Consider the following 110,637-nt stretch of genomic DNA (forward strand, 5'->3'; position numbering starts at 1 on the left):
CGCTTCCCGAAGGTCCACCTGGAACCGGACGTGCTGTTCGTCGACGACGGCGACATCCTCACCGCCGCCGGCAGCGCCGCCGCCCTCGACCTCGGCCTGCACATCGTCCGCCGCGACCACGGCGCCGAGATCGCCAACGCGGTGTCGAGGCGGCTCGTGTTCGCCGCCCACCGCGACGGCGGGCAACGCCAGTTCGTCGAACGCCCCGTACCCGACCTGCCCGACGAGTCGCTGGCCCCCGTGATGGCCTGGGCCCAGCAACATCTCGACACCGCGCTGACCGTCGCCGACCTCGCGGCGCAGGCCGCGGTGAGCCCCGCGACCCTGCACCGCCGCTTCCAGGCCCAGCTCGGCACCACACCACTGGCGTGGCTCACCGGCGAACGCGTCACCCTCGCCTGCCGCCTGATCGAACTGGGGGAGCAGCGCTTCGACGTCGTCGCTCGCCGCACCGGACTCGGCACCGCCGCCAACCTCCGGGCGTTGATGCGCCGCGAGACCGGACTGACCCCCTCCGCCTACCGCCGCCGGTTCAGCTCAGCGCCCGCAGGATGATCCGCTCCACCACCCGTGTCTTCGCGGCCGCGTAGTCCTGCACCCGGTTCCACGGCCGCGCCGCCAACGCGCGCTTCGTCCGCTCGTACTCCTCGCGGTCCCGTGGGTGCGTGCGCAGCCGGTCGCGGAACGCCAGCATCCGATCGACCTCCTCACTCGCGGGGGAGAAGACGTGCAGGTTCACGTCCGGCACCGTGCTCTTCAGCAACCGGTGCCCGTGCCAGGAATGCTCCCGCAACCGCAGGTAGTAACCCGCCCCCACCAACGCCGGCGCATAGGCGTCCTCGTCGCCCGAATCCGGCACCACCAGCAGGATGTCGATCACCGGCTTCGCGACCAGCCCCGGCACCGACGTCGACCCGACGTGCTCCAGCCGCACGACCACCTCACCCAGCGCCGCCCGGATCTTCGCCTCCTCCGCCGCGTACCACTGCGGCCACACCGGGTCGTACTCCCGCAACACGATCGGCCCGTCGTGCGGCGGATCCTGCGTCACGAACTCCACGTCCTCCGGCTCCGCCCGCCACGTCACGTAGGCACGCTCGAGGATCTCCAGCACCACCTCGGTCTTCGCGGCCGCGTAGTCCTGCACCCGCTCCCACTCCCGCGCCGACAGGTCCCGCTTCGCCCGCGCGTACAGCTCGCGGTCGGAGTCGTTGTCGCGCAACCAGTCCCGGAAGATCAGATGCCGCCGCACCTGCGCACACCCGCGCGGAAAGACGTGCAGGTTGATGTTCGTGTCCGGGCCCTTGAGGATCCGGTGGTGATGCCAGTCGTCCTCCCGCACGGTCACCCGATACCCAGCGGCCTCCAACGCGGGCACATACGACTCGCCCGCGGCATCGTCCACCACCAGCAACAGGTCGATCACCGGCTTCGCACACAGGCCCGGCACCGACGTCGACCCCACGTGCTCCAGCTCGGCACCCGGTAGCGCGGCCAGAATCCGTTCGCGTTCCCGCTCGTAGAGGCCCGGCCAGGCAGAGTCGTAGTCGGCAAGTTCGATGTTCATGACGTCCCCAGAGATAGGCAGTCGGCCAGAATATCAACCACCGAACAGGTCACCCGCCGACTCGACCCGCTCCAGCACCTCGTCCGCCGTGAACACCAGCTCCTCGGCGACCTGGCACTCCTCGACCTCGTCCCACGTGATCGGCGTCGACACCGCCGGGCGCTCCCGCGCCCGCAGCGAGTACGGCGCCACCGTCGTCTTCGCCGTGTTGTTCTGCGACCAGTCGATGAACACCTTCCCGGTCCGCTGCGCCTTCGCCATCGTCGCCACGATCAGCTTCGGATGCTCCTTCGCCAGCCGCTGCGCGACCTCCTTGGCGTACTCGGAGGTGTCCTTCGCCGGCGCGTAGGCGTACACCTGCATGCCCTTGTTGCCCGACGTCTTCGCCCACGAGTCCACACCGTCGTCGTCCAGCACCATCCGCACCTGCTCAGCGACCCGGCAACACTCCACGATCGACGCCGGCGCACCCGGATCCAGGTCGAACACCAGCAGATCCGGATCCCGCTTGCCCCCGCGCGGCCCCACCGTCCACTGCGGCACGTGCAACTCCAGCGCCGCCAGGTTCGCCAGCCACACCAACGTCGCCAACTCGTCGACCATCACGTAGTTGACCGTCTCGTTGCCCTTCGAACTGCCCGGCGACTCCAGCCGCATCGTCCGCACCCAGTCCGGACGGTGCTCCGGCGCGTTCTTCTCGAAGAACCACTTCCCGTCCACACCGTTCGGGTAGCGCTTGAGCGTGACCGGACGGTCCTTCAGATGCGGGAGCAACACAGGGGAGATCCGCGTGTAGTAGTCGATCACCTCGCTCTTGGTGAACCCGAACTCCGGATACAACACCTTGTCCAGGTTCGTCAGCTTCAACACCCGGTCCTCGACCCGCACAGTCGCATCACTGCTCAACGCGACTCACCTCCCCGGGCGACTTGTCCGGCCGCAACCCGCGCCACGCCGGAAACCGCATCCGCCCGTCCGGCGTCCACTGCCGGAACACCACCTCCGCCACCAGCTCCGGCTCCACCCACAACGCACCCTTCGACCGTTCCCTCGGCATCTCGGTCACGAACGGCGACGACTTGCGCGCCAACGCCCTGAGCCGCGGCGTCAGCACCGCCAGCTCCGCGTCGTTGAACCCCGTCCCCACCGAACCGGCGAACGCCAGCCCGCCGCCCTGCGGAATACCCAGCAGCAACGCCCCCACCACACCCGCCCGCTTGCCTTCACCCATCCGCCAGCCGCCGATCACCACCTCCTGCGCCATCAGGTCGGTGATCTTGCGCCACACCGGCGAGCGCACACCCGGCTGATAGGCCGAATCCAGCCGTTTCGCCACCACCCCCTCCAAACCCTGCTCCCGGCTCGCGGCCAGCACCGCCGCTCCATCGGAGTCATAAGACGGGGGAGTGAGCCAGTTCGGGCCCTTCAGCTCGAGCTCCCGCAGCAGCTCACGGCGTTGCCGAAAGGGCAGCTGCAGCATCGAGCGGCCGTCCAGGTGCAGGAGATCGAACAGCAGGAGGGTGATCGGGTACTGACGAGCCGCCCTGCGCGCGGCCTCCGACTTGCTCACGTGCATCCGGTTCTGCAACGCGCTGAAACTCGGCCTGCCGTTCTGCAACGCGACGATCTCACCGTCGAGCAGCGCCTCGGTCGAACCGAGCTGCTCACCGACGCCCTGCAGTTCGGGGTACGCGACGGTGATGTCGTTGCCCAGGCGCGACCAGGCCTGCACGCGCCCGCCCTCCACGCGCAGGATCGCGCGGACGCCGTCCCACTTGAACTCGTACGCCCAAAGATCATCATCGTCCTGGGGGAGGGGACCGGGCGTGGCCAGCATCGGCTTGAGCTGCTCAGGCAGCGTCTTCCAGTCCGGACGCGCCGGAGCGTGCCGGCGCTTCATCATCCAGTTCTTGCCGTCGGTGCCCGACCGGAAGAACACGAACTGACCCTCGACCCGATGACCGTGCAAGATCACGTCGACCTCGCGGTCCGACCACTTCACCGTCTCGTACCGGCCGCGATCCCAGATCACCATCTCGCCGCCGCCGTACTCACCCTTCGGGATCTCCCCGGAGAACTCCGCGTACTCCAGCGGGTGATCCTCGGTGTGCACCGCCAGCCGGATCACGTCCGTCGTGGGCGGCAGACCCTTCGGCACCGCCCACGACACCAGCACACCATCGCGTTCCAGCCGCACATCCCAATGCAGGCTGCTCGCGTGATGCTCCTGAATCACAAAAGTGTCGTTGTTGCCGTGCGGCAGCTCGTCAGCAACAGCAGGCACGGGCTCCGGAGTCTTCCCCGGATCCCGCTTGCGCCGGTACTCGTCGAGCCCGGCCATCTACGCCGACGAAGCCTTCTTCTTCGGAGGAGCCTTCTTCGTGCTCTTACGCCCGGCCTTCGCCTTCTCCACGCTGCGCTCCAGAGCCGTCATCAGATCGATGACATCGCCCTTCTCCTCGGCCTCGGGCTGCTCCGGGAGTTCCGCACCCTCCGCCTTCGCCGCGATGACCTTCTCCAGCGCGTCCCGGTAGTCATCGGTGAACGTGTCCGGATCGAAGTCCCCGGCCATCGACTCCACCAGCGACGTCGCCATCTTCAGCTCCTGCGGCCGCACCTCGACGTTCTGGTCCAGGAAGTCGAACTCCGCCTTGCGGATCTCGTCCGGCCACAACATCGTGTGCATCACCAGCACGTCATCACGCGCCCGGATCGTCGCGAGTGTCTCTTTCTGCCGGATCGTGATCTTCACGACCGCCAGCTGACCCGTCTTCACCAGCGCGTCCCTGAGCAGCACATACGGCCGCGCAGCCGCCTTGTCCGGCTCCAGGTAGTACGTCTTCTGGAAGTAGATCGGATCGATCTCCTCCGCGGGCACGAACTCCAGAACGTCGATCGACTTGTCGGTCTTCACCGGCAACTTGTCGAAGTCCTCGTTCTCCATGATCACCATCCGGCCGTCGTCCAGCTCATAGCCCTTGGTGATGTCGCCGTACTCCACCTCGTTGCCGCACACCGAACAGACGCGCTTGTACTTGATGCGCCCGCCGTCCTCCCGGTGCACCTGGTTGAAACGGAAGTCGTGCTCCTCGACAGCCGTGTAGAGGCGCACGGCGATCGTCACCAACCCGAAGGAGATGGCCCCACGCCACACGGATCTCATTCTCATTGGGTACCCCTGAAATGCGGTTTTCGCACTATCAGGTCACCCACTTGGCCTAACGATCCGGCAACTGAGCGACCCCCGGCTTCCGGTGCCTGATCAGAGCGTGCCGTGCCGCAGTGGAGCACCGCTAGATGTCAGCGGAACACCGCTCAGATGTCTTTGAGCGCCCGGTACGTCCGATTGCTCGCCACAGCCGCACGCCGCTCCCGCGCCGTCGCCTCGATGTAGTTCTGACTCGTCGCCAGACTCGCGTGCCCCAGCAACGCCATGATCTCGCTGGCACTCGCCCCGTCCTCGGCCAGCCTCGTCGCGAACGTGTGCCTCAACGCGTGCAGATTCGCGCCCGTCGGCACCCTGTCGTTCAACCCCGCCCACCGGAAACACGACTTCACCAGATACTCCAGGCCACCCCTGCCGATCGGCTCGCCATGACGGTCCCTGAGCAGCGCACTCTCACGATCGAAACGACCCTGCGGAAACCGCTGCCTGCAACTCTTCAGGTACGCGTCGACGATCCGCTCCATCGGCGGCTCGATCGGAACACTCCGGTCCCGGTTGCCCTTGCCCTTCACGTGCAGCCGCTGATCACCCTCCCGGCCGACCACGCTCGCCAGCGTCAGCGTGCGCATCTCAGCACTCCTGAGACCCGCGACCAGACCCAGCGCGATGACCAGCACATCCCGCTCGGGCCACGGGTCACGCCCCTTCCGCACACCTTCCTTCGCCGCCGTGAGCAGCTGCTCGGGGGTGTCCTCACCTCGCAGCGGCTTGGGCACCAGCGGAGGGGTCTTGGGGCGGGCGACGGCGCCCATCGGGTTGCCGGCGATCAGGTCCTCGGCCACGCAGAACGTGAGGAACTGGTTCCAGGTCGACCAGGCCCGCAGCACGGAGCTCTTGGCGTGGGTGTCGGCGAAGACCCCGAAGGCCTGGCGGAGGTTGCGGCCGGTGAGCTGGCTCGTGTGGAGGTCCTCGACAGGGGAGCGGAGCGCCTCGGCCAGGAGTGTGTTCACGCCGGCGAGATCGCGCTGGTAGGCCGCGGTTGTGTGCGGCGAGTCCTTGCGCGTCCGGCGAGCGAGGAAGAAGGCGTCCTGGGCGGCGAGCACGTGCATATGGATCTTGTACCGCACGGCACCGACAATTCCGCGTTCCGTGCTGGATAATGGCGATTATGCATCAAATGTCCGTTTCGCCTGAGTTCGTCGGGCGCTGGACCAGGTGGCGTCACTTGCCGGGGATCGTGAGCGTAATGGCGCGGCGCTACGTACGTCTCACTGACGAGTCGTCGGTGTCGACCGCGCTCCGACATCGCCGGTGTAGAGATGTTGTGGCGTCTGCAAGGACGGTCAGCCTGCCCGCTGACTGAGCTTGCAGACGCGCCAACAGCGGCGTTTCAGCCCCTTCTGAGACGATCTTCGCAGGTCGCCGTTTCGCCGATAATCTACATTATGTCAAGTAACGTGGATCTGGGTCTCCCGGAAGGCCTCTCCTGGCCTCGCTGTGGACGGCGTTCGGTCCGGCATCGCGTTTCTGACGCGCGTACTCCACTCGGACGCCGGACGTCGGTTCGGCTTCCTGCGTCGCGTGGGGTGTTCTCCACGAGGCCTTGGCTCAGTCACTCCGGTGCTTCTGCTCGAGTGCGCGCGCACTTCCGTCACCGTGGCGATACGGCCCTGATGGAACCTGACCGCTGCTGGATCGTCTTCAAGGTCATGATCGATGAATTCGCCAAGGCGTACCTGCACAGCGATCTGCGTGAGCTGCGTGAGGTGATGCTGTGGAAGCTGGACGGTCTGTCCGATGCCGACATCCGCCGTCCGCTCACCGCGAGTGGCACGAACCTGCTGGGGTTGGTGAAGCATCTGACGTTGACGGAGTCGCGGTACTTCGGCGAGGTGTTCGGGCGGCAGTTTCCGGAGCCGTTGCCGCGGTGGGACGACCTGGCGGCGCGGGGCAAGGACATGTTCGCCGCCGAGGATGAGTCGCGTGAGGACATCGTTGGTCGTTATCGGCGCGCGTGGGCGCACTCTGATGCGACGATCGGCGCGCTGGCGGTGGATTCGCCTGGTCATGTGCCGTGGTGGCCGCGTCCGGACGTGATGTTGTTCAACGTGTTGGTGCATGTGCTGAGTGAGACGGCTCGGCACGCGGGGCATGCGGACATCGTGCGGGAGCAGATCGACGGTGCGACAGGTGTGGGGCCGTGAGGCAGACTCCCCCGCATGCGTTTTGCGATCTACGTGCCCTGTTATGGCGACACTTACGGTGATCCCGCGGTGTTGTGTTCTCTGGCTGTCGAAGCGGAGGCGGCCGGGTGGGACGGGTTTTTCATGTGGGATCACGTGGTGGCTCAGCCTCTGGTGGCTGATCCGTGGGTGACGTTGGGTGCGGTGGCGGCGCGGACGTCGTCGATCACTCTGGGGCCGATGATCACGCCTGTCCCCCGGCGTCGTCCGTGGAAGCTGGCGCTGGAGGCGTCGACGTTGCAGCGGTTGTCGGGTGGGCGGCTGGTGCTCGGGGTGGGCATGGGTGTGCCGCGGGATTACACGTCGTTCGGTGAGGCTTCGGATGCGAAGTCGCGGGCGGCGCGGATGACAGAGGGCGTCGAGGTCGTTCAGAAGTTGTTGTCCGGCAAGCCTGTTGAGCATCACGGGGAGGTGTTCGACGTGTCCGGCGTGCAGTTCGCGCCGGTGGAGGTGCCGGTGTGGACGTCGGGGATCTGGCCGCGGAAGGTGCCTTTTCTGGCTGCGTCGCACGCGTCGGGGTTGTTCCCGATCATTCAGGACGGGTCTGGTGGGTTCGCGGTGGCGTCGCCGGAGCAGGCCGCACGGATGAAGGCTGATTTCGTCGCGGCGGGTGGGCCTGCTGACGGGGATCTGGCGATCTGGGGTGGTGGGGCGCGGCCGTCGGCTTCGGCGGTGTCGGAGTATGCGGATGCCGGGGCGACGTGGTTGTTGCTCGATGGGTGGAAGGCGTCGCTCGAGGAGCTTCGGTCGTACGTTTCCGCTGGTCCGCCGCGTTAGAACGATCTTGTCGGGGGTGCTTGCGACACTCGGGGCATGAGGTTTGCGATCTATGTTCCGAACTTTGGTGCGTCGCTCGGTGATCCTTCGGTGCTGGTGTCGCTCGGTGTGGCCGCGGAGGAGGCGGGGTGGGACGGTTTCTTCCTGTGGGATCACGTGGTCCGGCCGGATGAGACCGTTCTTGCCGATGTGTGGGTGACGTTGGGTGCGGTGGCGGCGCGGACGTCGTCGATTCGGCTGGGGCCGATGGTGACGTCGCTGGGGCGTCGGCGTCCGTGGAAGGTGGCGCTCGAGGCGTCGACGGTGCAGCGGTTGTCGGGTGGCCGGTTGGTGCTGGGGGTCGGTGCCGGAGTGCCGGACGACTTCGTGCCGTTCGGTGAGCGGGTGTCGCGTGCGGAGGCGTTGTCGGAGGGTGTCGAGCTGCTGCGCGCCTTGTTGTCGGGTGAGCCGGTCGACCACCAGGGCGATTTGTTCCAGGTGTCGGGGGTGCGGTTCGCGCCGGTGGAGGTGCCGGTGTGGATCGGCGGGAACTGGCCGCGGTCGATTCCGTTCCGTGCGGCGGAGCACGGGGCCGGGGTGGTTCCCGCGACGTTCGTGGACGGCGAGCTCGTGGTGCTCTCCCCCGGCGATGCGGCGCGGATGAAGGCGGATTTCGTGGCGTCGGGTGGGCCGGCCGACTGTGACGTGGCGATCTGGGGCGGTTCGTTGCCGGAGGAGGTGAAGGAGTACGAGGACGCCGGGGTGACGTGGATGTTCACCGATGGTGGCACGCGGGATCTCGACGCGTTGCGGGCGTTCGTGGCTGCTGGTCCGCCGCGGTCAGGCGCGCAGGCCTCGTAGGAGGGTGTCGAGGTAGCGGCGGGCGGTGGGGATCCGGTCGGCTGGGGTGTCGCTGTGGACGTAGGTGGCGTAGGCGACGCCGCAGATGAGTGGGACGAGGTCGCCGTCGTCGAGGTCTTCGCGTACTGCCCCGGCCGCGCGGGCGCGGGCGAGCAGTTCGGTGCCGGTGGTGATGATCTGCTGCTTGAGTTCGGTGGTGTGCGGCAGGGTGTCTTCGGCGGTGGCGGCGATTTTGGCGAGTGCGGGGTCGCTGACCTGGGCTTCGACGAGCCGGGTGAGGAAGTCGGCGAAGGCGTGCCAGGGGTCGTCGTCTTCGAGGGCTTTGCGGCCGTGGTCGGCGATGGTCTGCAGGCAGGGCGTGGCGACGGTCTCGAGGAGCGCTTCGGGGGTCGGGAAGTGCCGGTAGACCGTGCCGACGCCCAGTCCTGCGCGGCGTGCGACGTCGTTGAGCTGCAGTGGGGTGCCTTCGTCCACGAGCTCTCTGGCGACGGTGAGGATGCGGTCCCAGTTGCGGGCGGCGTCCTTTCGCAGCGGCGTCATGCCTCCATTTTAATTGGATACGCCATCCGGAACGTGGCTGAGCTGCAGGTGTTGTTCGGTGAGCCTGCGCACGGCGGTGATGACGCGGGGGTCGGTGGCTGCTTTGACGGGTGGCACGGGTGTTCCTCGGACGCCGATCAGCTGCCCGGTGGTGAGGGTGTCGTCCGTGGCGGCCACGATCGACGAGCGGGCGGCCTGCGAGGCCGGGCCGGAGGTGGCGCGTTCGAACTTGCGGCGCACGAGGGGCCACATCAGCCGGAGGGCCGGCGAGACGATCTTGGACTTGCGCATCGTGCCGTCGGTCATGGTGGTGTCGGCGCCTCCGGGGTCGGCCGCGAACACGGCCACTCCCCTGTCCCGCAGCCGCTCGGCGAGGTCGAGGGTGTGGGCGAGGTTCGCGAGCTTGGCGCGTCCGTACCAGTGGAAGCCGTAGTACCCGCCGGGCGGCTCGACGTGGTCGAAGACCTTCTTGGCCAGTGCGACGGCTCCGGTGGACACGTTGACGACGCGGCTGGGTGCTCCGGCGGTCAGGGCTGGGAGCAGCAGTTCGGTCAGGAGCGCGGGCGACAGGTGGTTGACCACGAAGGTCGCCTCCACTCCGCCGAACTCGGCGCGGTCCGCGAACATCGCGCCGACGTTGTTGACCAGCACGGCCAGTTCGCCCTCGTTCGCGATGCGCTCGCCGAGCGCCTTCACCTCGTCGAGCGAGGAGAGGTCGGCCTGCAGGAACCGAGCGGGCTCCCCTCCCCTAGCGTTGATCTTCTCGACGGCCTGCGCACCCCGGTCGGCGTTGCGTCCGACGACCGTGACCGCGTAGCCGGCCTTGGCGAGTCCGAGCGCTGTCTCCAGCCCGATGCCACCGGTTCCCGCGGTGACCACTGCCCTGCGTGCCATGACAACCTCAATCCGGATAGCCGATCCACTTATGGGGTTCGACGCTAGCACACATCCGGATTCTCTATCCGCTTCCTCGTCCTGGAGAATGCCGGCGTGGATCTTGGGGTGGTCGGACAGGCGGCGGGCATGTTCGCGGTGACGAACGTCGACGACCTGGTGATCCTGGCGTTGTTCTTCGCCCGCGCCCGCTCGGCCTGGCAGGTGGTCGCGGGCCAGTACCTGGGCTTCGCGGGCATCCTGGCCGTAGCGGTGGTCGGCGCGCTCGGCGCCTCACTGCTCCCCGAGCAGTTCCGCCCGTGGCTCGGCCTCATCCCCCTCGCGCTCGGTCTCAAGGCCGCGTGGTCGCTGTGGCGCAACAACGGCGACGACGACGTACCGGACGCCGCCCCAGGTGTCCTGGCCGTGGCGGGCGTGACGCTGGCCAACGGCGGCGACAACATCGGCGTCTACGTCCCGGTCTTCACCGTCGCCGACTCGCTGTGGGTCTACGTGGCGGTGTTCCTGGTCCTGGTGGGCGTGTGGTGCCTGGCAGGCTGGTTCCTCGCCTCCCGCCAGGTCGTCGCCCGCGCGCTGGCGAAGTGGGGCCACATCGCGTTGCCGGTCGTGCTGATCACCATTGGTCTTTTGGTGTTGTTCTCCGGCTGACTTCACCAGCCATCAGGTAGACACTTCGGGTGCGAAAGACCTACAGCTACAACGAGGCCGTGAAGATCCTCGGCGGCCGCGAGCACCCGACCGTCGCCGCCATGGACAAGCTGCTGAACGGCGCGCTGCTCGCGGGTTCGTTGGGGCTGTGGCAGGTGCTGGACCTGTTCGACGCCAAGCCGGACTTCATCAAGCTCAGCAACGAGCTGATCTCCAAGGTCTCCGCCAAGCGCCGCAACGTCAGTCGTCACACCCGCACGCAGCAACTCCACGCCGCACACGCGGTCCTGGTGATGACCGCGTTCTTCGAGGCGTTCGAGGAACAGCAGGTCGGCGTGAAGGTGACGGTTCGAGACCGGGATCTTGTCGCGCAGTTCAATCCGTGGGAGCTCGATCTGCCCCTGCCGTCGGTCGTCCTTCCTCACGAGGACAACCTGGCCGAGCTCGTGATCCTCTACCGCAAGCTCGGAAGTGTGCTGTTCGAGGCACTGACAGGCCTGGCCGCGTGGGACAGCCTGAACGAGACAGCGCAGGACCGGCTGGAGCACGCTGCCAGGACCCTCGCGCCGCAGCGGGCGGTCGAGCGGTACGAGGAGCTGCTCGGTCAGCTCGCGGCCGAGTATCCCGAGATCAGGTTCTGGTGCGCGACCCACGACGCGCGGGTGACGCGACAGGCGTTGGCGCGGCTGGAAGACGTGCTGCGGGACACGACGACGGACCTGACACCGCAGACGCGGCTGGCGGAACTGGCCGGCGCGTACCGGGGTGCCCTGCGGCGGCCGTTGGTGAAGTCGACCGAGGTGCCGGAGGGTGTGCGGATCCCGAGTCTGGCGCAGGCCTACATCGATCCGCGGTTCCAGGTGGTGACCGGCACCGAACGGCCGGGAGCGCCGTCCCTGCTCGCGTGGTGGGACGGCCTGGAGCCCCGCGAGGATCTCTCCGCCTTTCTGGCCGGCTACCTGACGTCGCCGGTCGCGCTGTCCGCCCCTTTGCTGGTGCTGGGCGATCCCGGTTCGGGCAAGTCGGTGCTGACCGAGATGCTGGCGGCTCGGTTGCCCGCGTCGGACTTCGCCGTGGTGCGGGTCGAGCTGCGGAACACTCCCGCGGACGCCGATCTGATGCGCCAGATCGAACACGGCCTCCACACGCTGTTGCACGAGCCGGTGAGCTGGGCCGAGTTCTCGCGCAACACCGGTGGGGCGCTGCCGGTGGTGGTGCTGGACGGGTTCGACGAGCTGTTGCAGGCGACCGGGGTGAGCCAGACGCGGTACCTCACGGTGATCGCGGAGTTCCAGCAGACGCTGCAGGACATGGGCAGGCCGGCCGTGTTCGTGGTGACGAGTCGGCTGAGTGTGTGTGCCGGGCTCGAGCTGCCCCAGAGCACGCATGTGGTGCGGCTGGTGCCGTTCTCCGAGGAGCAGGTCCGGGCGTGGCTGGATGTGTGGAATGCGGTTAACACTCCCCTGCCCGCCGAGACAGCGCTGCAGTACCCCGATCTCGCATCGCAGCCGCTGTTGTTGCTGATGCTGGCCTTGTACGACGCGGTCGACAGCTCGTTCCAGCGTGATCACGTCAGCATGAGCCGCGGCCAGTTGTACGAGCGGCTGCTGGACCGGTTCGCGCGGCGTGAGGTGGGCAAGAGCGATCCCGACGGGGACGTCGAGTTCGAGCTGGAACGGTTGTCGGTGGTGGCGCTGGCGATGTTCAACCGTGGCGTGCAGTGGGTCGCGGAGCACGAGGTGACCTCAGACCTCGCCCAGTTGCTCGGCGTCGAGTCCCCGGATCGGCGGGTGGGCACCCGTACGCCGTTGTCGGCCAGTGAGACGGTGCTGGGGCGCTTCTTCTTCGTGCAGAAGACGGAGGCGGTGCGTGAGGACAACACGAAGCTGCGGACCTACGAGTTTCTGCATGCCACGTTCGGCGAGTACCTGGTGGCGCGGTTCGTGTGGGACCGGCTGGACGACCTGCGCCGCGAAGACGCTGCCCGGTCGCGTCGCAAGTCCACTGTGGACGACACGGAGCTGTACTCGGTGCTGTCGTTCACGGCACTCACCACGAGCAAGCCGGTACTGGAGTTCCTGGCGGAGTTCGCCAGGGCGTCGGACCGGGAGGAGCTGTTCGACCTCGTGGTGAGGTTGTTCGGGGCCCGGAACGAGCGGCGGCTGTCACGTGGTGTGTACGAGCCCAACGTGATGACCGACTCGGCGAGGGATGCGACCTATTCGCTGAACCTCGTCGTCTTGGCGCTGGTGTTGCGCGACAAGGTCTACGCGCCTGACCTGAAGGTGAGCGTCGAGGACTGGCAGCGGGAGGCGTTGTTCTGGAAGTCCCGGCTCTCGTCGGGCGAATGGTCCAGTGTTGTGCGGTGCTTCTGGGTCTCGAGCGACGCCGACCGGCACTTCTCGGTTGGCCTGAACAGCCACATCCGCGAAGCGCACACCGAGTGGTTGTTGATGGCGGAGCCGTACGTGACGTTGGACGAGGTCGCCGTGACGTTGCGGGACACACTGGCCCCGCTGGTCTCGGAGTACAGCATCGAGCGGTCCGCGGCGCTGATCGAGTTGCTGGCCGCACCGATCGAGAGGTGTCTGCCTGCGTTGCGCAGGTTGGGGAAGTCCAGCCATGAGGACGGTTGGCAGTTCCTCGACAGCGTGTTCGAACGCCTCGGCAAGGGGGGTGATGACGCGGCGATGCTGAACCTCGTGGGTTCCTTCGGAGTCGGCTGGGTGACCATCCCCATGGTGGAGGCGTGGTTGCGGCTGCACGAGCGAGGCTTCGACTTCTCCGCCCAGAAGTTTTCCCCGGATGTCGCCGAGGTGCTGCAACAGACGTCGCGGGGCAAGCTGGGAGGACGGCCGGACCTGGTCAAGCGGGCCATGGCGGCTGCTGCTGAGTTGGGTCTTGAGTGGCCGCCGTCAGACTTGAAGCTATTGCGGCCAGATCGGCCTCACTGAGGTCTCGCTCCCCCACCCGCCGCAAGATCTCGCTGCGTGAGCACACCACGACCGCGCCAGTGAAGCCGCCGAGTTCGGCGGCCGCGACGATCTCGGTTGTGCCGTTGTGCACCACCAGGATCGGGTCCAAGGTCTCGCTGTAGAGCAGGCGCTCGATGTCCCGTCCGGTGATGGCCATGCTCAGTCTTGTACGGCGCGGCCGTAGCGGGCCGCAAGGGTGCGAACGTGGGCGACCAGTTCCGGCGGTGAGGTGACCTCGAAGTCGAAGCCGAGCATGCCGATCCACACGGCGAGCGTTTCGACGGAGTCGGCGCCGGTCACGAGAACACACGACGAATCGTCTACCGCTTCCACGGTGCCGATGGCCGCGTTGATGCGGGCGGCGACGGCCGAGGCCGGGGCGCGGACCAGGACGCGGGCCTGGAAGCGCCAGGCTGCGGAGGTCACCCGGGACGCTACGTAGGTGGTGGCGTCGAACTCGCGCGGGGTGAAGCGCGGGCCGTGGGGTGGTACGGGCTGGGTGATGCGGTCGACGCGGAAGCTGCGCCAGTCTTGTTTGTCGTCGTCCCAGGCGACCAGGTACCAGCGGCGGCCCCAGTTGACCAGGCGGTGCGGTTGCACACGGCGGCGTGAGGGAGTGCCATCGTGGGCGTTGTAGTCGAAGCGGATGGTCTCGCTGTCGCGGCAGGCGGCAGCGAGGGTGGACAGCAGTTCCGCGTCGACGGCCGGCGCGGCCGAGTCCCTGGGGACGGACTCGACGAGCTGCAGTGCGGACACGCGGTGGCGCAGGCGTGAGGGAAGGACCTGTTCGAGTTTGAGCAGGGCGCGCAGGGAGACCTCTTCCAGGCCCGTGACGGCGTTGGTGCGCAGGGCGGCGGCGACGGCGACGGCCTCGTTGTCGTCGAGCAGCAGTGGGGGCAGTTCGGCGCCGGCGCCCAGGCGGTAGCCGCCGAAGCTGCCGGTGGTGGCGTTGACCGGGTAGCCGAGCTCGCGCAGCCGGTCGACGTCGCGGCGCACGGTGCGCGGGCTGATCTGCAGTTCGTCGGCGAGCTCGGAGCCTTGCCAGTCGCGGCGGGACTGCAGCAGGGCGAGCAGGCGGAGCAGCCGTGCCGAAGTTTCCAACATGGACGAGGACTTTAGGACAGGAGGTGTCCACAATGGGCAATAACCTCGGGGTTATGACGGAGATCAGGGAATTCCACATCGCGGTTGACGAGGCGGACGTCGACGAGCTGAAGCTCCGGCTGGGGCGGACGCGGTGGACGGACCAGGTGCCCGGCGCGGGTTCGACGTACGGGGACGACGTCGCGGACGTGCAGGAGATGGCCCGGTACTGGGCCGAGGACTTCGACTGGCGGGCGGTGGAGCGCACGCTCAACGCGTTCCCGCAGTTCGTCACCGAGATCGACGGCACGAACGTTCACTTCCTGCACGTCCGCAGCACGAACCCGGACGCGCTGCCGTTGCTGATGATCCACGGCTGGCCGGGCTCGGTCATGGAGTTCGTGGACGTCATCGAGCACCTGCGCGACGAGTTCCACCTGGTCATCCCCTCGATCCCGGGCTTCGGGTTCTCCGGGCCGACGGTCGAGACGGGCTGGCACTCCGGGCGCATCGCGAAGGCGTTCGCGGAACTGATGGCGCGGCTGGGCTACGAGCGGTACGGGGTGCACGGCAACGACGCCGGGGCGATCATCGCGCCTGAGGTCGGCCGGGTGGACCCGGAGCACGCGGCCGGGGTGCACGTCACGCAGATCTTCTCGTTCCCCTCGGGTGATCCGGCCGAGATGGAGGGGCTGACCGAGGACGACTACCGGCGGCTCGGGGTGTTGCAGAACTTCTGGGAGAACATGTCCGGCTACTCCAAGCTGCAGCAGGCGCGGCCGCAGAACGTGGCGTTCGGGCTCGCGGACTCCCCTGTCGGGCAGCTCGCGTGGACGATGCAGCTGATGGGCGAGCCCGCGGTCACCAAGGACTTCCTGCTGGCCAACGTGTCGATCTACTGGTTCACCAACACGGCGGGCTCGTCGGCGCGGCTGTACTACGAGGACGCGCACCGCGAGGACGTCCCCAGCGAGCCGACGACCGTGCCGATCGGGGTGGCGATCTTCCCCGACGACTTCCAGACCATCCGCCGCTTCGCCGAGCGCGACCACCAGAACCTGGTGCACTGGTCGGAGTTCGAGACCGGCGGCCACTACTCCGGGCACGACTCGCCGGAGCTCCTGGCGAGCGACCTGAAGGTGTTCTTCGCGAAGATGTAGGGCGTGCCTCAATGGGTTGAAGCAGGGCTGTGGGGACTGGCAGGCGGCGGGGCGCTCGTGGTGGGCGCTCTCGTCGCCTGGTTCGTCAAGGTCCCCCGTGACGTGGTCGCCGTCGTGATGGCGTTCGGCGCGGGGGTGCTGACCGCCGCGGCGGCGTTCGAGCTGGTCGACGAGGCCGAGAAGCAGGGCGGTCTGCTCGCCACGTCGGCGGGGTTCGTGGGTGGCGCGGTGATCTACGTGCTGGCCAACGTCCTGCTCGCGCGGTACGGGGCGCGGCATCGCAAGCGCAGTGCCAACCAGCCGACCGAACAGGACCAGGCGGGCAGTGGCACGGCCATCGCGGTCGGAGCGCTGCTCGACGGGGTGCCCGAGTCGGTCGTGCTCGGCGTCTCGCTGCTGGGCGGCGGCGGGATCGGGGTGACGATGCTGGCCGCGGTGCTCATCTCCAACATCCCGGAGGGACTGTCCAGCGTCGCCGGCATGAAGCAGGCGGGCCGCGGCGCGCGGTACGTGTTCGGGGCGTGGGGTGGGATCGCGGTGGCCAGCGGTGTCGCGGCCGCGCTGGGCAACCTGCTGCTCGACAATGCCTCCCCGCAGCTCATCGCGGTGATCACGGCCGTCGCCGCGGGGGCGATCCTGGCGATGATCGCGGACACGATGATCCCCGAGGCCTACGAACGCGCCCGCCTCTACACCGGCCTGTGCACCACCGCCGGCTTCCTGGCCGCCTTCGTGGTGGAACGGCTGGGCTAGTTCACCTGGTGCGATCGGCGCGGCGACGGTAGGAGTGCAGCCATGGGTGTTCCGCTGGTGGACTTGACCGGGTGGTTCGACGGCACCGGGCGTGCCGAGGTCGCGGCGCGCGTCGACGCGGCGTTGCGGGAGTCGGGGTTCCTGCTGGTCACCGGACATGGCGTGCCGGACGAGCTGCGCCACCGGACCCGTGAGCTGACGCGGCGGTTCTTCGCACTGTCCACCGAGGACAAACAGGCCTACGCGGTGCGCACCGGCGGCCGCGGCTGGCTGCCACCCGACGTGCAGGCCACCGGCCGCTCCGGCGGCGCGATGGCGCCCCCGGACCTGAAGGAGACGCTGACCTTCGGCTCGGACGACCCCGCCGGTGGCGATCCGTTCTTCTTCCGTCCCAACGTCTTCCCGAGCCAGGTGCCCGAGCTCGAACCGGCCGTGACGGAGTACCTGGCCCGGATGCGGGCACTGGCCGACGAGCTGCTGACGATCTTCGCGGTCGCGCTCGGCGAGCCCGGGGACCTGTTCACCCGGCACACGCGCCTGCCCTCGTACAACATGAACGTCAACCACTACCCGCCGCTCAGCCACATCGGACCCGCCGGCCCGGGGCAGTTCCGCATCGGCGAGCACACCGACTTCGGCACCGTCACGATCCTGGACCGCCAGCACGGCGTCGGCGGCCTGCAGGTCCGCACCGCCGGCGGGGTGTGGGAGGACGCGCCGTTCGACCCCGCCGCGTTCACCATCAACATCGGCGACCTCATGGCCCGCTGGGTGTCGGACCGGTGGCGGTCCACCCCGCACCGCGTGCTGCCGCCGGACGCCTCCGCGCCCGACGAGGACCTGGTGTCGCTGATCTTGTTCTACAACACCGACACCGACGCGCGGATCGTGTCGCTCGACGGCCGCTACCCCGAGGTCGGCGGCGGCGACTACCTCAAAGCCAAGCTCGAGGCCATCTCCATCGGGTAGAACGGGTGCCATGGCGATCGGTGAGCTCTACGACGTGGTGATCGACTGCCCGGATCCGGGCGCGCTGGCGGAGTTCTACCGGCAGGTCGTCGGCGGCGAGATCACCGACTCCGACAGCGACTGGACCACCCTGAGCACACCGCGCGGGCGCGTGTCGTTCCAGCGCGTCGACGACTACTCGCCGCCGCGGTGGCCCGGCCAGGAGCACCCGCAGCAGATCCACCTCGACGTCATGGTCACGAACCTCGACGAGTCCGAACCACTCGTGCTGGAACTGGGAGCGACGCTGCTCGAAGGGTCGTCCAAGCCTGTCGGGTTCCGCGTCTACGCCGACCCCGCCGGCCACCCGTTCTGCCTCGTCACGAACTAAGCACGCCACACCGTCGCGCTGCGGGTCTCGGTGCTCTCCAGCGTGAGCGGCACCGGCACCTCGTAGCGGGCCTGCGCGCGGAACCTGTCCCGCGGCAGGTGCGCCCGATCCGGATCCCCGAGCAGCACCAGCGCACCCCGTGCGGCAGCCCTGGTCAGGAACGGCAGCACCAGCGCCGTGATGTCCGCGTCGTAGAAGACGTCACCGGCCAGCACGACGTCGGCTCCGTGGGCGTCGCTGTCGAGCTGGTCACCGGGCAGCGTGCGAACCGCGACCCCGTTGATCGCCGCGTTGAGCTGCACCGCCGCCAGCGACAGCGGGTCGATGTCGTTCGCGGTCACCGAGTCCGCGCCCGCCAGCGCCGCCGCGATCGCCACCAGCCCCGACCCGGACGCGAGGTCGAACACCTTGCGGTCGCGCACCAGCCCGGGATGGTCGAGCAGGTGCCGCGCGAGGGCCTGGCCACCCGCCCACGGGAACGCCCAGAACGGCGGCTGGTCGTGATCGGTCAGCTCCCACAGGTCCATCGCCTCGACCGCGCTGTGCAGCAGCACCTCGGGCACCAGCGGCACCGGCGTCAGGGTCGTGTTGGCGAGCACGAAGTCGGTGAGCGTGGGCGCGGACATGACGGAGAAGCTTAGGGGCAGCGCGGCAGGGCCCCGCAGAGGCGAAAGTCCGCACGTTCGCGCGAGGTCACGTCCCGCCCGTGACGCGCACGATCGCGCCCGTCATGTACGAGGACTCCTCCGACAGCAGCCACGCGATGGCGTTCGCGATCTCGTCCGCCTCACCGGGCCGTCCCATCGGCACGCGGCCCGCGACCTTGTCCGGCCGGTCGGGCTGGCCTGACAGCTGGTGGATCTCGGTGCGGATGGTGCCCGGCTGCACGCAGTTGACGCGGATCCCGCGCGGTGCCAGTTCCTTGCCCAGCCCGATCGTCAACGCGTCGACCGCGGCCTTGGTGGCGGCGTAGTGGACGTACTCCCCCGGACTGCCCAGCGTCGCCGCGCCCGACGACACGTTCACGATCGAACCGCCGCTCATGCGCCGGGCGGCCTCGCGGGCGACGAAGAACGCGCCGATGACGTTCACGTCCACCACGCGCCGGAGGTCCTCGGTGCGCAGCTCGGCCAGCGGGCCTGACGGTGAGGTGATGCCGGCGTTGTTGACCACGCCCGTGATGTCGTCGCCGGCCTCGTCGAACAGGCGCGCGACGTCGTCCTCGTTGCTCGTGTCGGCCTGCACGGCCAGTACGCCGAGCTCCTTCTCCAGTGCGCGCGCCTCGTCGGCGGCCTGGCGGTAGCTGATCACGACCCGATGCCCGTCGCGCACGAGCCTGCGCGCGGTCGCGGCACCGATACCCCGGCTTCCCCCGGTGATCACCGTTGTCATGCCTTCCACCCTACCCATATACTCGGCGCCGGATATACGGGAGCGGATATGGCCTTCAAACGCACGAACCCGCTGGCTCTGGCGGTGCTGGCGCTGCTGTCGGAGCGGCCCATGCACCCCTACGAGATGGCGCAGACCATGCGGGAACGCCACCAGGAGGAGGTCATCAAGCTCAACTACGGCTCGCTGTACACCGTCGTCGAGTCGCTGCACAAACACGAGCTGATCACCGCGAGCGCCACCCAGAGGGCCGGCAACCGCCCCGAACGCACCGTCTACGCCGTCACCGACACCGGCACGGCGGAACTGCACGACTGGCTGCGCGAGCTCATCGCCGTCCCCGCCAGGGAGTACCCGCGGTTCGAGGCCGGCATCTCGATGGTCGGCCTGCTGCCCCCGCCCGACGCGCTCGCCGTGGTCGAGCAGCGCTGCACGGCCGTCGACGAGCAACTCACCGCGCTGGCCGTGCTGCTGGAGAGGCTCGCGGGCATGGGACTGCCGCAGCTCGCGTGGATCGAACTGGACTACCGGATGGCCATGCTGCGCGCCGAACGCGCCTGGCTCACCTGGTTCGCCACCGCCACCCGCGAAGGAACCGTCGGCGGGTACGACCACTGGGAGGAACACCACCGATGAGACTGCTGTTCGAGGTGTCCGGCGTGGTGCGCGCGCCGATCGAGGACGTGCGGGAGCGGATGTTCACCGGCGCCGGGGAGTCCGGGTCGCACCGGCTCGTCGACCGCGAGCGGGGAGTGATCGCCTACTGGGGAGACTGGTGGTATCGCGGCGAGGACTCGCTGCAACCTCATCCTGAGGGCGCGCTGGTCGTGCACCGCGTCTACAACATCGCGCCGCAGGGCAACTGGGCCCCGTACCTGGCGAACAAGCTGTTCATCGGTTATCGCGCACGGCTGGAGGCGGCGATGCGCGAGCGGGTCAGGCAGCTCGAGGCTCAGAGCTGACCGAAACCGGGTAGCCCGAAGAACCACCGACCTTCAGGAGGCCAGGTAAGGGTGTCCTTATTCCTCACCCGAACGGCCGTATAGAGTGTGCAGATGAGGTGCTCGACACTCTCCGAATTCGCGGGCGAACCGCTGGCCGGCACGGCCGCGACCGCGACGGCGTGGCTGTGCCTGGAACAGCCGGGCCCGTGGGGGCGCGACGCCATCGTGCAGAGCCACCTCGACCCCGAACTCGGCGCCGAACTGCAGCGCCGCGCCGCCGGCACCGGTGTCCGCATCCTGCTCATCCGCCGCCCCGGCAGGCACGCCGACACCCACGTCGGTGGCAGCCGCCGCCTGTACCTGGCCTCGACCAAGCCCGGCGCCTCCTGGCTCGAGCAGGCCGACCTGGACTCGCCGGAAGAGGCACTCGAGCTCGACTTCACCGCGCTGGGCCAGGGCCGCTCGACCGCGTTCGGCACGCCCGTGGCCGACCCGCTGCTGCTCGTGTGCACCAACAGCAAGCGTGACGTGTGCTGCGCGCTGTACGGCCGTCCGATCGCCACCGCGCTGAACCTGTGGGAGTGCACGCACACCGGCGGGCACCGCTTCGCGCCCACGGGCGTGCTACTGCCGACCGGTCACCTGTACGGGCGACTCGACCACCAGTTGGCCGAACGCGTGGTCACCGAGGGCATCGTGGCCGACCGGTGCCGGGGACGCTCCTGCTTCACCCCGCGCGGCCAGGTCGCCGAGGTCGCCGTGCGAGCGAAGATCGGCGAGACCCGCGACGTGCTGACCGTGGTGAGCGAGACGCCGGACTCCGCCACCGTCCGGCACGCCGACGGGCGGGAGTGGCGGGTGGCGCTGATCGAACAGCCGGTGCCGCCGCGGCCCGCCAGCTGCGGCAAGTTCCCCGACGTCGCGATCGCGCTGGTGGCCACGGCGATCGACGAGCTCGTGAAGATCAGCCGCTAGAGCCCCCGGCATGCCGCCTCGGACACGTGCGTCGTGTGGTGCCGCCACTGCGTCGTCGTCCTGGTCGGCCGCGGGCACCGGGGCGGTGCCGCGAGGCGCGTGAATTCCCGCCGACGTGCCGAAGCGCCGCTAGCTTGGGTGCGTGCCCAGGCTGATCCACCTCAACGGCCCCACCGGCGTCGGCAAGTCGACCCTCGCCGCCCGCTACGCCGGCGCCCACCCCGGGACGCTCAACCTCGACGCCGACGAGATCGTCCGGATGATCGGCGGCTGGCGCGAGGACTTCTCCGCCACGGTCGCCCTCGTGCGGCCGCTCGCGATCACCATGGCGGCGCACCACCTCTCCACCGGGCACGACGTCGTGATGCCGCAGCTGGTCATGCGGCACGACCAGCGCGACCGGTTCGCCGCCGCCGCGACCTCGGCGGGCGCGGACTACCTGGAGTTCGTCCTGCTCGCCCCGGCCGAGGTCGCGGTCAGCCGGTTCCAGCAGCGTGACCACCACATCGACCACGTGGTCGGCGGGGCGAGCGCGGTCGGGCACAGCCACGAGCGGATCACCGCCTACCTGACGCCGCGGACCGTCGTGATCGACGCCGGTGGCGACGCCGACCAGACGTACACATCCCTGATCGCGGCCCTGGCCGAGCAGCCGGGAAGTGTCAGACCCGCTGGGTAGGTTGATCACATGGGTCCCCTGCTGAGCACGCATCCGGTCCTGCGAAGACACTTCGGCGCCGTGGCCGCACTGACGGTGTCGCTGATCTGTTCCCTGCTGGTCGCACTGGCGTTCGTCCTGGACCTCGACGGCGCCGAACTGGCGCTGCTGGCCTTCGCCTACCCGCTGCTCGTCTCCGTGCCCGCGGCGGCGGTGATGCTGCGCAACTCCCGGATCCGCGAGACGTTCGAACTGCACGAGAACGGGCTGGCCCAGGTCAGGGACGGTGTGCGGCAGGCCTGGACGTGGGACCGGGTCCGTGCGATCGACCTGACCCCGCGCGGCGCCGACCTCGTCTGTGCGGTCCGCTTCGACGACGGCGAGCTCGTCCGGTTCTCCGGCATGGACACCGGCGACAGCCTCGCGCTCCACGACGCGCTCGCTGAGCACTGCCTCGACGCCTTGACTCAGCGGGCCGTGCCGGAACGCCGAGGTCCCGCCGCCGGCGCGATGGCGGCGATCACGCTGGCCGGGGCGGGTGGCGCTGGGCTGGCGCTGTGGTTGTTCTCCCGCACGGGCGAACTGGACGGTGCCCGGCACTTCGGCCTGGCCATGATCGCGGCCGCGGGATGCGCGACCGCCATCGTCACAGGGATCCCGCTGATCGCCGTTCTGCGGGCGACTCGGCCGGACTAGGCGCGGTCGCGGAGAACACGCCGATGCCCAGCGCGTACGGGTCGTCCAGGCCGACGGTCTCCAGCGTGTCCATCGGCAACGCCAGCAGCGAGATCGCCACACCCAGGAAGTACGCGTCGAGCAACCCCGTGTCGCGCACCGACGACGGCAGCCCCGCGGCCTGCTGCAGCGCGGCACCCGCCTCGGCGTTGGCCAGCACCATCCCGGACAACGCCGCGCGCACCCCTGGGCGGCGCACCGCCTCCAGGTACAGCTCGACCATCGCGAGCATCTGGGTCGGGTCCTCGGCCACCGCGCGGCGCAGCAGCGCCGGATACAGCTCGGCGACGTCGGAGGCGGAGATGTCGGCGGGCGTGGTCTCGCGCAGGCGGTCCACGGCGGCGCGGTGCAGGGAGGTCATCCGGACCGCGCAGGCCTCGAGGATCTTCTCGCGCGTCGGGAAGTAGTTCTTGGTGGTGCCCAGGGGGACGCCGGCCTCGCGGTCGATCGCGCGGTGGGTCAGTCCCCGGCCGCCTTCCACCGCGAGGATCTGGATCGCGGTGTCGCACAGAAGATCACGACGGCTCACAGCCCGGGACCCTAGCAAGATCACCACGGGTGTGGTGAACCGGGGCGAACGCGCTGGTCCCGGCGGTCGCGGTGACCACCCCGCGTTCGACGACGAGGAACAGGCCGCACACACATCTGACGTAGCGGACCGGGCCGTGCGAGGAGACGGCGGAAGAGCTGGACCAGGAGCAGGCGGGGCAGGTGGCGATCATGCCCCTCAGCCTGGTGTCATGGTCTAGTGCATTTCAACCCTTACGGCGGGGCGGCCGCCGAGCTCGCCGCGAAGCTGGTCAACGCCGACCCGGCCACACCCCTGCTCGACGTGCTGAAAGCCTCGGACTACAAGCCGCTGGGCTCACTCGACGCCCGCCAGGAACGTGACGTGAGGAACTGGGTTGAACGCCTCCGCCAAGCCTTCCGGCATCCCACCGTGGAGCTGCTCAACGACCTGCTGGCCCACTCGTCGACCACGCACTACATCTCCACCCACGACGGCCGCGCGCCGCACCTGCACTACGCGCGCGAGGACGCGCCCACGGACGTTCGGGTCAAGGCGTACACGGCAGCGGGCATGGCGGCGTTGTTCTGCGAGGACGCCCAGCGCATCGGCTGGTGCGACCGGGAAGGCTGCGACACGGTCTTCGTCGACACCAGCCGCAACGGCAAGAGGCGCTTCTGCTCGACCAAGTGCGCGAACCGGGTCGCGGTGGCCAACCACCGGCAGCGCCACTCCGCCTGAGCTCAGTCGGCGTGAACGCGGTGCCCGAACCGGGTGTTCTCGAACGACGACTCGCCCCCGAACGCGGCGTCCACGAAGTCCTCCCGGCCCCGGAACCACGTCGCGGCGAACGACGAGACGCCCGCGAACCAGGCGCGGCGGAACAACGCCCGCCCGCCGAACCGCACCCCTGAACAGTCCAGGTCGGAGCCGAACCGGGCGCAGGTGAAGTCCGCGCGGCCGGAGAACCGCGTGCCGCGCAGCGTCACCGCGCCGGCGGCGTGGATGCCGGAGAACTCGCCGTTCCCGCACACCGTCGCCCCGCGCAGCACCACACCGCGGGCGAACACCGACTGTGTGAACAGCACGTGCCGCCCGAAGAACGCGCGACCGGCGCAGAAGTCACCGAGGAACGTCGTCTGGTCGAACCGCGTGTCGCCCAGGAACCGCGTCCGCTCGAACCGCGCGCTGCCCAGTCGGCACTGCGACAGGTCGAAGTCCACGAGCGTCGTCCCGCTCAGGTCCAGGTCGGTGCCCAGCCAGAACCCGGGCCCGGGACGCAGCCGCGCCAGCAGACTGGCCTGCAGGACCATCCGCCACCGCTGGTCGGCCTCCGCGCCCGGCCACGGCAGCTCCCGCAGCGCCTCGCACAGCACGTCCAGCGCCGGCTGCCGGTTCTCCGCACACCGCTCGCCGAACTCGACCCAGTCCCGCAGCCCGCCCAGCCGCGCGTCGGCCTCCACCGCCATCAGCCGGCGGCGGATGTCCCGCAGCGGTGCCTGTGTCTGTTCTGTGCGGGTCTGTTCTGTGCGGGGCGCGACGACCTCGACGTCGTGGTGGAAGGTCAGACGGCGCAGCCAGCGCGTGAGAGAGGACATGACTCGATGATGTGACCTGGGTCATTGCATCGGACAGTGGTGGAGTTCAACAACGAGCCCACCGGCCGTCACAGCCGGTGGGCACCCGGCGGCCTCTCAGCCGGTCACGTTGTTGAGCTTGCGCGCCCGGTACTTGTCACCCGCGACGAGCCCGTAGCGCAGCGCCCGGTAGGTGGTGCCGTAGACACTGCGCTGCTCGTAGGCGTAGTAGCCCGTCCTGTACTGGTCGACCCACCTGTCGAAGATCACGACGTGGCGGCCGTTGGCGTCGTCGCCCTCGGGGTTCACGACGATGTCGCCCTGCCGCAGCTCGGTCATCGCGATCCCGGTGGAGTGCACGTAGTCGGCGAGGTCGATGGTGATCCTGCCCGGCGCGCCGAGCTTGGCGGCCATCGAGACGTAGCCGGAGCAGTCCTGCCGGTAGCCCTCCGACCCCCAGTAGCTGGACTGGCTGTACGGGACGGGCCTGCCGTTGTTCGCGGTCAGCCACGTCTTCGCGCGGCTGATCAGCTCGCTGCGCGACACCGCCGGGTAGGCCTGTGCCGGTGCGACCAGCGTGCTCAGGGCGACGAGAACGGCCGCGGCCAGGGCGAGGACTCTCATGCGGGAACTCCCATTCCGTAGATCACCGGTCGGCGCTTAGGGTCGGTTCATGGAGCTGACGGAGCTGTGTTTCGCCGGGGTCGCCAGGCAGGCGCGAGCCGTGCGGAACGGCGAGGTGACCGCGCGCGAGCTCCTCGCCGCGCACCTGGGCCGCATCGAGCGCCTCGACCCGCAGCTCAACGCGTTCCGCGCGGTGTTCGCCGAGCGGGCTCTGGCCGAGGCCTCCGACGCCGACGAACGCCGGGCGCGCGGCGAGGACCTGCCGCTGCTGGGCGTGCCGATCGCGGTCAAGGAGGACATCGCGGTCGAGGGCCTGCCCACCACCAAGGGCACGAACGCCGCCCGCACACCGCAACCGGCGGACTCCGCGATCGTGCGGCGGCTGCGCGAGGCCGGCGCGGTGATCATCGGCCGCACCCGCATGCCCGAACTGGGGCTGTGGCCCTACACCGAGAGCGGCTGGGCGGGGCCGACGCGCAACCCGTGGTCGCTGACGCACTCCCCCGGCGGGTCCAGCGGCGGTTCGGCGGCGGCCGTCGCGGCGGGTCTGGCGGCTGCGGCGATCGGCACGGACGGCGCCGGGTCGATCCGCATCCCGTCCGCGGTGACCGGGCTGTTCGGGCTCAAGCCCCAGCGCGGCCGCGTGTCGCTGTCCCCCGACCGCGAGGTGTGGGGCGGGCTCGTGGTGGCGGGGCCGATCACCCGCACGGTGCTGGACTGGGCGTTGGTCGCCGACCAGATCCACGGTGCCGTGCCCGGTGACGCGCATGTCGCCCATCCGCCGCGCACCAGCTTCGCCGAGGCGGCGACCACCGATCCCGGCAGGTTGCGGGTCGGGGTGTCGCTGCGGCCGTGGGGTCCGGGCATCGCCATCGCCGACGAGGTCCGCGACGCCGTGCAGGACACCGCCGCACTGCTCACCGACCTCGGCCACGACGTCGTGCGCGTCGACCCGCCGATGAAGGACCTCGTCGCGTCCACCCAGTTCGCCGTGCGCTACCTGCACAACGCCCACCTGGCGCGCCAGGACGTGGAGTTCCCCGACCTGCTCGAACCCCGCACCCGCGCGGTGGGCGAACTGGGCCGGCGCCTGCCCCGCGGCCTGGTCCGCTGGGCGCTCAAGGGCGACGCGGCGCTCACCGCCTACGCGAACCGGATCTTCACCTCGATCGACGTGCTGCTCACCCCGGCGCTGACCCGTCCGCCGATCCGCGTCGGCGAGTGGGACCGCCGCAACGTCGTGAGCGCGCTGCTCGCCGCCTCGCACTACACGTCGTTCCTGCAGATGTGGAACGTCGTCGGCAACCCCGCCGCCGCGGTTCCCGCCGGCCGCACGTCCTCCGGCCTGCCCCTCGCGGTGCAGCTCGTGGGCCGCCGTCACGACGAGTGCACGCTGCTGTCGGTGTCCGCCCAGCTGGAGCGCGCTCGGCCGTGGGCGGACCGGACCCCGTCCGGCCTCGGTCATGCGAACTAGGATAGTACGAAGACGGACTATCCGAACACGAAATGGTCAGAGTCCGCGCCGGGACAACTCGTCGAGCAGTTGACGGTCCGCGACGTGGCGGGACTTGATGTGGTCCAGGTAGTCCGCGAACGCGTCGGGCTGCAGGCCGCGCAGCTGTTCGAGCCATTCCACGACGAGCTCGCGCTCTTCGACGCCGCGCCGTGCGAGCTCGACCTCGACGATGCGCCGGTACACCTCGACCGCGAGCCGGCTGCCGTCGCGCACGAGGTGCTGCACCAGCTCGGCCCTGATGGGCGGCCACTCGTCGGTGTGCACGACCAGCGCGCGGATCTTGAGGTAGATGTCGAGGTTGGGCCGGGCGAAGAACGCCTCCCGGCACACCTCGACCGCCCGCTGCGGGGTCCCCGCCCTGAGGTGTTCCTCCACGGCGAGGTCGATCAGCCGCAGCGCCGCCCCGCGCCCGCCGACCGCGCGCAGGCCCCGTTCCACCCACTCCAGTGCTTCGCCGGAGCGGGCGTTGTCGCGCAACACGGTCGCTACCTGCAGGTAGTGCCAGCCCGAGGAGAGGTCCTTGGACAACACGAGCAGCTGCAGGTCGACGTCCTCGGTGTACTCGGCCAGCTCCTCCATCACCCGCAGCAGGGCCCACCGGGCGCGGTCGTAGCGTCCGGTCTCGCCGAACCCGATCACCGGCATCGGCTCGAACAACGCCACCGCGCGCTCGCGGTAGTGCTGCAGGCCTTCCTCGTCCAGCGCGTCGGCGTAGGCCGAGAGGCTGACCTCGGGGGCTTCGGGGTGCTGCAGCTGCAGGTCCAGCAGCCAGTCGGCGAGACGGACCGGGTCGGGGCCGGTCTGCGCGCACGCGCGGGCGTGGGTGACCAGGACGCGGTGCGCCAGCTCCGCCAGTTCGACGCGATGTCTCCGGGTCGTCGCCACCCCGTCGGCCAGCTGGGTGACGATCTGCTCGATCAGCGCGACCAGGCGCGGGCCGGGGTCGGTGACCAGCAGCGACTGCAGTTCCACGGACACGGCGGTCAGCGCCTGCCAGCGGCCGGGCCAGTCGGTGTTCTCGCTGTCAGCCTCCACGAGAGCGGAAGCGACGGTGGCGGGCAGCGAGTCCATCACAACATCATTCCCGCGTCACCCGTTCGAGCGGAACAGATGTCGCCCTAACGGATTTAAGGTTCACCCCACGTGGTCACTTGCCTACAGGTCGGCGAGTTTGCGGGACAGCACCTCGCGCTCGCGTTCGTTGCCGCACAAGCGAATCGCCTTTTCCAGCTCGGCCCGCGCCTCCTCGACACGACCGAGCCTGCGCAGTAGTTCTCCGCGTACTCCCGGTAGTTGGTGCGAGTGCGCGAACGCGTCGCTGCCGGCCAGCGAGTCGACGATCGGCAACGCGGCGGCGGGCCCCTGCGCCATCGACACGGCGACCGCGCGGTTGAGCTCGACGACCGGGGACGGGGCGAGCCGGCCCAGTCCGTCGTAGAGGGCGACGATGCGGTCCCAGTCGGTCTGCTCGACCGACGGGGCCAGCGCGTGGCATTCGGCGATGGCGGCCTGCAGCCCGTAGTAGCCGTAGCCGCGGCCGATGTCGGCGGCTTTCGCCAGCGCCGCACGTCCGCGGGCGATCGCGGACCGGTCCCAGCGGCGCCGGTCCTGGTCCTCGAGCAGCACGGTCTCGCCGCCGGGCCCGCGCCGTGCCGGGAAGCGGGCGGCGGTCAGCTCCATCAGGGCGAGCAGGCTGTGGACTTCGTGTTCCTCGGGCATCAGCCGCGACAGGATCCGGGCGAGCCGCTGTGCCTCCCCGGCGAGGTCCAGGCGCATGACCTCGTCGCCGGAGCTGGCCGAGGAGCCCTCGGTGAAGATCAGGTAGAGGACGCTGAGCACCTGTGCGAGGCGCGCGGGCCGTTCGCTGACCGGCGGCACCTCGAACGGGACGCCGGCGGCGCCGAGGGTCTTCTTCGCGCGGGTGATGCGGGCCTGCACGGTCGCGGTCGGCACGAGGAACGCGCGTGCGATCTCGTCGCTGGTCAGGCCGCCGATCACGCGCAACGTCAGCGCGACGCCGGCTTCGCGCGACAGCACCGGGTGACACGAGGTGAACACCAGGGCGAGGGTGTCGTCGTCGATCTGGTCCGGGTCCCACAGCACGTCGTCGGGCGCGGGTGCGGGGTCGGTGGCGCCGGTGAGAGCGCCGCCCTCGGCCAGGTTGTGGGCGAGGGCTGCGTACTTCTCGTCACGGGTGCTGCGGCGGCGGAACGCGTCGATCGCGCGGCGCCGCCCGACCGTGAGCAACCACCCGGCCGGGTTGTTCGGCACGCCTTCGCGCGGCCAGGTCACCAACGCCTCGGCGAGGGCTTCCTGGGCGAGGTCCTCGGCCAGCGCGAAGTCGCCGGTGTAGCGGGTCAGCGCACCGATGATCCTCGCGGAGTCGATGCGCCACACCGCCGCTACGGCCTTCCGGCCCGTGGGGTCGCTCATGGGCGGTTATCAGATCAGAGCTGGTTATTCGCCTCGCGCCAGGCCCGCTCCTTCTTGATCCACTCGTTGTCCGCGGGGAACTCGTCGATCGTGGGGACGCGGCGGATCTCGGTCTTGAAGCCGGGGCCCGCGAGCGGGGTGCGCTTGGCCCAGTCCACGGCGTCCTGGATCGTGGGCACGTTGATCAGGTAGAAGCCGTTGAACAGCTCCTTGGTCTCCCCGTACGGGCCGTCGGTGACGACGGGCGGTTCGGAGGAGAAGTCCACGACCACGCCTTCCTCGGCCGGGGCGAGACCTTCGGCGGCGAGCAGGACGCCGGCGTTGATCAGTTCCTCGTTGAACTTGCCGACGGTCTCGAGCATCTGGTCGAAGTCGATGGCGCCGAGCTTCTCCCAGGCGTCGGCCTCGGTCTGGCGCCAGATCAGCATGAACTTCACGGTGCTTCCTCCCAGTGGTGGTGCGCGTTCGCCAGGGACCTTGTCATCCCGAGGTCGAATGAGCCACCGGTTCGATCGACACCCGGTCCTGAAATTTCGCTGAAGGCCCGTTCGGCCTGCTCACAGGACACGAGCGGCCCGCCCCGATGATCGGGACGGGCCGCTCGGCGGTGGGTGTCGCTCAGACTTCCTCGTCGGGCTGGTGCAGCGACCGCGGCTGCTCCGCCTCCAGTTCCGGCAGCGTCGACGCGGCGCTCACCGAGCGGGGCGGGCCGCTCAGCGGGCCGGGCACCTCCTTGCGCGCCACGGCTTCCGCGGCCGCGACGGCGGCGGCGACCTTGGGGTCCGGTGCGGTGTCGAACCAGTCGGCGACCGACTCGTCGTCGTCCTCGGGCCGGGGCCGCTGCGTGTCGTCGGCCGGCGCTTCGTAGCGGAAGACGCCGTCGTCGCCGGGCGCGCCGAGCATGCGGGCGAACCCTTCGAGGGCCTTGCCGTAGTCGGTCGGGATCATCCAGACCTTGTTCGCGTCGCCCTGCGCCATCTGCGGCAGCGTCTGCAGGTACTGGTAGGCCAGCACCTCCGGGGTCGGCTTGCCGTCCTTGATCGCGCCGAAGACCTTCTCGATGGCCTTGGCCTGACCCTGCGCCTGCAGGTAGCGGGCGGCACGTTCACCCTGTGCGCGCAGGATCTGCGACTGGCGCTCGGCCTCGGCGGTGAGGATCGCGGCCTGTTTCTGGCCCTCGGCAGCGAGGATCAGCGACTGCTTCTGGCCCTCGGCGGTCTTGATGGACGACTCCCGCTGGCCCTCGGCGGTGAGGATCATGGCGCGCTTCTCGCGGTCGGCGCGCATCTGCTTCTCCATCGAGTCCTGAATGGACGGTGGAGGGTCGATGGACTTGAGCTCCACGCGGGCCACGCGCAGGCCCCACCGGCCGGTCGCCTCGTCCAGCACGCCGCGCAGCTGGCCGTTGATGTGGTCGCGGGAGGTGAGGGTCTCCTCCAGGCTCATGCCACCGACGAGGTTGCGCAGCGTCGTGATCGTGAGCTGCTCGACACCGATGATGTAGTTGGAGATCTCGTACACCGCGCTGCGCGGGTCGGTGACCTGGAAGTACACGACCGTGTCGATGGACACCGTGAGGTTGTCCTGGGTGATCACCGGCTGCGGCGGGAACGACACGACCTGCTCGCGCAGGTCGATGCGGGCCCGCACCTTGTCGATGAACGGCACGATGATGTTCAGGCCGGGCGCCGCTGTGTTGCGGAAGCGGCCGAGGCGTTCGATGACGGCGGCCTGCGCCTGCGGGATGACCAGCACCGACTTGACGGCGATGGTCAGCACGAAGATCGCGATTACGGCCACGACCACAAGGGTGATCGGGTCCAACTCGGTTCACATCCTTCTGGGTTCACACAGCCGCGATGACCACGGCGGTCGCTCCCGAGATCTCGACAACGGTGACGGCTTCGCCTTCTTCGATCACGGACCCGTCGAGGGTGCGCGCGCTCCAGGTGTCGCCGCCGATCTTGACCTGCCCGCCGTGTTCGTCCACCTGCGACAGCGCGACGGCCTTGGCGCCCAGCAGCGCCTCGTGGTGCATCCTGACCCCGGAGCCCAGCTGCAGCCGCTTCTTCACGATCGGCCTCGCTCCGACGATCAGGCCGACCGACGAGGCCGCGAACACGAGCACGCTCACCAGGTCGGCGGCACCCAGTGCGGACACGCCCGCCGCGGCCAGTGCGGCGGCGCCGAGCATGACCAGCACGAAGTCACCGGAGAGAACCTCGGCGACGACGAGCAGTATCCCGACGATCAGCCAGATCAGCGCGGCCATGCGCCCATACATACACCAACGGGGACCGCCCGGCTCCAAGATTCACCGTGCTGGGCCCCTGACCGTGACGAAATAGATCAACCGGCGGTGTCGAAACGCGCTTCGGCCGTTCGTGTAGCCGGTGACAGCGTTTCCGGACGACGAGGAGTGGTGACGATGGCGATCTCCGCGACGATGTTGATGACGCTCGACGGTGTGGTGCAGAGCCCAGGGCGTGCCGACGAGGACACGCGCGACGGTTTCACGCAGGGCGGCTGGGCCGCCCGCTACGGCGACGAGGTGCTGGCCGCCGAGATGGGCAAGGGCATGGCGCACACCGGGGCCATGGTGTTCGGGCGGCGCACCTGGCAGGACTTCATCAGCGCGTGGGCGTCGGCGACCGACGGCAACCCGTTCACCGAACACATGAACGCGGCGACGAAGTACGTGGTCTCACGGACCCTGCCCGACGCGGACGCGTGGCCGAACTCGGTGCTGCTGCGCGGAGTCGGCGACGTGGCCGCGCTGCACGGCCCGCTGGCGATCGTCGGCAGCGCGTCGCTGGTGCGCTCGCTGCACGCGGCCGGAATGGTCGACCACTACACGCTGGTGATCCACCCGCTGACCCTGGGCAGTGGCGCGCGCCTGTTCGACGGGCCCGCGCCGCTGACGGAGTTCTCGCTGACCGGCAGCGTGACGACACCGAAGGGCGTGATCGTCGCCCACTACTCGCGAGTCAGTCCTGCGCGACGGTGACGAAGTCGATCAGCCGCTCGACCGCGCCGAGCAGGTCGGACTCGATGTCGCGGTAGCTGCTGACAGAGCCCAGCACCCGCTGCCAGCCCTCCCAGGTCTCGCCCCAGCCGAGGGCCGCGCACACGCCTTCCTTCCACCCGATGTTCCTGGGGACGACGGGCCAGGCCTCGATCCGGAGGGCCGCCGGTTTCACGGCCTGCCAGATGTCGACGTACGGGTGCCCGGTGATCAGGACGTTGTCGTCGTGGATCTGGTCGACGATGCGTTGTTCCTTGGAGTTGCTGACCAGGTGGTCGACCAGCACGCCCAGCCGGCGGTGGGGGGCGGTGCCGAACTCGGCGATGCGCTGCTTGAGCTCGTCCACGCCGTCGAGCGGTTCCACCACGATGCCCTCGACGCGCAGGTCGTGGCCCCAGACGCGTTCGACGAGCTCGGCGTCGTGCTTGCCCTCGACCCAGATGCGGCTGGCTTTCGCGGTCTGCGCGCGCAGACCTTCGACCTTGACCGAGCCGGACGCGCTGACGCGGGGCTTCTGGGGCTGGGGCGCGGGTTTGACGAGCGTGACGGGCCGGCCGTCGACGAGGAACCCGGCGGGGTTGAGCGGGAAAAGCCGGTGGCGGCCGTGGCGGTCCTCCAGGACGACCTGGCCGTACTCGAACTTCACGACGGCGCCGCAGAAGCCGCTGGCGGGGTCCTCGACGACGAGGCCGGGTTCGGCCGGGATCTCGGGGACCTTCTTGCGCTTGGGCGTCGAGAGGATGTCGCGGCCGTAGTCGTGAGATCGCACGGCCACAGACCCTAGCCGTAGAAGGGTTTGAAGGCGGTGAGCCACTCGTGGACGCGGTCCAAATCCACCTCGGCGCCGTACAGGTCGTAGCCATCGTGCACGAAGTCCATCCAGTCGAACGCCGGGTCGCCGACGTGCGCGCGCGGGTCGATGGCGACGGGGCCGTGCGGGCCCTGCAGTACGTTGCCGGGGTGCATGTCGCCGTGCAGCAGCACCGGTTTGACGTTGTCCTGGGCGAGTTTGCGGGCGCGATGGTGCTCGGTGGCGTAGTAGGTGCCGGTGCGCAGAGTCAGCAGCGTCTCGAACAGGAAGTCGACGCGGGCTCTCAGCGGCGGGAACCCGACGGGGCTCGCGGTGTGCAGCCGCGGCACCACGAGTGCCGGGTCGTCGGCCGGAGTGCCGGGTTCGATGCGTTCGAGCAGCAGGGCGCCGCGGGCCAGGTCGGTGTCGAGGAGGTCGACCATCGCTCTCGTGTCGGCCCACGCGGCGAGGGCGCGGGCTTCGAGCGCGGCGACGTCGCGGTCCGGGGTCACCTTCAGCACGGCGCTGGTGCACAGGAAGGTGGTGCCGGTGCCGCCGGGCATGAGCTTGACGACGGTGAGGCCCCAGCGGGTGGCGAGCGCGCCGACCAGGTCGGGCAGGGCGGCGATCCACCCCGACACGTCGTCGCCGAAACGTCTGATGAGCCGCGCACGCGCGGCGTCGTCGATCAGTGAGCTGATCACCCAGCTCACGCTAGCGAGTCCGCTCCCGCCTGGCGCCGGAATTGGTAGTCGGCCAGGGCCGGGCGCCACAGTCCGTTGGCGTCGAAGCAGGTCGACAGCAACTCGAGGTCCGCGCCGTCACCCGCGACGGCGACCTTGCCGTCGACGACCCACCGGTCGGCCGGGAGCAGCGGGACGGGCCAGCCGACCACGACGAGCCGGTCGCACACGAGGCGGTGCAGGCGGCCGCCGTCGTTGTCGACGATGACCGCGGGGGTGTCGAGGTCGAAGTCGCGGACGGTCGCGAGGGGGTAGCGCCGGACGCCGATCTCGGCGAGCGCGGCGGCGCCTGGTCCGATCAGGTGAACCGGCCCGAATCTTCGAGCCAGGCAGGCAGCCGCTCGTGCGCCGAGATCGGCCGCGCCGACCACGACGATCCGTTCGAAATAGGCCATGTCACCCGTTCCCGCATTCACAGTTCGAATGTTTCCGCAGGTCAAAATGCCTTCTGGAAGATAGGGCCACGATGATCCGCGCGTCAATCGCCGCCCATCTCATTCGGGATATAACAATGCGCACGGAATAGGCCTGTTGAGACGTGGGTGAACCGCTCACGGTTCGGCGTCGTGTTGTGCTGCATCAACCCCCTCTTCGAGGAAACCTCATGACCACCACCATGGAACGGTTCGACCTGCGGCTGGCGCGCGCGTCGCTGCAGTACGCGATCGACTACGGCTGGACGACCGAGGTCAGCGGCACCCGGTTGCTGTTCGCCGAGGCCTCCCACGTGATCGGGCTCGCGGTGCCGTGCGACGAGGCCATCACCATCGCCGAGCACCTCAGCGGGCAGCGCGTGTCCTGCCCGGCCGTGCGGCTGCCCCATCGGCCGGAGTCCATCGTGTTCCTCGCGGTGCCACGCGGTCTGGCCGCGGCTCCGTGGCCTCTCGTCGAGGTGATGCTGCCGCCGAGCCAGGCTCCTGAGGGTCCGGTGGTGTGGGCGGTGCCGCCGCGCCGCAGCCCGCAGCCGGTCCCGAGCCTGGTGTCGTTGCTCGCGGTCGTGCGCGGCATCAGCAGGTGATCGTCGGCGCTTGAGGACGGCCTCGCGCTGTCAACCGAGCCTGGAGCCGGGCAGGGCACGTCATCTTGTGCTGCTCGCGGAGATCGTGGCGGGTCGAGGTGCGGCGGTTCGGCAGCAGGCGTCCCGTGAGGGCGAGAGACATGCGGCGGGAGTACGCCGGCGAGGCGCTCACCGACCACCTGACCTGGCCGCGCGCCAACGGAAACTGTGCCGGCGTCAGGCTCTGATGTCCTCGAGGTCGCTCACGACGGGCGACGCTATCGAGGAGGTCAGAAGGCGGGCCAGGGGATCGAGGGCCCGTTGCCGAACGGTTCGGGGTAGACGCCGTCGGCCAGCAGCTTGTCGGTCCGCTCCCCCACGGCACGGACCTCGGCGCGGGTGAGGTGGTCGTGCAACTGTTCCCCCAGCGAGCCGTCGAGCGCGGATCTCAGGCGGCGCAACGACTCCACGACCTCGGTGCCGAGCGGGTCGCGGGCCCAGCCCCACAGCACGGTGCGGAGTTTGGGTTCGGTGTGCAGGCAGATGCCGTGGTCGACGCCGTAGATCGCGCCGTCGAGGGCGTGCAGGACGTGGCCGCCTTTGCGGTCGGCGTTGTTGACGACGACGTCGAAGGCGGACATCAGGGCGATGCGCGGGTGGTCGGCGTGCACGAGGACGGCGGGGTCGCCGAAGCGGTCGTGGGCGTGGTAGACGGGGATCCAGCCGGGTTTGACGTCGTCGACGCCGACGATGTCGACGAGCTCGTCCTCTTCGCGGGTGTCGATCCAGAGCTGGACCATGCCGGTGCCGAACGGGCCGGGGCGCAGCACGGTCGGCGGTACGAGGTGCAGGCCCGAGGCGGCCGAGATCAGGTAGGTGGCGACCTCGCGGCCCGCCAGGGTGCCGTCCGGGAAGTCCCACAGCGGCCGTTCGCCGCGCACGGGCTTGTAGACGCACTGGGCGTCCACGCCGTCCAGGCTGATCTTGCAGAACAGGGTGGCGTTGGAGGCGTCGACCAGACGCCCCTCGACCTCGATGCGGCCGTGGTTGAGCAACTCCAGGGCCGCGGCGGCGTCCACGGTCAGTCTTCCTCGGTGCGGCGGTAGCCGTTCTGCCGCGGGCAGATGTGGCCGTCCGGGTCGAGTGGTTCGGCGCACAGGGGGCAGGGTTTGCGGCCGGCGTTGACGACGCGGTCGGCTCGTTCGGCGAAGGCGCGGGCGGCGGTCGGCGACAGGAAGACCCGCACGGCGTCGGGGCCCTCCTCGGTGTCGTCGAGCACGACGGCCTCGTCGACCTCCTCCTCGGAGATCGCCAGGAGCTCTATCACGACGGCCTTGGACTCGGCGTCCCAGCCGAGTCCCATGGTGCCGACGCGGAACTCCTCCTCGACGGGCACGTCGAGCGGTTCGGTGTCGAGGGAGTCCGGCGGCGGATCGTCGGGCACGTCGGTGCCGAAGCGGCGGTGCACCTCCTCGAGCAGCGAGCCGATGCGCTCGGCGAGGACCTGAACCTGCTGCTTTTCCAGGGCGACGCTGATCAGCCTGCTCTGCTCGGAGGCCTGCAGGTAGAAGGTGCGGTCGCCGGGCTGCCCGACGGTTCCTGCGACGAACCGGTCGGGTGCGCGGAATACGTGGATGACACGAGCCATGGCCCTTACGACCCTAGGCCACGCTGAGATCGTCGGCAGGTCCTCCCCCACCAAACACTCCGCGTATAGGGTCGGGTTGTGGTGAAGATCGCTTCGTACGGGACGTGGACCTCGCCGATCTCAGCCGGCGACACCTCGAAGCCGGGTGGTGGGTTCCAGTGGGCCGACCTCGCCGGCGAGCGGGTGTGGTGGGCGGAGAGCCGTCCGGCCGAGGGCGGCAGAGTGGCGCTGGTGCGCGATGGCGCCGAGGTGCTGCCCGCGCCGTGGAACGCCCGCAACCGGGTGCACGAGTACGGCGGCAGGCCGTTCGTCGTGCTCGCCGAGGACAGGGTGGCGTTCACGCATTGGGACGACCAGCGCGTCTACTTGTTCAACCCGGACTCCCCTGAGCCGACACCGTTGACGCCGGAACCCGAGCGGCATCACGGGGTGCGCTACGCCGACCTGTCCGCGGGCCCGGACGGCGAGGTGTGGTGCGTGCGGGAGACGATCACCGGTGACGCGCGCACCGACGTGCGCCGCGACCTGGTGGCGATCACCGCGGACGGTGACGTGCGGGTGCTGGGCTCCTCGCACCACTTCATGACCGGCCCGAAGATCAGCCCCGACGGCACGAAGTTCGCGTGGATCGGCTGGAACCACCCGCAGATGCCGTGGGACGGCACCGAACTCTGCGTCGCCGACATCGGTTCGACCGACCATCGTGTCGTGTCCGGTTCGGAGACCGAGGCGGTGTGCCAGTTCGAGTGGGAGGGCGACTCCCTGCTGGCGCTGACGGACCCGGACGGCTGGTGGAACCTGTTCCGCATCGGCCCGGACGGTTCGCGCACGAACCTCGCGCCCTGCGAGCAGGAGCTGGGCGGGCCGATGTGGCGGCTGGGCAACCGCTGGTTCGCCACCCTCTCGCCGGGCCGCTACCTGGTGATCCGCTCCGGTCATCTGGCGGTGCTGGACGAGCGCAGCGCGACGGTGACCGACGTGCAGACGGATCTGCCGACGTGGGCGTCGGAGCTGTCGGTGCGCGACGGTGTGGTGATCTGCGGCGCGGCCGGGCCGACGTCGGAGTACGCCGTGGTGCGCCTGGATCTGTCCAACGGTGAGCTGATGTATCTGACCGGTGGCGAGTCGTCGCCGGAGGACGCGTACCTGCCGGTGCCGGTGGAGCGGGTGTTCGGTGAGATCCCGGCGTACGTGTACCCACCGTCCAATCCGGACTTCGCGGCACCGGAGGGTGAGCTGCCGCCGTACGTGGTGCACGTGCACGGTGGTCCGACGGGGCGGGCGCTGCCGAAGCTCGACACCGACATCGCGTACTTCACCAGCCGCGGCATCGGTGTGGTGGCGGTGAACTACGGCGGTTCCACGGGCTATGGCAGGGCGTTTCGGGAACGGCTGCGCGAGCAGTGGGGTGTCGTGGACGTGGAGGACTGCGCGTTCGTGGCCCAGCAGCTCGCCAAGGAGGGCACCGCGGATCCGCAGCGCCTGGGCATCCGGGGCGGTTCGGCGGGCGGCTGGACCTCGGCGGCGTCGCTGACGTCGACGGACGTGTACCAGTGCGGGATGGTGGCGTTCCCGATCCTGGACCTGAAGGGCTGGACGTCGGAGGGCGGCGAGACGCACGACTTCGAGTCCCGCTACGTCGAGGGCCTGGTGGGCACGCTGCCGCAGGCCGAGTCGCGCTACTCGGAGCGGTCGCCGTCGACGAAGGCCCGGTCGGTGTCGGGTCCTGTGCTGTTGCTGCAGGGCCTGGAGGACGAGATCTGCCCGCCGGAGCAGGCGGACCGGTTCGCGGCCGATCTGGCCGGTTCGGGGATCCGGCACGCCTACATCACGTTCGAGGGTGAGCAGCACGGGTTCCGCAAGGCCGAGAACATCAAGGCGGCGCTGGAGGCCGAGCTGTCGTTCTACGGGCAGGTGTTCGGGTTCGAGCCGCCGGGTGTGCCCGTGCTGGAACTGTCCGAGTGACCCTGCTGTTGCCCGGGGACCGGGTCGCGCTGGTGTCACCGGCCGGCCCGGCCGTCCCCGCGAAGGTCGCCGCGGGTGTGGCGGTGCTGCAGTCGTGGGGCCTGGAGGTCACCACACCTGTGGTGCGGCCGTGGTCGTTGCGGTATCTCGCGGGATCGGACGAGGCGCGCGCCGCGGAGTTCGTGTCGGTGTGGACGTCCGATGTGGCCGCGGTGGTGTGCGTGCGGGGCGGGTACGGGTGTTTGCGGATGACCGACCTGGTGCCGTGGAAGGACTTGCCGCCCCGGGTCTTCGTGGGCTCGTCGGACGTGACGGTCCTGCACACCGAGCTCAACGCGGTGGGTCAGCCGACGGTGTTCGGGCCGATGCCGGGCACCTCGGACTTCGTGGACGATCCGGTGGCTCAGGCGCGGTTGCGTTCTGTGTTGTTCGAGGGCGTGTCGTCGTGGACGGCGGGAACGCCCGTGGTGCCGGGGACCGCGCGTGGGGTGCTCACGGGCGGGAACGCGGCGTTGCTCGCGGCGGCGGTGGGCGGGCCTCGGTGGGCGCCGCCGGTCGAGGGCGCGATCGCGTTGCTGGAGGACGTCGGTGAGGAGCCGTACCGGCTGGACCGGATCCTGACGCAGCTGCTGCGGGCGGGGTGGTTCGCGCCGGTGTCGGGGATCGTGCTGGGGTCGTGGACGGACTGCGGGGACGTGTCGTCGGTGCTGGCCGACCGGCTGGGCGGGCTCGGCGTGCCGATCCTGGGCGACTTCGGGTTCGGGCACTGCGCCGGGCAGTGGTCGCTGCCGCTGGGGGTGGAGGCGTCGCTGGACACCTCCACCGGCACGCTGCGGCTGGTCTAGAGGATCTGCTGGGTCGCTTCGAGTCCGGTGACGGCCGAGCGCATCGCGGTGGTGAAGTCCCAGAACAGCTGGGTGGTCGTGTTCTTGCGCTGGGCCGCGGTGTTCGTGGTGAACATGCCGGTGCGCAGCGGGGTCGTCATCTCCACCTGCACGCCGGCGCCGAGCAGGGTGCGGTTGACGATGTTGGCGGGGTCGCCGCCGTCGAGGGTCGGGTGTGCCGAGGCGTCGACGGCGGAGATGCCCGCGCCGGTGAGCGCGGTGATCACGCGGGTGCGCAGGTCGGCGTTGGCGCCGCCGACGAGCGCGCAGGCCTGGTCGGGCAGTGTCCGCCAGTTGCGTTCGGCTTCGGTGATGGTGCAGCCGTGCAGCGCGACGGCGTTGAGCGCGCCGGCCGCGAGCGAGCGGGCGTAGTGGTCGTCGCAGCCGGTCGAGGTGACGTGCAGCTCGGTGTTGCCCGACGAGCGCAGCCCTTCGAACATCCAGTAGTCGTGCACCTGGCCGGACGGTTGCAGGGTCGCGGGGTGGTAGCCGGCGATGGCGAGGCAGAGCTCGGAGGTGCCGGTCTCGATGCCGCCGCCGTGCGGGGCGAACACGACGGTGCGGCCGAACTGCGGGTGCCGCAGCATCCGGCGGCCCCAGTCGACGCCCTCGCGCAGGGCCGGGTCGCGGTAGATGTCGCTGTAGTTCGCGTAGGCGGCGGCGGTGGCCGCCGTGGTGTGCGCCGTTGTGGTGTGGCCGAGCATAGGCGTCGCTGCGATCAGGCCGAGAAACACACGTCTGGAAGTCCCCATGATCGGCAGGCTACGACCGCGGGCGCTCAGTTGTTGAGGGATTCGCGGGCGGCGAGGGCGGCGCGGCAGGCGTGCACGAAGTCCCAGAACACCTCGGTGGTGGTGTGCCGGCGGTTCGGGCGGGAGTTCTCGGCGAACATCGCGTTGCGCAGCGGGGTGGTGAGCTCGAGCTGGCCGCCCTGCCTTCCGCGGGTGCGGTTGGCGATGTTGGCGCGGTCGTAGCCGCCCAGGATCGGGTGGTCGACTGCGTCGATGGTGTGGAACCCGGCGCGGCGCAGTCTGGTGAGCAGTTCGAACCGCAGCAGGGTGTCGCGGCCGCCGACGAGCACGGCCCGGTCGTGGTCCTCCAGGCCCGCCGCGGCGGCGGTGCAGCCGTGCAGACCCAGGGCGTGCGAGGCACCGGTGACGAGGGTGCGGGCCACGCGGTCGTCGCAGTTGGACGAGGTGACGTGCAGCTCCTCGTTGGCGACCGGTCGCAGGCCCTCGAACATCCAGTAGTCGTGGGTCTGGCCGATCGGCACGCGGGTGGAGGGGTGGTAGCCCGCGATCGCGAGGCACAGTTCCGACGTGCCGACCTCGATGCCGCCGCCGTGCGGGGCGAGGACGACCGACGGGGTGCGGGGCCGGTGCCGTTTGAATCGGCGCCGGTAGTCCACCCGTTCCACCAGTCGGGGATCGGCGTAGAGGTCGGTGTTGGACGCGTAGACGTCCAACGCCGTCCACTGAGGCTGGGGCTTCATGGCGGGCGGAAGCCTACCTGGCGTCACCCGGTCGGCCGCCGCCCGCCGGGGTGAGTCACGCGTCGATCTGCTTGGGCGTCTCGTCGCCGGAGTTGATCGCGATCTTGCGGGGCTTCGCGCGTTCCGCGATGGGGATTCGCAGCGTCAGCACGCCCGCGTCGTAGCTCGCGTCGATCCGGTCGGTGTCGAGGGTGTCGCCGAGGAACAGCTGCCGGGAGAACGCGCCGAGGGGCCGTTCCGACACCTGCATCTCGACGTCCTTGCCGATCGGACGGCGTTCCGCCTTGACGGTGAGCACGTTGCGTTCGACGTCGAGCTCGATCGCGTCCGGGGACACGCCCGGCAGGTCGAAGCTCACGACGAACTGGTCGCCGTCGCGGTAGGCGTCCATCGGCATGGCCGTGGGACGCGACCACGTACCGGGGGTGCCGAACACCTGCTGGGTCAGCCGGTCCAGCTCGCGGAACGGGTCGGTACGCATCAACATCTGACGCCTCCTTGGTCTTCTCGGTCTGTCAATGCGCTGTACCTCTGTTGTAGCATGTCGTCGGAACGATGACAAGTCCCGAAGTCATCGGAAGGACGACATGACGAGTGACTACGAAGCGGTGCGTGCGACGGCGGCCTCCCCCGGTGACGCGACGCAGGTGCTGGCCGCGCTGATGTTGTTGCGGGAGCTGCGTGACGAGCTGTCCGGGTGGGAGCCGCAGCTGATCGAGGCGGCGCGTGCGCTGGGCACCAGCTGGGCCGATCTGGCTCCGGCGCTGGGGGTGGCCAGCAGACAGGCGGCGGAGAAGAGGTACCTGCGGGTGCGGCGGACCGGTGAGGCCGGGACGGGTGACGAGCGGGTGCGGGCCGAACGTGATCGGCGTGCGGGCGACAAGGCGGTCGCGGCGTGGGCGCGCGACAACGCCGGGGTGCTGCGGATGCTGGCCGCGCAGGTCGGGCCGCACTCGGCGCGGGTTCAGGACGCGTTGGGAGGTGAGGACGCGGCGGGTCTGCTCGGGCCGCTGGCGGAGGCGGGGCCGGGGTTGCGGGCGGGGCATCCGGGGCTCGCGGAGCAGATCGAGCAGATCGGCGCGCGGACGGATCAGTTGCGCAACGACGCGCAGCACCGCCGGAGCTGAGGCCCAGGTGGTGCCGCGCGTCGCTGTGGTTACAGGTACTTCTTGAGCTCCCGCTTGGCCAGCGACATGCGGTGGACCTCGTCGGGGCCGTCGGCGATGCGCAGGGTGCGGGTGGCGGCCCAGAGCTCGGCGAGCGGGAAGTCCTGGCTGACGCCCGCGCCGCCGTGGGCCTGGATGGCCTTGTCGAGGACCCATTCGGTCATCAGCGGGGTGCCGATCTTGATGGCCTGGATCTCGGTGTGGGCGCCCTTGTTGCCGACGGTGTCCATCAGCCACGCGGTCTTGAGCACCAGCAGGCGGGCCTGTTCGATGCGGACGCGGGACTCGGCGATCCACTCGTGCACGACGCCCTGGGTGGCGATGGGCTTGCCGAACGCGACGCGCGAGGACACGCGGCGGCACATCAGCTCCAGCGCGCGTTCGGCCATGCCGATCAGGCGCATGCAGTGGTGGATGCGGCCGGGGCCCAGCCGTGCCTGGGCGATCGCGAAGCCCTCGCCCTCGCCGGCGATCAGGTTGGACGCCGGGACGCGCACGTTCTCGAACACGATCTCGGCGTGGCCGCCGTGGGCGTGGTCGCCGTAGCCGAAGACGTGCATGGCGCGCTTGACGGTGATGCCGGGGGTGTCGCGCGGGACGAGGATCTGCGACTGCTGGCGGTGCCGGTCGGCGTCGGGGTCGGTCTTGCCCATCACGATGAAGATGGCGCAGTTGGGGTTCATGGCGCCGGAGGACCACCACTTGCGGCCGTTGATGACGTAGTCGTCGCCGTCGCGTTCGATGCGGGTCGCGATGTTGGTGGCGTCGGAGGAGGCGACGTCGGGTTCGGTCATGCAGAACGCGGAGCGGATCTCGCCGTCGAGCAGCGGCTGCAGCCACTGCTTCTTCTGCTCGTCGGTGCCGAACATCGTCAGCACCTCCATGTTGCCGGTGTCCGGCGCGGCGCAGTTCAAGGCCTCGGGGGCGAGGTGCGGGCTGCGGCCGGTGATCTCGGCCAGCGGCGCGTACTGCAGGTTGGTCAGGCCGTCGCTGTGCTCGGGGTGGAAGAGGTTCCACAGGCCCTGCTTGCGGGCCTCGGTCTTGAGCTCCTCGAGGATCGGCTGGCGTTCCCACGGGTCGGCGGCGTCGTGCAACTGCTGCTCGAGAACCGCTTCGGCCGGGTAGACGAACTCGTCCATGAACGCGAGCAGCTTGGTGCGCAGTTCCTCGGTCTTGGCGTCGTAGGCGAAGTCCATGTCAGAGCTCCTTGTGGGCGGCGGCGAGACCCTGCCGCACGAGGGGGACGGTGAACGCGCCGAGCTTCTCGAACCCGGCGCCGACGGTCTTTCCGCTGGCGAAGCGGTAGTGGATGCCCTCGACGATGACGGCGAGCTTGAAGTAGCCGAAGGCGATGTACCAGCCCAGGCCGGAGGTGTCGGTGCCGGTGCGGGCGGTGTAGCGGGCGACGAGCTCGTCGGCGGACAGGAACCCGGGCATCGAGGGGACGCTGCCGGTGATGGGGTCGTTGTCGACGCCGAGGCCCTGCCAGTAGACGTAGAGCAGGCCGAGGTCGGCGAGCGGGTCGCCGAGGGTGGCCATCTCCCAGTCCAGGACGGCGCTGATCTTCAGCGGCGACTCGGTGACCAGGGCGTTGTCGAGGCGGTAGTCGCCGTGGATGATCGCGACCCGCGGGGAGTCGGGGACGGTGTCGGCGAGCTTGGCGCGCAGTTCGTCGATGCCGGGCAGGTCGCGGCTGCGGGAGGCGTCGAGCTGCTTGCCCCACCGCTTGACCTGCCGGGCGAGGAACCCCTCCGGGCGGCCGAAGTCGCCCAGGCCCACCGAGTCGGGGTCGACGGAGTGCAGTTCGGCGAGCACGTCGACGAGCTTGCGGGAGAGCACGGTGGCCTTCTCGGAGTTGAGCCACGGGCACTGCTTGCGTTCCCGCAGCGCCACGCCGGGCATCTCCGACATGAGGTAGAACGGCGCGCCGATGACGGAGGTGTCCTCGACGAGCTGGTGTGCGTGCGGCACCGGCACCGGCGTGGACTCCAGCGCGGAGATCACGCGGAACTCGCGGGCCATGTCGTGCGCGGTGGCCAGGACGTGGCCCAGCGGCGGGCGGCGCAGGACCCAGCGCTGGGTGCCGTCGGTGACGCGGTAGGTGAGGTTGGAGCGGCCGCCGGGGAACAGCTCGCCGGACAGCGGTCCTGTGCCCAGATGCGCGGCGAGTGCCTCCAGGTCGAGGCCGGGAAGGCCGGAACTATCCGTGGTCACAGGTTCACTCCGAGGGTGGCGAGGTTGGCGCGGGTGTCGTCCGCGGTGGTGTGGCGGAAAGCGTGCATGCCGACGGCCTGGGCGGCTTCGACGTTGATCGGCGCGTCGTCGAAGAACACGGCGCGCTCGGCCGCGACGCCGATCTGGTGGAGGGTGTGGCGGTAGATGCGCTCGTCGGGCTTGCGCATCCCGATGCGGCCGCTGATCACGACGGTGTCGAACAGCTCGACCAGCAGGTCCTTCGGGTAGCCCTCGCCCCAGCTGTTGGACAGCAGCGCGGTGTGCAGGCCGGCGGCGCGGGCCTTGCGGACGAGCTCGACCATCGCCGGGTCGGGTGTCGCGCCGCCGAACATGCGCTTGAGCAGCCCGGCGTCGTCGATCGCGGCGCCGGTGGTCGTGATCAGCTCGGCGGCGAGGAGCCGTTCGAACTGCTGCACGGTCAGCTCACCGGTCTCCAGGCGGAAGACGGGGTTGTCCGGGAGCGCGTCGCGGCCGAGCCACTCGCGCATGACGCGGCCGTAGACCTCGCGGTCGATGGCCTCGGCGTGCAGCCACGCGCCGACGAACTCGGGCACGGAGACCGTCAGGACGCCGCCCCAGTCGAAGACCAAGGCGTCTACGAGCGGCTGCTCGGGAAGTGTCGTGTCACCCACGAGTCGTGAGGGTACCGACCGGTCGGTATGTCGGCAACCGGTGATCGGCGGCATCGACTTTCGCAGGACGGAACAGTTCTCTTTCAGCGGTTTCCGGCTCCCCCTGTCCTCGATACGTTCGAGGCCGAAGGGGGTCAGAAACTCATGTCAAGGATGCTGACGGTGGCCGCGGCCGCCGCGATGGCGCTCGCCGTGGTCCAGGTCCCTGCTGCTGCGGCGGCGGGCGACGGCCGGGTCGTCCACACCGACAAGGGCGCCGTGTCCGGCACGGTGACCAGCACTTATCGCACGTTCGGCAACATCCCGTTCGCCGCTCCCCCGGTGGGCGCCAACCGGTGGCGTGATCCGCAGCCGGCCGCGGCGTGGCAGGGAGTGCGGGACGCGACCACGCTCGCCCCGTTCTGCGCGCAGAACGGCGACCTGGGGCAGCCGTCGTCGCAGACCGAGGACTGTCTCCATCTCAACGTCGTGACGCCGGCGAAGAACCCTGGCAAGCCGCGGCCGGTGATGGTGTGGATTCACGGCGGGTCGTTCACGGGTGGATCCGGGTCGTTGTACGACGCGCGGTCGCTGGCGACGAAGAACGACGTCGTGGTGGTGACGATCAACTACCGGCTCGGGGTGTTCGGGTACTTCGGCTACCCCGGCCTGCCCGGCTCGGGGGCGTTCGGGATCGCCGACCAGCAGGCGGCGCTGCGGTGGGTGCAGCGCAACGCCCGTGCGTTCGGCGGCAATCCGCGCAACGTCACGGTGTTCGGTGAGTCCGCGGGTGGGCTGAGCGTGTGTGCGCAGCTGGCGTCTCCGCGTGCGGCGGGGTTGTTCGCCAAGGCGATCATCCAGTCCGGTGCGTGCGGGGTGGACTCGCCGTCGGCCACCGCGCCCGGCGAGTTCGAGCACGTGTGGAAGCCGCGGGCCGAGGTGGAGAAGCAGGGTGTGGGCACGCTCGGGTGTGCCGACCTGGCGTGTCTGCGGGCGCAGCCGGTCTCGGCGCTGCTGACGGTGCACGGCCAGTTCTCCGCTCCTGCCTTCGACACGGCGGTGCTGCCGATCGACCCGGTCGTGGCGCAGAGGACCGGGCGGATGCACCACGTGCCGACGATGGTCGGCTCGACGCACGACGAGATGACGTTGTTCACGCCGTTGGTGTGGCCGCAGCCGGTGCCGGAGGCGGGCTATCGGGCGCTGCTGGGCCAGGTGTTCGGGGAGCAGAAGGCGGATCGGGTGCTGGCCCGGTACCCGGTCAACGGCAACGGTGACGCCCGCGACGAGCTCGCCCGGATCCTGACGGACAAGTCGTGGTCGTGCACGTCGCGAACCGCGCGCAAGGAGCTGGGCCGCTACGCCCACGTGTCGGGCTACGAGTTCGCGGACCGGAACGTGCCGGTGTTCTTCCCGGGCTTGCCGCCGTTCCCCGGTGGTTATGGGGCGTTCCACGCCTCGGAGCTGCCGTTGCTGTTCGACTTCGGCGTGCCGTTGACGCCGGGGCAGCGGGAGCTGTCGGACTACATGATCGCGGCGTGGGGCCGGTTCGCGCGGACCGGCGATCCCGGCTGGCGTGCGGACGTGCAGTCGCTGGCGGCGGGCGCGGTCGGACCGGCTGATTTCGCGAAGGACCACAAGTGCGAGTTCTGGGGGCAGTTGTGAGCAAGACGCTGACCGCCGTGATCGCGGCGGCGATGGTGTTCTCGGTCGCCGGTGCGGCGTCCGCGGACGACGGCGGCGCTGTGGTGCGCACGGACAAGGGGCTGGTCTCGGGGACGGTGACCAGCACGTACCGGACGTTCGGGAACATCCCGTTCGCGGCCCCGCCGGTGGGCGCCAACCGGTGGCGTGATCCGCAGCCGGCCGCTGCGTGGCAGGGAGTGCGGGACGCGACCAAGCCTGCGCCGTACTGCGCGCAGAACTCCCAGCTGGGGCAGCCGTCGTCGCAGATCGAGGACTGTCTCTATCTGAACGTCACGACTCCGGCGAAGGACCCGCACCGTCCGCGACCGGTGATGGTGTGGATCCACGGCGGCGGGTTCACCGCGGGAGCGGCGTCGGAGTACGACGCGCGATGGCTGGCGACGAAGAACGACGTCGTGGTCGTCACGGTCAACTACCGGCTGGGCGTGTTCGGGTTCTTCGGCTATCCGGGACTGCCGGGTTCCGGGGTGTTCGGGCTCGCGGACCAGCAGGCGGCGTTGAAGTGGGTGCAGCGCAACGCCCGCGCGTTCGGCGGTGACGCCCGCAACGTGACGGTGTTCGGTGAGTCCGCGGGTGGGCTGAGTGTGTGCGCGCAGCTCGCGTCGCCGAGAGCGGCGGGGTTGTTCGCCAAGGCGATCATCCAGTCCGGTCCGTGCGGGCTGACGACCCCCGGTACCCGGCCTGGTGAGTTCACCGGCGTGTGGCGGCCACGGGTGGACGCCGAGAAGCAGGGGGTCGGCACGCTCGGGTGCGCCGACCTCGCGTGCCTGCGCGCCCAGCCGGTGGACAAGCTGCTGACGGTGCACGATCTGTTCAACTGGCCCGCCTACGACACCGCGGTGCTGCCGATCGACCCGGTCGTGGCGCAAAGGACCGGGCGGATGCACCACGTGCCGACGATGGTCGGCTCGACGCACGACGAGATGACGTTGTTCGCGGCGTTGTTCTACCCGCAGCCCATCCCGGAGCCCGGCTACCGCGCGCAACTCGCGCAGTTCTTCGGGGAGAACAACGCGGACAAGGTCCTCGCCCGGTACCCGGTCAACGGCAACAACGACGCACGCGACGAGATGGCCACGGCCTGGACCGACGGCTTGTGGTCGTGCCCGACGCAGCGGGCACGCGAGGAGCTCGGACGCCACGCGCGGGTGTCGGGCTACGAGTTCGCCGACGCGGACGCGCCGATGATCTTCCCGCTGCCGCCGTTCCCGGACTACAAGGCCTACCACGCCTCGGAACTGATGTCGCTGTTCGACATGGGCGCCCCACTCGACGCCAGGCAGCGGGAACTGTCGGACTACATGATCGCGGCGTGGGGCCGGTTCGCGCGGACCGGCGATCCGGGGTGGCGTTCGGAGGTGCGGTCGCTGGCACCCGGAGCAATCAGGGGCACTGATTTCGCCCGTGATCACCAGTGCGCGTTCTGGTCCTCCATCCTGTAGTCCATGCCCGGCTACCGCGAGCTCGCCCGCGACGGTGAGTTCCGCGCCCTGTTCGTGGCGCACGTGGTGTCGGTGGCCGGCGACCAGTTCGCGCGGGTCGCGCTGACGGTGCACGTTTACAACCGCACCGCCAGCGCGGGCCTGACCGCGATGACGTACGCGTTGACGTTCCTGCCGGACCTGGTCGGCGGGCCCCTGCTCTCGGGGCTCGCCGACCGGTTCGCGCGCAAAGAGGTGATGGTGGCCGCCGACCTGGTGCGGGCGGCGCTGCTGCTGGTGATGGCCTTGCCGCTGATGCCCCTGTGGGCGTTGGCGGCACTGCTGGTTCTGGTGCAGTTCGCGGGGGCACCGCACGGGGCGGCGCGGGCGGCGTTGCTGCCGCAGATCCTGCCCGACGAGCGGTATCCGCTGGGTCAGGCGGTGCTGAGCACGGTGACGCAGGCGGCGCAGGTGGCTGGGTTCCTGACCGGCGGTGCGCTGGTGGCGTGGCTGGGGCCAGGCCTTGTCCTGGTGGCCGATTCGGCGACGTTCGTCGTCTCGGCGTTCGCGCTGGGCGTGTTCCTGCTGGACAGGCCTGCTCCGCAGCGTCCGCACGTGCGGGCGTGGCCTGCCGATCTCGTGGGCGGGGCGCGGCTGGTGTGGCGTGACCGGCGGTTGCGGGCACTGGTCGCGCTGGCCTGCGTCTCGGGCTTCTACATCGTGGGCGAGGCACTGGCCGTGCCGTACGCCGCACAGCTGGGCGCGGGCCCGGCCGGGGTGGGGTCGATCTTCGCCGCCTACGCCGCCGGGGCGGCCGCGGGCATGCTGCTGGTGGCGCACCTCACAGCGCGGACGCAGCTTCGTGTCATGCCGTGGCTGGCCATCGCCGCGTGCGCGGTTCTCGTCCCGGCCGCGCTGCGGCCGGGCCTGGTCATCAGTGTGGGGTTGTTCGCGCTGTCCGGTGCGGCCAGCTCGTACCACCTGGTCGCGAACACGACGTTCGTGCGCGCGGTACCGGACTTCTCACGAGGACAGGCGTTCGGTCTGGCCGTCACCGCGCTGCGGGTCTCCCAGGGCGTCGGGGTGGCCCTGGCCGGTCTGGCTGCGGAAACCCTCGCGGTGCACCACGTCGTCGCCGCCGCCGGAGCACTGGGCGTGCTCGCGGCCGGCGGTGCGGCGATCGTGTGGTGGCTCAGCGACGCCAGTCCGTCGGCCGGCGCCAGTCCGTCGGACGCAGCCAGTCGGTCGGACGAACGGGACGGCCGGCAGCGGAGGTACGGTTGATCATGACTGCTCCTACGGGTGTTTGTTGCGTGTGAACCGGAAAAGTGATTCGGGCGCATTCTGTGAGGACTACTCACGGTGAGGTCCCCCACATGGAGCCACGACTTTGCGTTACCCGGTAGCTACAGTGGTTGGTTCCTGGACGGTGGTGTGGGGGTGGCAGCGTGCCTTGGCTCGACCCGCGCCGGTGGAAGTTATGGTCGCTTCCTCCTGTGGTGCTGGCCTATGTCGTGACGGTGGTCGTTTCGGCGTCCCTCGTCGCGCTCGCCACCGCATGGCGTACCCCTGCCGAGGCCTTGACGTGGCCTTGGTTCCTGCTGCTCTCCGGCGGTGCGGTTCTGCACCTGGAGGCGGCCAGGGGAATCGAACGGATCCGCGAAATCGGCGCCGAGGGCTCGCCGCACGCCCACATGCAGTCGGTGTGGCTGTTCGCGGGCGTGCTCGTACTGCCGATGCCACTGCTCGTGGCGCTGATCGTCATCAGCTACACGCACTCGTGGTACCGGGTCTACAAGCGGCGGGCGGTCCTGTTCCGCAAGGTGTTCTCCGCGGCCACTGTCGTACTCGGCAGTGCCGCCGCGCAACTCGTTCTAGGACTGTTTCCGGACCGTGCTGTTGACGTTGACGGCCCGCTCGGCCTGTTGGCATTGGTTACGGCCGGGTTCCTGTATTGGTTCATCAACTATGCACTGGTCGTCACCGCGATCTTCGTGACGAACCGCCAGAACCCCGTCCGCACCGCACTCGGCAACGCCTCCGACGTGCTCATCGTGCTGGCCTCGGTCGGCCTGGGCTCGGGCGTCGCGATCATCATGACGATGCGGCCGTGGCTCACGCCGATGCTGCTGCTGACCGTCCTCGCCCTGCACATGGGGCTGCTGCTGCCCCAGTTCCGGGTCGCGGCCCGCACGGACTCCAAGACCGGCCTGGTCGACGCGACGTTCTGGCACGACGTGGCCGGACGCGAACTGGCCCGCGCCCGCCGCCTGGTCTCCACCGTCGGCGTGCTGATCATCGACCTCGACCACTTCAAGCTGATCAACGACACCTACGGCCACCTCGCCGGCGACCGCGTCCTGCGCGCCGTCGCGGACGCGTTGAAGCACTCCGTGCGGTCCTACGACCTCGTCGGCAGATTCGGTGGTGAGGAGTTCGCCGTGCTGCTGCCCGGCGTCAGCACCGAAGAGGTCCGCGCCGCCGCCGAACGCATCCGGTTCGAGATCGCGAGCCTGCACATCGTCGTCGTCGACCGCCTCGGCCGCGACCAGGTCGTGACCGGCCTGACCGCGTCGGTGGGCGCGGCGGTGTTCCCGGACGCCGCGACCGAGCTCAGCCCGCTGCTGCTGGCCGCAGACGAAGCGCTCTACCAGGCCAAGAACAACGGCCGCGACCGCGTCGAGGCCGCCCAGGTCGGCTAACCGTCCTCGCCCTGCAGGAACAGCGCGATCTGCCCGGACACCACGTCCGGCTCCTCCACCCACGGGTAGTGGCCCACACCCTCGTGCACGAACAGCGTCGAGTCGCTGAACAGGTCCGCCAGCTCGACGCAGCGGCGCACCGGCGAGATCGGATCCTGCGTGCACGCGTAGACCAGCACCGGATGCGTGAAGTCCTGCAACGCCCGCCGCAGCACGCCCGGCACGAACGCGCCCTCGGCGTTGTAGCCCAGCGCCACGTGGTACTTCCACTGCCCCAGCTCCGCGTTCGCGTGCGCCTGCGCGCGCTCGTCCCAGCGGGCGTAGAGCAACGGCGAGGCCGCGACCCGGTTCTCCACCGAGTCGTCACCGGCGGCGTTGCGTTCCAGCGCCGTCGTCGCCGAGGCGAACCACGGCTCGTTCACACGAGAGGCCAGGAACGTGTCCCAGTCGCTCTGCTCCGGCGACAGGCCCACCGACCGCAACGCCGGGGTGAGCAGCACGAGCTTGCCGACACGGTCCGGGAAGTCCGCCGCGTAGCCCATCGCGATCCCCGCACCCGCGGAGTGCCCCAGCACGTCGACCCGCTCCAGACCCAGGTGGCGGCGCAGCATCTCCACGTCGCGGACCAGCATGTCCCGCCGGTAGGTGAACGGATCCGCCGGCTCGTCGGACTCCCCGGTACCGCGGTTGTCCAGGATCACCAGCCTGCGACGCGCGTGCAGGCCACCGAGAGTCTCCAGGTACTCCGAAGCCCTGCCGGGCCCGCCCGCGAGCACGAACAGCGGCTCGCCCCCACCCAGTTCCCGGTAGGCGAGTTCGGTGCCGTCGAACGAGGTGAACCGTGCCATGCTGCACATCATGCCGAAGATCGCCACGGCCGACGTCGTCGACCGGCCGCAGCTGCTCGAGTTCCTCCGCACCCGCCACCACGGCGTCCTGATCACCCGCCGCTCCACCGTCGACGGAGTGCAGGTCTCCCCCGTCTCGTGCGGGGTCGACACCGAGGGCCGGATCGTCATCGCCACCTACCCCCAGCGCGCGAAGGTCCGCAACGCCCGCCGCACCCCGTCCGTCACGATGTGCGTGCTCTCCGACGACTGGGACGGCCCGTACGTGCAGATCGACGGCACCGCCGAAGTCCTCGACCTGCCCGAGGCGCTGGAGGACTTCGTCGAGTACTACCGCTGCATCGCCGGCGAGCACCCCGACTGGGACGAGTACCGCGCCGCGATGCTGCGCCAGGGCAAGTCCCTCATCCGCGTCACGATCGACTCCTGGGGCCCCATCGCCACCGGCGGCTTCCCGCCCGAACTCGAGGCCTGACCCCGGCCGATGAAGCTCTGGATGAAGATCGTCCTGTGGGTCTACGTCGCGTTCAACCTGCTGCAGGCGATCGTGCTCGCGTTCGCGCCGGAGATCACCGACCGCGCCTACCTCGGCGGCGAGATGACCCCGACCCGCGCGTTCCAGTGGTACTCCGTCGCCGGCTACCACGTGCTCATCATCGCCATGACCGTGATCGCGATGGGCCTGCGGCGGGCAGCGGACCGCCGCAAGCTCATCGTCGTCAACGCGCTGATGTACCTGTTCTGGGACGCCGGATCGCAACTCGCCCACTGGGGCCGCGAGATCGGCATGGCCACCTCCGACCTGCTGATCAACACCGGCGTCAGCATCGCCACCGGGCTGCTGTTGCTGGCCGTGGCCTGGTTCGACCGCGACCCCGTCAGCCAGCCCAGTTCCCGCCCCACCCCTGAGGGTGCTCCAACAGAGCGCACGCACCACCGTGCGGGCCCTCGACGGACGCGATGAGTCCGGTTGGCACGGTCGTGGGCTCCAGCAGCACACGACCGTCCAATTCGGACACCCTCGCGCACGCCGCCGCCAGGTCGTCCACCGCGAAATAGGTGAGCCAACCCGGCGCACGCCCGGTCTTCAACCGCCCCGCCACCGGGCGAGGATCGCCGTGCCGCGAGGACGTGAAGAGCACGAAATCCTCCGCACCCGGCTCGACCTGCCAGCCCAGCTCCCGCGACCAGTACTCGTCCTCGGGCTCCGCGGTCATCAACTCCGCCCAGCACGGCTCACCGTGCCTCGGCGGCGGCGCCCACGGCCCGTGCAGCACCCGGCCAGTGTCCACAGAGGAATTCCCCGTCAGCGCCCTGGGCTCGTCACCACCGAAGAAGACACGCCACCCCTGCACTCCCGCAACAACTTGAGCCGCCAGCCGATCACCGACCCAGCCCGAGAACGACCCGCCCGGCTCCGCTATCACCGCCCAACCGAGAACCCCGGCGAAGAAGTCCACCGTTTCCTCAGGCTCGGCAACGCTCAACTCAAGACGACGAAGACCACAAGAAGACACGAGCGTCCCATCAGGCGGGGATCAGGAGCGCGCACCATCCTCTGCTCCGACCACCTGAGACGACAATGCGCCATTCGGCGGCATGCGCTCCGCGTTCACCACGTCACGCAACGGCACCGGCCGGCCCAGGTGGAAACCCTGCCCCACCCGCACACCCAGCGCCTTGAGCGCCTCCACCTGCGACGGCCGCTCCACCCACTCCGCCACCGCGCTGAGCCCCAGCCCGTTCGCGATCTGCACGATGCCCGACACGAGCACCGCGTCCGCGTCGTTGGTCTCGATGCCCTTCACGAACTCACCGTCGATCTTGATGCCCGTGATCGGCAGGTGCTTCAAGTGGACGAACGACCCGAATCCGGAACCGAAGTCGTCCAGCGTGATCCGGCACCCGAAGCTGCGCAGCTGCGTCGCGAGCGTCACCGCGGCGTCCAAATTGGTCACCGCCGCCGTCTCCGTGATCTCCAGCCCCAAACGCCCCGGCGCGACACCCGCCTTGCTCAGCTTGTCGAGCACGAAGTCACCGAAATCCGGATCCTCCAGCGTGCGGCCGGACACGTTCACGTTGAACCGCAACCGCGAGTCCGGCTCCGCGACCAGCGCGTCGATCGCCGTCGACAGCACCCAGCGGTCGACCTCCAGGATCAGGTTGCTCCGCTCCGCCACCGGCAGGAAGTCCGCCGGGCCGAGATAGGGCTCCTGCTGGTCCTCGAGCCTGAGCAACAGCTCGTGCCCCAGGGTCTTGCCGGAATGCAGCTCCACCATGGGCATGCCGTACAACGCCAGCCCGTTACCCGCCAGCGCCGCCCTGAGACGGTCCAGCACACTCACGCGCTTCACGGTGTCCGCATAGTGGTTCGGCTCGTACACCGTCACCCGGTCACGACCCGCCGCCTTCGACGCGTACAGCGCCAGGTCCGCGTTCGCCAGCACCAGCTCCCACGAGTCACCCGGACCGAACTCCGCCAGGCCCGTGCTGACCGTGATCCTCGCCGGCGTGCCGATACCCGCCAGCGGGAAACCCGCCACGGCCTCCTTGAGGTTGTCCGCCACGTCGGAGGCGTCCTTCAGCGACGCTCCCGGCAGGACCACCGCGAACTCGTCCCCGCCCAGACGGGCGATCAGCTTGTCACCCAGACGGGACTGCAGAGCGCTCGCCAGCATGCGCATCACGCGGTCGCCCACCGCGTGACCCCGCAGGTCGTTGACGTCCTTGAAGTTGTCCAGGTCCAGCACCAGCAACGCACCCGAACCGTTGTTCGCCAGCTCCTGCTCCAGAGCCCTCGTGAGCGCCCTGCGGTTCGGCAGACCCGTGAGCGGATCCTGCTCGGCCATCCTCACGAGCTCGTCGTGCACCCTCGAGGACTGAGTGACGTCGTGCGCCGTGCCCAGCGCCCTGAGCGGAACACCGTCATCACCCACCACGACCTCACCGAAACACTCGAAGACGCGTTCCGCGCCATCGGGACGGAGCATGCGGTGGGTGTAGGTGAAGACACTCCCGGTCTTCAGCGCCGTGTCGAGCGTTTCCTCGATCATCGGCAGGTCGTCCGGGTGCACCAGCTGCGAGTACATCTCGAAGTCGAACGCCGTACCCGGCGAGAACCCGAACATCTCCAGCAAAGTGTCCGACCAGGTCACGCGGTCGTCCGAGATGGACCACTCCCACGTACCCATGCGGCCCAGCGCCTGAGCCCTGCGCAGCGCGTCCGCCTCCTGCGTGACCGTCAGCTCACGATCCCGCCACGCCGACACGTCCACGACCTCGTACATCAGGTCGTCGCCCAGCTTCGAACACCGCACCTCGAGCCACTTCGGACCCGGAACGAGAACCTCCCGCGCCGGCGCGGGCACCTCGGGCACACCCGGCAGCAACGCCGGCAACGACCGCCCATAGGCCTGCTCGACCGGAACCCCGAGAACAGCACCCAACGCGCGGTTGCACCACAACAGGTTCCCGCGCGAATCCGTCACGGCATAGCCGACATCCGCCCGGTCCAGCACCGTGCGGCAATAGGAGGTCACGCGCGTCATGATCGTCCGATCACCGGACGTAAGCAACCCGCTACGCCGGTCAGTTCGCTCTTTTGCGAACGGCTTAGCGAAGCCGCTCCAAACCCTTCGCCGACTCCACCAGCTCAGCGGCCAGCTTCCGCAGCTCCTCGTTCTCCGCCCCGTCCTGCGCGGCGGTCACCACATCCTCCGCGGCACACCGCAGCTGGAACAACCTGTCCTGCAAATCAGCAAGCTCGGCGGTGGAGAGTACTACGGCATCCTCCGGCAACCCGCCCCGCTGCAACGCCGCCCGCCGCTCATACGCACGCTGACGACACGGCTGCGCGCAATACCTGCGCGGCCGGCCGATCCGCCCACTCCCCGGCAACCTCCGCCCGCACCACGCACAGTGCTTGGGCTCATCCGCCTCCATGGAGCGCTCCATGGCGCGCGACGGTAGCGAATGGCGGTGGGTGGTCTCCAGCGACGCGCCAGAAAGCCCGACCTTCGTAGGGAACCGGACAGTACCGGTACGGCGATTGGTGTTGGTTTCAGGTGGAGTTTCGGTGTGTTGTGGCGGGTTTGGGGTGGATGGGGGTTGAGGAGGCTCGCAGCGGCGCGCGAGGTGGTCGCGTGCCGAGCAGGCTCAAATTCCAGCAGAGGGATCGCCTTGTGCCGGACCCGTGTTGGTGTTTGTGGTCTTTGGCCGTTTTGTGCGTGGGGAGTAAGGCGCTAAGACCAGTAGGTCTGATTTTAGGCGACACTGAAGTAATAGAGAGCAAGAAGAAAGTGTCTCGCCACCCACTGTCCACCCCGGAGCCATGGCCGGAAGGCACACTCGGGGAGTGACCCACGCGTATCTCCAAGGCCCGCGGCCAAGGGCCTTCGCCCATCGCGGCTGGCACGTCGGCGACCTCAGCGGCATGGAGAACTCGCTGAGTTCCTTCCGCCGCGCCGTGCACGAGGGATATCGGTACATCGAGACCGACGTGCACGCCACGAGCGACGGCGAGGTCGTCGTGCATCACGACGACACGCTGGACCGCACGACGGACGGGCACGGACGCGTCGGCGACCTGCCGTGGACCGAAGTGCGGATGGCACGCGTGGGCGGCAGGGAGCCCATCGCGCGGCTGGCGGACGTGCTGGAGGAGCTGCCGGACACGTTCTTCAACATCGACGTGAAGAGCGAGGCGGCCGTCGAGCCGATCCTGAACCTGTTGCGCAAGGCCAAGGCGTTGCACCGGGTGTGCCTCGCGAGCTTCTCGGACAACCGGCTCGCGCGGTTGCGGCGCCGGGGCGGGCCCGAGCTGCTGACGTCGATGGGGCCCCGCAGTGCCGGAGCGCTGTGGGCGGCGGGGCGGGTTCCGTTCGCCGGACTGGCGGTGCGCGGGCAGGTGGCTCAGGTGCCGGTGAGCCAAGGAAGGCTCACCGTGGTCGACAGGAGGTTCGTTCAGGCGGCACACCGCAGGGACCTCGAGGTGCACGTGTGGACGATCGACGACGAGGCCGACATGCGGGCCCTGCTCGATCTTGGAGTGGACGGGCTGGTGACCGACAGGCCCGACGTGCTCAGGGAAGTACTCCGGTCGCGCGGCACCTGGTAACAGGTTGGACAGTCGATCATTGGACGTGTCGGCGGACAAGTACAGTCCGCCGACATGAAGGTCAAGGGCGACGACGCCGCCGACGCCAGCAAGGTGAAACGCCGCCGCGAACAACGCGGCTGGGTCTGGTACGACGTGGCGAACTCCGTGTTCCCCACGTCCGTGGTCACAGTGTTCTTCTCGCTGTACCTGACGAGCATCGCGACGAACGCCGCCAAGGCCGACACCGCGCTCAACGGGCCGAACCCGTGTGCCGGCGACAACGCGTTCGACCACTGCGACGTCACGTTCCTCGGGGCGCAGTTCCCCTCCGGCTCGCTGTGGGGCTACCTGCTGTCGGTGGCGACCGTGATCCAGGTCCTGGTGCTGCCGGTCATGGGCGCCATCGCCGACCGCACCCAGAACAAGAAGAAGATGCTCGCCGCCTTCGCCTTCACCGGCTCCGCGGCCACCATCGCGCTCGCGACCGTGCAGGGCACCAACTGGACGCTCGGCGTGCTCTTCTTCGTCATCGCCAACATCGGCTACGGCGCCAGCGTCGTCGTTTACTACGCCTTCCTGCCCGAGATCGCGACCCCCGACGAACGCGACGCGCTCTCCAGCCGCGGCTGGGCGTTCGGTTACCTCGGCGGTGGTGTGGCGCTGGCGATCCAGCTCGGCATCACGTTGTCGGCCGACTCCCTCGGCATCACCGCCGGTGACGCCGCGCGCATCGCTTTCGTCATCTCCGGTGTGTGGTGGGCGGCCTTCACGTTCATCCCGCTGACCCGCCTCACCGAGCACCAGAAACCGCACGGCAACGAGCACGGCGGCTCGGTGGTCTCCGCCGGCTTCAAGGAACTCGGCACGACCCTCAAGCAGGCCAAGGCATTCCCGCTCACGCTCGCGTTCCTCGGCACCTACCTGATCTACACCGACGGCATCGCGACGGTGGCGAACGTGTCGGCGCAGTACGGCAGCGTCGAGCTGAAGTTCGAACAGAAGACGCTGATCACGGTGATCCTGATCGTCCAGTTCGTCGCGTTCATCGGCGGCGTGCTGCACGGCTTCGTGGCCAAGCGGATCGGCGCGAAGAAGACGATCCTCGGCTCGCTCGTCGTGTGGATCGTCGTGATCACCGCGGCGTTCTTCGTCAAGGCCGGCGACGAGATGCAGTTCTACCTCGTCGCTGCGGGCATCGGCATCGTCCTGGGCGGCACGAACGCCTTGTCCCGCAGCCTGTTCAGCCAGATGGTGCCGCCCGGCCGAGAAGCCCAGTACTTCTCGCTCTACGAGGTCGGTGAGCGCTCCACCAGCTGGCTCGGCCCGCTGGTGTTCGCCGGCGTCGGCCAGGCCACCGGCAGCCTGCGGCCCGCCATCCTCGCCCTGATCATCTTCTTCGTCGCCGGGTTCGTCCTGCTGATCTTCGTGCCCGTCCGCAGGGCCATCAAGGCAGTCGGGAACGCAGAACCGACGCTCGTCTGACCGGTGCGGCGGCGCTGACCACCAGCAGCGCCGCCGCCACCACGAGGTACTTCACGAACTCCTGCGGACCCGGCAGGTACGTGATCAGAGCCGGCACGCCGAACGCCACCGCGAACACCGACAACGCGCGCCCCAGCACCGCGTCGCCCCCGCACGTACGCGTACACGCGCAAGCCGAGCACTGCGGCCGCCAGCACGGCGATGCCGCTGCCCAGCACCACGATGTCGGCCACCCCGAGCACCACCGCCGCACCCGCCCACCACACCAGCGGCCGCGCGGGCGGCGTCGGCGCGTCCTTGTGGAAACCCAGGCACAGACACACGAACGTCAAGATCGACGGCACGTGCCACAACACCGACCACACGGTCGGATGAACCTGGAAGAACTGCGTCAGCCAGCTCGCCACCACCGCGCCGTAGGCCCCCTTCGCCCACGTCCGCTGTCCCCGCAGCAGCAACGCGAACGCCACCAACGGGACGAAGTGGCTCAGCACCACCCAGGGCGCCTGCGGAACGATCTCCGGCATGCTCCGCACCACGATCTCGGCGCGGACCCCCTGCGCGACGTAGGTGAAGCTCAGCAGCAAGCCGAGCACCCCCAGCCACCGCACCACCCCGCCCAGCCGCAACGCCCCCACCGGCGCACTGGCGGCCGCCAACCGCGTCCGCACGGCCAGGCCGAGCATCGCTCCCGTCTCGCCCCACCCCGGCCAGCTGTGCTCCAAGGTCGAGCTCGTCCGTCCGCTCGATCAGGAACAGGCCGACCATCTCCTCCTCACGATCCTGCCGATACCACTCGGGCAGAACGTTGAGCAGCAACCGGTACCGGCGCTCCAGGTTCGTGGTCATGACACGCGCGGCTTCCTGACCGGCGCCACAGCGCTGAGCACGAGCAACACCACGATCGGCAACGCCAGCACCAGCACCTCTCCCCCGGCCAGCAGGAACGCCAGCGGCGACAGCTGCAGCACCGCGAACAACGACAACGCCCGCCCCAGCACGAAGTCACCGCGCACGAACGCGACCACCCGCAGGATCACCGTGACCAGCCCGACCGCGATCAGCCCCGCCCCCGGCGCGAACCCGCCGAGCACACCGAGCAGCAGCGCTCCCCCGCCCCACCACAGCACCCTGCGCGCGGGCGGCGTCGGCGCCTCCCGGTGAAAACCCAGGCACAGACACACGAACGTCACCAGCGACGGCAGCTGGAACGCGCTCCACATCAGCAGGTACCGGTACTCCCCCAGCGACGCCACCGCCAGCAGCACCGGAGCCAACGCCGCCACCTTCGCCAGCGTCCGCCTGCCGCTCAACAGCGCCGCGAACGCCACGATCGGCCCGAGCTCCAGCACTCGCCACCAGCTGATCTCCGCGGCCCACTCGGGATTGCCGTAGGCGACGGCGAGGCTCGTGACCGCCGCCCCCGCGAAGAACACCCCCAGCAACAGCCCGAACATCCCCAGCGCCCGCACGACCTCGCCGCGCCACAACACCTTCGCCGGCACGCTCGTCAGCGCCGCGCCCGCCGCCAGATGCGTCCGCACCCCGAGCCCCAGCACGGCGCCGGTCTCCCCCCAGCCCGGCCAGCTGTGCTCCAGGTCGAGCTCGTCGGTCCGGTCGGCCAGGAAGATCCCGACCATCTCCTCCTCGCGGTCCGCCCGATACCAGCGGGGCAGGACCTTCAGCAGCCGCCGATAGCGCCGCTCCAGATTGCTCACGCCTTGCTCGCCCACGGCTGGACACCCCTCCCCCTCAGCACCGCCGAAGCCGCCCGCACGTTCGCGCTCAGCCTCGCGACCTCCGCCTGCAGCGCGCGCACACCGGAGTCGGTGAGCTTGTAGTAGCGCCGCAGCCGGCCCTGGTGCACTTCTTCACGGTCGCGCTCGGCGAGCCCGTCCGCCACCAACCGGTCCAGCACCCCGTACAGCGTGCCCACCCGCAGCACCGTCCGCCCCTCGGACAGCTGCTCCACCGCCTGCACGATCGCGTAGCCGTGCAACGGCTCCTCCGCCAGCGCGGTGAGCACGAGGAACGCCTGCTCGGACATGACCCGACCACTCATGTCGCTGAATATATCGCGGCGCGAGCTATATCGGGAAGCGGAATGACCGGAGGTGTTTGGTTTCAGTGGACACTGAAGTTACTGAGCTTGCTGGCCGAGTCCCGCCTGGGCGTTCGGCTGCCGGACGGGGGGATTTGAGCGAACTGGGCGACCGCGGCGCTCGGCTTGCGCGTGTACATGCGTGGCGGTCCGCGCGTTGTCGGTGTTCGCGGCGGCGTTCGGTTGCGGACCAGGATTCAAGCGGCCCAGGCGGCGCGGCGAGAGAGGTCGTGGTTCAGTCAACACTGAATCTATCGAGTGACATGAGCTGAGACGATGTTTCGGCGACCTGCGCAGCGGCTATGTCTGCTCAACGGTTCCGCGGCCGTCACGAAGGGACGCACGATGGGCAGGGATACGCCGTGGGGATTCCTCAAGATCAGGACCCAGGCACTAGGGTGACCCGCCGTGGACGCCCTCCCCGATCCGACAGACGCCCTCTCCGCTGTACCTGTCGCGGGTTCCCGACGCTCGACGCCGGTCGTGGGGCACGTCAAGTTCTTCTTCGGCCCCATGGACTGCGGCAAGTCGACGCTCGCGCTGCAGATCGACCACAACAACTCGCGGCAGGGTCGTCGCGGGCTGCTGCTGGTGCGGCACGACCGGTCCGGGCGCCCGCAGATCTCGAGCCGCATCGGCATCACGCGCGAGGCCGCCGAGATCCGCGACGACGATCTCCGCCAGCTCGTGCGCTCGGAGTGGGCGCTGGGACGGCGGGTGGACTACCTGATCGTGGACGAGGCGCAGTTCCTCTCCCCCGCCCAGGTCGAGCAGCTGGCCGAGCTCGCGGACGACGTCCAGGTCGACGTGTACTGCTTCGGGCTCGCCACGGACTTCCGCGGCGAGATGTTCCCCGGCTCGCGGCGGCTGTTCGAACTGGCCGACGAGCTGAAGGCCATTCAGGTCGAGGTGTTGTGCTGGTGCGGGGTGCCGGGACGGTTCAACGCGCGGGTGCGGGCCGGACGGGTGATTCACACCGGAGACACAGTTCTGGTCGCCGACACGGTTTCGGATACGGAACAGCACCGATCGGGTACAGAGAGCAACGGTGTAACCGATACCACGGAAACTACTATCCGTTATCAAGTGCTCTGTCGGCGTCACTTCCGGTTGGGTGACCTAGGCCCTGACGTCGCACAAAGTGGCCAACTGCGCTTGGCCTAGGCGGTTACACACAGGTTTGGCTAGGCCATTAGAGTGACGCGTGAGCACAGTAGCTTGATAACGCGTCACGATCCTGTGGCGATCGCATCCATTAGTAGGAAGCCTTCGTTGACGAGTGAACGACGTCACTGTGGGCGACCATGAGAGCGAGCCGGAAACAAACGGAGCAATCCGGGCGTTGCACACGGTGAGCAAGAAGCCTGGGCCCCGGCCCTGAGCCGAGCGAAAGGACACCGCCATGGCCGACCGCGTTTTGCGTGGAAGCCGGCTCGGAGCAGTCAGCTACGAGACCGACCGCAATCACGATCTCGCTCCGCGCCGGGCAGCGCGGTACGCCTGTCCGAAGGGACACGACTTCGAGGTCCCGTTCTCCGACGACGCCGAGCTGCCGCCGACCTGGGAATGCCGTCTCCACGGCACCGAGTCGAAGATCATCGACGGCGTCGAGCCGGAGGTGAAGAAGGTCAAGCCGCCGCGCACGCACTGGGACATGCTCCTGGAGCGCCGGTCGATCCCCGAGCTCGAGGAGCTGCTCGACGAGCGCCTCGAAGAGCTGCGCGGACGCCGCACTCGCACGGCCTGATCTTCCGCGAGAAGGTCTACAGACGCTTCAAGCCGTCCCGGTCTCCCGCCGGGACGGCTTTTTGCGCGCCCACCGGGTTCCTGAGCAGCGCGCGGCCCCACAGCAGGCCCGCCGCCGCCAGCACCGCCCAGATCGACAGCGCCAGGATCGACCTCGGTGAGCCCAGGTCGCTCAGCGCGTCGCCCAACACCGCGGCCAGCACGGTCGACGGGACGAGGCCCAGCGCGGTGCCCAGCGCGAAGTGCCGCGGCTTCACCGACGTGACGCCCGCGCCGTAGTTCGCCAGCGTGAACGGCAGCACCGGCAGCAGCCTCACGACCAGCGTCGCCTCGACGCCCTTGCGGGCGAACACGTCCTCCAGGACCCGCAGCCGCTCCCCCAGCCATCCGGCCACCGCCCGGCGGCCGAGCCTGCGGGCGACGCCGAACGCGATCATCGCGCCGGCTGTGAACCCGGCAATGGCCAGCACGCTCCCCCACGCGACACCGAACAGCAGCCCCGCCGCCGTCGCCAGCACCGGTTTGGGGAAGAAGACCGCGGTGCCGAGCGCGCAGACGGCCGCGAACACCACCGGGGCGGCGTTTCCCGCGCTGCCGACCAGGGCTCTCAGCGCCGCGCCGTCGGGAATGTCGACGACCTGGGCGAGCACCGCCAGCACCACCACGAGCAGCACCAGCACCACAAGGCCCGCGCGCCGCATCAGTTCAACCTACCCGGCCGTCGGGCATCCTCGTCGCATGAAGACCGTGCGACTGCCGTCCGGCGAGACCATCCCCGCGCTCGGCCTGGGCACCTGGATGATGGCCGAGAAGGCCTCCAGGCGTGCTGACGAGATCGCGGCGCTGCGGGCCGGCGTCGACCTCGGGCTGACGCTGATCGACACCGCCGAGATGTACGGCGGCGGCGAGGCCGAGACCCTCGTCGGCGAGGCCGTCGCAGGACGCCGTGACGAGGTTTTCCTGGTGTCGAAGGTGCTGCCCTCCAACGCCACCGCTTCGGGCACCGTACGGGCCTGTGAGGCCAGTCTGCGGCGTCTGGGCACCGACCGCCTCGACCTGTACCTGCTGCACTGGCGTGGCAGCCTGCCGCTGGCCCGGACGCTGGAGGGCTTCGCGGCTCTGGTGGAGGCGGGCAAGATCCGCCACTGGGGAGTCAGCAACTTCGACCTGGCCGACATGCGCGAGCTGACGGCGTTGGACGGCTCCTGCCAGACCAACCAGATCCTCTACAACCTGTCCCGGCGCGGGCCGGAGTACGACCTGCTGCCCTGGCACGCCTCCGCCGGCATGCCGATCATGGCCTACTCCCCCGTCGAGCAGGGGCGGCTGCTGGGATCACCGGTGCTCGCGGAGGTCGCCGCCCGCCACGACGCCACGCCCGCTCAGGTGGCGCTGGCGTGGGTGCTGCGGCTGCCGCACGCGAACGCGATCCCCAAGGCGGGCACGGTGGACCACGTCCGGGAGAACGCCCGCGCGGTGGAGTTGCGGCTCTCGCCGGAAGACCTGGCGGACCTGGACCGGGCCTTTCCGCCCCCGGACGGCCCGGAACCGCTCGAAATGATCTAGCTCACCCGGCGCGGGTCCAGTCGATGCCCCACTCCACGACGGCGGCCCGCCACTCCGGATCCTCGCCGTGCAGGGCCGCGGCCGTGGCCTCCAGCAGCTCCGCCACCGACCGCCACGGGCTGCCGAACCGCGTGCCCGTCTCGGGATCGTGCTCGCCGAGCACACCGGTGCGCAGGTCGACGACGAGGTGGCAGCCGCCGCCGTCGCCCGCGACCGGGAACCAGGCCGCGTTCCAGCCCCAGAAGGCGTCCTCCTCGCCTTCCTCGACCGCCGAGAAGTCCTCCTCCTCGTCCTCGTCGATCTCCTCGATCTCGGCGGCCTGACGCGCCGCGAGGTCGTCGGTCTTGCGCTTCCAGACGTCGAGGGAGGTCTGCAACGGCAGCAGGGTCCAGCGCGGCGGGACGAGCGTGCGCGGCGAGCCGTCGTGGCGCAGCAACGACTCGGTCAGGTCCGCGGGCAGTGGGTGGCCGAGGGCCTGTGCGGCAGTGAGCGTGGTGGCCTCCAGAGGGGGTTTCGGCTCGATGCCGTTGCCCTGCAACCAGTTCTCGATGCGTTCCCACGAGGCCACCACGCTCATGCCAGTCACCCTAGAGGTCCATCTTGACCACGAACGGGTCGCCGTCCAGCACTCGGTGCACCTTGTAGAAGTCGGTGTTCATCCAGGTGCCGGACAGCTGGTTGTCGCCGCCCTCGATCGGGCGCGCGGAACCGTGCCACGCCAGTTTGCCCTCGTCCGTGGACGTGTAGGCGCCCTCGCGGGTCGAGGCGAACGGGTACTCGTCGCAGTTGAACTTCTCGGGCTCGTACTCGATGCCCCACACGTCCTTGCACACCTTGCCCGCGTAGGCGCGGTTGGAGCCGATCTTGCCGCTGTCGTCGAGGCGGTGCAGCGGCCGTTCGAGCGAGCCACCGGGGATGCTCTTGCCCAGGAACGACGGGAACGTGCGCTCGCTGTGGTGCAGCGCGTCCGCGATGTGACGGGCCGACTCGACGATCTCGTTGACCCGGTTCTTGGCCTGCGCGATGGCCATCAGGTCGTAGGTCGGGACGTGGTCGGTGAACACCGCTCCCCTGAACTTGCCCGCGGTCGCGCCCGCCGAGTCGAAACGCACCCGCGAGAAGCCCGCGCCCAGGTCGTACCAGGACGCGACCTTCGGCATGTTCGACTCCACCGAGAGGTCGAGCTGCATGACCGCGTGCACCAGCTTGTACGGGCCGGTGCCCTCCTCCGGTGAGGTGACCGTGCCGGTGAACTGCAGCCCCTGCTTCCAGTTCTCCAGCGTCGTGCGCTTCTGCAGCGGAGACGGAGTGCAGGTCACGCTCGTCTGCCCGCAGCCGCTGAAGCCGATCACCAGCTCGGCGATGTTGCGTTCCTGGCCGCCGAGCGTGCGGTAGTTGTCCAGCAGGACGGTGTAGTCGACGCGCCGGTCACCGTCGTAGGCGAACGCCAGCACCGTGTAGTCGAACTCGACGCTCGCGATCGTCGCGGGCGCGCCGGGGCTGACCTTCAGCTCCACTTTGCGGTGGCCGACGAAGCACTGTTCGAAACGGCTCTTCGCCCAGCCGTTCTTGGTGCGGGCCTCCGGCCTGGACTGGCACTCGGTCTTGAAGTCGTCGGCCCGCACCTCGCCGGCCGCTTTCGGGTACGCCTGCGCGGCCGGCATCGGCGTGGCCTGGAAGTCGCTGGACGTCGAGGTCGCCACCCAGCCCGCGGCCTCGTCGGCGAGCGCCGGGGTCGCGGCGGTGAGGAGTGCGGCGACGGTGAGCCCGGCCGCGAATGGTCTGATTCGCATGGAAAGTCCCTCCTGTCAGCTCATGCGGACGGACAGGCCGCCGGCCCGGTCGAAGGTGAGCTCGGCACGGGCGTGGGTGCGGTGGTCGCCGGTGAGCTCGCGGACGGGCTGGTCGAACGCCACGGTGATCGCGTCGCCGGTCTCCCGCACCGACACGGCCTGCGCGGCGCTGATCGCCTTGCGCGACACCAGGAACTCGACGGCCTTCTCCCGTGCCTCGGACGCGGTCAGCGCGGCCTTGCGGGTCGTGATCGCCGCGTTCTCGTTGCACACCAACCGCTTCTGCACGCAGTCACGCAGGCCGGGCACGGTGTCGAGGCACTTCGACGCGTCCTCGGCCATGCACTGCTGCAGCGCGTTCTGGTTGACGGTGCGCGTCGCGGTCACCGCGGCGGGCCGCACGGACGGTTTGGTGACCTCCCACGCCGTGACGAAGCCGTTGGCGTCCTTCGCGACGTTGGTGTCGAACCGGAAGCAGTACGCCGGTTGTGAACCCGGCGCGCAGTTGCCGGCCGGTGCGCGCGTGGTGATCGCCGACGCCGGGAACCGCTCGAACACCTTGTTGCCGTTGAGCCACTGGATCCGGTTGGCGGTGCGACCGATCGTGACGTCGCCGTAGGAGGAGGCCGACAACTCCCAACCCGTCACCATCTGGTGCGCGTTCGGGCTGACGCCGTCCTTGGTGGTGCCGGCGAAGTTGAAGTCGTAGAACAGGTCCGTGGACCGGCAGTTGTCGCAGTGCGGAAACGACATGTACGTGTGCGGCCGGTCGTCGGGCGCGTCGTCCCCGTTGCCGATCTGGTGGTAGCTGTAGCCGCCGGTGTAGTCGACCCAGTAGGGCTGGTAGTGCGTCATCCCGGTCGGGCTGCCCCAGCTGACGTCGAGCCCGAACTCGTAGCTCGTCGAATAGGCGTCGTCGGTGAACACCCGTGTGGCGTTGTAGGCGTTGCCCGCCGACGACGTGCTGTGGCCCACCACCGGGTACAGGAACGACGTGAACGATCCGTACATGTGTGCCGAGGTGGACGCACACATCTGCGCAACCGGATCGCGCGGATCCCGGTCACACCAACTCGCCGCGTTCGCCGTGCCCGGCTGGAGCAGGCTGAGCCCCAGCGCGACAACGGCGGCGAACAGAATTCTTCGCTGCACTTCTTCGAACCCCCAGTCGTGTTCGTGTGAACACAGGGGTGCACAGGGCGAACGAATTCTGTTTTGCGGCAAGCAAACGACGTGACTCGTCCCCCAGTGGACTCCCCCTGTCGCCGGGAACCCTCTCAACCACGTCCGGCGGAGGTCAACGAACTGTCGTCGTTGACCGTTAACCCTTCACGGCCAGGTTTTCGTCGCGCGCGAGCCATCAACTACGTTGGTGTCATGGAGATCCTCGACATTCCGGTGGCCACGCTCGCGGGCGAGCCGGGCGACCTGAGCGCGTTGCGCGGCAAGGTGCTGCTCATCGTCAACGTGGCCTCGCGCTGCGGTCTCACCCCGCAGTACGCGGGCCTGGAGCGGCTGCAGGAGAAGTACGGCGCGGAGGGCTTCTCCGTGGTCGGCTTCCCGTGCAACCAGTTCGCGGGACAGGAGCCGGGTACCTCCGAGGAGATCGCCACGTTCTGCTCGGCGACCTACGGGGTGTCGTTCCCCCTGTACGAGAAGGTCGAGGTCAACGGGCCCGGGGCGCACGCGCTCTACCAGGAGCTGGTGCAGCGGCCCGACGCTGACGGGACCGCCGGCGACGTGCAGTGGAACTTCGAGAAGTTCCTGGTGTCGCGCGACGGTGAGGTGATCGGGCGGTTCCGTCCGAAGGTCGAGCCCGAGGCTGCCCCGATCACCGAGGCGATCGAGGCAGCCCTGCGCTAGTCGGCGCCGCGGTTGAGCTGGCTGGGCCGGTACGCGACCTTGCGGGCGCGCATCACCTCGCCCAGCGGGCGGTGCTCGACCAGCGCGTTCCACGGATCGAACTTCGCGGCCTCCACCTGGGCCGCGAAGTCCTCGTCCGGTGCCTGCTCGCCGATCACCAGCCGGGCGACGGTCTGGTACGGCGAGTCCCAGATCGCCGCGGCGTCCTCGATCGGGGTGCGGGCCTCGTCGAGGAAGAACTGCAGCTGCAGCTCGTACACCAGCGGCGACTTCGCCAGCCGGTCGTAGATGTCCGCGGACCAGTCGTCCTTCGCCTGCAGGTTCACCTCGTCCGACGCGGCCCGCAACCGGACCCGGACGGCGTAGGGGCCGCAGGAGATCGGGGCCGCGCTGAAGAAGTCCTCGGTGGCGAACCCGCTGAACGGCTTGTTCAGGGCTCCGCGCACCTCCTTGAGGTCGCCGAGCAGCCGCGGTGACCGCAGCAGCGCGCGCAGGATCCCGACCAGGCCGCCGCCACCGGCCGTGGTGATCTGACTGAACTCCCTGCTGGTCGACGAGCTGAACTTCTCGTGGTTGATCAGCACGAAGTCCTGGCTCGCCGCCGGGCCGCCGAACACGGACTGGCCGGCGACGCCCAGCACCTTGAAGGCGAAGCCCCGGATGTCCGGCACGTGGTCCGGCGCCCGGTCGAAGCCGCCGTTGGACAGCCTCACCCACACCTCGTAGCGGGCCTCGGCCGCGAAGATGCCGTGCCCGGCCTCCGGCGGCAGACCGGCGGGCACCTCGAGGGTGGCGCGCAGGGCCGGGCGCTGCTTGCGGTGCAGGGCGCGGCCCGTGCCGAACTTCGCGGACTTGCGCAGCTGCATCTCGACGAACCGGTCCGCCTGGTCGCGGTGGCGCTGCGCCTCGTCGGGTGTGACGACCTCTTGCCAGCTCGTGCTCGGGGTGCTCATGGCCCTCGCTCAGATGTTGGTGCTGTTGGGGATCAGGGACGGCCGCAGGTACTCGTAGGGCATCGGCCGGCGGCGGTTCCTGGCGACGATCTCGGCCTCGATGCTGTCCAGGCCTGCCTGGAAGCGCCGGTGCCCGGTGGCGACCGGCGTGCCCGTGAAGTCGTTCTCGTAGTTGCCCAGGACGGTGTGGTGGATGGAGCCGAGGAAGTGCATCACGCAGAACTGCTGCACGGCGACGTCCAGTGGCGGCAGGTTGTCGAGCCAGTCGGTCTCGGTGTGGCCCCTGCCGGTCGGCTCGGGGGTGTAGCCCGCCAGCGGGTTGGCGGGCAGGAACGCCATGTGGTCCTTCTGCGCGAAGTTCACGGCGGCGTGCTGGGGGCCCGCCGTCCAGATCACCATGGTCAGGATCTCCGCCAGGTCCTGCAAGTCGGCGATCTGGCCCGGCGTGGCGCCGAAATCCCGGACCTGACCGCCGGCGGGTGACGCGACCTCGGCCGCCCACGCCTGCAGCTCGTGGTCCGCGGCGACGTCGGCGTCGCCGCGGTAGCAGGCGCTGACGAAGTCGCCGACCCACTCGGAGATCGCCTGCCACACCAGCAGGCCGTCGTCGCGGTCCGGGAAGTGCGGCAGCTCGCGGCTGCCCGCCGTGCCCGTGGCCGCGAGCGTCGTGGGCAGGTAGTTGCCGCGGAACGACCGGTTCGCGCGGTGCTTGGCGAGCCACGGGTACGTGCTGGCCAGGTCGGACCCGATCAGGTACTCGACCGCCTTGCCGGGCTGGATCAGCAGCTCGACCGCGAGCTTGTTGATCGAGAAGGTGCCCTCGAAGTGCCGTTTGAGCAGCACGGCGACCGGGTGGTTGGCCGCGAGGTTGCGCACCGCGGCGAGCAGCACCGGTTCGCTCATCAGGTGCGTGAACCCCAGGTGGGTCAGCACCTCGTGGTAGGTGTTGTGCGCCGAGAGCACGCAGTTCTTGGCGAGCTTCCACGAGTAGCCGTCGGCCGGGGTGTAGATCTCGCGGCCCGCCGGGTCCTGGCCGCACTGGATCGCGAACGGCCGCAGCGGCCCACCCCGGCGCGGCCCGCAGAACGCGGCCATCGGCGCGTACATGAACTTCGGGGCCTGCGGGTGCTTGCCGTTGTCCAGCTCGGACATCGCCTCGTAGTCGGCCCAGTAGACCCTGCCCTCGGCGAGGGCGGTCGTGAGGTCGTCGCTCGCGAACTCGGGCACGGCGGTGAGGTGGGCGTTCGTGACCGGGAACTTGCCGGGGACCGCGGTCAGGCGGTGCAGCCGGGTCGGGTCGGGGCCGGCCACGAAGCACTCGGCGAAGTACTCGTCGGTCTCGAACCGGTCGACGATCGACGGCGGCTGCGCCAATGCGAAAACGTCCCGGAAGTCCTGCAGGCTCTTTTGTCTCAATTTCGCCCGCGGTGCCGCCGGGAACGGGCATGAAGTAGTCGACGAGCCCGGCCATGTCATCGGCCCGGATCATCGCCGCGAGCCTCATCGGCGCCAGCGGCTGCAGTTCGTTGACGAAATTCCAGCGACCCCTGCGCTTGAGCAGCCGCAGGTTCATCCTGAGCTTTCCTGGGCTTCGAGGGACTTGAGCTGCCAGCGCTTCGCCGGGCCGTCCGCCTCGGTCGTACCTGCGGCGACCGGGAAACCCATGTCCATGTCGTACCGGTACACCGACCGTACCGCGGCGACCTGTTCGACCCGTTCCGCACGGCTGTCGTGCTGCGAAATGAGATACTCCGCCACGAACCCTCCACCCCGTTTGAAAAACAACCCACGGCGAAATGCGGAAATGATGGCACGAGTTTTGCAATGCCGCTCGTGAGGGTCTGTTCAGGTGCGTGAACGGACAGCGGGCACGAAACTCGCTGGATCACGGGGCCGCGCCCGACCTACCGTGCCGCCATGAGCGATCACCCCGTCGAGGCTTTCGAACCCCCGTACTACGTGGCCGTCTTCTCCACGGTGCGGACTGCGGAACAGGGCGGCTACGGCGAGACCAACGCACGAATGGAAGAGCTCGTGGAGAACATCCCCGGCTATCTCGGGATGGACCACGCGCAGACGCCCGGCGGGCTGGGCATCACCGTCGGCTACTTCCGCGACGCCGAGGCGCTGACGCAATGGCGGACCAACGAGGAGCACCGGGCGGCGCAGAAGCGCGGGCGGGCCGAGTGGTACCAGAGCTACACGCTGCACATCGCGAAGGTGGAGCGCAGCCACGGGTTCACGCGCGCGGACTGACGCCCATAGGGTCAGGTCATGGCTGACCTGCTGACCATCGACGACGTCCGTGCCGCGGCCGAGGTGCTCGAGGGGCGGGTGCTGCGCACGCCGACGGTGCCCTCGCCGGGGCTCTCGGCGCTGCTGGGCGTGCCGACGACGGTGAAGCTGGAGTTGGTGCAGCGCACCGGTTCGTTCAAGATCCGCGGCGCCACCGCGAAGATCCTCTCGCTGTCGCGCGAGGCGCGGGCGGCGGGCGTGGTCGGGGTCAGCGGCGGCAACCACGGGATCTCGCTGGCCGACGCGGCGCGCGAACTGGGCGTGGCCGCCACGGTCGTGATGCCTTCCACGGCGCCCGCGCGGTCGGTGGAGCTCGCGCGGGCCTCTGGTGCGGACGTGCGGGTCACCGAGGGACTGGCGGCGGCGTTCCTGCTGCTCAACGACCTGGTGGCGGCGGGCGCGACGCTGGTACACCCGTACGACGACCCGATCGTGGCGGCGGCTCAGGGAACCGTGGGTCTGGAGTTCGCGCAGGACGCCCCGGATCTCACGGACGTGCTGGTCAGCATCGGCGGCGGAGGGTTCGTCGCCGGTGTCGCGACGGCGTTCCACGCGCTGGTGCCCGGCGTGCGCGTGTGGGGTGTCGAGGTCGAGGGCGCGGACGCGATGAGCCGGGCGCTGGCCGCGGGCGGGCCCGTGGAGATCACGCCGACGTCGATCGTCTCGACCCTCTCCGCTCCGCACGTGTCGCAGCTGACCTACGACCACGCCGTCGCGCTTCTCGAGGACGTGCTGGTGGTGTCCGACGCCGAGGCCGTGCAAGGCTCCATCACGCTCGCCGAGAGGCAGAAGGTGTGGGCCGAGCCCGCCGCCGGCTGTCTCGTCCCGGCGGCACGGACGGTGCTCGACCAGGTCGGGCCCGGCGCCCGGCTCGGAATCGTGGTGTGCGGCGGGAACGCCACGGTCGCCGACGTCGTCCGATGGGCTGACGCCTGAGCGCACTGGAGGAGCCATCAGCGGGTTGAGCGTGCGGTTGCTGGGCCCGCTCGAGGTCTGGCGGGACGGCCGCAGGGAGAGCCTCGGCGGTGTCAAGCAGCGGGCCCTGCTCGCGCACCTCGCGTTGCACGCGAACACCGGTGTCTCGCTCGACCAGCTCGTCGAGGCGCTGTGGCCCGTGTCGCGGCCGCGGTCGGTCGTGTCGAACGTCCGCACGTACGTCTGGCAGTTGCGGCAGCTTCTCGACGAGCAGCTGCGCACCCACGGAACCGGTTATGTGCTCGAGCTGTCGCCTTCTGAACTCGACACGTTGCTGTTCGACGAGCTGGTGGCCGACGCGCGCCGCCGGCCTGATGTCGCGCTGGAGTTGTTGCGGCAGGCGGAATCCCTCTGGCGTGGCCGGCCGCTGGAAGATCTGCCGGACCACGATGCCTGGACGCCTGCGCTCGCGCGGCTGAACGAGGCCCGCCTGTCGGCGACCGAGCACCGGCTCGCCCTGCAGGTGGCGCTGGGTGAGAGTGCCGCCGCGATCCCGGAGCTGCGGGCGTTGCTGGCGGAGCATCCGTACCGCGAGAGCGTGTGCGGTCAGCTCGTGGTCGCGTTGCAGCAGGACAACAGGCGCGCTGAGGCGTTGCAGGTGTACGCGGACATGCGCGAAAGGCTCGCCGGCGAGCTCGGCCTGGAGCCGGGTCCGGCGCTGCGGGAGGCGCAGCTCGCGGTGCTGCGGGACGAGCCCTCCGGCGCCCCGATCCGGCAGTTGCCGCCGTCGGTGTCCGACTTCTGCGGTCGTGCTTCGCAGGCCGAGGCGCTGGTCGAGGCGTTGCGGCGCCGGTCGGTGTCCGCGCCGGTGGCGGGTGTGACCGGGCCGCCCGGTGTCGGCAAGTCGACGCTCGCGATCCGGGTGGCGCACGAGGTCAGTGATCATTTCCCGGACGGGCAGCTGTACGTCGACCTCGGCGGCACCGCCGAACACCCGCGCGAGGCGGGCGATGTGCTCACGGAACTGTTGCACGCCTTGGGAGTCACCGGCGCCGGGCTGCCTTCGCAGGTCACGGCCCGTGCCGCGCTCTACCGCTCCCGGCTGGCCGGGCGACGGGTGCTCGTGGTGTTCGACGACGCGGCCTCGGTGAGCCAGGTCGTGCCGCTGCTTCCAGGGGATTCGGGCTGCGCGGTCCTGGTGACCAGCCGGCGCCGGCTGTCCGAGCTGCCGGGCGCGTTGCAGGTGGAGCTGCCGCCGTTCGCACCGGAGGAGGCTGCCGCGCTGCTCGCGGGCATCGCGGGTGCGGACCGGGTCAGCGCCCAGCCCGGTGAGGCCGCGGCGATCGCCCTGGCGTGCGGGCATCTTCCGCTGGCGATCCGGGTGGCGGGCGCGCGGCTGGCCGGGCGCGGCGGGTGGTCGCTGCAGGTGCTGCGGGAACGGCTGGTCGACGAGTCGACGCGGTTGCGCGAGCTGAGCTCCGGTGAGCTGGCCGTGCGGGCGAGCTTCGACCTCAGCGTCCGGCAGCTGTCCGAGCCGCAGTTCCACGCGTTCGTGCGGCTGGCGTTGCTGGGGCCGCACGACTTCCCCGGCTGGGTGGTCGAGACGCTGCTCGACTCGCCGGGCAGCGAGCACGTCGTGGACGGGCTGGTCGACGCTCATCTGCTCGAGTCCTGCGGTTCCGACGCGATCAGTCAGCCCCGGTACCGCCTGCACGATCTGTTGCGATGCCACGCACTGGAGCTGGTCCGTTCGTCGCCTGAGCGGACGGGTGCGTTGGAGCGGACGTTGCGGGCGTGGCTGTGGCTCGCGGTCACGGCGGCGCGGCGATTACCGGTCACGTTCGGCACGACGATCGCGTCGGTGGACCCGGTCCGGGCACCGGAGTACCTGCTCGCCGAGCCTGTCGCGTGGTTCGAGGCGGAGCGGCGGACGTTGTGCGGGGCGGTCGACATCGCGGCGGCCGCGGGGCTCGACGAGGTGGCGTGGCAGCTCGCGGCGGCCTGTGTGCCGTTCTTCGACCTGCACAGTCACTACGAGGACTGGGCTCGCACGCACGCGCGGGCGTTGCAGAGTGTGCGGGCGGCCGGGAACAAGGCGGGCGAGGCGGCGTTGCTGCGCGGCGTGGCCCAGGTGCACATCTACCGCGACGAGTTCGCCGACGCCGAGCGCGGAATGCTTGCGGCACAAGAGCTCTACCGCTCGGTCGGTGATCAGCGCGGTGAGGGCACCGCGGTCGCGGGCATCGGCGTGGTGTACCGGCTGCGGGCGGAGTACGAGCCTTCGATGGCGTTCTACGTCGAGGCGTTGCGGCTGCTGGAGTCCGCGGGCGATCTGCACTCCGTCGCGCACATGCGGGCGTCGATCGGCGCGGTGCACGGCGCCCTCGGCTCGCCGGCACAGGCGCGGGAGTGGCTCACCGGTGCCCGGCAACTGGCCGCCGATCTCGGTGACGCGCACCGGGAGGCGCTCGTGCTGGTCCGGCTCTCCGCGCTGTACCGCAGCACGGGCGAGCACGCGGAGGAACTGGTCAGCGCGCGCCGGGCCGTGGCGATCCTGATGGACCTCACCGACGAGCGGTGCACGGCGTTCGCCCAGGTCGAGCTGGCCGAGGCGCTGATCTCGAACGGTCACCCGCAAGAAGCGCACGACCTGGTGCAGCAGGCGCTGGACACCTACCGCCGCACCGGAAACCGGGAAGGCGAACCCGCCGCGCTGCGCACGTTGGCGCGCGCGGCGGGGTCCCTGGATCAGTTGCTGTTGCCGGGCTTCCAGCCGAGGTAGTGGCTGAAGTGCGACGTCGAGCTCGCGTGGCCGATCTTGTTGTTGACGTCGGTCGACCAGAAGCCGCCCGCGCCGTCCGCGATGCCCACGTGGCCGTACTGGCTGATGTCCCAGAACACGAACGCGCCCTTGGGCGGCGTGCCGGTGGTGTGGCGGGCGCCGTCGGAGGACCGCCAGTGCTCGATCGCCGACGCGTGGTGCGTCGTGCGGTTCCACGCGAGGCGGACCGCGCGCTCGCAGTAGCCCTCGTAGGCGGTGCTGCCGTTGCGGTCGGACATCCACTTGACGGCGCCGGCGGCCGTCTGCTGGATGCTGATGTCGGACGCGGTGGCCGTGTCGCCGAGCTGCGCCTGCGCGAGCTCGGCGTTCGGGCTGAACGCTTCCCCCGTGGCCGCGCCGGCCGGCACGGCGGTGCCGATCAGAGCTGCGCCCAGCAGGCCGATGGCCGCGACCGTGACTTTGGTGAACCGCATGAGATCCCCTTTTCGCTGTCTGCACTGCTCCCACAGCGTCTGGGGGCCTCATCCACGGCAGATACACCGCTGATACACCGGCGTCGAGGTACGTCCGTTCGGCCCTATCGAACAGGTCCTGTGCCACGCGCGCACAGGGCCTTTCGCGTGTTGTCCTCGATGGACACTCCCGAGGAGGTGGACCATGTCCGGTCTGCTCGTCAAAAGCTTCGACAAGCCAGAGGAGACCCGTCCCTTCGAACAGGGCATGGGTCAGCTGGAACTGCTCAACCTCGACTCGGGCCCGGTCGGCCGTGCCACCTTCCAGCCGGGCTGGCGCTGGTCGGAACACGTCAAGCCGATCGCGCAGACCGACAGCTGCATGGTGGCGCACAAGGGTTACTGCGTCTCGGGCCGGATGCAGATCGTCATGGACGACGGTCAGCAGGAAGAGATCGGGCCCGGCGACTTCATGACGGCGGAACCAGGGCACGACGCCTGGGTGGTCGGCGACGAGCCCTGCGTGCTGGTCGACTGGCAGGGCGAGTCCGACTACGCCAAGCGGACGTGATCACAGCCCGTTCAGCAACAGCTGCAACGTGAACTCGAACCGCTCGTGGCCCTCGCCCGAGTTCAGCTCGTCCGCGTGCTCGATCGTGTGCGGGAACCTGCTCACCGGCAGCATTCGCAGCCGGGCCAGGATCTCGTCCCGGTCGACCACGCGGCTGTCCTCGTCGTGGTCCGGGTGGCGGCGCAGTGACGCCTCGACGGTGTAGGCGCTGACGTAGAGCAGTGCGGCGTCGATCGTCCACGCGGCCGGCCGCGGTGCCACGCCGCCCTTCAGCAGGATCGCGAGCAGGCCCTCGGTGATCCGGAGCGTGTCGAGGTTGGCCGGGGCGGCGGCGAGGGCCGCCTGCGCGATGCCCGGATACCGCAGGAACTCATCGCGCAGCTGACCGCAGACGTCGGCGAACTGCGCGCGCCACCGTCCGGCGTGCGGCGTGGGCAGCGAGACGTTGCGGCTCAGGGTGCCGATCAGCAGGTCGTCGAGTTCGGCCTTGTTGCGCACGTGCGCGTAGAGCGAGGCCGGACCGGTGCCGAGCGCGGAGGCCACGCCGCGCATGGTCAGCGCGGCGAACCCCTCGGTCTCGACCAGGCCCAGCGCCGTCGTCACGATGCGGTCGACCGTGATCGGTTCCTTGCGCACCGGGGGCGCGTCCAGTGCCTCGATCTGGGCCGCCCACTCTTCCCGCGACGAGCTCTTGCGCTTCATGTGACCACCCTACCAGTTGACACGAACACTGTTCGTCCGTAGAACAGTGTTCGTGTCCCACCTCCTCCAAACCTCGCCGCGGTCGCTGCGAGAAGCGTGGATCGCCCTTGCCGGGCTGTCCGCGGTGTTCCTGTTCGAGATGCTCGACAACTCGATCCTCACCGTCGCCCTGCCCACGATCGGGCGCGACCTCCATGCCTCGACGACCGCGCTGCAGTGGGTGTCGAACTCCTACGCCGTCGTGTTCGGCGGCCTGATGCTGGTGTTCGGCGCCGTGGCCGACCGGGTCGGGCGCCGCCGCGTGATGCTCGTCGGGCTCGTGCTCCTCGGCGTCGCGAGCCTGGCGACCGTGTTCGTGACGTCCGTGGGCGAGCTCATCGCCGTGCGGTCGCTGATGGGCGTCGCGGCGGCGATGACCACGCCCGGCTCGATCGCGCTGGCGTTCCGGTTGTTCCAGGACGACGACCTGCGCGTGCGGGCGATGACGTTCATCTCCACCGTGGGCCTGGTCGGCCTGGCGATCGGTCCGCCGCTCGGCGGTTTCGTGCTCACGGTGGCGCCCTGGCAGACGTTGCTGCTCATCAACGTGCCGATCGCGGTGCTCGCCTTCGCCGGCATCAGCCGGGGCATCCAGGCGGACACCGACCTGCACCGCGACCCCGCGGACCTGGTCGGGGGTGTGCTCGGCACCGCGACCATCGTGCTCGCGCTCGTCGTGCCGACGTTCTTCGTCGAGCAGGGCGCGGGATCGTGGATGCCTTGGGCCGCCGCCGCTTTCACCGTCGTGATGGCGATTCTTTACGTCGTACGCGCGCGCTCGGCGAGCCATCGGTTGCTCGATCTGAAGCTCGTCGCCCGGCCGTTGGTGGCCAGCGGTCTCGCGTACAAGGCGGCGACCGGCCTTGCCGCGGCCGGCCTCACCTACCTCGTGACGCTCCAACTGCAGCTCGACTGGCACTGGTCCCCCGCGCTCGCCGCGGTGGGCATGCTGCCGCAGGTCGTCGTGCTGATCGCCGGTGGCCCGTTCGTCAACCGCTTCGTGCGCTGGGCCGGCCTCGACCGGGCCGCGTGGCTCGGCGGTGCCTGCACCGTGGCCGGACTCGCCGTCTACGCGCTGCTGGGCCGTCTCGGGTACGTGCCGGTCGCGGTCGCTCTGGTGCTCGTGGCCATCGGCATCCGCGTGGTCGGTGCCGTCGCGGGCGTCAACGTGCTGAAGGGCCTGCCGGAGAACCGGACCTCGATCGGTGTCGCACTCGTGGACACCGCCTCCCAGGTCACCTCCGCCGCCGGTGTCGCCGTCAGCGGCACGGTTCTCGCGCTGATGTTCACCGGTGGCATCGCCCAACCCGGTTGGACTTCCCGGCAGACCGCCCAGTTCGAGAACGCGGTGACGGTCGGCAGCCTCGTGCTCACCTCCGTCGCGGCCGCGCTGGTCGGATGGGCCTACCTCCGCATGCGCAGGGCGTAGTCGCGCGCAAATCGTTCAGATCAGACATTTCACATTAAGTATGTAAAGTTTCCTATCATATTGACCAAAGGTCTGGACGTATGCGACTCTCACGGAAATCGCCGCCCTCCAACGAGATCCGGTCTCACCCAGTGAGGGACTCATGCGCAAAACCCTGCAAGCACTGGCTTTGGCTGCTGTGACAGCCACCAGTCTGATCACCACGCACACGGCGAACGCGGCCGCGACTCCTTACGTTCCGGGCACGCTGCGGCCGTCGGCGGACCAGGCCACGCAGGACGCGGCGCTGATGAAGTACTGGAACTTCTGGAAGGCCAACTTTCTGAGCACCAAATGCGGTTCCGGTACTTATGCCGTGCTTTCCAAGGACGCCGACCACGCCTATGTCGCCGAGGGCGAGGGCTACGGCATGACGATCGCCGCGATGATGAGCGGCAAGGACCCCCAGGCGCGGGCGATCTTCGACGGCATCCTCAAGTTCGTCAAAGCGCATCCGTCGGTCAACAACAAGGACCTGCACGCGGCCGAGCAGGACTCGAACTGCAAGAGCGTCAACGGAAGCGACTCCGCGACCGACGGCGACCTGGAGATCGCGTACGGGCTGCTGATCGCCGACAAGGTCTGGGGCAGCTCTGGCTCGGTCAACTACCTGAGCGAGGCCAAGCGGGTCATCAACGCCATCAAGAAGTCCGAGCTCAACGGCAGCACGAAGTTCCTGCTGCTCGGCGACTGGGGCAACGACGGCAAGTACAACACCAGCTCGCGCACCTCGGACTGGATGCCGGGCCACTTCCGGGCGTTCGCCAAGGCGACCGGCGACTCGACCTGGTCGAGCGTGCTGAGCACCTCGGAGAACGCGGTCACCAAGCTGCAGTCGCAGTACGCGAGCACGACCGGTCTGCTGCCCGACTTCGTGGTGAACACCAACAGCACCCCGAAGCCCGCGCCGGCGAACTTCCTGGAGGGCTCCTACGACGGCGCCTACAGCTGGAACGCGTGCCGCGACCCGTGGCGGCTCGGCGCGGACGCGATCACCGCCGAGGGCAGCGCGGCGAAGGCCCAGGTCCGCAAGATGAACTCCTGGATCCAGACCAAGACCGGTGGTGACCCGGCCAAGATCGGTTCGGGCTACAAGCTGAACGGCTCGGCGACCGAGTCGGGCCAGCACCCCTGCTTCACCGCGCCGTTCGCCGTGGCCGCGATGACCGACCCCGGCAGCCAGGTGTGGCTGGACAAGCTGTTCGCGCAGATCACCAAGTTCAGCCCGGACAAGAACGACTACTACGGCACGGGGATCACGCTGCAGGTGCTGATCATCCTGTCGGGCAACTTCGTCGCGCCCTGACGGTGTCCACATCGGATCGGTGAAGTCCACCGGGGAGAGTGTGACGGCGACAGCGTTGCCGCTGTAGGTGACACCGGTCAGTCCTCGCGTGCCTGCGGGGACTGACCGGCCGTACCTGCTGCGTCCGTCCGATGCATCTTCTCCGATCGTGGTTTGGCCCCAGTACGCCACGGGCATAGGACCGCTCATGATGGCGTCGTACTGGGAAACCGCGCGCACCGGCTTCCTGGCGTTCGTGGGCATCGGGCTGTTGGTGCTCATTCCCCTGGTGGCGTTGCACTACTGGCGTTTCGGGCGCGTGGAGCCGCGCCGGGCGTTCGTGCTGTACGGCCTGCTCCTGTACGGCCTGGTCGCGCTGGCGTTGATCTTCCTGCCGTTCCCCGACCGGTCGCAGGTGTGCCAGGGCGACCAGATGCTGTCGACGGTCCCCTTCCAGTGGGTGACCGACATGAACAACAACATGGCGGCGTACGGGCGTCACGGCATCGTGGCGATGGTTCGGTCGCAGGCATTCCTGCAGCAGCTGTTCAACGCCGCGTTGTTCGTTCCGCTGGGAGTGGTGCTGCGCAAGGCGTACGGCAAGGGACCGCTCGCCGTCGTCGCCATCGGCCTGGGGCTGTCGCTGGCGGTCGAGGTGGTCCAGTACACCGGCAACTTCGGCTACTACCCGTGCCCGTACCGGATCGCCGACGTGGACGACCTGATGTCGAACACCTTCGGCGCCTTGCTGGGGTGGATGGTGGCCCCTGCCGCGCTCGTCGTGCCCCGGCTTCCCTCGTCCGAGGACTCGACCGCGCCCTCTGGCACCGTGTCCGTGCCTCGCAGGCTGCTCGGACTGGTCGCCGAACTCGTGCTGGTGATCGTGATCGTGAAGCTGCTGCCCATCGATCCGCGCTGGGCCGTCGGCGTGCTCGTGCTGTTCAGGGTGGTGTTGCCGGCCGCGGCGAACGGGATGACGCCCGGCGGAGTGCTGCTGGACTACCGGGTTCGCGGTGAGGACGGTGCACGGGCCAACCCCGCTCAGCTCGCGTTGCGGGAACTGCTCGGCGTCACCGGCTTCGTGGCCTACGCGCTCATCGCGTCACCGCTGATCGGCATCAGCCTGGTCGACCTGGTGGTGGTGACGTTGTTCGTGGTGGGAACGTTCGTGGTCCCGGTGTTCCGCAAGGACCAGCGGGGCTGGCACGAGCACGCGTCCCGCACGCGCGACACCGCCGAGCCGCGGCACCGGCTCGGCGGGATGCGGTCTCACCCGGCTGAGCGCCAGGCGAAGTAGCCCAGGCCGATCGCGCCGGCCGCCATCGGGATGCTGGTCAGCAGGCCGGCCAGGCCGTTGCCGGGGATCACGAACGTCAGCACGATCGTGAGCAGGGTGAGGGGCACCCACTTCGGCACGGCGTGTGAGCGGAGCAGACCCACGCACTGCAGCGCGGTGCCGACCAGCACGAGAGCGGCGCCGGGGATCATCAGAGCGAACAGGTGGGCGTCGTTGTTCGCCGCCTGGATCACGGCCTCGCCGGCGGCGCGGCCGACACCGGGGTCGGTCGGGAAGAAGTAGGCCGTGGCCCAGCCCGCGACGCCCGCGGTCTGCAGTCCGGCGCCGAGCCACATGAGTGCGGCGCCCCAGGTCGCCCAGGTGCTGCCGCGGCGCCGGACGAGGACCATGGTCGCCAGTGCCTGCAGCGGCACGTTGATCACCGCCATGGCGGCCAGGCCGGTGAGCAGCGACCACCACAGGTCGCGGCCGGCCGCGATGTCGGCGTAGGAGTAGGTTTCGCCGCCGGCCGCCGGTTGCGGCCACAGCAGTCCGCCGATGACGGCGGCGACGGACGTGACGGCCAGGACGACCGCCAGGACGGCGACGCGTCCACGGGTCGCGGTCTCGGTCGTGGTCTCGGTGGTGATGTCGACGGACATGATCCCTGCCTTTCCTGCGCTGGTTCGTGGCTCAAGAGAACCGCTGGAACGGCAGCGTCCACATCGGTACCGGCTCGGGACCCCGGCTCCGTGCTGACACGGAGGCCGGGCCGCCGCACCGGCCTTACCCTGGGGCGATGAGGTCACTGGGACTGGGTCTTCCGGGCGTCGCCGTCGTCATGACGGCCGGCGGCGGCTGGCTCGTGTCCCGCCTGCAGAGCGGTCTGGTGCTGCCGTTCGCCGGTTTCGCGGCGCTCGGACTGGCCGTGGCGGCGCTCGGCGTGGTGATCGCGTTCCGGGTGCGGGCCAACCCCGTCGGCGCGCTGCTCGCGTGGGCCGGGGCGATCGTGGTCTTCCTGGCGGCGCGGGACGTGTACTACGAGAGCTGGCTCAACGAACCCGCCTCGGTGCCACTGGACTCCCGCGTGGTCGCGTTCTTCAACGAGAGCGGGTGGTGGCTGCTCGCCGCCATCGCGTTGCTGCTGCTGTACTTCCCGGACGGCACGCTGCCCGGCCGGCGGTGGCGGGTGCTCCCACCGCTGATCGTCGTGCTCGCCCTCGCCCAGCAGGGTTTCGGGATGGTGCCGCGGGAACCGTTCACCGAGCCGATGGAGGGGCTGGCACATCCGTGGGGGCCACCGTCCGATGTGGTCCACGTGCTCAGCTTCGTGGTCAACATCGGTTTGCTGCTGGCCTTCCTCGCGTCCGGTGTCTCGCTGGTGCTGCGGTTCCGGCGGTCCGCCGATGTCGTGCGGGCGCAGCTGAAGTGGCTGGCGTTCGCGGGTCTGGCAGCGACCGCCTACCCGGTCGTGTGCCTGGCCGAGATCGTGGTCACCGGCCGAAGTGGGGTCGTGGCAACGGTTTTCGGCGTGACGACGATCGTCGCGCTGTTCTGCTCGGTGGGTGTGGCGATGCTGCGTCACGACCTCTACGACGTGGACCGCGTGCTGGCCGACGCCATCAGCTACACGATCGTGCTGCTGGTCCTCATCGGAGCGTATGCGGTGTCCGCACTCGCGCTCGGGCTCGTGGTGGGCCAGGACTCCCCCGCCACCGCGGCCGGTGCCACCGCGGTCTGCGCCGTGCTGCTCGCGCCGGTCAGAAAGCGCCTGCAACGGGTGGTGGACCGGCGGCTGTTCCCGCGGACGAGGGCGGCTCTGCAGGCGATCGACGACCTGCAGCACCGCGTGCACACCCAGGCGGCGCAACCGGAAGAGCTCGAGGAGGCCCTGCGCACGGCGTTGAAGGACCCCACGCTCCGGGTGGGCCTGCTGATCCCGGCGTCGACCGGCTTCGTCGACGCGCGGGGCGTGCCGGTGGCCGACACGGGGCTCGTGCCGATCACCCTCGGCGGCACGCAGATCGGCGTTCTCGCCTCGGCGACCACCTCTCCGTCTGTCCTGCGGATCGTCGCTTCCGCAGCGGCCAGCCTCGTCGAGGTCTCGCGGTTGCGCGGCGAGCTGGCCGCAGCGTTGCGCGAGGTCGAGGCCAGCCGGGCCCGGCTCGTCCAGGCAGGAGACGCCGAACGGCGGCGGCTCGAGCGCGACCTGCACGACGGCGCCCAGCAGCGGCTGGTGTCGCTGGGCATGGCGATGCGGCTGGCCCAGCGTCAACTCTCCGCCGGCGGGGTCGACATGCACGCCCTGCTCGACCAGAGCGTCGCCGAGCTCGCCACCGCGATCGCGGAGCTCAGGCAGATCGCGCACGGCCTGCGGCCCGCCAGCCTCGACGACGGCCTGCACTCCGCTCTCGCCGCGCTGACGAACAAGCTCCCGGTGCCGGTGACGCTGGAGATCATGGCCGAACCGCTGGCCGACGACGTCACGATCACGGCGTACTTCGTCGCGGCCGAGGCGATCACCAACGCGGCCAAGCACGCCCGCGCCAGCGAGATCACGGTCAGCGTGACCCAGCAGGCCGACGAGGTGAACGTGGTGGTGAAGGACGACGGCTGCGGTGGTGCCGATCCACGCGCGGGATCGGGGCTGGCCGGACTGGCCGATCGCGTCGCGGCGCTGGGCGGCTCGTTGCGGTTGAACAGCCGGCCGGGGCTCGGCACGACGATCCAGGCGGTGCTGCCGTGCGCATCGTGATCGGCGAGGGCTCGGCGTTGTTCCGCGAAGGTCTCGCGAGCCTGCTCTCCCACGCGGGCCACGACGTCGTGGGTCGTGCCGCCGACGCCAAGACGCTGGTGAGCGTGGTGGCCGCCGCCGAACCCGACCTCGCGATCGTCGACGTGCGGATGCCTCCCGACCTCAGCGACGACGGCGCCCGTGCCGCCCGCAGGATCAGGGCCGCGCAGCCCGGCGTCGCGATTTTGCTGCTCTCCCAGCACATCGAGACGCGGCACTCCGTCGAGCTCGTCAGCCAGGGCGGGTTCGGGTACCTGCTCAAGGACCGCGTGCTCGACGTCGACGAGTTCCTGGAGTCGATCGCGCGCGTCGCCGCCGGTGGGTCCGCTCTCGATCCCGAGGTGGTGGGCAGGCTGCTGGGCCGGCCCGCCACGGGGGCGCTGACGCCGCGAGAACGCGAGGTGCTCGGTCTGATGGCCGAGGGCTGCACGAACGTCGCCATCGCGCGGAGGCTGTTCCTCACCGAGCGCACCGTCGAGACCCACGTCGGCAGCATCATGGCCAAGCTGGGTCTGGCCGCCAACGTCGAGGAGCACCGGCGGGTGCTCGCGGTGTTGACCTATTTGGCCGAATACAGCTGACAGTTCTACCGAGAGTGGCACAAAGGAGAAGTTGTTCTTGTCTCTATAGATACGGAATGTTTCCATCTCATATGGACATGGGGACCTTCACACCGATCGCGGCCTATCTGGTCGCCTGTCTCGGCTCAGCCCTCGGCCTCCTGTCCTCCGAACGGGCACGGAACGCGGCCAGAGCACCACGCAACTGGTGGTTGACGGTGGCCGCGGTGTCGATCGGCGGACTCGGTATCTGGGGCATGCACTTCACCGCGATGCTCGGCACGTGGATGGGCGCGACCGTCGCCTACGACATCCCGATCACGTTGCTGAGCATGGTCGTCGCCATCGTGGTCGTCGGCATCGGACTGTTCATCGTCCGGCACGCCAACACCGGCGAACGCGACGTCCGGCTCCTGCCGCTGGTGGCGGGCGGGCTCGTCACCGGGCTCGGCGTCGCCGCGATGCACTACACCGGCATGGCGGGGATCAAGATCGGCGCGACGATCACCTACGACACGCTCAAGGTCATCCTGTCCATCGCGATCGCCGTGGTCGCCGCGACCGCCGCGCTGTGGGCGACGACGAGCGTCCGCGGCCCGCTCGCCGTCGCCGGTGCCGCGCTCGTGATGGGGCTCGCGGTCACCGGCATGCACTACACCGGCATGAACGCCATGAACATCGTGGTCGACCGCAACTCCCCGGTCATCTCCGGCAACTCCCAGGAGCTGATCACGTCGTTGATCATCGGCGGTGCGGGCGTCAGCGTGCTGATCATCTTCCTGCTCGCTCTCACGACTTCCTCCGACGAACGCAACGAGGACGCGGAACTGCTCGACCGCGTCATGCGCAAGACCGGGCTTCAGTAGTCAGAGCAGGTCGGCCAGCAAGGCGGCGGCTTTCGCCGCGCCGTCGTTCTCGACCGGCCGGTAGTCGGTCTCCCGCCCGATCTCCTCGGCGATGGCGGCCGCCAGGACCTCCCGGTCGGCGACGTCCTCGTAGGTAATGCAGCGGCCCGCCCCGTACCGGGCGAGCCGGTGCCGGACGTGGAAGTTCTGCTCGAAGTGGTGGCGCAGCGGCACGAAGAGGAACGGGCGCCGGGCGGCCGTCAGCTCCATGCAGGTGGTCAGGCCGCCCTGCACCACCGCCAGGTCGCAGGCGCCGAGGTAGCGGTGCAGGTCCGGCAGGTAGCCGCGCACCTCCACGCCGGGATCGCGGGTCAGCGACGACGGGTCGATGCGGGGTCCGGTGACGACGAGAAATCTCAGGCCCGGCACCAGCTTTCGCGCGGACGGCACCGCGTCGAGCACTCTGCGGAGCAACGACTCCCCCACTGCCGAGCCGCCGACCGTGACCACGCACAGCCTCTCGTCCGGCCGGACGCCGATCCTCCTGCGCAACGCCTCGCGCTCGGCTTCGTCTGGCGGGTCGAATCCCGTTACGTAGCCGGAGAAGTCGAAGTTCTGCTCCGTCCACTCGCGAATGCCGGGCAGACCGTCGCCGAACGGCAGCGGCACCACGTCGTCCGGGTTGCCGACGAACACCGACCGGTCGCGCACCCGCCGCAGGCGCGCTCGTTGCTCGATCATCTCCAGGTTGTAGTCGGCGGTCAGGCGTTCCTCGCGCGCGCCGCCGTCGGGCATCGGCAGCCAGCCGACGAAGTCCGTCAGCCAGGCGAACGCGGACCGCTTGAGCCGCGGGTTCTCGTGCAGGAAGTGGTCGACCTCCCACGCCTCGTCCCCGATCACCAGGTCGTACTGGGCCGCGACCTCGTCGAACACCATGAAGTTGTGCACCAGCACCGCGTCCAGCCGCCGGAACGTCTCGAACACGTGCAGGTCGTGCTCGCCCGCGTCGTCCTCCACGTGGGCCGACTCGGTGGCGAGCCACGCCGACGCCGGGTGGATCCGCTCCCCCGCCCGGCCGAGCATCTCGGTGACCGGGTGCTGGGCGAGCCAGTCGATCTCCAGGTTCGGGCGGAGCTTGCGCAGCTCGGAGGCGATGGCCAGGTCGCGCCGGGCGTGGCCGAGACCGATCGGCGAGCTCAGGTACAACGCGCGCGGCGGCCTGCTGATCGCTCTGGACTGGCGAGTGCGCCGGGCGGCCGGGTGCACGCGGTCGACGAACTCCTTGACCAGCAGGTTGATCCGCACCGGATCGCGCGCGGGCAACCCGTGCCCGGAGCCGTCGACCAGCACCAGTGAACCGCCGGTCAGCTCGGCGAGGCGTTCACCGATCGCGTGCGGGCGGACCCGGTCGTCGGTTCCGTGGATCACCAGCACCGGGCAGCGCACCTCGCGGCAGGCGTCCTCGATGGACTCCGAGCCGAGCCGTCCGTCCGTGGTGTCGGCCATCGTGGCGGGCTCGATCTGGTGCGCCCACCGCACGCCGTCCTCGATCTGCTTGGTGGAGTGCGGTTCGGGGAACATCCTGGCGAAGAACCAGTCGACGAACTCGTCGTATCCGCCGTGGAGCCAGTGGTGGCGGTTGTACTGAGCCCCGCTCCCGATGGACTCCCAGGCCTGCTTCTCCTGGCCGAGCGTGCCGATGAGCGACGCGCTGGCCGGTGCGACGGCGACGATGCCGGTGACGCGGTCCGGGTGGCCGACCGCCACGAGCACCGACCAGGCGTCTCCACGGGACAACGACACCAGCACGGCCTGCGAGGTGCGCGTGGCGTCCATGACCGCGATCGCGTCTGCGGCATACTCCGAGTCCACATAGGACTCAGGGCCTGCCGGGCGGCTCGATTCGCCGGAGCCGCGGCCGTCGAACGTGACCACCCGGAAGTGCCGCGCGAGGTAGGGCACCTGCGCCTTCCAGAACAGCGACGGCACGATCGACCAGGTCGGCATGAGCAGAACCGTCGGCCTGCCGGGGTTGTCGTAGACCTTGAACGCGAGCCGCACCCCGGCCCGCTCGGCGAACCCGGTCTGGTCCGGCTCGCGGACCGGGCGCGGCTCGGCGGTCACGGCCGGACTTCGAGGACCTGGTTGAACGGCGTCGCGGCCACCCCGGCGAACCGGGTGAACCCGCCGGCGACCGCCACGTCCCGGATGCGCGCGGGCCCGGCCTGGGTGCCCAGCGCGAGACCGACGTCCTGCGACAGCGACGCGGGTGTGCACAGCAGGGTGGAGAAGCCGTAGTAGGTGCGGCCGACGGGGTTGAGGTTGTCCTCCACGTTGTCACCGGCCATCGGCTCGACGATCATCCACGTGCCGTCGGAGGCCACCGCGTCCCGCACGTGCCGTGCCGCTCCGACCGGGTCACCCATGTCGTGCAGGCAGTCGAACATGGTCACGAGGTCGTAGCCCGTGCCGCTGAAGTCCTTGGCGGACGCCACTTCGAACGTCACGCGGTCACCGACGCCGGCGGCCGCCGCGCGTTCCCGTGCGATCCGGATCGACTCGGGGTGGTAGTCGGACCCGGTGAAGGTCGAGTTCGGGAACGCCTGAGCCATCAGGATTGTCGATGCGCCGTGTCCACAGCCGACGTCGGCGGCCTTGGCACCGGCGCGCAGCTTGGCGGTGACGCCGTCCAGCGCGGGCAGCCAGCCCTCGATCAGGTTCGCCTCGTAGTTGGGCCGGAAGAACCGCTCGCAGCCGAGGTGGACGTCGGTGTTGTGCTCGTGCCAGCCGACCCCGGAACCGCTGCGGGCGGCGTCCAGCACACGCCCGGCGTCGTGCACCGTGCCCAGTGCGATCTGGAACATGCCGGGCAGGAACGCCGGGCTGTTCTCGACGGTCAGCGCCACGGCGTGCTCGATCGGCAGGGTGTACCGGCCGGTCGCGGGGTCGTAGGTCACGTAACCGCCGGCGGCCTGGGCGTTGAGCCATTCGCGCACGTACGGCTCGGCGGTGCCGCTGCGGTCGGCGAGCTCGGCGGGGCTGAACGGCTCACCGGACGCCATGACGCGGTAGTAGCCGAGCTTGTCGCCCATGACGACGAGGGCGGCGTTCAGGGTGGCGCCCACCTCGTCGACGGCCCGGAACACGAACTGCATGAGCTTGTCGGTGTCGACCTCGGGTCTTGTCGTGGTCATCAGCTCTTCCCTCCTGTGAGGGCTGGAACGTATGAGCGCCAACAGGACAGTCGCATCAGGTACCCCACCTAGTCGTCAGGCTCTGCTTACACTCCCCCGTGTGCTGATGGGACGCGAGTCCGAGCGTCGACAGATCGAGCGGCTCGTCGCGAGTGCGCGGATCGGGCGCGGTGGCGTCCTGGCGATCACGGGCGAGCCCGGTGTCGGCAAGACCGCGTTGCTGCGCCAGGCGGCCGAGAGCGCGACCGGCATGACCGTGCTGTGGGCGGCCGGGAGCGAGCCGGAGCGGGAGATTCCGTTCGGCGCGCTGCACCAGGTGTTGCGGCCCGCGCTGCACCGTCTCGACGAGATTCCCGCGCCTCAGGCACAGGCGCTGTCCGTCGCGCTCGCGTTGCGGCCGGGGACCGCGGGTGACCGGTTCGCGGTTGGTGCCGCGACGCTGAGCCTGCTCTGCCGGTTCGCCGAGCAACGGCCGGTGGCGGTGCTGCTCGACGACCTGCACCTGTTCGACGGGCCGTCCGCGGACGCGCTGGCGTTCGCGGCCCGCAGGTTCGCGGCGGATCCGATCGTGCTGCTGGCGACGACCCGCTCGCCCGAGCCCGGGCTGCCCGCGCTGGCGTTGTCCGGCATCGACCTCGCCGCCGCGGGTGAGCTGGTCTCCAGCCGGTCCCCGACGGTGTCGCCCGACCTGGTCGCGCGGCTGCACGCGGCCACCGCGGGGAACCCGCTCGCGCTCATCGAACTGGCCTCGCACCGGCTGGACCACGTGTCGCCGGAGACTCCGCTGCCGGTGTCCGCGACGCTGGCGGCGGAGTTCGCCGACCAGGCGCGGTCTCTGTCCGAACCGGGACGCGCGGCCCTGGCCGTCGCCTCGGTGGCGGGCAACGACCTGCGGGTGGTCGCGGGCGCGTGCCGGGTGCTGGGGGTGGCCGTCGACGCGCTGGCCGAGGCCGAGAACGCCCAGCTCGTCCAGATCACCGATGGCCGTGTCGAGTTCCGTCATCCGCTGATCCGCGCCGCTGTCTACAGCGACGCCACGCCCGAGCTCCGCCGCTCGATCCATCGCGCGGTGGCGGAGACGTTCGGCCCGCGTGATCCCGACCGACACGCCTGGCACCTGGCCGAGGCGACGCTGGGACCGGACGCCCGCGTCGCCGATCTTCTGGTTCGGGCGGCTGTGCGAGCGCATGAACGCAGTGCGCACGAAGTCGCCGCGGCCGCGTACGAACGGGCCGCGCGACTGAGCCCGGACGTCGACCGGCACGCCTCGCTGTGCGTGGCGGCGGCGGAGTCCGCGTGGCTGGCCGGGACCACGTCGCGTGCCGTCGCGTTGCTCGACGAGGCCGGCCGCGACGAGCAGACCGCTCTCGAACTGCGCGGTGCGATCGCGGCCCGCACCGGTTCGCTCACCGAGGCCCGCGACCTCAGCCGGGCCGCCGCCCGCCGCAGCGACAGCGCCGACGAGGGTGTCGTGCTGCTGGCCGACGCGGTGAACGCCTGCTTCTACCTGGGCGACACCGCGACCGGGGTCTCGCTGGCGCACGAGATCGAGGACATGCTCGAGCGGGTGACGACGCCGCGGGCGCGGGGCCTCGGCCAGATGGCGGCGGGCGCGGCGCGGATCCTGGCCAACCGCGGCGGTGCCGACCAGATCCGTGCCGCGGTGGAGCTGCTCGCCTCGTCCGGACTGCTGCACGCCGACCGCAACAGGCTGTCGTGGCTGATGATCGGCCCGTTGTTCCTGCGCGACGCGTCCTCGGGTGCGGACCTGCGGCGCATCGTCGGCGAGGTGCGCGCGGAAGCGGCCGTGGGGACGCTGCCGTCGTTGCTGTTCCACGTCGCACGGGACGAGGCCACGACCAACCAGTGGGTCCGCGCGGAGGCGACCTACGACGAGGCGACGCGACTGGCGCGGGAGACCGGGCAGGAGACCGACCTCGCGATGTGCCTGGCCGGCCTGGCGTGGCTGCGGGCCCGCCTGGGCGACGAGGCGCAGTGCCGCGCGCTGGTCGCCGAGGCGTTGCCGATCTGCCGCGCCCGCGACATCCACATCGGCCGGGTCTGGTCGCTGTTCGCGTTGGGAGAGCTGGAACTGGGGCTGGGCAACGCCTCGAAAGCGTTGACACACCTGGAGGAGCTCGCCGGGCTGCTCGGCGAGCTCCAGCTGACCGATCCCGACCTGTCGCCCGCGCCCGAGCTCACCGACGCGCTGGTCCGGCTGGGCAGGCACGAGGACGCCCGCGAGCAGGCCGAGCGCTACCGGTCCGAAGCGGCGGCGAAGGGCCAGCCGTGGGCGATGGGCCGGGCCGAGCGGGCACTCGGCATGCTCAACCCCGATCTCGACACGCATTTCGAGGCGTCCCTTCGTTTTCACGCCAGGACGCTCGACGACTTCGAGACCGCGCGAACCCGCCTCGCTTACGGTGCCCGCCTGCGCCGGGCCCGGCGCAGGGTCGACGCCCGGCCGCACCTGCACGCCGCGCTCGAGACGTTCGAGAACCTGCGTGCGGCCCGATGGACGGACCTGGCCGCGGTCGAGCTGGGAGCGACCGGCGAGACGATCCAGCGTCGCGCGCCGGGTGAGACCCTTACACCCCAGGAGTTGCAGGTGTCATTGCTGCTCGCGGAGGGCAAGACCACCCGAGAGGTCGCGGCGGCGTTGTTCCTGAGCCCGAAGACCATCGAGTACCACCTGCGCAAGGTCTACACGAAGCTCGGTATCAGCTCACGCGCCGAGCTGGCCGCTCGTCTGCCTTGAGCGGGCCTGGCGTGCGGGATCTACCGGTACTCCGGGTTGTCGAAGTCGTAGCGGCAGCCGGCGTCCCACCCGGCGCGCTGGTTGCCGTGCGCGGGGATGCCGCCCGCGTCCTTGAGCATCCGCGCCACGTGCAGCAGGTTCCACGTCATGAACGTGGTGTTGCGGTTGGTGAAGTCGTTCTCCGGGCCGCCCGATCCGGGGTCCAGATAGGACGGTCCGGGTCCCGCAGGGCCGATCCAGCCCGCGTCGGCCTGCGGCGGGATCGTGTAGCCGAGGTGCTGCAGGCTGTAGAGGATGTTCATGGCGCAGTGCTTGACGCCGTCCTCGTTGCCGGTGATCAGGCAGCCGCCGACGCGGCCGTAGTAGGCGTACTGGCCGGCGTCGTTGAGCAGGCTCGAACAGGCGTAAAGGCGTTCGATGACCTGCTTGGTCACCGAACTGTTGTCGCCCAGCCAGATCGGGCCCGCGATCACCAGGATGTCGGCGGCCATGACGCGCGCGTAGATCTCCGGCCAGGCGTCGTTCTCCCAGCCGTGCTCTCTCATGTCCGGCCACACGCCCGTGGCGATGTCGTGGTCGATCGCGCGGATCACCTCGACCTCGACACCCTGCTTGTCCATGATCGCCCGGCTGACGTCCACCAGGCCCTCGGTGTGGCTGCGGTCGGGTGACCGCTTGAGCGTGCAGTTGATGAAGACGGCTTTGAGGTCGCTGAAGTCCATGACGCGATGGTGACCGACGCAGGTGCGCCGCGCAGGGCCACTGGGCCTTACGAGAGTGCTACGGGTTCGCGGTGCGGGGTCCAGCGCAGGTGGACGTCGCGGTCCGGCGCGTCGGCGCGCAGCAGGGACAGCCGTGGACGGATGGCGTCGGTGCGCGCGGTCGGTGGTTTGCGGCTGCCGGCCTGGAACTGGACGGGCCACTCGGCGCCGCGGTACTCCTGTTCGGCCGCCGCGTGCAGGGTCCAGTGCGGGTCGTACAGGTGGGTGCGGCCGATCGCGCACAGGTCGGCGCGGCCCGCCAGCAGGATGGAGTTGACGTCGTCGTAGGAAGCGATGGCGCCGACCGCGATCACGGCGGCGCCGGTGACCTCGTGGCGGATCCGGTCGGCGAACGGGGTCTGGTACGAGCGACCGTACGCCGGGCGTTCATCGGCGGTCACCTGGCCGGTGGAGACGTCGATCGCGTTGGCGCCGTGGGCGACGAAGGCGCGGGCGATCTCGACGGCGTCGTGCTCGGTGTTGCCGTCGGGGGCCCAGTCGGTCGCGGAGATGCGCACGATCATCGGGCGCTCGGCGGGCCACGCCCCGCGGACGGCGTCGAACACCTCCAACGGGTAGCGCAGCCGGTTCTCCAGGGAGCCGCCGTAGATGTCGGTGCGCTGGTTGGCGATCGGCGAGAGGAACGACGACAGCAGGTAGCCGTGCGCGCAGTGCAGTTCGAGCAGGTCGAAGCCCGCTTCGGCACCACGGCGGGCGGCCGCGACGAACTCGGCGGTGATGCGGTCCATGTCGTCGCGGTCCACGGAGCGCGGGACGGGCGAGGCCGGACCGTACGGCAACGGGGACGGGCCGACGGTCTCCCAGTTGCCGTCGGGCAGCGGTTCGTCCATGCCCTCCCACATCAGGCGGGTCGAGCCCTTGCGGCCGGAGTGGCCCAGCTGCAGGCCGATGCGGGCGGTGCTCCGCTCGTGCACGAACGACACGATGCGTTCCCACGAGTCGCGCTGCTCGTCGCTCCACAGACCTGTGCAGCCCGGCGTGATGCGGCCCTCCGGCGAGATGCAGACCATCTCGGTCATCACCAGACCCGCGCCACCGAGGGCCTTGGATCCCAGGTGCACCAGGTGGAAGTCGCCCGGCACGCCGTCGACGGCCGAGTACATGTCCATCGGCGAGACGATCACCCGGTTCTTCAGCTCCAGCTGTCCCAGGCGGAACGGCTGGAACATCGCCGGGGCCGTCGACTGAAGTCCTTGGGAGGCGGCGAAAGCGGCGTCGACTCGGTCGGCGAACTCCGAGTCGCGGGTGCGGAGGTTGTCGTAGGTGATGCGGCGGGAGCGAGTTAGCAGGTTGAAGCAGAACCGCGTCGGCTCCTGCTCCGCGTACATGCCGATGTTCTCGAACCATTCCAGGGACGCCTGGGCGGCGCGTTGCGTCGACTCCACGACAGGGCGTCGCTCGGCCTCGTAGGCGGTCAGAGCGGCTTCGACGTCGCGGTGTTCGTGCAGGCAGGCGGCGAGGGCGAGCGAGTCCTCCATCGCGAGCTTGGTGCCGGAGCCGATCGAGAAGTGCGCGGTGTGGGCGGCGTCCCCGACGAGCACGAGGTTGCCGTGGTGCCACCGATCGTTGCGCACGGTGGTGAAGCTGAGCCACTTCGAGTTGTTGGCGAAAACCTGGTGCCCGGCCAGTTCCTCGGCGAACAGCTCACGAATCCGCTCGACGGCCCGCTCGTCGGACACACCCGGCGGGAACTGCTCGCCGGTGTCGAATCCCGCCCGGCGCCAGACGTCCTCGTGCATCTCGACGATGAACGTGGAACCGCTGTCGGAGTAGGGATAGCCGTGAACCTGCATGGTCCCCCACGGCGTGTCCTTGATGAAGAACTGGAACGCCTCGAAGACCAGGTCCGTGCCGAGCCACATGTACTTGTTGTGCCGCCGGTCCAGCGTCGGGCGGAAAACGTCCTCAAAGGACTGCCGGACCAGCGAGTTGACGCCGTCCGCCCCGACCACGAGGTCATGAGAGCGACGCAGGAGTTCGGCGTCCGGAGCGGGCGTCGAGTAGTGCACCACCACACCGAGATCGCGGCACCGCTGCTGGAGCAGGCCGAGCAGCTCCTTGCGGCTCATCGCGGCGAACCCCTGTCCGCCCACGGTGTGGCTCTCGCCGCGGTAGTGGATGTCGATGTCCGTCCACCGGGCGAACCGGCGCGCCATCGTGTCGGCGAACTCCGGGTCGGCGTTCTCGATGCCGCCGAGGGTCTCGTCGGAGAACACCACGCCGAAGCCGAACGTGACGTCCGGGGCGTCGCGCTCCCAAATGGTGACGTCGTGCGCGGGGTCGAGCTGCTTCATCAGCGCGGCGAAGTACAGGCCACCGGGCCCGCCACCCACAACTGCGATCTTCTTGGTCGCGATCTTCTTGGCCGCCATCTTCACGCGTTCACCTCGTCCTCGACGACCTTGCGGAGCGCGAACCGCTGCAGCTTCCCGCTCGCGTTGCGGGGCAACGAGGTGCGGAACCGCACGTCGCGCGGGTACTTGTAGGGGGCGATCGTCCGCTTGACGTGGTCCTGGATCTCCCTGGCCTTCGCAGCATCGCCTTCCACACCGTCGCGCAGCACCACGAACGCGCACACGACCGAGCCGCGTTCTTCGTCGGGTTTGGCGACGACGGCGGACTCCAGCACGTCGGGGTGGGAGTCGATGGCCTCTTCGACCTCCGGGCCGCCGATGTTGTAGCCGGAGGAGACGATCATGTGGTCGCTGCGGGCGTGGTAGTAGAAGTAGCCGGCCTCGTCGCGGTGGAAGATGTCGCCGGTGACGTTCCAGCCGTTCACCACGTAGTCCTTCTGCCGCGCGTCATCGAGGTAACGGCAGCCGACCGGGCCGATGACGCCGAGCCGTCCCGGTTCGTCAGGTCCGAGCTCCTCACCGTCGAGGCCGAGCACGGTGGCGCGGTAGCCCGGCACCGGTCTGCCGGTGGAGCCGGGCAGGATGTCGTCACCGGCGGCGGAGATGAAGATGTGCAACAACTCGGTGGCGCCGATGCCGTCGATCACCCGGAGCCCGAGCCGGTCCTGCAGCCGCTGCCAGGTTTGCAGGGGGATGTGCTCGCCGGCCGACACCGCGGTCCGCAGACCGGCGAGCTTGCCGTCGGCACCGTCGCGCAGGATCGCCTTGTACGCTGTGGGGGCCGTCGCGAGCACCGTGACTCCCTGCTGCTCCACGAGATCCGCGACCTGCGCGGGCGTGGCGGCCTCGGTCAGCAGAGCGCAGGCCCCTGCCCGCAACGGGAAGACGACGAGCATGCCCAGACCGAACGTGAAGGCGAACGGCGCCGTGCAGGCGACGAGGTCGTCCTCGTTCAGCCGCAGCACGTGACGGCCGAAGGTGTTGTCGATGGACAGGACGTCGCGGTGGAAGTGCACGGTGATCTTGGGGGTGCCGGTGCTGCCGGACGTCGGCGCCAGCAACGCCACGTCGTCGGCAGCGGTGTCCACGGCGGTGAACTCCCCCGACTTCGCCGCGGCACGTCTCGCCAGGTCGTCGTAGTCCACCACCTCGAGCGGCAGGGCTTGAGCGTCCTCGACGAACCTGTTGTCCACCAACGCGATCGACGGCCGGGTCCGCTCCACGATCGGCATGAGCTCGCGAGTGCGCAGTGCTGCCATGGTGGTCACCACGACACCACCGGCCTTGAGCACGCCGAACCAGGCGGCGACAGTCCACGGGTTGTTGGGCGAGCGCAGCAGGACCCGTTGCCCCGCAACGAGACCGAAGTCGTCGACCAGCACCTGCGCCACCTGGTTCGAGCGGGTCAGCAGCTCGCCGTACGACCAGACTTCGCCTGCCGGAGTGCGCAGCGCCGGGCGATCAGCGCCGAAGCGGGACACCGGCACGTCGATCAGCTCGGTGGCGGCGTTGAGGCGGCCGGGGTACGCCAGTTCGGGCGTCGTGAACTCGATCGTCGGCCACAGCCCCTCGGGAGGGAGGTGATCACGCGCGAAGGTGTCCGCGTGGGCGGAGAGGGGTGACGAAGGATCCGGCATCGTGAGTCCTTCCAGCGGCGGCGGGTCAAGCGGCGCGGATCATGCCCTCCTGGGCAACGGTGGCGAGGTGCCGGCGATCACGGGTGAAGAAACGGCCGGAACCCAGGCCACGGCCCGAGTCCGCGGCGACCGCCTCCTGCACGTACAGCAGCCAGTCGTCGACCGGCGCGGCCCGGTGGAACCACATGGCGTGGTCGAGGCTCGCGGTGACCAGTCCCGGCTCGGCCCACGGCAGGCCGAGGACCCGCAGGATCGGTTCCAGGATCGTGTAGTCGCACATGTACGCCAGCGCGGCGAGGTCGCGCTGGGCGTCGGTCAGCCCCTCGACCGGGCGCAGCGGGTCGAACGGCTTGATCCACACCGCCTGGTGCGGCACCTTCTCCCCCTCGACCGCGAGGTAGACGGGCCCCGGCACGTGCCGCATGTCGAAGCTGCGGCCACCGGACCAGTAGGCCTTCGACTCCTCGGTCATCGTGCCGCCGGCGCGTTCGGCGAGGTACTCCGCCGAACTGGGCAGCTCCTCCGGGCCGGGCAGGCCATCGACCTCGGCCTGGAAACTCCCACCAGGTTCACCCGCGGCGAAGTTCGCCAGGCACACGTAAAGCGGCTTGCCGTTCTGGTAGCCGCGGACCTGCCGGGTGCTGTAGCCCCGGCCGTCACGCAACAGTTCCACCTCGTACCGCACCGCGGCACCGATGTCGGCGGGTCGCAGGAAGTAACTGTGCATCGAGTGCAGTGTCTTGCCGTCGGTCACCGACCGCATGGCAGCGGCGGCCGCGGCGGCGGCGAGGTCTCCCCCGTACGCCTTGGGCCACGGGCAGGGCTGCGTGACGGCCGTGAACGCCAGGTCGAAGTGCTCCGGATCGGCCTTCTCCAGCGTGATCGCGGCCGTGAAGATCGCCGACGTCACCGCGTCAGCCAGTCGCGCAGGTCCTCGTCCGGGACGTCCTGCAGGTTCACCACGATGTTCTCCGGCGTCCGAGTCGTCATCCACGTCAGCGGGTTGTTGCGATCGAGGTTGCACTCGATGTGCGGCATGAACGGCGGCACGAACACCCAGTCGCCCTCCTCCATGTCGACGTAGTCCTCGAACTTCTCGCCGAAGTAGATCCGCGCCCGGCCGGACAGCACGTACCCGCCGGTCTCGGCCTCACCGTGGTGGTGGGTGACCGAGCGGTAGCCGGGCTCGTTCGTGACCTTGCCGAACCACAGCTTCGTCGCCGGGGTGTGCTGCGCGCTCACGCCGGAGATCCGGATGGCGCCACCGGAGTTCGCGGTGTCCGGGTTCTCGCTGCCGCCCCGCGTCACCACCGGGGCGACCAGGCCGCTGGGCAGCCGGTACATCGAGTTGTCGCCTTCGAGCTGGTACTTGCTCAAGTCGGGCTCCATATCTCGTATTCTTCACGACCGTCAGATAGTGTCAATACTCATGAGCCCTGTCGCAGTGAACCCGGCCAGCCTGCCCACTCCGAGCGGCTACTCGCACGGCACGCTCGCGGGCACCACGCTCCACCTGGGCGGGCAGACCGCCCTGGACGCGGACATGAAGATCGTTCCCGGCGGCATCGTCGAGCAGTTCCGCCAGGCGTTCGGCAACGTGCTGACGACGTTGCGGGAGGTGGGCGGGCGGCCGGAGGACCTGGTCAGCATCACGATCTACCTCACCGACATCCCGGACTACCAGGCGCACGGCAAGGAGATCGGCAAGGTGTGGCGCGAGCTCGCCGGGCCCGTCTACCCGGCCATGGCGGGCATCGGCTGCACCGCGCTCTGGCAGCCGGAGGCCCTGATCGAGATCCTCGGCGTGGCCGTGATCCCCGAGGACCGCCTGGTCACCCCGATTCAGAAGTAGCGTTTTCATGATCAGCGAAACGGGAGCACGATAGTGAAACTCGCTTCTCTGACCGTGGACGGAGTCCGCCGCGCCGGGGTCGTGGACGGGCAGTCGATCGCCCTGCTGTCCACGACGGTCGACGACATCGTCCGGGGCGGCTCGACGGGTGTCCGCGGCGAGGTTCTGCCGTTGTCCGAGGTGCGGCTGGAGTCGCCGTTGCACCGCTTCAACCGCGACATCCTGTGCACCGGCTGGAACTACCTCGACCACTTCCTCGAGTCGACGGGCAAGCGCGAGGGGCAGGGCCCCGCCGAGATGCCGCTTCGCCCGACCTTCTTCACCAAGGGCCCGGACACCGTCGTCGGCCCGTCCGACGACATCGCCTACGACCCGGAGATCTCCTCGAAGTGGGACTACGAAGCCGAGATCGCGATGGTCATCGGACGGGACGGCCGGTCCATCCCCGAGGAGAAGGCGCTGGACCACGTCTTCGGGTTCCTCGTGGCCAACGACGTCTCGCAGCGCGATCTCCAACGCGCGCACGGCGGGCAGTGGCTCAAGGGCAAGAGCCTCGACGCGACGATGCCGCTCGGCCCGTGGATCACGACACCCGACGAGCTCGACGTCACCGATCTGCAGGTGCAGTGCGAGGTCAACGGCGTGCTGCTGCAGAACGCTTCGAGCGCGCAGATGGCGTTCTCGTTCGCCCGGATCATCGCGGAACTGAGCCACGGCATGACGTTGCGCGCCGGGGACGTGATCCTCACCGGCACGCCGAGCGGCATCGGCAGTGCCCGTGACCCGCAGATCTTCCTGCGCGACGGCGACGTGGTGGTGACTCGCGTGAGCGGGCTCGGGGAGCTGCGCAACACTGTCACCCTCACGGATCTGAGTTGAGGAGAGGGCACTGAACGTCGCGCTGACCACGGAGCCCGCTGTCGCCGGACGAGACCGGCTCGGCCCGCTGATCGTCACCCTCTTCGGCCTTTACGCGCGGGGCGAGGACAACTGGCTGTCGGTCGCGTCCGTCGTGCAGCTCATGGCGGACCTCGGCGTGGAGGGCCAGGCCGTGCGGTCCTCGATCTCCCGTCTGAAGCGCCGTGGTGTGGTGATCAGCGACCGGCGTGACGGCGCCGCCGGGTACGCGTTGGCCGAACCGACCCTGGAGATGCTCGCGGAGGGTGACGCGCGGATCTTCGAACGCCGGCGCGCGACCATCGAGGACGGCTGGCTCGTGGTCGTGTTCTCCGTGCCGGAGTCCGAACGCGAGAAGCGCCACGCGTTGCGCACCAGTCTGACCCAGCTCGGCTTCGGCACCACCGCGCCCGGCGTGTGGGTCGCGCCGGGCAACCTGGCCGTGGAGACCCGGCGGACCCTGGAACGCCGCGGGCTGGCCGAGTACGTCGACATCTTCACCGGCCGGCACTTCGCGTTCGGCGACCTGCGCTCGAAGGTGCGGTCGTGGTGGGACCTCGACGAGCTGGCCGACCTCTACGCGGACTTCCTGCGCCGCCACCGGCCCGAGCTCGACATCACCATCGTCACGCCGGAGCAGGCGTTCGGGATGTACGTGCCGATGCTGACCCAGTGGCGGCGCCTGCCCTACAGCGACCCCGGTCTCCCCCTGTCCCTGCTCCCGCCGGGGTGGAACGGCGTGACCGCGGAGGCGTTGTTCGAGCAGCTCAACACCACTCTGAGCGCGCCGGCCCGCGAGCACGCGCTGGCCGTGATCCACGGCGGCGGCCGCTGATCACGCTGCGCAACAGCGGCCACGACTACTCCGATAGCAGTATCAGCAGCGACGCTGACGCGCCGATTTCCTTCCCCCGAAAGGCGGGCGGCCATGCGCGCAGTCCGTTTCCACCAGTACGGAGATCCTCAGGTCCTCACCGTCGAGGACGCACCCGAACCGCACGCGGGGCCCGGTGAGATCCGGATCAGGGTCCGGGCCGCGAGCGTGAATCCGGTCGACTGGAAGATCCGCGCCGGCTACATGGCCGAGTACATGCCGGTCACGTTCCCCGCGATCACCGGCAGCGACGCGACCGGGGTCGTCGACGAGGTCGGTGACGGCGTCGACGACGTGCGGACCGGCGACGAGGTCTTCGGTCTGGGGCAGGGCACCACCGCCGAGTACGCGGTCCTCACCGCCTGGGCGCCGGTGCCGAGCTCGTGGACCGTGGAACAGGCCGCCGCGGCAGGTCTGGTGTCCGCCACGACCCTGGCCGGCTTCGACGTCCTCGGGGATCTCTCCGGCAAGACCCTGCTCGTCGAGGGCGCCGCCGGCGGCGTGGGTTCCACCGCCGTGCAGATCGCCGTCGCCCGCGGCGCCACGGTGATCGGCACCGCGAGCGAGGCCGGCCACGACTTCCTGCGCGAGCTCGGCGCCACCCCCGTCACCTACGGGGAGGGCCTGACCGAACGGGTCACCGCGGTCGCTCCTAACGGGGTCGACGCCGCGCTGGACACCGCGGGCTCCGGCTCGCTGGCCGAGCTCGTCGCGCTGGTCGGTGACGCCTCGCGGGTCGCGACGATCGCCGACTTCGGCGCCGCGGCCCTCGGCGTGCCGCTCGTCGCGGGCAACGCGGACGCCGCCGCGCACCTCGCGGAGGCGTCGCGACTCGGGGAGTCGGGGGCCTACACCCCGCACGTGCAGGCCGCCTATCCGCTGGAGGAGGCCGCCGACGCGCAGGTGCACGTGCAGGGCGGCCACACCCGAGGCAAGGTCGTCATCACCCTCTGACTACTCGGCCATGCCGGCGACGATCGACGCGGAGGCCGCGCGCCGCGCCGGTAGCACCGCCGCGAGCACACCGGCGATCGCGACCGCGACGAACAACGCCGCCAACTGTCCGAACGGGACGGACACCACCATGGCCAGGTCGTCGTCCTGGGACACCGCGACGACGAGCAACACTGCCGCCGCTCCCCCGACCACGGCGCCCAGCACGGCACCGGTCAGCGCGATCAGGCTCGACTCGACGACCAGCATCGTGCGCAGTTGCGCGCGCGTGAAACCCAAGGCGCGCAACAGGGCCGACTCCCAGGTCCGTTCGATCACCGACAGGGTCATCGTGTTGGCGATGCCGAACAGCGCGGTGAGCACCGCCAGTCCGATCATGGCCCAGACGAACGCCAGCAGCTGGTCGATCTGCGCGGTGAACTCGGCCCGGACGTCGGCGAAGCTCACGATCTTCGCGGTCGGCACGCTCCGCACGGCGGCGTCGAGCGCTGCCCTGTCCGCTGCCTTGACCGCGATCGTGTCGACGCCGTCGCCCGGCCAGAGCGCCCGGTCGGTGTAGGCGTCGGCGCCACCCGCCGGTTTGATCACCGCGGTCACGCGCAACGTCTTGGAGACGGTCTCGACGGTCGCGGCCAGCTCGGTGCCGACGTCGGCGTTCACCCGGCGTGCCATGTCCTCGGTCAGGACGATTCCGTTGCCCTGCACCGCGAGTGAGCCTCGAACCACCTCCGGGCGGATCACCGTGCCGAGCGAACTGGGCGTCACGGCGGCCGTGTCGACCGTGCGGTTGCCCAGCTTCAGCAGCAGCCTCGTCTCGCCTCCCGCGTGCGTGACGCCGGGCGCGGCGGCGATCTGGTCGAGCAGTGAGGTCGGCAGTTGGCGGTCGCTGATCGCGCTGCGCACCTCGTAGTCCGCCGGGAACTGCCGTTCGAGCTGACTGTCCCTGGTCTCCTTCACGCTGGTCGCGATCACCGTCAGCATGGTCACGACCGACACGCCGACCAGCAGTGCGGCCATCGTGGCCGCGGTCCGCCGGGGGTTGCGGGTGGCGTTGCCGACCGCGAGCCTCGCCGGGACACCGGCCAGCGGACGGCCGAGCACCCTGATCACCGGGCCCACCAGCAGCGGACCGGCCGTCACGATGGCCGCGAGCAGCACCATGCCCGCGCCGATCGCGAGTGTCATGGCGAACTTCGGGCCGGACGACTGGGTGAGCGCCAGTCCGGTGAGCAGCGCGGCGATCGAGGCCAGCACGATCGCGACGACCGTTCGCGCCCTGCCGGTGCGGGCGACCTCCTCGCGGCTGTCGACCTGCGTGCGCAGCACCTCCATCGGGGAGACGCGGGTGGCACGGCGGGCGGGCAGGAGCGCGGCCACCAGCGTGACGCCGAGTCCGACGGCGACCGCGGCGGCCACGGCTGGGGCGCCGACCGGGAGCCTGATCGGCGACTCGCTCAGGACGGACTGGAGCGCCGCCGCCAGTCCGACACCGGCGGCGAGACCGAGGATCGAGGCGAACACCCCGACCACGGCCGACTCGAGCAGCACGGAACGGAAGATCTGCTTGCGTTCGGCGCCGATGCTGCGCAGCAGACCGAGCTCACGGGTGCGCTGGGCGATGAGGATCGTGAAGGTGTTCATCACGACCATCGACGCCACGATCAGCGCGACCACCGCGAACAGCGTCATCGCCAGCGCGATGTCCTCCGTGCCCCCGTACCGGGCGAGCAGGACCTCCGCGTACGCCGTGCCGGTGGAGACGGTGAACTCCTCGCCCAGCGCCGCCTGCAGGCGATCGGCGAGCGTTGCCTGATCGACTCCGGACGAGCGCACGACGACCTGGGCGTCGTAGGCCGGTTTCGCCGGGTCGGTGAACGCGGTGATGTCGGGCAGCAGCACCTGCGCGCTACCGGGCCGTTCGACGGTGCCGCTGTCGTAGACACCGCTCACCGCGAACGTCGCCGGCTTCGAGTCACGGCCGAGCAGCACGACCTGCGATCCCACGGTGAGGCCGCGGTCGCGAGCGGTCTGGGCGCTGACGGCGATCTGCCCGGCCGATGGCAGCGCGCCTTGGTCGATCTCCTGCGGGCGCAGCTCCGGATCGGCCGCCAGGGACACGAGATCGGCCTCGTCCGCGCGTCCCTGTGCGCTGACGATCGGCACCGGAACAGTGCGCCGCAGCTCGGCGGCCGCGACGCCGTCGGTTCCCTTGATCGCGGCGAGGTCCAGTGGCGCGTTCTCCCTCGGCTCGACCACGGCGTCGACGCCGCGTGCCGAGCGGGCGAACTCGTCGCGCATCGTCGCCTGGAGGGCGTCGGCCAGCACCATCGTGCCGGACACGAACGCCACGCCGACCACGATGGCGACCGACGACAGCAGCAGGCGCGCGAACCGCGCCCGGATCCCGGCCAGGGTCGTCCGCAGCATCACGCCCCCAGCCTTGCGAGCACGCCCAGCACGGACTCCGGCGTCGGCTGGTGGATCTCGCCCGCCACCCGGCCGTCGGCCAGCAGCACCACCCGGCCGGCGTAGGAAGCGGCGACCGGGTCGTGCGTCACCATCACGACCGTCTGCTCGAGGTCGTGCACCGAGGTGCGCAGGAACTCCAGCACGTCCGCGCCGGTGCGCGAGTCGAGGTTGCCGCTCGGTTCGTCGGCGAACACCACGTCCGGTTTGCCGACGAGGGCCCGTGCGCACGCGACGCGTTGCTGCTGGCCGCCGGAGAGCTCGCCCGGCTTGTGCCGCAACCGGTCCCGCAGGCCGAGCATGTCCACGATCGTCGCGAACCAGGCCCTGTCGACCTTCCTGCCGGCCAGCCGCAGCGCCAGGAGGATGTTCTCCTCGGCGGTGAGCGTGGGCAGCAGGTTGAACGACTGGAACACGAACCCGACCCGATCGCGCCGGAGCCGGGTCAGCCGCGTGTCGTCCAGCGACGTCAGCTCGGCCTGTCCGATGTGGACGGTTCCGGCGTCGGCCTTGTCCAGCCCGGCCAGGCAGTGCAGCAGCGTCGACTTGCCGGACCCGGACGGGCCCATGATCGCGGTGAACTGCGCTGCCCTGAAGCGCACACTCACCCCGTCGAGCGCCCGCACGGCGGCCGGGCCGTTGCCGTAGATCTTCACCAGTTCGTGGGACGAGACCGCTCCGCGAACCTCCACTGGGGACACTGTCATCGCAACTCCGCGTCGTCGGGATTTGTGCGGCCAGACGGCAGCGGTGCGACGACCGGTTCTCCTGTCGCGGATTTGTGACCCACGACACACTGGTTCGAGAACCTGGTGGCGGTTTCCGACGTCTTGCGGAGTGTGAGAGCAATCCGGGGTGAGCTGGACGAGGAGCACCTCGTGCGCCGTGTCGCACGAGGTGACCGCGCCGCGTTCGAGGAGCTCTACCGGCGCACGTCGCCGTGGCTGACGACGCGGCTGCGCAGACGCTGCTCCGACGAGCAGATCGTCGCTGAGGTGCTGCAGGAGACCTACCTCGCGGTGTGGCGCGCGGCGGACGCGTTCGCCGGAGCCGGGGCGGGCGGCAGCGCGGTCGGCTGGTTGTGGACCATCGCGGCCCGCCGGCTGATCGACGCGTTCCGCCGGCGCGCGCACCACGCCCAGCCCCCGGCCGCCGCCCTGGAACCCGACCGCCGCGCCGCCGAGGACGAGGCGCTCGACGGCGTGGTCGGCGACGAGGTCGGGGACGCGCTGCGGAGACTGGCCCCGGAACTGCGGCAGGTGCTGCAGGCGATGGTGCTCGACGGGCTGTCGGTCCGGGAGACCTCGGTGCTGCTCGGGGTGCCGGAAGGCACCGTCAAGACCCGCGCTCGGCGGGCACGGATCGCGATGCGGGAGGCCCTGTCATGACCGCCGACCACCCCGGCTCGGACCTGCTGAGCCGCTACGAGCGTGGCGCGGACATCGCCGCCGACGAGCTGTGGGCCGTCGAGTCGCACCTGGAGACCTGCGCCCCGTGCCGCGCCCGCCTCACCCCCGACCCGCTGGCCGACGCTGTGTGGACCGGCCTCGCGCCGCTGCTCGACCGCACCCCGCAGATGCCACGCGCCCGGCGACGCCGTCTGACCTGGGTCTCCCCCATGGCCGGGCCGTGGCTGGCGATGATCCTGCTCGTCACGTTCGTCGCCCTGCTGCTCGACCGGATCAGCTCGGCGACCCCCGACGGCATCTCGCTGGTGCTGCTGATCGCGCCCGTGCTGCCGGTGCTCGGCGTGGCGGCGTCGTGGGGACGGGCGCTCGACCCGGCCTACGAGCTCACCGCCGCGACTCCCCGCGCCGGCCTGCCGCTGGTGTTGCGCCGGACCGCCTCCGTGCTGGTCGTGGTGATGCCGGGCCTGGTCGTGGCTGGCTGGGTGACAGGGGCCTCGCTCGCCGCGTGGCTGCTCCCCTGCCTCACGTTCACCGCGGGCACGCTCGCACTCGGCGGACTGATCGGCGTCACCCGCGCCGCGATCACGCTCATCGCGCTGTGGACCGTCGCGATCGTCGCGCCGACCATCGCCCTCGCCCGCACGTCCGTCGTGTTCCACCCCGCGGCCATGCCCTTCTGGGCCGCGCTGCTCGCACTCGGCCTGCTCGTGATCGCCCTGCGCAGGACCGCATTCACGCGTCTGGAGGCCAGCCGATGACCGCGCCCACCACGTTCGCCTGGGAGATCGAGGCCCGCGACCTGCGCCTGCGCGTGGGCCGCCGCCGCATGGCCGTCGACGGCGTCACCCTCACCATGACGCGCGGGGTCCACGGCCTGCTCGGCCCCAACGGCGCCGGCAAGACGACGCTGATCCGCGCGCTCGCCACCGTGCTGCGCCCCACCTCCGGCACGCTCTCGCTGCTGGGCGGCATGGACACCCGGTTGTTGCGCCGCCGCATCGGCTACCTGCCGCAGGAGTTCGGCTACTACCGCCGGTTCACCGTCCGCGAGTTCGTCGCGTACATGGCGTGGCTCAAGGAGATGCCCGCGGACGAGATCCCCGCCGCCGTGCAGCGCGCCGTCGAACGCGTCGGGCTCGCCGACCGCGCCGACGACCGGCTCAAGACGTTGTCCGGCGGCATGGTGCGGCGGGTCGGCATCGCCCAGGCGATCGTCAACGACCCGGAGATCCTGCTGCTCGACGAACCCACGGCGGGCCTCGACCCGGCTCAGCGGCTGCGGTTCCGCTCCCTGCTGGCCGAACTCGGCACCGACACCTGCGTGGTGGTCTCCACGCACCTCGTGGAGGACGTGGCGGCCGCCTGCACCGACGTGGTCCTGCTCGCCGACGGCAAGCTCGTGTTCCAAGGGACACCGGCGGGGCTGGCGGCGGCGGGCACCCCGCAGGACGCGGGTGACAGCCCGATCGAACGCGGATACAGCGCGCTGCTCGCCACGCCACGCGAAAGGGGCACGTGGTGAGGGCACTGCGCGTCGAACTCCGCCGCTCACTCGCCCCGTGGGCCGGACTCCTCGTCGTCGCCACCGCGGTCGCGCTGCTGTACTCCCTCAGCGCCCCGTGGTGGAAAGGCCCCGAAGCGTCGGACGCCCAGTGGCACTCGGCCGCCCAGTGGGTCCGCTTCCTGCTCGTCTTCCTCTGGCCGCTGGTGGTCGGGGCGGGCGCCGTCGCCGGACTGCGCGACCACCGCGCCGGCACCGGTGACCTCTTCGCCACCGCCGCCCGCCCGGCCTGGCAGCGTGGAGCGGCGACCGCGGGCGCACTCGCGATCTACCTCGTCCTCGGGTACCTGGTGGTGTTCGCGATCGGTGCCGTCCAGGTGGTCTGGCACGGCGGCTACCCGCACCTCGCCTGGCTGCCGATCACCGCGGTGGGCGCGCTCGCCGTCGTCGCGGGCGGCTGGCTGGGCATGGGCGTCGCCCGCGTGTTCCCGTCCGCGCTCACGCCACCGTTGCTCGCGGTCACCTCGCTGGTCGCCCTGGTGTTCCTCACCATCTCGCAGGACCGCTGGCAGACGCTGCCCAACGAGGTCACGCTGCTGTCCCCCGCGCTCGGGGCGGTGCGCAACGTCTACGAGACCGTCTCCCTCGCCGCGAGCGCGGGACAGGCGATCTGGCTGACCGGGCTGGCGCTGTCCGGGTTCGGTCTGCTCGTCGCCACGTCCGTGCGGCTGCGAGCACTGGCGCTCGTTCCCGCGCTGATGGGGGCCGCGATCGCGCTGCCGGTGCTGCCCGCCAGGACGCTCGTGCTCGACGAGGCCGCGTCCACGCTGGTGTGCCGGGAGAACGTGTGCCTGAGCCGGATGCGGGAGTCCACTCTGGACTCGTTCGCACCGGTCGCCGCGGAGGCCCTGAGGTTGCTGGCGAAGCTGCCGAACCCGCCCACGAAGGTGCAGGAGGTGCCATTGCCCCGCGTGTACGAGGGCGGTGTTCCGCGCACCGCGGACGTGGTGCCGGTGCATTTCAACGGGGACGCGTTCAAGCGTGCCCAGCAGGGCGACTGGCTCGCCGAACTGGTGGCGGGCGCGGGCACACCGACGTGTTTCGGCGAACTCGACGACGGGCAGAAGACGATCCGCGAGGCCGCCGCCAGGACCGCCGTCGCCGCCTGGTTCACCGGTGACCTCAAGCCGTTGAAGTACTTCCGCTACATCCGCGAAGGCGCCGCCGAACCGGCGCAACGTGCGTTCGACTCGCTGCGCGGACTGCCCGCGGACCAGCAGGTGGCGCGGGTGAGTGCCGCCCGCGCGGTCGGGTTGTCGTGCCGGGGCGACCAGCTCACGGCGCTCACGAACGGCGCGTTGTGAGAGCTTTCCTGCTGTACGCGCGGTCGCGGCAGGTGCCCGCTTCCGTTGCGGCGGCGGCGTTGTGCTGCCTGCTCGTGCGCCTGCTGCCCGACGACCCCAGATTCCCCGCGCTCGCCATCACCGCCGCCGTGTCCGCGCTCGCCGTCGGGCTCACCGGGCAGGACGCCGACCTCGATCGCACGGCGGCCCGGCCGTGGCCCGCGTACCGGCTCGCGCACGTCCTCGCGATCGCCACCGTCACGGCACTGCTCGTCGCGGGCATGGCCCCGGTGGAGTTCGTGGTGCGTGGATGCGTGGGCATGACCGGACTTGCCGCGCTGGCCGCCGCGCTGTTCGGCGGGCACATGGCGTGGACGCTGCCGTGCGCGTGGTTCGCCATCTCGGTCTTCACCGAAAGCTGGCTGGTCGCGCCGACGGGTTCCCTCCCGGCGATGTGGTTCGCGATCGGGTTCGGTGCTGCCGGTGCGGCGGTGCAGGTCTTCTTTCAGTCAACACTGAAGCTATAGACGCCAGCGATCAGACGTCGATCGACTCGATGGCCGCGAGGGCGAGTGGCGTCGCGGTCTCGAGGTACCGCGTGGCCAGCGACTGGAACAGCTGCTCCGCCTCGATCGCCGGCCAGTCGCGGGCCAGCAGCTCCGCCGGCAGATGGGGGTCCTGGCGCACGAGGTCGAGCCAGTCCCCGTGCAGCAGCAGCTGGCGGGCCAGGTCGTCGGGCAGCGAGTCGGACGGTGTGCGCCAGCGGGTCAGGAAGTCCTGGTAGCGGGCGGCGATGGCGACCGTGTCGAACGCGCGCGTGGCCAGGTCGGCGGCCTCGGTCGGTTTCGCGTGCTGGGCGGTGAAGACGGTGACGTTCTCGGTGAGGCCGAGGTCGGCGACCATCTCGGTGACGTCGCGGGTGCCGGGGGCGATCCACAGACCGTTCTGCACGGGACCGAAGCCCGCCCACTGCAGTTGCGAGCGCAGGTCGTGGCGGTCGCCGCGGCGGCCCTCCGGCAGGGAGAAGCCGACCAGGGTCCAGGTGCCGTCCCAGTCGCGGTTGACGGCGCCGCGCTGCCAGATGCGGCGTTCACCGTCCCGCAGGACGTCCTTCGCGCGCGGGGTGAGTCCGAAGTAGACCTTGCGGCCGTTGCGGTGCTTGGCGAGCAGGCCACGGGAGGTCATGCGGGTCAGGGTCGAGCGCACGGCCTCCTCCGAGACGTCCACGCGGCCGAAGACGTCGATCATGCTGCCCGAGTAGACCGCGATGTCGCGGCCCAGCACGTACAGGCCCAGGAAGTTCAACATCATCGACTGCGGCGTCACGCTGCCCACCCTACATGTTGGGCAACATCTAGACGAGCGTCATGAATGTGCCGTACGTTGAGTCCGTTCCCCAACGGAGAGGACTCGTCGGATGGAGCTGTCGGAGAAGGTCGCGATCGTGACCGGGGCCGGCCGCGGGCTGGGGCGGGCGTACGCGGAAGCCTTGGCGCGCAACGGGGCACGCGTGGTGGTCAACGACGTGGACGAGGCCGCCGAGGAGGTCGCCGCGAGCATCGGCGGCAAGGCGGTCATCGCGCCGGTCGGGTCGACCGAGACCGCGGAGCTGCTGGTGAACACCGCCGTCGAGGAGTTCGGCCGGCTCGACGTGCTGGTCACGAACGCCGGGATCCTGCGCGACCGCGTGCTGTGGAAGATGAGCGACGACGACTTCGACGCCGTGATCAACGTGCACCTGCGCGGCACGTTCACCTGTGCTCGCGCGGCCGCGGTGCAGATGCGGGCGCAGGGCACCGGCGGGAGCCTCGTGCTCATCTCGTCGCCGGCCGGGCAGCGCGGCAACTTCGGGCAGACCAACTACGCCGCCGCCAAGGCCGGGATCGCCGCGATGGCACGGACGTGGGCGCTCGAGCTGGCGCGCTCGGACATCGCCGTCAACGCGGTCGTGCCGGTCGCCGCCACCGAGATGACCAGGACGATTCCGGCGTTCGCGCCGTTGATCGAGGAGTCCGAACGGACCGGGACGCCGCTGCCCGCGTGGGTTCGGCGGGACGAGGGGCTGGGCACGGTCGAGGACGTCGCCGAGTTGATCGTGTACCTCGCGTCGGACGCGGCGAAAGGCATTACCGGGCAGGCGATCGGCATCGGCGGTGACCGGCTCGCGCTGTGGTCGCACCCGGCCGAGAAGCAGGTCCAGTTCGCGGACGGCGGCTGGAACCAGGTGAAGATCGCCGAGCACTGGCACGAGTTCGAGGCCGAGACCTACGGCATCCCGGCTCCGGTGGCGCCATGACCGTTCCCCACATGAACGTCGATGATCTCGTCGCCATCGACGTGCACACGCACGCGGAGATCTCGGGCGACGGCCACAGCTCGCTCAGCCCGGCGCTGATCGAGGCGTCCGCGAAGTACTTCAAGGCCAAGCACCGGCAGCCCACGATCGCCGAGACCGCGCAGATCTACCGCGAGCGGACCATGGCCGCGGTGATCTTCACGGTCGACGCCGAGCACGCCACCGGCCACCCGCGCATCTCCAACGAGGAGATCGCCGCGTCCTGCGCCGAGCACGCCGACGTGCTGATCCCGTTCGCGAGCATCGACCCGTGGAAGGGCAAGGCCGCGGTCCGGGAAGCCCGCAGGCTCGTCGAGGAACACGGCGTGCGCGGGTTCAAGTTCCACCCGAGCCTGCAGGACTTCTCGCCGGACGACCGGATGGCTTACCCGTTGTACGAGGCGATCGAGGAGCTCGGCGTGCCCGCACTGTTCCACAGTGGACAGACCGGGATCGGCGCGGGCGTCCCCGGCGGCGGGGGCATCCGGCTCAAGCACTCCAACCCGATGCTCGTCGACGACGTCGCGGTCGACTTCCCGCACCTCAAGATCGTGCTCGCGCACCCGTCGTTCCCGTGGCAGGACGAGGCACTCGCCGTGGCCACGCACAAGCCGTTCGTCTACATCGACCTGTCCGGCTGGTCGCCGAAGTACTTCCCACCACAGCTCGTGCGCTACGCCAACACCCTGTTGCAGGACAAGGTCCTCTTCGGCTCGGACCACCCGGTGATCACGCCGGACCGCTGGCTCGCCGACTTCGCGAAGCTCGACATCTCCGACGAGGTCCGCCCCAAGATCCTCAAGCACAACGCCGCCCGCCTGCTGGGCCTCGTCAAGGAGGACTCATGACCACCACCGTCGAAGGGCTCGAGGAGCTCAAGGCGCTCCAGGGCCACGACCTCGGCTATTCCGACTGGCTCCAGATCGAGCAGGGCCGCGTCGACACGTTCGCCGACGCCACCGACGACCACCAGTGGATCCACACCGACCCGGAACGCGCCGCGGCCGGGCCGTTCGGCGGCACGATCGCGCACGGCTACCTCACGCTGGCGCTGCTGATCCCGCTGATGACCGAACTGCTCGACGTCACGGGCGTGCGGATGAGCATCAACTACGGGCTGGACAAGGTCCGGTTCCCCGCGCCCGTGCCGGTCGGCTCCAAGATCCGGCTCAAGGGCCAGGTCGCGTCCGTCGACGAGGTCGCGGGCGACGGCGTGCAGATCACCATCGACTTCACCGTCGAGATCGAGGGCTCCGCCAAGCCCGCGTGCGTCGCGCGCGGGGTCTACCGCCACTACGCCTGAGATGAGAGTGCCATGGCGACAACAACGCAGTTACGCCGTGCGGTCGCGTCCAGCTTCCTCGGAAGCGTGATCGAGTACTACGACTTCCTCCTCTACGCCACCGCTTCGGCGGTGGTGTTCAACAAGGTCTTCTTCTCCTCGCTGGACCCGCTGGTCGGCACGATCGCGAGCTTCGGCACGTTCGCCACCGGCTACCTCGCCCGCCCGCTCGGCGGTGTCCTCTTCGGACACTTCGGCGACCTGCTGGGACGCAAGAAGATGCTCGTGCTCACCATGAGCCTGATGGGCGTGGCGAGCTTTCTGATCGGCCTGCTGCCCACGTACGGCCAGGTCGGCTGGCTCGCTCCGGCTGGGCTCGTCCTGCTGCGCGTCGTGCAGGGCATCTCGGTCGGCGGCGAGTGGGGCGGCTCGGTCCTGATGTCCGCCGAGCACGCCACCTCACGACGGGGTCTGTGGGCGAGCTTCACCAACGCGGGCGCGCCGTGCGGCATGGTGCTGTCGACCGCCGCGCTCACCGGCACCGCCGCGCTGGTCGGCGAGAAGGCGTTCCTCGACTGGGGCTGGCGGGTGCCGTTCCTGCTCAGCCTGGTGCTGCTCGGCATCGGCCTGTTCGTGCGCATGAAGGTCGAGGAGACGCCGGTGTTCCAGGCCGAGCGGAAGCGCACCTCGGCTCCGCTCGTGGACGTCCTGCGCAACCACCCGCGCACGCTGCTGCTCAGCGTCGGCGTCGGGCTCGCGGCGTTCGTCGCGCAGTCCACGCTGACGACGTTCGTGCTCGCGTACGGCGTTCAGGCCGGCAACAGCAGGCAGG

General features: G+C 69.9%; 113 protein-coding genes (2 of these 113 cut by a window edge). 58 read left to right on the forward strand and 55 right to left on the reverse strand.

The window, feature by feature from the left end; genetic code table 11:
* On the forward strand, positions 1–555 hold the 3' portion of the coding sequence (locus tag ABZ345_RS22000; protein WP_359851590.1) for a helix-turn-helix domain-containing protein. 417 nt of this gene lie to the left of the window's left edge; only the last 555 of its 972 coding nucleotides appear in the window; its start codon lies beyond the left edge, outside the window; it ends in the stop codon at positions 553–555.
* Here ABZ345_RS22000 and ABZ345_RS22005 read toward each other — a convergent pair.
* The 5 genes from ABZ345_RS22005 to ABZ345_RS22025 form a co-directional block, all read right to left on the reverse strand.
* Complete coding sequence (locus ABZ345_RS22005) at positions 533–1,567, reverse strand: GrpB family protein (protein WP_359851593.1); 1,035 nt, start codon at positions 1,565–1,567, stop codon at positions 533–535. The two genes, ABZ345_RS22000 and ABZ345_RS22005, sit on opposite strands and share 23 nt — an antisense overlap.
* A gap of 33 nt (positions 1,568–1,600) precedes the next feature.
* Entirely contained in the window at positions 1,601–2,473 is an 873-nt protein-coding gene (gene ligD, locus ABZ345_RS22010; RefSeq protein ID WP_359851595.1) for a non-homologous end-joining DNA ligase, read from the reverse strand.
* The gene (gene ligD, locus ABZ345_RS22015; RefSeq protein ID WP_359851596.1) at positions 2,463–3,908 is read right to left on the reverse strand and encodes a non-homologous end-joining DNA ligase; all 1,446 of its coding nucleotides are present in this window, start codon (positions 3,906–3,908) and stop codon (positions 2,463–2,465) included. The genes ligD (ABZ345_RS22010) and ligD (ABZ345_RS22015) overlap by 11 nt, the downstream gene beginning before the upstream one ends.
* A complete protein-coding gene (locus ABZ345_RS22020; protein WP_359851599.1) occupies positions 3,909–4,736 on the reverse strand; it encodes a Ku protein in 828 nt (275 codons plus the stop codon).
* Between the two features lie 146 nt (positions 4,737–4,882).
* A complete protein-coding gene (locus ABZ345_RS22025; protein ID WP_359851602.1) occupies positions 4,883–5,860 on the reverse strand; it encodes a tyrosine-type recombinase/integrase in 978 nt (325 codons plus the stop codon).
* Positions 5,861–6,442: 582 nt separating this feature from the next.
* Between ABZ345_RS22025 and ABZ345_RS22030 the strand changes: the two genes are divergently transcribed.
* Genes ABZ345_RS22030 through ABZ345_RS22040 form a run of 3 tightly spaced genes read left to right on the forward strand, consistent with a single transcriptional unit; the run spans position 6,443 to position 8,593 of the window.
* Entirely contained in the window at positions 6,443–6,937 is a 495-nt protein-coding gene (locus tag ABZ345_RS22030) for a DinB family protein (RefSeq protein ID WP_359852031.1), read from the forward strand.
* Between the two features lie 15 nt (positions 6,938–6,952).
* Positions 6,953–7,753 (forward strand): LLM class flavin-dependent oxidoreductase, encoded by an 801-nt coding sequence (locus ABZ345_RS22035; protein ID WP_359851605.1) that lies wholly within the window; start codon positions 6,953–6,955, stop codon positions 7,751–7,753.
* 36 nt (positions 7,754–7,789) lie between these two features.
* Positions 7,790–8,593, forward strand: coding sequence for an LLM class flavin-dependent oxidoreductase (locus tag ABZ345_RS22040; RefSeq protein ID WP_359851608.1), 804 nt, complete (start codon positions 7,790–7,792; stop codon positions 8,591–8,593).
* Here the strand turns inward: ABZ345_RS22040 and ABZ345_RS22045 are convergent.
* Entirely contained in the window at positions 8,573–9,133 is a 561-nt protein-coding gene (locus tag ABZ345_RS22045; protein WP_359851611.1) for a TetR/AcrR family transcriptional regulator, read from the reverse strand. The genes ABZ345_RS22040 and ABZ345_RS22045 overlap by 21 nt on opposite strands.
* A 9-nt stretch (positions 9,134–9,142) precedes the next feature.
* Positions 9,143–10,027 (reverse strand): SDR family NAD(P)-dependent oxidoreductase, encoded by an 885-nt coding sequence (locus ABZ345_RS22050; protein WP_359851614.1) that lies wholly within the window; start codon positions 10,025–10,027, stop codon positions 9,143–9,145.
* A gap of 96 nt (positions 10,028–10,123) precedes the next feature.
* Here ABZ345_RS22050 and ABZ345_RS22055 point away from each other — a divergent pair, with 96 nt between their 5' ends.
* Both ABZ345_RS22055 and ABZ345_RS22060 read left to right on the forward strand, forming a co-directional pair.
* Positions 10,124–10,675: a cadmium resistance transporter gene (locus tag ABZ345_RS22055; RefSeq protein WP_359851616.1), complete on the forward strand. Its 552-nt coding sequence runs from the start codon at positions 10,124–10,126 to the stop codon at positions 10,673–10,675.
* 29 nt (positions 10,676–10,704) lie between these two features.
* The gene (locus ABZ345_RS22060; RefSeq protein WP_359851619.1) at positions 10,705–13,629 is read left to right on the forward strand and encodes an ATP-binding protein; all 2,925 of its coding nucleotides are present in this window, start codon (positions 10,705–10,707) and stop codon (positions 13,627–13,629) included.
* A 180-nt stretch (positions 13,630–13,809) separates the two neighbouring features.
* Here the strand turns inward: ABZ345_RS22060 and ABZ345_RS22065 are convergent, their stop codons facing one another.
* The gene (locus ABZ345_RS22065) at positions 13,810–14,754 is read right to left on the reverse strand and encodes a YafY family protein (RefSeq protein ID WP_359851622.1); all 945 of its coding nucleotides are present in this window, start codon (positions 14,752–14,754) and stop codon (positions 13,810–13,812) included.
* Positions 14,755–14,807: 53 nt separating this feature from the next.
* Here ABZ345_RS22065 and ABZ345_RS22070 point away from each other — a divergent pair, with 53 nt between their 5' ends.
* Genes ABZ345_RS22070 through ABZ345_RS22085 form a run of 4 tightly spaced genes read left to right on the forward strand, consistent with a single transcriptional unit; the run spans position 14,808 to position 17,985 of the window.
* Positions 14,808–15,893, forward strand: a complete 1,086-nt coding sequence (locus ABZ345_RS22070) for an epoxide hydrolase family protein (RefSeq protein WP_359851625.1) — start codon at positions 14,808–14,810, stop codon at positions 15,891–15,893.
* Between the two features lie 3 nt (positions 15,894–15,896).
* The gene (locus ABZ345_RS22075) at positions 15,897–16,646 is read left to right on the forward strand and encodes a ZIP family zinc transporter (RefSeq protein ID WP_359851627.1); all 750 of its coding nucleotides are present in this window, start codon (positions 15,897–15,899) and stop codon (positions 16,644–16,646) included.
* A 42-nt stretch (positions 16,647–16,688) separates the two neighbouring features.
* Positions 16,689–17,615: a 2-oxoglutarate and iron-dependent oxygenase domain-containing protein gene (locus ABZ345_RS22080; RefSeq protein ID WP_359851630.1), complete on the forward strand. Its 927-nt coding sequence runs from the start codon at positions 16,689–16,691 to the stop codon at positions 17,613–17,615.
* 10 nt (positions 17,616–17,625) lie between these two features.
* Complete coding sequence (locus ABZ345_RS22085; RefSeq protein WP_359851633.1) at positions 17,626–17,985, forward strand: VOC family protein; 360 nt, start codon at positions 17,626–17,628, stop codon at positions 17,983–17,985.
* On the opposite strand, the gene ABZ345_RS22090 is transcribed toward ABZ345_RS22085, so the two are convergent.
* On the reverse strand, positions 17,982–18,611 hold the full coding sequence (locus tag ABZ345_RS22090; protein WP_359851635.1) for a 50S ribosomal protein L11 methyltransferase: 630 nt from the start codon (positions 18,609–18,611) through the stop codon (positions 17,982–17,984). The genes ABZ345_RS22085 and ABZ345_RS22090 overlap by 4 nt on opposite strands.
* Before the next feature lie 67 nt (positions 18,612–18,678).
* The gene (locus ABZ345_RS22095) at positions 18,679–19,377 is read right to left on the reverse strand and encodes an SDR family oxidoreductase (protein WP_359851638.1); all 699 of its coding nucleotides are present in this window, start codon (positions 19,375–19,377) and stop codon (positions 18,679–18,681) included.
* A gap of 48 nt (positions 19,378–19,425) precedes the next feature.
* Here ABZ345_RS22095 and ABZ345_RS22100 point away from each other — a divergent pair, with 48 nt between their 5' ends.
* From ABZ345_RS22100 to ABZ345_RS22120, 5 genes are all read left to right on the forward strand, one after another.
* On the forward strand, positions 19,426–20,013 hold the full coding sequence (locus tag ABZ345_RS22100) for a PadR family transcriptional regulator (protein WP_359851641.1): 588 nt from the start codon (positions 19,426–19,428) through the stop codon (positions 20,011–20,013).
* Positions 20,010–20,339, forward strand: a complete 330-nt coding sequence (locus tag ABZ345_RS22105; protein ID WP_359851644.1) for a hypothetical protein — start codon at positions 20,010–20,012, stop codon at positions 20,337–20,339. The genes ABZ345_RS22100 and ABZ345_RS22105 overlap by 4 nt, the downstream gene beginning before the upstream one ends.
* A 93-nt stretch (positions 20,340–20,432) precedes the next feature.
* Positions 20,433–21,296 (forward strand): sucrase ferredoxin, encoded by an 864-nt coding sequence (locus ABZ345_RS22110; protein ID WP_359851646.1) that lies wholly within the window; start codon positions 20,433–20,435, stop codon positions 21,294–21,296.
* 142 nt (positions 21,297–21,438) lie between these two features.
* Positions 21,439–21,975: an AAA family ATPase gene (locus ABZ345_RS22115; protein WP_359851649.1), complete on the forward strand. Its 537-nt coding sequence runs from the start codon at positions 21,439–21,441 to the stop codon at positions 21,973–21,975.
* Positions 21,976–21,984: 9 nt separating this feature from the next.
* Positions 21,985–22,650, forward strand: a complete 666-nt coding sequence (locus tag ABZ345_RS22120; RefSeq protein WP_359851652.1) for a hypothetical protein — start codon at positions 21,985–21,987, stop codon at positions 22,648–22,650.
* Here ABZ345_RS22120 and ABZ345_RS22125 read toward each other — a convergent pair.
* Positions 22,601–23,218 carry a TetR/AcrR family transcriptional regulator gene (locus ABZ345_RS22125; protein ID WP_359851655.1) on the reverse strand — a complete coding sequence of 206 codons (618 nt, stop codon included), beginning with the start codon at positions 23,216–23,218 and terminating at the stop codon, positions 22,601–22,603. The genes ABZ345_RS22120 and ABZ345_RS22125 overlap by 50 nt on opposite strands.
* Positions 23,219–23,437: 219 nt before the next feature.
* Here ABZ345_RS22125 and ABZ345_RS22130 point away from each other — a divergent pair, with 219 nt between their 5' ends.
* Complete coding sequence (locus tag ABZ345_RS22130) at positions 23,438–23,938, forward strand: CGNR zinc finger domain-containing protein (RefSeq protein ID WP_359851658.1); 501 nt, start codon at positions 23,438–23,440, stop codon at positions 23,936–23,938.
* Positions 23,939–23,940: 2 nt separating this feature from the next.
* Here the strand turns inward: ABZ345_RS22130 and ABZ345_RS22135 are convergent, their stop codons facing one another.
* Both ABZ345_RS22135 and ABZ345_RS22140 read right to left on the reverse strand, forming a co-directional pair.
* Positions 23,941–24,795, reverse strand: coding sequence for a hypothetical protein (locus ABZ345_RS22135; protein ID WP_359851661.1), 855 nt, complete (start codon positions 24,793–24,795; stop codon positions 23,941–23,943).
* Positions 24,796–24,891: 96 nt separating this feature from the next.
* Positions 24,892–25,398 (reverse strand): hypothetical protein, encoded by a 507-nt coding sequence (locus ABZ345_RS22140; RefSeq protein ID WP_359851664.1) that lies wholly within the window; start codon positions 25,396–25,398, stop codon positions 24,892–24,894.
* 49 nt (positions 25,399–25,447) lie between these two features.
* On the opposite strand from ABZ345_RS22140, the gene ABZ345_RS22145 reads away from it, so the two are divergent.
* Positions 25,448–26,872 (forward strand): amidase, encoded by a 1,425-nt coding sequence (locus tag ABZ345_RS22145; RefSeq protein WP_359851667.1) that lies wholly within the window; start codon positions 25,448–25,450, stop codon positions 26,870–26,872.
* A gap of 36 nt (positions 26,873–26,908) precedes the next feature.
* On the opposite strand, the gene ABZ345_RS22150 is transcribed toward ABZ345_RS22145, so the two are convergent.
* The 5 genes from ABZ345_RS22150 to ABZ345_RS22170 form a co-directional block, all read right to left on the reverse strand.
* A complete protein-coding gene (locus ABZ345_RS22150) occupies positions 26,909–27,985 on the reverse strand; it encodes a hypothetical protein (RefSeq protein WP_359851670.1) in 1,077 nt (358 codons plus the stop codon).
* 84 nt (positions 27,986–28,069) lie between these two features.
* A complete protein-coding gene (locus ABZ345_RS22155; RefSeq protein ID WP_359851673.1) occupies positions 28,070–29,347 on the reverse strand; it encodes an RNA polymerase sigma factor in 1,278 nt (425 codons plus the stop codon).
* Between the two features lie 14 nt (positions 29,348–29,361).
* Complete coding sequence (locus tag ABZ345_RS22160; protein ID WP_359851676.1) at positions 29,362–29,784, reverse strand: YciI family protein; 423 nt, start codon at positions 29,782–29,784, stop codon at positions 29,362–29,364.
* A gap of 181 nt (positions 29,785–29,965) precedes the next feature.
* Positions 29,966–31,162: an SPFH domain-containing protein gene (locus ABZ345_RS22165; RefSeq protein WP_359852034.1), complete on the reverse strand. Its 1,197-nt coding sequence runs from the start codon at positions 31,160–31,162 to the stop codon at positions 29,966–29,968.
* 31 nt (positions 31,163–31,193) lie between these two features.
* Positions 31,194–31,619: an NfeD family protein gene (locus tag ABZ345_RS22170; RefSeq protein WP_359851679.1), complete on the reverse strand. Its 426-nt coding sequence runs from the start codon at positions 31,617–31,619 to the stop codon at positions 31,194–31,196.
* Between the two features lie 156 nt (positions 31,620–31,775).
* Between ABZ345_RS22170 and ABZ345_RS22175 the strand changes: the two genes are divergently transcribed.
* Positions 31,776–32,354 carry a dihydrofolate reductase family protein gene (locus tag ABZ345_RS22175; RefSeq protein ID WP_359851682.1) on the forward strand — a complete coding sequence of 193 codons (579 nt, stop codon included), beginning with the start codon at positions 31,776–31,778 and terminating at the stop codon, positions 32,352–32,354.
* Here the strand turns inward: ABZ345_RS22175 and ABZ345_RS22180 are convergent.
* The 3 genes from ABZ345_RS22180 to ABZ345_RS22190 are packed head-to-tail and all read right to left on the reverse strand — an operon-like array spanning position 32,335 to position 34,300.
* Positions 32,335–33,141 carry a DUF3097 domain-containing protein gene (locus ABZ345_RS22180; protein ID WP_359851685.1) on the reverse strand — a complete coding sequence of 269 codons (807 nt, stop codon included), beginning with the start codon at positions 33,139–33,141 and terminating at the stop codon, positions 32,335–32,337. The genes ABZ345_RS22175 and ABZ345_RS22180 overlap by 20 nt on opposite strands.
* Before the next feature lie 11 nt (positions 33,142–33,152).
* Positions 33,153–33,866 carry an aminoglycoside phosphotransferase family protein gene (locus ABZ345_RS22185; RefSeq protein WP_359851688.1) on the reverse strand — a complete coding sequence of 238 codons (714 nt, stop codon included), beginning with the start codon at positions 33,864–33,866 and terminating at the stop codon, positions 33,153–33,155.
* Between the two features lie 5 nt (positions 33,867–33,871).
* The gene (locus ABZ345_RS22190; protein ID WP_359851691.1) at positions 33,872–34,300 is read right to left on the reverse strand and encodes a hypothetical protein; all 429 of its coding nucleotides are present in this window, start codon (positions 34,298–34,300) and stop codon (positions 33,872–33,874) included.
* A 209-nt stretch (positions 34,301–34,509) separates the two neighbouring features.
* Between ABZ345_RS22190 and ABZ345_RS22195 the strand changes: the two genes are divergently transcribed.
* The gene (locus ABZ345_RS22195) at positions 34,510–34,923 is read left to right on the forward strand and encodes a hypothetical protein (RefSeq protein WP_359851694.1); all 414 of its coding nucleotides are present in this window, start codon (positions 34,510–34,512) and stop codon (positions 34,921–34,923) included.
* A 269-nt stretch (positions 34,924–35,192) separates the two neighbouring features.
* Here the strand turns inward: ABZ345_RS22195 and ABZ345_RS22200 are convergent, their stop codons facing one another.
* Together ABZ345_RS22200 and ABZ345_RS22205 are read right to left on the reverse strand one after the other, a co-directional pair.
* Positions 35,193–35,987 (reverse strand): SCO1664 family protein, encoded by a 795-nt coding sequence (locus ABZ345_RS22200; RefSeq protein WP_359852037.1) that lies wholly within the window; start codon positions 35,985–35,987, stop codon positions 35,193–35,195.
* A complete protein-coding gene (locus ABZ345_RS22205; RefSeq protein ID WP_359851696.1) occupies positions 35,984–36,550 on the reverse strand; it encodes a DUF3090 domain-containing protein in 567 nt (188 codons plus the stop codon). The genes ABZ345_RS22200 and ABZ345_RS22205 overlap by 4 nt, the downstream gene beginning before the upstream one ends.
* Before the next feature lie 78 nt (positions 36,551–36,628).
* Here ABZ345_RS22205 and ABZ345_RS22210 point away from each other — a divergent pair, with 78 nt between their 5' ends.
* Together ABZ345_RS22210 and ABZ345_RS22215 are read left to right on the forward strand one after the other, a co-directional pair.
* Positions 36,629–38,515, forward strand: a complete 1,887-nt coding sequence (locus tag ABZ345_RS22210) for a prolyl oligopeptidase family serine peptidase (protein ID WP_359851699.1) — start codon at positions 36,629–36,631, stop codon at positions 38,513–38,515.
* The gene (locus ABZ345_RS22215) at positions 38,512–39,360 is read left to right on the forward strand and encodes an LD-carboxypeptidase (protein WP_359851702.1); all 849 of its coding nucleotides are present in this window, start codon (positions 38,512–38,514) and stop codon (positions 39,358–39,360) included. Before ABZ345_RS22210 ends, ABZ345_RS22215 begins: the two co-directional genes overlap by 4 nt.
* Here the strand turns inward: ABZ345_RS22215 and ABZ345_RS22220 are convergent.
* The 3 genes from ABZ345_RS22220 to ABZ345_RS22230 are packed head-to-tail and all read right to left on the reverse strand — an operon-like array spanning position 39,357 to position 41,378.
* On the reverse strand, positions 39,357–40,151 hold the full coding sequence (locus tag ABZ345_RS22220; protein ID WP_359851705.1) for a poly-gamma-glutamate hydrolase family protein: 795 nt from the start codon (positions 40,149–40,151) through the stop codon (positions 39,357–39,359). The two genes, ABZ345_RS22215 and ABZ345_RS22220, sit on opposite strands and share 4 nt — an antisense overlap.
* 26 nt (positions 40,152–40,177) lie before the next feature.
* Positions 40,178–40,891 (reverse strand): poly-gamma-glutamate hydrolase family protein, encoded by a 714-nt coding sequence (locus tag ABZ345_RS22225; protein WP_359851708.1) that lies wholly within the window; start codon positions 40,889–40,891, stop codon positions 40,178–40,180.
* A 55-nt stretch (positions 40,892–40,946) separates the two neighbouring features.
* The gene (locus tag ABZ345_RS22230; protein WP_359851711.1) at positions 40,947–41,378 is read right to left on the reverse strand and encodes an Hsp20/alpha crystallin family protein; all 432 of its coding nucleotides are present in this window, start codon (positions 41,376–41,378) and stop codon (positions 40,947–40,949) included.
* 100 nt (positions 41,379–41,478) lie between these two features.
* Here ABZ345_RS22230 and ABZ345_RS22235 point away from each other — a divergent pair, with 100 nt between their 5' ends.
* Positions 41,479–42,018, forward strand: coding sequence for an HSP18 transcriptional regulator (locus tag ABZ345_RS22235; protein ID WP_359851714.1), 540 nt, complete (start codon positions 41,479–41,481; stop codon positions 42,016–42,018).
* Between the two features lie 29 nt (positions 42,019–42,047).
* Here ABZ345_RS22235 and ABZ345_RS22240 read toward each other — a convergent pair whose 3' ends face one another.
* From ABZ345_RS22240 to ABZ345_RS22250, 3 genes are read right to left on the reverse strand one after another with little or no spacing between them, the layout of a single operon-like run.
* A complete protein-coding gene (locus tag ABZ345_RS22240) occupies positions 42,048–43,253 on the reverse strand; it encodes an acyl-CoA dehydrogenase family protein (RefSeq protein ID WP_359851717.1) in 1,206 nt (401 codons plus the stop codon).
* Position 43,254: 1 nt separating this feature from the next.
* Positions 43,255–44,271 carry a phosphotransferase family protein gene (locus tag ABZ345_RS22245; protein ID WP_359851719.1) on the reverse strand — a complete coding sequence of 339 codons (1,017 nt, stop codon included), beginning with the start codon at positions 44,269–44,271 and terminating at the stop codon, positions 43,255–43,257.
* On the reverse strand, positions 44,268–44,924 hold the full coding sequence (locus ABZ345_RS22250; RefSeq protein WP_359851722.1) for an HAD family phosphatase: 657 nt from the start codon (positions 44,922–44,924) through the stop codon (positions 44,268–44,270). The genes ABZ345_RS22245 and ABZ345_RS22250 overlap by 4 nt, the downstream gene beginning before the upstream one ends.
* A 144-nt stretch (positions 44,925–45,068) precedes the next feature.
* Here ABZ345_RS22250 and ABZ345_RS22255 point away from each other — a divergent pair, with 144 nt between their 5' ends.
* From ABZ345_RS22255 to ABZ345_RS22270, 4 genes are all read left to right on the forward strand, one after another.
* Positions 45,069–46,568, forward strand: a complete 1,500-nt coding sequence (locus ABZ345_RS22255) for a carboxylesterase family protein (protein ID WP_359851724.1) — start codon at positions 45,069–45,071, stop codon at positions 46,566–46,568.
* Positions 46,544–48,052 (forward strand): carboxylesterase family protein, encoded by a 1,509-nt coding sequence (locus ABZ345_RS22260; RefSeq protein WP_359851727.1) that lies wholly within the window; start codon positions 46,544–46,546, stop codon positions 48,050–48,052. The genes ABZ345_RS22255 and ABZ345_RS22260 overlap by 25 nt, the downstream gene beginning before the upstream one ends.
* Before the next feature lie 3 nt (positions 48,053–48,055).
* Positions 48,056–49,315 carry an MFS transporter gene (locus tag ABZ345_RS22265; protein WP_359851730.1) on the forward strand — a complete coding sequence of 420 codons (1,260 nt, stop codon included), beginning with the start codon at positions 48,056–48,058 and terminating at the stop codon, positions 49,313–49,315.
* Between the two features lie 230 nt (positions 49,316–49,545).
* Positions 49,546–50,733 carry a GGDEF domain-containing protein gene (locus tag ABZ345_RS22270; RefSeq protein ID WP_359851733.1) on the forward strand — a complete coding sequence of 396 codons (1,188 nt, stop codon included), beginning with the start codon at positions 49,546–49,548 and terminating at the stop codon, positions 50,731–50,733.
* Here the strand turns inward: ABZ345_RS22270 and ABZ345_RS22275 are convergent.
* The gene (locus ABZ345_RS22275; RefSeq protein WP_359851736.1) at positions 50,730–51,581 is read right to left on the reverse strand and encodes an alpha/beta hydrolase; all 852 of its coding nucleotides are present in this window, start codon (positions 51,579–51,581) and stop codon (positions 50,730–50,732) included. The genes ABZ345_RS22270 and ABZ345_RS22275 overlap by 4 nt on opposite strands.
* Before the next feature lie 10 nt (positions 51,582–51,591).
* Between ABZ345_RS22275 and ABZ345_RS22280 the strand changes: the two genes are divergently transcribed.
* Positions 51,592–52,056 (forward strand): PPOX class F420-dependent oxidoreductase, encoded by a 465-nt coding sequence (locus ABZ345_RS22280; protein ID WP_359852040.1) that lies wholly within the window; start codon positions 51,592–51,594, stop codon positions 52,054–52,056.
* Between the two features lie 21 nt (positions 52,057–52,077).
* Entirely contained in the window at positions 52,078–52,545 is a 468-nt protein-coding gene (locus ABZ345_RS22285) for a hypothetical protein (RefSeq protein ID WP_359851739.1), read from the forward strand.
* Here ABZ345_RS22285 and ABZ345_RS22290 read toward each other — a convergent pair.
* From ABZ345_RS22290 to ABZ345_RS22300, 3 genes are all read right to left on the reverse strand, one after another.
* A complete protein-coding gene (locus ABZ345_RS22290; RefSeq protein ID WP_359851742.1) occupies positions 52,460–53,068 on the reverse strand; it encodes a VOC family protein in 609 nt (202 codons plus the stop codon). The two genes, ABZ345_RS22285 and ABZ345_RS22290, sit on opposite strands and share 86 nt — an antisense overlap.
* 51 nt (positions 53,069–53,119) lie before the next feature.
* A complete protein-coding gene (locus tag ABZ345_RS22295; RefSeq protein ID WP_359851745.1) occupies positions 53,120–55,120 on the reverse strand; it encodes an EAL domain-containing protein in 2,001 nt (666 codons plus the stop codon).
* A 73-nt stretch (positions 55,121–55,193) separates the two neighbouring features.
* Positions 55,194–55,535, reverse strand: coding sequence for a hypothetical protein (locus tag ABZ345_RS22300; RefSeq protein ID WP_045316915.1), 342 nt, complete (start codon positions 55,533–55,535; stop codon positions 55,194–55,196).
* A 376-nt stretch (positions 55,536–55,911) separates the two neighbouring features.
* On the opposite strand from ABZ345_RS22300, the gene ABZ345_RS22305 reads away from it, so the two are divergent.
* Together ABZ345_RS22305 and ABZ345_RS22310 are read left to right on the forward strand one after the other, a co-directional pair.
* Positions 55,912–56,697 (forward strand): glycerophosphodiester phosphodiesterase, encoded by a 786-nt coding sequence (locus tag ABZ345_RS22305; protein WP_359851749.1) that lies wholly within the window; start codon positions 55,912–55,914, stop codon positions 56,695–56,697.
* Between the two features lie 54 nt (positions 56,698–56,751).
* Entirely contained in the window at positions 56,752–58,161 is a 1,410-nt protein-coding gene (locus tag ABZ345_RS22310; protein ID WP_359851753.1) for an MFS transporter, read from the forward strand.
* Between the two features lie 845 nt (positions 58,162–59,006).
* On the opposite strand, the gene ABZ345_RS22315 is transcribed toward ABZ345_RS22310, so the two are convergent.
* Together ABZ345_RS22315 and ABZ345_RS22320 are read right to left on the reverse strand one after the other, a co-directional pair.
* Positions 59,007–59,879 (reverse strand): hypothetical protein, encoded by an 873-nt coding sequence (locus tag ABZ345_RS22315; RefSeq protein WP_359851756.1) that lies wholly within the window; start codon positions 59,877–59,879, stop codon positions 59,007–59,009.
* A complete protein-coding gene (locus ABZ345_RS22320) occupies positions 59,876–60,223 on the reverse strand; it encodes a PadR family transcriptional regulator (protein WP_359851759.1) in 348 nt (115 codons plus the stop codon). Before ABZ345_RS22320 ends, ABZ345_RS22315 begins: the two co-directional genes overlap by 4 nt.
* Before the next feature lie 447 nt (positions 60,224–60,670).
* Here ABZ345_RS22320 and ABZ345_RS22325 point away from each other — a divergent pair, with 447 nt between their 5' ends.
* Positions 60,671–61,426, forward strand: a complete 756-nt coding sequence (locus ABZ345_RS22325; RefSeq protein ID WP_359851762.1) for a thymidine kinase — start codon at positions 60,671–60,673, stop codon at positions 61,424–61,426.
* Between the two features lie 238 nt (positions 61,427–61,664).
* Complete coding sequence (locus ABZ345_RS22330; protein ID WP_030466135.1) at positions 61,665–62,009, forward strand: RNA polymerase-binding protein RbpA; 345 nt, start codon at positions 61,665–61,667, stop codon at positions 62,007–62,009.
* 16 nt (positions 62,010–62,025) lie between these two features.
* Here ABZ345_RS22330 and ABZ345_RS22335 read toward each other — a convergent pair whose 3' ends face one another.
* Positions 62,026–62,709, reverse strand: a complete 684-nt coding sequence (locus ABZ345_RS22335; protein WP_359851766.1) for a TVP38/TMEM64 family protein — start codon at positions 62,707–62,709, stop codon at positions 62,026–62,028.
* Positions 62,710–62,746: 37 nt separating this feature from the next.
* Here ABZ345_RS22335 and ABZ345_RS22340 point away from each other — a divergent pair, with 37 nt between their 5' ends.
* A complete protein-coding gene (locus ABZ345_RS22340) occupies positions 62,747–63,574 on the forward strand; it encodes an aldo/keto reductase (protein WP_359851769.1) in 828 nt (275 codons plus the stop codon).
* Position 63,575: 1 nt separating this feature from the next.
* Here ABZ345_RS22340 and ABZ345_RS22345 read toward each other — a convergent pair whose 3' ends face one another.
* From ABZ345_RS22345 to ABZ345_RS22355, 3 genes are read right to left on the reverse strand one after another with little or no spacing between them, the layout of a single operon-like run.
* Positions 63,576–64,151, reverse strand: coding sequence for an SMI1/KNR4 family protein (locus ABZ345_RS22345; RefSeq protein ID WP_359851772.1), 576 nt, complete (start codon positions 64,149–64,151; stop codon positions 63,576–63,578).
* A 10-nt stretch (positions 64,152–64,161) separates the two neighbouring features.
* The gene (locus ABZ345_RS22350; protein ID WP_359851775.1) at positions 64,162–65,367 is read right to left on the reverse strand and encodes a hypothetical protein; all 1,206 of its coding nucleotides are present in this window, start codon (positions 65,365–65,367) and stop codon (positions 64,162–64,164) included.
* A 15-nt stretch (positions 65,368–65,382) separates the two neighbouring features.
* Positions 65,383–66,519 carry a hypothetical protein gene (locus ABZ345_RS22355; protein WP_359851778.1) on the reverse strand — a complete coding sequence of 379 codons (1,137 nt, stop codon included), beginning with the start codon at positions 66,517–66,519 and terminating at the stop codon, positions 65,383–65,385.
* A gap of 225 nt (positions 66,520–66,744) precedes the next feature.
* Here ABZ345_RS22355 and ABZ345_RS22360 point away from each other — a divergent pair, with 225 nt between their 5' ends.
* The gene (locus ABZ345_RS22360) at positions 66,745–67,230 is read left to right on the forward strand and encodes a glutathione peroxidase (protein WP_359851781.1); all 486 of its coding nucleotides are present in this window, start codon (positions 66,745–66,747) and stop codon (positions 67,228–67,230) included.
* Here ABZ345_RS22360 and ABZ345_RS22365 read toward each other — a convergent pair.
* The 3 genes from ABZ345_RS22365 to ABZ345_RS22375 form a co-directional block, all read right to left on the reverse strand.
* Positions 67,227–68,183, reverse strand: coding sequence for a hypothetical protein (locus ABZ345_RS22365; protein WP_359851784.1), 957 nt, complete (start codon positions 68,181–68,183; stop codon positions 67,227–67,229). The genes ABZ345_RS22360 and ABZ345_RS22365 overlap by 4 nt on opposite strands.
* 9 nt (positions 68,184–68,192) lie before the next feature.
* Positions 68,193–69,599, reverse strand: coding sequence for a lipoxygenase family protein (locus tag ABZ345_RS22370; RefSeq protein WP_359851786.1), 1,407 nt, complete (start codon positions 69,597–69,599; stop codon positions 68,193–68,195).
* Positions 69,600–69,752: 153 nt separating this feature from the next.
* On the reverse strand, positions 69,753–69,941 hold the full coding sequence (locus ABZ345_RS22375) for a hypothetical protein (RefSeq protein ID WP_359851789.1): 189 nt from the start codon (positions 69,939–69,941) through the stop codon (positions 69,753–69,755).
* A 159-nt stretch (positions 69,942–70,100) separates the two neighbouring features.
* Here ABZ345_RS22375 and ABZ345_RS22380 point away from each other — a divergent pair, with 159 nt between their 5' ends.
* The 3 genes from ABZ345_RS22380 to ABZ345_RS22390 are packed head-to-tail and all read left to right on the forward strand — an operon-like array spanning position 70,101 to position 74,175.
* Positions 70,101–70,439, forward strand: a complete 339-nt coding sequence (locus ABZ345_RS22380) for an antibiotic biosynthesis monooxygenase (RefSeq protein ID WP_359851792.1) — start codon at positions 70,101–70,103, stop codon at positions 70,437–70,439.
* Positions 70,440–70,457: 18 nt separating this feature from the next.
* On the forward strand, positions 70,458–71,414 hold the full coding sequence (locus ABZ345_RS22385) for a pyridoxal-phosphate dependent enzyme (RefSeq protein ID WP_359851795.1): 957 nt from the start codon (positions 70,458–70,460) through the stop codon (positions 71,412–71,414).
* A 31-nt stretch (positions 71,415–71,445) separates the two neighbouring features.
* Entirely contained in the window at positions 71,446–74,175 is a 2,730-nt protein-coding gene (locus ABZ345_RS22390) for a BTAD domain-containing putative transcriptional regulator (RefSeq protein WP_359852043.1), read from the forward strand.
* Here ABZ345_RS22390 and ABZ345_RS22395 read toward each other — a convergent pair.
* Positions 74,142–74,648, reverse strand: coding sequence for a hypothetical protein (locus tag ABZ345_RS22395; RefSeq protein ID WP_359851798.1), 507 nt, complete (start codon positions 74,646–74,648; stop codon positions 74,142–74,144). The two genes, ABZ345_RS22390 and ABZ345_RS22395, sit on opposite strands and share 34 nt — an antisense overlap.
* Positions 74,649–74,832: 184 nt before the next feature.
* On the opposite strand from ABZ345_RS22395, the gene ABZ345_RS22400 reads away from it, so the two are divergent.
* Complete coding sequence (locus ABZ345_RS22400) at positions 74,833–75,198, forward strand: cupin domain-containing protein (RefSeq protein WP_359851800.1); 366 nt, start codon at positions 74,833–74,835, stop codon at positions 75,196–75,198.
* Here the strand turns inward: ABZ345_RS22400 and ABZ345_RS22405 are convergent, their stop codons facing one another.
* Entirely contained in the window at positions 75,199–75,900 is a 702-nt protein-coding gene (locus tag ABZ345_RS22405) for a TetR/AcrR family transcriptional regulator (protein WP_359851803.1), read from the reverse strand.
* A 52-nt stretch (positions 75,901–75,952) separates the two neighbouring features.
* On the opposite strand from ABZ345_RS22405, the gene ABZ345_RS22410 reads away from it, so the two are divergent.
* The 3 genes from ABZ345_RS22410 to ABZ345_RS22420 all read left to right on the forward strand — a co-directional run bounded on the left by ABZ345_RS22410 (position 75,953) and on the right by ABZ345_RS22420 (position 79,989).
* Positions 75,953–77,368: an MFS transporter gene (locus tag ABZ345_RS22410; protein WP_359851806.1), complete on the forward strand. Its 1,416-nt coding sequence runs from the start codon at positions 75,953–75,955 to the stop codon at positions 77,366–77,368.
* Positions 77,369–77,510: 142 nt separating this feature from the next.
* Entirely contained in the window at positions 77,511–78,713 is a 1,203-nt protein-coding gene (locus tag ABZ345_RS22415) for a glycosyl hydrolase family 8 (RefSeq protein ID WP_359851809.1), read from the forward strand.
* Between the two features lie 148 nt (positions 78,714–78,861).
* Positions 78,862–79,989 (forward strand): VanZ family protein, encoded by a 1,128-nt coding sequence (locus ABZ345_RS22420; protein WP_359851812.1) that lies wholly within the window; start codon positions 78,862–78,864, stop codon positions 79,987–79,989.
* Here ABZ345_RS22420 and ABZ345_RS22425 read toward each other — a convergent pair.
* Positions 79,962–80,630 carry a hypothetical protein gene (locus ABZ345_RS22425; protein WP_359851815.1) on the reverse strand — a complete coding sequence of 223 codons (669 nt, stop codon included), beginning with the start codon at positions 80,628–80,630 and terminating at the stop codon, positions 79,962–79,964. The two genes, ABZ345_RS22420 and ABZ345_RS22425, sit on opposite strands and share 28 nt — an antisense overlap.
* A gap of 137 nt (positions 80,631–80,767) precedes the next feature.
* Between ABZ345_RS22425 and ABZ345_RS22430 the strand changes: the two genes are divergently transcribed.
* From ABZ345_RS22430 to ABZ345_RS22440, 3 genes are all read left to right on the forward strand, one after another.
* Positions 80,768–82,723: a sensor histidine kinase gene (locus tag ABZ345_RS22430; RefSeq protein ID WP_359851818.1), complete on the forward strand. Its 1,956-nt coding sequence runs from the start codon at positions 80,768–80,770 to the stop codon at positions 82,721–82,723.
* A complete protein-coding gene (locus ABZ345_RS22435; RefSeq protein ID WP_359851821.1) occupies positions 82,711–83,343 on the forward strand; it encodes a response regulator transcription factor in 633 nt (210 codons plus the stop codon). Before ABZ345_RS22430 ends, ABZ345_RS22435 begins: the two co-directional genes overlap by 13 nt.
* 77 nt (positions 83,344–83,420) lie before the next feature.
* Positions 83,421–84,188 carry an MHYT domain-containing protein gene (locus ABZ345_RS22440; protein WP_359851824.1) on the forward strand — a complete coding sequence of 256 codons (768 nt, stop codon included), beginning with the start codon at positions 83,421–83,423 and terminating at the stop codon, positions 84,186–84,188.
* Here the strand turns inward: ABZ345_RS22440 and ABZ345_RS22445 are convergent, their stop codons facing one another.
* Together ABZ345_RS22445 and ABZ345_RS22450 are read right to left on the reverse strand one after the other, a co-directional pair.
* Positions 84,189–86,291 carry an alpha/beta fold hydrolase gene (locus ABZ345_RS22445; protein WP_359851827.1) on the reverse strand — a complete coding sequence of 701 codons (2,103 nt, stop codon included), beginning with the start codon at positions 86,289–86,291 and terminating at the stop codon, positions 84,189–84,191. It lies immediately after the preceding gene.
* Positions 86,288–87,361, reverse strand: coding sequence for a class I SAM-dependent methyltransferase (locus ABZ345_RS22450; RefSeq protein WP_359851830.1), 1,074 nt, complete (start codon positions 87,359–87,361; stop codon positions 86,288–86,290). Before ABZ345_RS22450 ends, ABZ345_RS22445 begins: the two co-directional genes overlap by 4 nt.
* A 106-nt stretch (positions 87,362–87,467) precedes the next feature.
* On the opposite strand from ABZ345_RS22450, the gene ABZ345_RS22455 reads away from it, so the two are divergent.
* Complete coding sequence (locus ABZ345_RS22455; protein ID WP_359852046.1) at positions 87,468–90,119, forward strand: AAA family ATPase; 2,652 nt, start codon at positions 87,468–87,470, stop codon at positions 90,117–90,119.
* 20 nt (positions 90,120–90,139) lie between these two features.
* On the opposite strand, the gene ABZ345_RS22460 is transcribed toward ABZ345_RS22455, so the two are convergent.
* The 5 genes from ABZ345_RS22460 to ABZ345_RS22480 are packed head-to-tail and all read right to left on the reverse strand — an operon-like array spanning position 90,140 to position 96,269.
* The gene (locus ABZ345_RS22460; protein ID WP_359851832.1) at positions 90,140–90,841 is read right to left on the reverse strand and encodes a flavodoxin family protein; all 702 of its coding nucleotides are present in this window, start codon (positions 90,839–90,841) and stop codon (positions 90,140–90,142) included.
* Positions 90,842–90,888: 47 nt separating this feature from the next.
* Entirely contained in the window at positions 90,889–93,273 is a 2,385-nt protein-coding gene (locus ABZ345_RS22465; RefSeq protein WP_359852049.1) for a bifunctional salicylyl-CoA 5-hydroxylase/oxidoreductase, read from the reverse strand.
* A 2-nt stretch (positions 93,274–93,275) separates the two neighbouring features.
* The gene (locus ABZ345_RS22470) at positions 93,276–94,892 is read right to left on the reverse strand and encodes an AMP-binding protein (RefSeq protein WP_359851834.1); all 1,617 of its coding nucleotides are present in this window, start codon (positions 94,890–94,892) and stop codon (positions 93,276–93,278) included.
* A gap of 25 nt (positions 94,893–94,917) precedes the next feature.
* Positions 94,918–95,802: an acyl-CoA thioesterase domain-containing protein gene (locus ABZ345_RS22475; protein WP_359851837.1), complete on the reverse strand. Its 885-nt coding sequence runs from the start codon at positions 95,800–95,802 to the stop codon at positions 94,918–94,920.
* Positions 95,799–96,269 (reverse strand): cupin domain-containing protein, encoded by a 471-nt coding sequence (locus ABZ345_RS22480; protein ID WP_359851840.1) that lies wholly within the window; start codon positions 96,267–96,269, stop codon positions 95,799–95,801. The genes ABZ345_RS22475 and ABZ345_RS22480 overlap by 4 nt, the downstream gene beginning before the upstream one ends.
* A gap of 52 nt (positions 96,270–96,321) precedes the next feature.
* Here ABZ345_RS22480 and ABZ345_RS22485 point away from each other — a divergent pair, with 52 nt between their 5' ends.
* The 4 genes from ABZ345_RS22485 (at position 96,322) to ABZ345_RS22500 (ending at position 99,469) form a co-directional block, all read left to right on the forward strand.
* Positions 96,322–96,744: a RidA family protein gene (locus ABZ345_RS22485; RefSeq protein ID WP_359851843.1), complete on the forward strand. Its 423-nt coding sequence runs from the start codon at positions 96,322–96,324 to the stop codon at positions 96,742–96,744.
* Positions 96,745–96,777: 33 nt separating this feature from the next.
* The gene (locus ABZ345_RS22490; protein ID WP_359851846.1) at positions 96,778–97,623 is read left to right on the forward strand and encodes a fumarylacetoacetate hydrolase family protein; all 846 of its coding nucleotides are present in this window, start codon (positions 96,778–96,780) and stop codon (positions 97,621–97,623) included.
* Between the two features lie 70 nt (positions 97,624–97,693).
* A complete protein-coding gene (locus tag ABZ345_RS22495) occupies positions 97,694–98,476 on the forward strand; it encodes a PaaX family transcriptional regulator C-terminal domain-containing protein (RefSeq protein WP_359852052.1) in 783 nt (260 codons plus the stop codon).
* A gap of 93 nt (positions 98,477–98,569) precedes the next feature.
* Positions 98,570–99,469 (forward strand): NADP-dependent oxidoreductase, encoded by a 900-nt coding sequence (locus ABZ345_RS22500; RefSeq protein WP_359851849.1) that lies wholly within the window; start codon positions 98,570–98,572, stop codon positions 99,467–99,469.
* On the opposite strand, the gene ABZ345_RS22505 is transcribed toward ABZ345_RS22500, so the two are convergent.
* Both ABZ345_RS22505 and ABZ345_RS22510 read right to left on the reverse strand, forming a co-directional pair.
* Entirely contained in the window at positions 99,470–101,896 is a 2,427-nt protein-coding gene (locus ABZ345_RS22505; RefSeq protein WP_359852055.1) for an FtsX-like permease family protein, read from the reverse strand.
* A complete protein-coding gene (locus ABZ345_RS22510) occupies positions 101,896–102,642 on the reverse strand; it encodes an ABC transporter ATP-binding protein (protein ID WP_359851852.1) in 747 nt (248 codons plus the stop codon). Before ABZ345_RS22510 ends, ABZ345_RS22505 begins: the two co-directional genes overlap by 1 nt.
* Before the next feature lie 141 nt (positions 102,643–102,783).
* Between ABZ345_RS22510 and ABZ345_RS22515 the strand changes: the two genes are divergently transcribed.
* Genes ABZ345_RS22515 through ABZ345_RS22535 form a run of 5 tightly spaced genes read left to right on the forward strand, consistent with a single transcriptional unit; the run spans position 102,784 to position 106,715 of the window.
* Positions 102,784–103,323 carry an RNA polymerase sigma factor gene (locus ABZ345_RS22515; RefSeq protein WP_359852058.1) on the forward strand — a complete coding sequence of 180 codons (540 nt, stop codon included), beginning with the start codon at positions 102,784–102,786 and terminating at the stop codon, positions 103,321–103,323.
* The gene (locus ABZ345_RS22520) at positions 103,320–104,102 is read left to right on the forward strand and encodes a zf-HC2 domain-containing protein (protein WP_359851855.1); all 783 of its coding nucleotides are present in this window, start codon (positions 103,320–103,322) and stop codon (positions 104,100–104,102) included. The genes ABZ345_RS22515 and ABZ345_RS22520 overlap by 4 nt, the downstream gene beginning before the upstream one ends.
* Positions 104,099–104,866: an ABC transporter ATP-binding protein gene (locus ABZ345_RS22525; protein ID WP_359851857.1), complete on the forward strand. Its 768-nt coding sequence runs from the start codon at positions 104,099–104,101 to the stop codon at positions 104,864–104,866. Before ABZ345_RS22520 ends, ABZ345_RS22525 begins: the two co-directional genes overlap by 4 nt.
* Entirely contained in the window at positions 104,863–106,209 is a 1,347-nt protein-coding gene (locus ABZ345_RS22530) for a hypothetical protein (RefSeq protein WP_359851860.1), read from the forward strand. Before ABZ345_RS22525 ends, ABZ345_RS22530 begins: the two co-directional genes overlap by 4 nt.
* The gene (locus ABZ345_RS22535) at positions 106,206–106,715 is read left to right on the forward strand and encodes a hypothetical protein (protein WP_359851863.1); all 510 of its coding nucleotides are present in this window, start codon (positions 106,206–106,208) and stop codon (positions 106,713–106,715) included. The genes ABZ345_RS22530 and ABZ345_RS22535 overlap by 4 nt, the downstream gene beginning before the upstream one ends.
* A 10-nt stretch (positions 106,716–106,725) precedes the next feature.
* Here the strand turns inward: ABZ345_RS22535 and ABZ345_RS22540 are convergent, their stop codons facing one another.
* The gene (locus ABZ345_RS22540) at positions 106,726–107,514 is read right to left on the reverse strand and encodes a PaaX family transcriptional regulator C-terminal domain-containing protein (RefSeq protein WP_359851866.1); all 789 of its coding nucleotides are present in this window, start codon (positions 107,512–107,514) and stop codon (positions 106,726–106,728) included.
* Positions 107,515–107,605: 91 nt separating this feature from the next.
* Here ABZ345_RS22540 and ABZ345_RS22545 point away from each other — a divergent pair, with 91 nt between their 5' ends.
* The 4 genes in view from ABZ345_RS22545 to ABZ345_RS22560 are tightly spaced (at most 12 nt apart) and all read left to right on the forward strand, a layout consistent with a single transcriptional unit that may run on beyond the window.
* A complete protein-coding gene (locus ABZ345_RS22545; protein WP_359851869.1) occupies positions 107,606–108,484 on the forward strand; it encodes an SDR family oxidoreductase in 879 nt (292 codons plus the stop codon).
* Positions 108,485–108,495: 11 nt separating this feature from the next.
* On the forward strand, positions 108,496–109,371 hold the full coding sequence (locus ABZ345_RS22550) for an amidohydrolase family protein (RefSeq protein ID WP_359851872.1): 876 nt from the start codon (positions 108,496–108,498) through the stop codon (positions 109,369–109,371).
* On the forward strand, positions 109,368–109,826 hold the full coding sequence (locus tag ABZ345_RS22555) for a MaoC family dehydratase (protein WP_359851875.1): 459 nt from the start codon (positions 109,368–109,370) through the stop codon (positions 109,824–109,826). Before ABZ345_RS22550 ends, ABZ345_RS22555 begins: the two co-directional genes overlap by 4 nt.
* A gap of 12 nt (positions 109,827–109,838) precedes the next feature.
* Positions 109,839–110,637, forward strand: the 5' portion of a protein-coding gene (locus ABZ345_RS22560; protein ID WP_359851878.1) for an MFS transporter. The gene runs 518 nt beyond the window's last position; the window shows 799 of its 1,317 coding nt (coding positions 1–799); the start codon lies at positions 109,839–109,841; its stop codon lies beyond the right edge, outside the window.

Source organism: Lentzea sp. NPDC005914, from assembly GCF_040629405.1.
Lineage (GTDB): Bacteria > Actinomycetota > Actinomycetes > Mycobacteriales > Pseudonocardiaceae > Lentzea.

Bases quoted from the DNA above. Each gene is read 5' to 3' on its own strand.
- ABZ345_RS22100 (WP_359851641.1), top strand. From the start codon at position 19,426: ATGGCCTTCAAACGCACGAACCCGCTGGCTCTGGCGGTGCTGGCGCTG.
- ABZ345_RS22045 (WP_359851611.1), bottom strand. From the start codon at position 9,133: ATGACGCCGCTGCGAAAGGACGCCGCCCGCAACTGGGACCGCATCCTC.
- ABZ345_RS22030 (WP_359852031.1), top strand. From the start codon at position 6,443: ATGATCGATGAATTCGCCAAGGCGTACCTGCACAGCGATCTGCGTGAG.
- ABZ345_RS22520 (WP_359851855.1), top strand. From the start codon at position 103,320: ATGACCGCCGACCACCCCGGCTCGGACCTGCTGAGCCGCTACGAGCGT.
- ABZ345_RS22405 (WP_359851803.1), bottom strand. From the start codon at position 75,900: ATGAAGCGCAAGAGCTCGTCGCGGGAAGAGTGGGCGGCCCAGATCGAG.
- ABZ345_RS22145 (WP_359851667.1), top strand. From the start codon at position 25,448: ATGGAGCTGACGGAGCTGTGTTTCGCCGGGGTCGCCAGGCAGGCGCGA.
- ABZ345_RS22340 (WP_359851769.1), top strand. From the start codon at position 62,747: ATGAAGACCGTGCGACTGCCGTCCGGCGAGACCATCCCCGCGCTCGGC.
- ABZ345_RS22095 (WP_359851638.1), bottom strand. From the start codon at position 19,377: ATGACAACGGTGATCACCGGGGGAAGCCGGGGTATCGGTGCCGCGACC.
- ABZ345_RS22090 (WP_359851635.1), bottom strand. From the start codon at position 18,611: ATGTCCGCGCCCACGCTCACCGACTTCGTGCTCGCCAACACGACCCTG.
- ABZ345_RS22225 (WP_359851708.1), bottom strand. From the start codon at position 40,891: ATGAAGCCCCAGCCTCAGTGGACGGCGTTGGACGTCTACGCGTCCAAC.
- ABZ345_RS22360 (WP_359851781.1), top strand. From the start codon at position 66,745: ATGGAGATCCTCGACATTCCGGTGGCCACGCTCGCGGGCGAGCCGGGC.
- ABZ345_RS22170 (WP_359851679.1), bottom strand. From the start codon at position 31,619: ATGGCCGCGCTGATCTGGCTGATCGTCGGGATACTGCTCGTCGTCGCC.
- ABZ345_RS22280 (WP_359852040.1), top strand. From the start codon at position 51,592: ATGCCGAAGATCGCCACGGCCGACGTCGTCGACCGGCCGCAGCTGCTC.
- ABZ345_RS22190 (WP_359851691.1), bottom strand. From the start codon at position 34,300: ATGGCCTATTTCGAACGGATCGTCGTGGTCGGCGCGGCCGATCTCGGC.
- ABZ345_RS22175 (WP_359851682.1), top strand. From the start codon at position 31,776: ATGGCGATCTCCGCGACGATGTTGATGACGCTCGACGGTGTGGTGCAG.
- ABZ345_RS22500 (WP_359851849.1), top strand. From the start codon at position 98,570: ATGCGCGCAGTCCGTTTCCACCAGTACGGAGATCCTCAGGTCCTCACC.
- ABZ345_RS22525 (WP_359851857.1), top strand. From the start codon at position 104,099: ATGACCGCGCCCACCACGTTCGCCTGGGAGATCGAGGCCCGCGACCTG.
- ABZ345_RS22155 (WP_359851673.1), bottom strand. From the start codon at position 29,347: ATGAGCGACCCCACGGGCCGGAAGGCCGTAGCGGCGGTGTGGCGCATC.
- ABZ345_RS22510 (WP_359851852.1), bottom strand. From the start codon at position 102,642: ATGACAGTGTCCCCAGTGGAGGTTCGCGGAGCGGTCTCGTCCCACGAA.
- ABZ345_RS22310 (WP_359851753.1), top strand. From the start codon at position 56,752: ATGAAGGTCAAGGGCGACGACGCCGCCGACGCCAGCAAGGTGAAACGC.
- ABZ345_RS22065 (WP_359851622.1), bottom strand. From the start codon at position 14,754: ATGTTGGAAACTTCGGCACGGCTGCTCCGCCTGCTCGCCCTGCTGCAG.
- ABZ345_RS22230 (WP_359851711.1), bottom strand. From the start codon at position 41,378: ATGTTGATGCGTACCGACCCGTTCCGCGAGCTGGACCGGCTGACCCAG.
- ABZ345_RS22265 (WP_359851730.1), top strand. From the start codon at position 48,056: ATGCCCGGCTACCGCGAGCTCGCCCGCGACGGTGAGTTCCGCGCCCTG.
- ABZ345_RS22345 (WP_359851772.1), bottom strand. From the start codon at position 64,151: ATGAGCGTGGTGGCCTCGTGGGAACGCATCGAGAACTGGTTGCAGGGC.
- ABZ345_RS22020 (WP_359851599.1), bottom strand. From the start codon at position 4,736: ATGAGAATGAGATCCGTGTGGCGTGGGGCCATCTCCTTCGGGTTGGTG.
- ABZ345_RS22135 (WP_359851661.1), bottom strand. From the start codon at position 24,795: ATGTCCTCTCTCACGCGCTGGCTGCGCCGTCTGACCTTCCACCACGAC.
- ABZ345_RS22110 (WP_359851646.1), top strand. From the start codon at position 20,433: ATGAGGTGCTCGACACTCTCCGAATTCGCGGGCGAACCGCTGGCCGGC.
- ABZ345_RS22415 (WP_359851809.1), top strand. From the start codon at position 77,511: ATGCGCAAAACCCTGCAAGCACTGGCTTTGGCTGCTGTGACAGCCACC.
- ABZ345_RS22070 (WP_359851625.1), top strand. From the start codon at position 14,808: ATGACGGAGATCAGGGAATTCCACATCGCGGTTGACGAGGCGGACGTC.
- ABZ345_RS22455 (WP_359852046.1), top strand. From the start codon at position 87,468: ATGGGACGCGAGTCCGAGCGTCGACAGATCGAGCGGCTCGTCGCGAGT.
- ABZ345_RS22080 (WP_359851630.1), top strand. From the start codon at position 16,689: ATGGGTGTTCCGCTGGTGGACTTGACCGGGTGGTTCGACGGCACCGGG.
- ABZ345_RS22240 (WP_359851717.1), bottom strand. From the start codon at position 43,253: ATGGACTTCGCCTACGACGCCAAGACCGAGGAACTGCGCACCAAGCTG.
- ABZ345_RS22285 (WP_359851739.1), top strand. From the start codon at position 52,078: ATGAAGATCGTCCTGTGGGTCTACGTCGCGTTCAACCTGCTGCAGGCG.
- ABZ345_RS22195 (WP_359851694.1), top strand. From the start codon at position 34,510: ATGACCACCACCATGGAACGGTTCGACCTGCGGCTGGCGCGCGCGTCG.
- ABZ345_RS22465 (WP_359852049.1), bottom strand. From the start codon at position 93,273: ATGGCGGCCAAGAAGATCGCGACCAAGAAGATCGCAGTTGTGGGTGGC.
- ligD (WP_359851596.1), bottom strand. From the start codon at position 3,908: ATGGCCGGGCTCGACGAGTACCGGCGCAAGCGGGATCCGGGGAAGACT.
- ABZ345_RS22440 (WP_359851824.1), top strand. From the start codon at position 83,421: ATGGGGACCTTCACACCGATCGCGGCCTATCTGGTCGCCTGTCTCGGC.
- ABZ345_RS22330 (WP_030466135.1), top strand. From the start codon at position 61,665: ATGGCCGACCGCGTTTTGCGTGGAAGCCGGCTCGGAGCAGTCAGCTAC.
- ABZ345_RS22275 (WP_359851736.1), bottom strand. From the start codon at position 51,581: ATGGCACGGTTCACCTCGTTCGACGGCACCGAACTCGCCTACCGGGAA.
- ABZ345_RS22400 (WP_359851800.1), top strand. From the start codon at position 74,833: ATGTCCGGTCTGCTCGTCAAAAGCTTCGACAAGCCAGAGGAGACCCGT.
- ABZ345_RS22505 (WP_359852055.1), bottom strand. From the start codon at position 101,896: ATGCTGCGGACGACCCTGGCCGGGATCCGGGCGCGGTTCGCGCGCCTG.
- ABZ345_RS22385 (WP_359851795.1), top strand. From the start codon at position 70,458: ATGGCTGACCTGCTGACCATCGACGACGTCCGTGCCGCGGCCGAGGTG.
- ABZ345_RS22220 (WP_359851705.1), bottom strand. From the start codon at position 40,151: ATGGGGACTTCCAGACGTGTGTTTCTCGGCCTGATCGCAGCGACGCCT.
- ABZ345_RS22365 (WP_359851784.1), bottom strand. From the start codon at position 68,183: ATGAGCACCCCGAGCACGAGCTGGCAAGAGGTCGTCACACCCGACGAG.
- ABZ345_RS22350 (WP_359851775.1), bottom strand. From the start codon at position 65,367: ATGCGAATCAGACCATTCGCGGCCGGGCTCACCGTCGCCGCACTCCTC.
- ABZ345_RS22425 (WP_359851815.1), bottom strand. From the start codon at position 80,630: ATGTCCGTCGACATCACCACCGAGACCACGACCGAGACCGCGACCCGT.
- ABZ345_RS22235 (WP_359851714.1), top strand. From the start codon at position 41,479: ATGACGAGTGACTACGAAGCGGTGCGTGCGACGGCGGCCTCCCCCGGT.
- ABZ345_RS22335 (WP_359851766.1), bottom strand. From the start codon at position 62,709: ATGCGGCGCGCGGGCCTTGTGGTGCTGGTGCTGCTCGTGGTGGTGCTG.
- ABZ345_RS22105 (WP_359851644.1), top strand. From the start codon at position 20,010: ATGAGACTGCTGTTCGAGGTGTCCGGCGTGGTGCGCGCGCCGATCGAG.
- ABZ345_RS22485 (WP_359851843.1), top strand. From the start codon at position 96,322: ATGAGCCCTGTCGCAGTGAACCCGGCCAGCCTGCCCACTCCGAGCGGC.
- ABZ345_RS22035 (WP_359851605.1), top strand. From the start codon at position 6,953: ATGCGTTTTGCGATCTACGTGCCCTGTTATGGCGACACTTACGGTGAT.
- ABZ345_RS22380 (WP_359851792.1), top strand. From the start codon at position 70,101: ATGAGCGATCACCCCGTCGAGGCTTTCGAACCCCCGTACTACGTGGCC.
- ABZ345_RS22040 (WP_359851608.1), top strand. From the start codon at position 7,790: ATGAGGTTTGCGATCTATGTTCCGAACTTTGGTGCGTCGCTCGGTGAT.
- ABZ345_RS22450 (WP_359851830.1), bottom strand. From the start codon at position 87,361: ATGACCACGACAAGACCCGAGGTCGACACCGACAAGCTCATGCAGTTC.
- ABZ345_RS22470 (WP_359851834.1), bottom strand. From the start codon at position 94,892: ATGCCGGATCCTTCGTCACCCCTCTCCGCCCACGCGGACACCTTCGCG.
- ABZ345_RS22430 (WP_359851818.1), top strand. From the start codon at position 80,768: ATGAGGTCACTGGGACTGGGTCTTCCGGGCGTCGCCGTCGTCATGACG.
- ABZ345_RS22300 (WP_045316915.1), bottom strand. From the start codon at position 55,535: ATGGAGCGCTCCATGGAGGCGGATGAGCCCAAGCACTGTGCGTGGTGC.
- ABZ345_RS22120 (WP_359851652.1), top strand. From the start codon at position 21,985: ATGGGTCCCCTGCTGAGCACGCATCCGGTCCTGCGAAGACACTTCGGC.
- ABZ345_RS22395 (WP_359851798.1), bottom strand. From the start codon at position 74,648: ATGCGGTTCACCAAAGTCACGGTCGCGGCCATCGGCCTGCTGGGCGCA.
- ABZ345_RS22005 (WP_359851593.1), bottom strand. From the start codon at position 1,567: ATGAACATCGAACTTGCCGACTACGACTCTGCCTGGCCGGGCCTCTAC.
- ABZ345_RS22550 (WP_359851872.1), top strand. From the start codon at position 108,496: ATGAACGTCGATGATCTCGTCGCCATCGACGTGCACACGCACGCGGAG.
- ABZ345_RS22150 (WP_359851670.1), bottom strand. From the start codon at position 27,985: ATGGACTCGCTGCCCGCCACCGTCGCTTCCGCTCTCGTGGAGGCTGAC.
- ABZ345_RS22205 (WP_359851696.1), bottom strand. From the start codon at position 36,550: ATGGCTCGTGTCATCCACGTATTCCGCGCACCCGACCGGTTCGTCGCA.
- ABZ345_RS22545 (WP_359851869.1), top strand. From the start codon at position 107,606: ATGGAGCTGTCGGAGAAGGTCGCGATCGTGACCGGGGCCGGCCGCGGG.
- ABZ345_RS22140 (WP_359851664.1), bottom strand. From the start codon at position 25,398: ATGAGAGTCCTCGCCCTGGCCGCGGCCGTTCTCGTCGCCCTGAGCACG.
- ABZ345_RS22050 (WP_359851614.1), bottom strand. From the start codon at position 10,027: ATGGCACGCAGGGCAGTGGTCACCGCGGGAACCGGTGGCATCGGGCTG.
- ABZ345_RS22085 (WP_359851633.1), top strand. From the start codon at position 17,626: ATGGCGATCGGTGAGCTCTACGACGTGGTGATCGACTGCCCGGATCCG.
- ABZ345_RS22255 (WP_359851724.1), top strand. From the start codon at position 45,069: ATGTCAAGGATGCTGACGGTGGCCGCGGCCGCCGCGATGGCGCTCGCC.
- ABZ345_RS22305 (WP_359851749.1), top strand. From the start codon at position 55,912: ATGGCCGGAAGGCACACTCGGGGAGTGACCCACGCGTATCTCCAAGGC.
- ABZ345_RS22460 (WP_359851832.1), bottom strand. From the start codon at position 90,841: ATGGACTTCAGCGACCTCAAAGCCGTCTTCATCAACTGCACGCTCAAG.
- ABZ345_RS22320 (WP_359851759.1), bottom strand. From the start codon at position 60,223: ATGAGTGGTCGGGTCATGTCCGAGCAGGCGTTCCTCGTGCTCACCGCG.
- ABZ345_RS22555 (WP_359851875.1), top strand. From the start codon at position 109,368: ATGACCACCACCGTCGAAGGGCTCGAGGAGCTCAAGGCGCTCCAGGGC.